Below are 115,343 nucleotides of genomic sequence, written 5' to 3' on the forward strand. Positions count from 1 at the left end.
ATTTAGATTTGGTTTTAACTACATTACGTCAATTAGAAGGGAAGTCATTAACTACTAAGCCCCTTTTCCATTCAGATCAAGGGTTTCAATATACATCTAAATCCTACGCAAAACAGTTAGAGAAATTAGGATTTGTCGGTAGTCATTCTAGACGTGGAAACTGTTTTGATAATGCGTGTATCGAATCATTCTTCTCACATTTAAAAACAGAGAAGTTGTATTTAGTGTGCCCAAAAACATATGAAATGGCCTACCGAGCAATTCAAGAATATATTCAATTTTATAATACAGAAAGATTCCAAGAAAAACTTCACGGCCTTTCCCCGATAGAATATCGGGAAAAGGCCGTGGCATAATACTCTTTTTATTACTGTCTACTTGACAGGGAGATGACCACTCTTTAACAACCACAATTTCCTTTTTTACTTTCTATCGCTGCGCCAGTTTCACCCTTTAGTACATCGCCACCAGTTGAAATTAATATTTCATCTGTTACGTTGTTAGAAATTGTACTAGCAACTAACTGTAATAAGTCATTTACGTATGTTTGTGAAGATTTAAATTGTTGTACGACTGGAATACTGTCTAACTTATCTTGCAATGCATCAATTTCAGCTTCTACCTTTTTTAAAGCTTCCCATTTCCCGTAATGTTGCAAGTTTACAGCTTGTTTTTGCAGTGCTTTAATTTCATCGATTGCGCGCTTTACATTTTCATTTTTATGAATTTGCGCCTCTGCTTTCTTAAAAAAATCAACTTCTTCTGTTTCAGAAATCATTTTTGCTAATTCTTTCGCTTGTTCAACAATGTCATCTTTCGAATATACTTTCATCTATTATTTCACCTCAATCGGCTCTTCAACTAATTCCCCGTTAAGAGACCAAGTTTTTGCTTCCGTTACTTTTACTTTCACAAGCTGACCAATTAAAGATTTTGAAGCGACGAAGTTTACAAGTTTATTCGTACGAGTATAACCTGCAAGTACTTCCGGATTATTTTTACTTTCCCCATCAACTAACACTTCTACAATTTGACCTTTATAACGACTATTCTTTTCAATTGCCAACGTATTTACTAGTGTATTTAAGCGTTGAAGACGTTCTTTCTTCACTTCCATCGGTACATTATCTTTCATTTTTGCAGCTGGTGTACCTTCGCGAGGAGAATAAATAAATGTAAAGGCAGTATCAAATCCTACTTCACGATATAACGACATCGTTTCTTCAAATTGCTCATCTGTTTCATTTGGGAAACCAACGATAATATCTGTCGTTAATACTGCATCTGGAATTGCTTCTTTAATTTTTCTTACAAGTTCTAAATAATGCTCACGCGAATATTTACGCGCCATAATTTTCAGCATATCTGTACTTCCAGATTGAACTGGTAAATGGATATGTTCTACTAGGTTGCCACCTTTGCCAAGCACTTCAATTAAGTGATCATCGAAATCACGTGGATGACTCGTTGTAAAACGAATACGGGCAATATCAACTTTACGGAGCTCGTCCATTAAATCGCCAAGACCGTATTCTATATCTTCAAAGTCTTTACCATATGCATTTACGTTTTGTCCAAGTAACGTAATTTCTTTATAACCATTTGCAGCTAAATGACGAATCTCTTGGATAATATCTTCTGGACGTCTGCTTCGCTCTTTTCCTCGTGTATACGGTACAATACAATACGTACAGAACTTATCACAGCCATACATAATATTTACCCAAGCTTTAATGTCACCACGACGTACTTTCGGAAGGTTTTCAATTACGTCACCTTCTTTTGACCATACTTCAACTACCGTCTCTTTCGAGAACATCGCATCTTTTAGAATGTACGGTAATCTATGAATATTATGCGTTCCAAATACCATATCTACATGCTGATTTTTTTGCATAATTTTATTTACAACAGATTCTTCTTGAGACATACAACCACATACACCAATTAAAAGGTCCGGATTTCTTCGTTTGAGTGACTTTAAATGGCCTAGTTCACCAAACACTTTATTTTCAGCATTTTCACGAATCGCACAAGTATTTAATAAAACTACATCTGCATCCTCAGTTGAAAAAGTTGGTTCATATCCAAGCGTTGTGAAAATACCTGCCATTACTTCCGTATCATGCTCATTCATTTGACAACCATATGTACGAATATAGAATTTTCTTCCTGTACCAAAATTGCGAAACTCTTCAGGTAAGCCAAAATCCCGTTCAATTTTAACTTCTTCTTTCCCCCGCTTTTTCGCATCCTTTAAGGAAGGTGGTTGATATACACTTTCAAAGTATTTACTATAATCTTTCTCTTCTTTTTTCGTAGAGGAATTTGCTTGTTGACTTGCTAATCGTTGTTGCTCGTTCATCGGTAATCTCCTTTCACCCTTAACTATACATACTCTATAGTCCATTTTAATGCGCCTAGACTCACCTCAAAAATGGTTAGATAGCTTGAGAGATAACTTGTCCTTTGAAACTTGAGTAATCAATCTAATCATTCATAAGAATGAAGTCTTCCCCACGCAAATAGACATTCCCTTTTTATCATTTCTTGTTGTCCTACCCAAAAGCATATTGCTTTATCCCTATAAACATTACCATAGTATGATGTATTTCGCCAATTTTAACAATAAAGAGGTCCTTTATTATCTTACATTTCATAAGCAATGAACTTGCTATTTTCATACAACGATTTATATATTATTTTACCATTCTGAATTTTCTAAGTAAACAAGACTATCCTATATTTTTGCGCATAAAAAAGGTTGCCAAATTGGCAACCTCCTCTTCTTACATTACATAAATTCAGCAACAAGCTCATCAAACATTTTCTGATCCATATTTAAATCAGATTTCACTAAAGGCTCTTCACTATAGCCTTTAACAAGTTCTTGATATGATGGTTGCTTAGTATTTTGATAAATTAAACCTGTTACTAAACCGTTATTTTCCATTAACGTTTGCATAGCCATCATACGATTAGATGGATCATATCCCTCTACCGTGCTTAGTTTCGTTAAGTTCTCTTTAAACCAATCGTAAGTATTTACTTTATTGTAAGTAACACATGGGCTAAATACGTTAATTAATGAGAATCCTTTATGGTTAATACCAGCTTCAATAATTTGGGTTAATTCTTTTAAATCACTCGAAAAGCTTTGCGCCACAAATGTCGCACCAGCTGTTAAAGCCATTTCCATTACATTTAGTGATGGTTCAATTGAACCTTGTGGTGTGCTTTTCGTTTTAAATCCAGCTTCACTACGTGGTGAAGTTTGCCCTTTTGTTAATCCGTAAATTTGGTTATCCATTACGATGTACGTAATGTCGATATTACGACGAATAGAATGGATTGTATGTCCCATACCAATCGCAAATCCATCACCGTCACCACCTGAAGCGATAACTGTTAAATCACGATTTGCCATTTTCACACCTTGTGCAATCGGAAGGGCACGACCATGAATACTATGCACACCATATGAATTAATATAACCTGAAATACGGCCTGAACAGCCGATACCAGAAATAACAGCAAGTTCATCTGGATTTAAGCCAACGTTAGCTGCTGCACGTTGAATTGCAGCTTGCACTGAGAAGTCTCCGCAACCTGGGCACCAGTTTGGCTTTACACTGTTACGAAAGTCCTTAAATGTTGCCATTTAATACAACCCCTTTTTTGCATTCGTTGTAAATCTCTTTCGGCAAGAATGGGTTTCCATCATATTTTAAAAGACTAGAAATTTTCTCACCATTACCAAGATTCATTTTCATAATGTTAGCAAGCTGACCTGTTGCATTGTTTTCTACTACTACAACACGCTTCGCCTTTTTCACAAGTGGATCGATTTCAGCTGTTGGGAACGGGTGAATTAAACGCACATGAGCATGGTTTACTTTCATACCCTCTTGTTCTAAACGCGTCATTGCCTCTTCAATTGCACCACGAGTTGAGTTAAATCCAACAAGCAATACGTCTGCTTCTTCATGCTTAACATTTTTATAAACAGGGGTATTAAACTTCAAGTTCTCCATTTTACGGAAACGTTTGTCCATTTGATCTTTACGGTTTATTGCTGATTCCGATGGTTTTCCAGTTTCATCATGTTCTACACCTGTAACATGGTGAACACCATTTTTCATACCAGGTAAAACACGCGGTGAAACGCCGTCTTCTGTTACTTCATAACGCTTGAAGTATGCTTTATTTTCACGTTCTGGTAATTCTGCTTCTAAATCAAGCTTACCACGACGAATTTCCACTTTATCTAATTTAAGTGGTTCTACTGTTTGTTTTCCTAACGAAAGCTGTAAATCTGTTAAGAAAATAACAGGAACTTGATATTCTTCAGATAAGTTAAATGCTTCTACAATGTCATAGAAAGCTTCTTCAACTGTACTTGGCGCCATTACGATTTTTGGAATTTCACCATGCGTACCGTAAATCATCGCCATTAAGTCAGACTGTTCTTGCTTCGTTGGTAATCCTGTACTTGGGCCGCCACGTTGTGTATCAACAATTACTAATGGGGTTTCTGTAATACCTGCTAAACCGATTGCTTCCATCATTAATGAAAGACCAGGACCAGCAGATGCCGTTAATGTACGAACACCAGCATAGTTTGCACCGATTGCCATTGTACAAGCTGCGATTTCATCCTCAGTTTGGATTACTGTTCCGCCGACTTTCGGTAATTTTTTAATTAAATATTCCATAATTTCTGATGCAGGTGTGATTGGGTATGCTGACATAAAACGAGCACCACCAGCTACCGCACCAAATGCAATTGCATCGTTTCCAATCATAAACATGCGTTTTTTACCATCAGCTTTTTCAAGCTGCATCATGTTTACTTTCTCACCTAGTAATTCTTTCATATATTGAGAGCCACGTTTAATTGCGTCCATATTCTTTTGAACGACTTGCTCTCCTTTACGACCAAAGATTTCTTCAACAACATCTAAATAAGCTGTTTCATCTAATCCTAATACTGCACTTGATGCTCCAACAGCAACCATGTTTTTCATTAATGATGTGCCTAATTCCGAAGCAATATCTGTAAACGGTATCACATATAGATTTACATCTGTATTGTCAGGTATTGTTGGATTAAATTTCGCATCCGCAACTACAATTCCACCTGGACGTAGTTCGTGGAAATTAAAATCAATTGTTTCTTGGTCAAAAGCAATTAAAATATCTAAATCATCTGAGATCGCTCGTACTTCTGTTGTACTTACACGAATTTTATTATTTGTATGGCCGCCTTTTATACGTGATGAGAAGTGGCGGTAACCGTATAGGTAATATCCTAATCGGTTTAATGCAATACAGAAGATTTCTCCTGTACTTTCAATTCCTTCACCTTGTTGGCCTCCAACTTTCCATGAAAGTTGACTAATCATCTCCTACACCCCTTTTGGCTGCATTCATTGTAGTGTATTTTTTTACAGTAATAGTTTAGCATTTTTTATGCAAATAAACTACAACGGACGCAAATTATGCCTCTTCTGATTTCCCTGAATCTTTAGTATAAAGCTATTTTGTTTTTCATTCTAGTATTAGGTCTTAAAAAAAGCAATAAAATCAAATGAATTAATTTTAATTTCTCTGAATTTTAAGTCAAAATTCAGAAACTCATATGTTCTACAAAATTATCATATAAAAATCGTTCTACAGTAGATGCAGCATAGTGTTTGCAAAGCTCGTTCATTACATTTTCATAATCTCGATACGCTGATACATTTACAACTGTATCTACAATCCCATCAAAATCTGAACCAAACCCTAGATTGTTTTCTCCACCTAGCGAGCAAATATATTCGATATGTTTTATTATATCTGTTATATTTGCTTCATTTTCATTCGTTAGGAACTGTGGTACAAAAGTGACACCGATCATGCCATTTTTCTTTATAAGAGCTTTAAGTTGTTCATCATTCAAATTACGTGGGTGCTCACAAAGTTTCATACAATTTGAGTGGGAGGCAATAGGATTTTTTACAATTTCTATCACATCCCAAAAGCTTCTTTCATTCAGATGAGACACATCAGTCCATACATGTAACGTATTAAGTTCTTGTACAACTTGTTTACCAAAAGTCGTTAAACCCGCCCCACGCGTCTCTAGCGCACCATCAGCTAAGAAATTGGCATAGTTCCATGTCAGTCCAAAAGAACGTACTCCTAGGCGATACAACAACCGTAATTTCATTACATCTTTTCCAATTGCTTCGCATCCTTCTAGTGTTAATATCGCTCCAACCTCGTCCTGTTTTAACACGTTAATATCATCTTTTGTCTGAATAAACTTTACACCTGGTAGGGATAAAATTTCATTATAAAAAATATCCACCATTTGTAATGCTACTTCAAATCGGTTTTCATATGCCACTGTTTCTGGCACATATATAGCAAAACATTGTATACTTCCTTTTCTTCTCTTTAACTGTTCAAATGTAATATGTAATTTTGAATCATCTTTAAAATTCCTTTTCCCTTGTGCACTCCATAACTGAAGAAGCACGTCACAATGAGCATCAAAAATTTTCATTTTCATTCCTCCATTATAAAAACAACCTGTTTGCATACTGCAAACAGGTTGTTTAAACTTAACGAGGTTCTACAATTAATTTTATTGCTGTACGCTCTTCGCCATCAATCATAATATCTGTAAACGCTGGGATACAAATCAGGTCCAAACCACTAGGCGCTACAAATCCTCTTGCGATTGCTACTGCCTTTACAGCTTGGTTCAATGCACCTGCACCAATAGCTTGAATTTCTGCTGTTCCGCGTTCGCGAATAACACCTGCAAGTGCACCAGCTACAGAATTAGGGACCGACGTTGCTTTAACTTTTAATATTTCCATTCCGCGTTTCCTCCTCGTTTCTTTAAAAAGTATTAGCAATTATTTCACTTTAACTTATATTCACGAGGAATGGCGCGTATTCCTGCTAAATTTACGTAATTTTTCTAAAAAATTAAAATATAATAACTTATCTAAAATTTAACGAAAATTTACTCAAAAAATGGTTGATCGTCATTAATTAAAATACGTTCAATTTTCTTTGCTTTTCCTGTATTTGGATCCACATCAATTAACACTGCACTTAATTGCGTTCTACCATTTGTTACTTCAAATCGTACTGGTAAGTTTGTTAAAAACTTCTTCAATACTGCTTCTCTGTCCATACCTAATATTCCGTCATACGGCCCTGTCATCCCAACATCTGTAATGTATGCCGTTCCGCTTGGTAAAATACGGTTATCCGCTGTAGGGACATGCGTATGCGTACCTACTACTGCTGTAGCACGTCCATCTACATACCAACCTAGCGCTTGTTTTTCACTTGTAGTCTCCGCATGGAAATCAACAAATATAATATTCGTACGCTTTTTCGCAATATTAATTAATTCATCCACTTTACGGAATGGACAATCAATTGGAGGAAGGAAAGTACGTCCTTGTAAGTTAATAACTGCAACTTCTGTTCCATTACAGTTCACAAATATAAGTCCTTTTCCTGGAGTTCCTTCTGGGAAGTTTGCTGGTCTTGCAAGATATTTTGCATCATCGATGAATTCAAATACTTCACGATTATCCCAAGCGTGGTTTCCAAGTGTAACTGCCTGCGCCCCACACTCTAAAAAGTTTCGATATATTTTTTCTGTAATCCCACGGCCACCTGCTGCGTTTTCTCCATTAATGATTGTTACTGTAGGTGTATATTTTTTCTTTAATGCCGGTACGTATTGTTGAATCATACCTCTACCAGGAGATCCTACTACATCCCCAACAAATAATATTCTCATATGTCTTACCCTTTCTATGTACTGCATTTTTTATTGCTATAGCATCAAGTAAATTCCTTATAATATCTTTATTATAAGTTTGTTTCACTTTTATGCTATATAACTAACTGTCTTTATTTTATCCAATTCCAACACAAAAAAATAAAGTGGTGTTTCACCACTTTATTTTGCGTATTCCACTGCACGCGTTTCACGAATAACAGTTACTTTAATATGTCCTGGGTAATCCAGTTCATTTTCAATACGTTTTCGGATATCACGAGCTAAACGATGAGCTTCTAAGTCATCGATTGTATCTGGTTTTACCAAAATACGAACTTCACGTCCTGCTTGAATTGCAAATGATTTTTCAACGCCTTCATAAGACTCTGAAATCTCTTCTAACTTTTCAAGACGACGAATATAGTTTTCAAGTGTTTCACTACGAGCTCCCGGTCTTGCAGCTGATAAAGCATCTGCTGCTGCAACTAAAACTGCAATGATAGAAGTTGGTTCTGTGTCACCATGGTGAGATGCGATACTGTTTATAACTACAGGATGCTCTTTGTATTTCGTTGCGAGTTCAACACCAATTTCAACGTGGCTACCTTCTACTTCATGGTCTATCGCTTTTCCGATATCATGTAATAGACCAGCACGTCTTGCTAGTTTTTCATCCTCGCCAAGCTCTGCCGCCATAAGTCCAGTTAAATATGCAACTTCCATAGAGTGTTTTAAGACGTTTTGCCCATAACTTGTACGGTATTTTAAACGGCCTAAAATTTTAATTAAATCTGGATGTAATCCGTGAACACCCACTTCAAACGTTGTTTGCTCTCCGACTTCGCGAATATACTCGTCCACTTCACGTCTTGATTTTTCGACCATCTCTTCAATACGCGCTGGGTGAATACGTCCGTCCTGTACTAGTTTATCAAGAGCGATACGAGCTGTTTCACGACGAATTGGGTCGAATCCAGAAAGGATTACCGCCTCTGGTGTATCATCGATAATTAAGTCAATACCCGTTAACGTTTCTAACGTACGAATATTACGACCTTCACGCCCGATAATACGTCCCTTCATTTCGTCATTTGGAAGATTTACAACCGAAACGGTTGTTTCAGCAACATGATCAGCTGCACATCTTTGCATTGCAAGAGATAAAATCTCTTTTGCTTTCTTATCCGCTTCTTCTTTCGCGCGAACTTCACTTTCTTTTACCATAACAGCGATTTCATGAGAAACTTCATTTTCTACTTTACCAAGAATAATTGCTTTCGCTTGTTCGCGTGTCAGATTGGAAATGCGCTCTAATTCCGTTTGTTGCTTTTGAACTAACTCTCCCACTTTGCTTTCCAACTCTTCAATCTGTTGTTGTCTCGCTACAAGAGAATCCTCTTTCTTCTCTAACTGCTGCTCGCGTTTATCGAGCGTTTCGTCTTTACGATCAAGGTTCTCTTCTTTTTGCATTAAACGATTTTCTTGTTTTTGTAATTCGCTTCTACGGTCACGAATTTCTAATTCAGCTTCTGTACGAAGTGTATGAATTTCATCCTTTGCTTCTAAAAGCGCTTCTTTCTTAAGTGCTTCAGCCTCACGATTCGCTTCGTCTAGAATACGTTTCGCTTCATTAGCCGCACCATTAATCTTCGCTTCAGCAATAGACTTTCGAACAAAAAAGCCAACAACTGCACCGACTGTTGTTGCAAGCAAAATGGAGATGAGTATCCAAACTGTACTACTCATGATTTCACCTCCCCTTGCTATGAATGAAAAAAGACTGTCGGCATGTACATTAAATTACAACATACAGCAAAGACCGTCGTCCCGCTTTTTTAAGGGACTTTCTTCATTTCACAATTAAAATGTCATATTATTATTTCGGTAAGATTTAAACCTTACTCCGAATATTACTTCTCTTCTTGAGAAGAGTATATCGTATATAAGAAAAAATATACATTCTCATTGTATCTATCGTAATTTTCATTGTCAAGCGTTGTCTACTTTTACTTTCTTTACCTTCAGCCTTGAATGTGATGTAAATTTAAAAAGTAAGGAGCCTACTATACTGGAAAACCTTAGTAATTCCCATTTCTTTTCCTTAAAATATTTAAATATCCCTCTTTACACAACCCATTTGAAGTAAAAAAATATTTTTATCAATAGTATTATGCTCCTTAATAGTAGATAAAAAAATAAAAGACACGAGGCCGTGTCTTTTATTTTTTAATCAAGAAGAGTTGAATCTTCTGCGCCCTCAGCACCAGAATCTTCACTAATTCCGTGATGCTCACGAATAAAGAAGGCAATTTCTTCTCTTAAATCTGTATTTTCTTTTAAGAACTGCTTCGAATTTTCACGACCTTGTCCTAGGCGTTCTTCATTATAAGAATACCAAGCACCGCTCTTTTGAACGATATCAAGCTCAGAAGCCATATCCAAGATTTCACCTTCTCTTGAAATACCTTCTCCGTACATAATATCAACTTCCGCAACACGGAATGGTGGTGCTACTTTATTTTTCACTACTTTTACTTTTGTTTTATTACCAACGATGTCGTTACCTTGCTTTAATTGCTCCGCACGACGCACTTCAAGACGTACAGTTGAATAGAATTTCAACGCACGACCACCTGGAGTTGTTTCTGGGTTTCCGAACATAACCCCAACTTTTTCACGAATTTGGTTAATAAAGATTGCAATTGTTTTTGATTTGTTGATTGCTCCTGAAAGCTTACGCAGTGCTTGTGACATTAAACGTGCTTGTAAGCCTACATGTGAGTCACCCATGTCGCCTTCAATCTCTGCTTTCGGTACAAGAGCTGCTACAGAGTCAATTACGATAATGTCAACCGCACCACTTCGTACAAGTGCTTCCGCGATTTCTAATCCTTGCTCCCCTGTATCAGGCTGTGATAATAGTAATTCATCTATGTTAACGCCTAATTTTTGTGCATATACAGGATCCATTGCGTGCTCCGCATCGATGAATGCTGCTTGTCCACCTTGACGTTGTACTTCTGCAATTGCATGTAATGAAACTGTCGTTTTACCTGAACTTTCAGGTCCGTAAATTTCGATAATACGGCCACGTGGATATCCGCCTACTCCTAGTGCCACATCAAGTGCTAAAGAACCACTAGAAACCGTAGAAACTCTACGCTCTGCTTGTTCTCCTAATTTCATAATTGAACCTTTACCGAATTGCTTCTCTATTTGTTTTAACGCCATATCTAACGCTGCTTGACGATCACTCATTCAAAATTCCTCCTTAACTGAATTGCTAATCTTATTATACCTATTTTCAATTCAATTTGCCAACAAAATCGAACATTTATTCGATTTTTTTATTTTCTATCAAATAATATCTAAATTTAAACGTAAAAAAAGCTAGAAGAAACTTATATCTCTTCTAGCTTTTTATATAAATGATAAAATCCATATTTTGCTGTTCGTTCTCTAATTTGTTGACGACTTCCGCTTAAATTAAGAGGAAAGACTACAGTTGGTTCATCCTTAATCGAAAGCCCAACAAATACTGTTCCTGGTTCTTTCTGTTCTGAAGCATCTGGCCCTGCTACCCCAGTGAAACTAATTCCGATATCCGCTTTTAATACATCCTTAACATTTTCAGCAAGATAACGAGCACATTCTTTACTAACTGCACCATCAGTATGCAATACTTCTTCAGGCACACGTAAAACATGTTGCTTCACATCATTATGATAACAAATGACACCGCCTTTAAATACAGAAGAAACACCAGCGTTTTCAGTTACTTGATTTCCAAAAAAACCACCTGTTAAACTTTCTGCACACGCTAAAGTTAACCCTTTTCTCTTCAATAACTCGATTGCCTTATAATGCAAAAATTCTTGGTCATATCCGTAGAAAAATTCTCCTACTCTTTCTAAAATCAAATCTTCCACATGTTGAATTAGTTTCTCCGCTTCGCTAACATTTTGATGCTTAGCGGTTAAACGTAATGTCACTTCTCCATCATTTGCTAACGGGGCAATTGTTGGGTTTGTTTGTCCATCAATTAAATCTTGAACTTTCACCTCTAATTGGGACTCCCCAATACCAAAGAAACGAAGCACACGAGAATAAATGTTTTCTCCTGTTGTAAAATTACGTAAAAAAGGCTCTACGTAACTTACATACATTGGTTTCATTTCTTTTGGCGGCCCTGGTAATAAAATATAAACTTTTCCGTTCTTATTTACCCCCATACCTGGCGCCATACCGTGGTCATTTGCAAATACTGTTGCTCCATTTAAAACGAGCGCTTGCTTTTTATTATTCTCCGTAAATTCACGGCCTGTACGCTTAAAGTAATTACTTATTAAGGCTAATGCCTTTTCATCATACACAAGCTCTTCATCTAAACTAGTAGCTATCGTTTCTTTCGTTAAATCATCTTTTGTCGGTCCTAATCCACCTGTAAAAATAAGTATATCAGCACGTTCTTCCGCAGCTTCAATCGCCTTTTGCAGTCGCTTATTATTATCACCAACAACAGTATGATAGTACACGTTAATTCCGATTGAAGCTAACTTTTCAGATAAAAACTGGGCGTTTGTATTTGCAATTTGTCCAAGTAATAATTCAGTTCCAACCGCAATAATCTCAGCATTCATCCCAATTCCCCCATAAACTTCTATTTTGAGTTTACAAAAGCAGCTCTATTTTTCCAGAAATAATCCCATCCTGAAATAACAGTAAAGATTAATGCAATCCATATGAAGATATCCGCAACTGGAATATGGATTAAATTTAAAGGTACATCGTGTAATAAATATGCTGCAATCGCAATAATTTGTGTCCATGTCTTAATTTTCCCTAGCTGGTTTGCCGCAACTACTTCCCCTGTTCCAGCAAGTACAAGACGTAAACCAGTTACTGCAAACTCACGACTGATAATTACAATAACAATCCAAGCCGGTACATATTGCATCTCTACCAATGTAATAAGTGCTGCCGAAACAAGTAATTTATCAGCTAACGGGTCAAGAAACTTCCCTAAATTCGTTACAAGATTATACTTTCTTGCATAATGTCCATCAATCCAATCTGTAGCTGAAGCAATGATAAAGATAAGCGCCCCCACTAAATGTTGAATTGGCAAATTAACATCACCAATTTTATATGAACCCCAATCAAAGGGTGCTAACATAATTACCATAAAAATTGGAATTAAGAAGATTCTAGATATTGTAATTTTATTTGGTAAATTCACAGCTATTCCTCCATCATATCAAAAACATTTGTTCATCGAAAAAAAGTCATCGAAGCGATGACTGTTATTGTGCAGGTTGCTCTATCCCTTGGTTTTTTATCACCAATCTTTGGTGAAGTTCTTTTTCTGGATCCAATGGATAAGCGACCACTTGGCCATTCAGTTTAACTTCAACATTCGTTGCATTTCCAATATTAAGTCGCACTTCTTTTAATGTTGATACATCACGTTTTTCTATTTGGCCCTCTTGTACTGTAGCGTTTAGAATCACATTCCCAGCATCATCTTTAACATCTACATAACTCGCACCTTTACCCGATAATTCCAGTTCTAATGTTTTATTATTATGAATTTCCAAAGTAGATATCTTTCCAGTTGTTCCAACTACTTTCACTTCTTGCTGTCCAGTTGGTTGTGCTGGTTGCTCCTCTTTCTTTGGTTCTTCTTTTTTTGGTTCCTCTTTTTTTGGCTCTTCCGCTTTCGCTTCATCTTTCTTCGTATCTAACGGAGAATCTTTCGCTTTTTGAACTTCAATTTTCTCACTTTGAGCGCTTGGAACTTTTTCATCATCTTTTCCAGTTAACGCTTGAAACACAAACCAGATTACCACTCCAACTGCGATTACTAACAGCGCAACTAAGATTTTCGGCATGTGATCTGCAATTGGCCATGATGAAGATTTTTGCATTGTTTCTTGTGTTTTTTGTCCCGTTGATACTTGTGGAACTTCACGCCTTTCAGATTGTGGTATCGTACTCTGATGTTCTACAAGCAGTTCCTCTCCATTTAATCCAACCGCATCTGCGTATTGTTTAATGAATGCACGCGCATAAAAAGCTCCTGGCAATACATCATAATTGCCTTCTTCAATTGCCACTAAATGGCGTTTTTGAATTTTTGTAATCTCATGCAGCTGATCAATAGACAAGCCTTTCGCTTCTCTTGCTTCTTTCAGCTTTTGTCCCAATTCCGTCACTACTAACACCTCAATATTTCTTTAAAAGTCAAACATAGAGAAATTATTTTGCGTACCTTGCTCAATTTCATCTACTAAATTATATTGAATTTCTTCATCATAATCGTTACGCAACTCGATAATATAATCAAAATCATCCAATGTGTATTCTGACTGACTCACAAATACATCAGGATGTTCTACAACTTTCGTTGCAGGCAATCTCATAATTTCACGAACGAGCTGCCAATGTCTTTCGTTAGCACGCTTCGTTGACACAATTCCATCTAGGATGAAAATATTGTCATCGCTATACTCATCTTCAATTAATTGACTACGAACAGTTTGCTTAATAAGAGTAGATGATACAAATAACCACCTTTTATTTGCACAAACACTTGCAGCAACAATGGATTCTGTTTTTCCGACACGAGGCATTCCTCGTATACCAATTAGTTTATGACCTTCTTTTTTCATTATTTCAGCCATAAAGTCTACAAGTAACCCTAATTCATCACGCACAAACCGAAATGTCTTCTTATCATCTGCATCTCGTTGTATGTACCTACCATGTCTAACCGCTAGCTTATCTCTTAGCTTTGGCGGACGATATTTCGTTACCGTTATGTTATCCATCGTATTTAAAATTGATTCAAGTCTAGAGATTTGCTCTTGATTATCACACATAAGGAGTAATCCACGTCGTGCATTATCTACACCATTAATTGTGACAATATTAATGCCAAGCATACCGATTAACGAAGAAACGTCACCAAGCAAGCCAGGTCGGTTTTTATGTATTTCATATTCAAAATACCATTCAATCATCCAAGATCACTCCCCTTGCTTACTTTACACCTACGTACTATATTATATGATTTCACCTTAATAGGGAAGCTAAATGTATAATCTATCCCTTTCAATTATTATGCAAAAAAAATAGAGAGGAGATTCTCCTCTCTATTTTTTACTTATGTTGTACAAACTTTACCATTAAGTTTGCGATTGTATGTTGCTCTTGTTCGTCAGCAACTTTCCAAAGTTCAGCTAATAATTTCTCTTGATCGTTGCGTGCTTCTACTTCATTTGCTAAATAATCACCAACACGAAATGCCATATCTGATACAGCACCACCATCAAGACCTTTTCCTTGCGCTTGTTCTAAACGTTCTCCTAAAAAGCTCTTCCATTGATCAAAATTATCTAAAACTGACATGTGTAAGCACCTCACTACTTAGTAATAGAATCATGCTTAATTTGTACAGTTTTTCATTTTTTATGTAAGAAATTTTTAGCAATGCCACCCGCCATTTACTCCGATAATTTGTCCTGTTATATAAGATGCACCTGATGATACGAGAAATGACACAGTTTTTGCTACTTCTTCTGGTAATCCTAATCGTCCTAACGGAATCTCTTCCGCAATTTCATTCTTATCCTCTTCTGAAAATACATTTAACATTTCCGTTTCAATTGCACCTGGCGCCACCGCGTTCACTCTTATTCCACTTAATGAAACTTCTTTTGCTAAAGCTTTCACATATGAATTTTGCGCACCTTTTACCATCGAGTAAAGCACTTCACATGACGCTCCAATTTGTCCCCATATAGACGAAACAAGTACAATATTACCGCCTCTCCGTTGAATCATAGATGGCAATGCCATCGATAATAATTTATAGATACTCTTCACTTGAAGTTCTACCATATCATTCAATTCATCGTTCGTTACATCTGTTACGAGTCCAAAAATACTCTTCCCAGCTGCATATACGATAACATCAAGAGGATGTTCAATTTGTTTCCATAATTGCTCTACCCCATCAGTAGAAACTAAATTCGCTTGAACAGGAATTACTTCACCCCATTCTTTCTGCAACTCATTCACTTTCTCTTCACTGTTATTATAATGAACATATACTGTATATCCATCTTGAATTAATTGTTTCGAAATAGCAGAGCCAATCCCTCCGCTTCCTCCAGTTACTAATGCATACTTTTTCATACAATTCCTCTCTTATCTCAAAAAAATCTTTTCCCTACAAATAAATAATACCCTCATCTTACAATTTATCAATGATAAGATGAGGGTATTGTTATGAAACCTTTTATTTTTTAGGTAAAACTTGGCAAACACTCATTTTCTCTTCTGATAATAGTAATTGAGCTACTTCTTGTAAATCTTGAACCGTTAGACTTTCTAATACAGTCAATGCATCAAACAGACTCGATTCATTAAACGCATATCGTGTAAATTGATTTGCAATATATTCCGGTGAATTCAAGGAACGTAAAAAGCCACCTATTTTCTTTTTCTTCACTCGTTCTAATGCCGCCTCATCTAATTGATCATAATTTGTGTTTAATAAAATACCTTTCAAACGCTCTTCCAGCTCATCAGGTTGCTTCGTATCGCCGCCAACCATTGCAAAACCGAAGTTATTCTCTTCTGTATAATCATACGAGAACGAATCATCAATGAGCCCTTCGTTATATAAAGATTCGTAATGAACGGAGCTTTTCCCAAATAAATAATCTAAAAGTAACGTAAGCGCAATTTCTTGTTTTAAAAGAGCTTCCCCTTTTTCTTTTAAGTTTGTCGCTTTAATACCAACTAAACATTTCGGAGTTTGTACAGGCATTGAAATAATTTTCTTCTTTTCATTTACCTCATCTGGTTCTTCTTCGAATGAACGTACTATTTCTGGTTGGTTTTTATAATCTTTCTTCGCTTGATTTTCACGTATCAAATCCATCGTTTTTTCTGGATCAATTGCACCTACAACAAACATTAACATATTGCTTGGATGATAAAACGTTTCATAACATTCATATAGTAGGTCTTTCGTAATTTTACTAATAGACTCAATCGTCCCTGCAATATCAATTTTAATCGGGTGCTTTACAAACAAGCTATCAATTAATCCAAAATATAAGCGCCAATCTGGATTATCTTGATACATTTGAATTTCTTGCCCAATAATACCCTTCTCTTTTTCAACGGTTTTTTCAGAGAAGTAAGGCTCTTGTACAAAGTTTAACAATGTATTTAAATTTTGTTCTACATTTGATGTACATGAGAAAAGGTAAGCTGTTCTTGTGAAAGATGTGAAAGCATTTGCCGATGCCCCTTGTTTACTAAACAATTGGAAAGCATCGTGATCTTCTTTTTCAAATAATTTATGCTCAAGAAAATGTGCAATTCCATCAGGCACACGAATCATTTCTTCTTTCCCTAATGGTATAAATGTATTATCTACAGAACCATATTTCGTCGTAAACGTCGCAAATGTTTTATTAAATCCTTGTTTCGGTAAAACATATACATCTAATCCATTAGGAAGTTTTTCATAATAGAGTGTTTCTTTTAATTGTTCATAAACAATTTTCTCCATTTACTCTCCCTCCGTTCCTTGTAAAAAGTAAATTGTATCTAGTTCAATATTTTTAGCAACTTTTACAATTTCTTGTTTTGTCACACTTTCTATACCGGTAAGCCATTCTTCAACTGGACGTGTACGATCTGAAATAATACCATGATATAGCATTTCTACAAAACCACGTGGTGTATCAATTGCCTCTAATATTTGATTTTGGATGACACTTTTTGTTTGATGTATTTCTTCTTCAGAAAACTCTCCGTTTTGCATCGCAAGCATTTGTTCTTTAATAATCTCAACTGCTTTTTCATAATTTTTCGCTTCGATTCCTGACATAACAAATAATAAACCTTTATGACTTTCAAAGCGCGATGCTGCATAGTACGCTAAACTATTTTTTTCACGCACATTTACGAATAACTTCGAATGAGAAAAGCCACCAAACAATCCATTGAACAATTGCAATGCAAAATAATCTTCATCTTTATATGTGACAAATGTACGATAACCGATGTGTAATTTACTTTGTTTTAATTCTTGTTTTTCAACAACTTCTTTTTCTTCATTATTTCGTCTATGAAGGAGTACATTTCTTTCTCTCACTGGACGAGCTGAAATAGAAAAATACTTACTTACAAGATCAACGGCGTTTTCTGAAATATCACCAATAATATATAAATCCATTTCATCTTCCGCTAGCACCTTTTGATAATATTGATACAGACTTTCATTTGTAATAGACGTAACACTCTCTTTTTTTCCATTTGCACTTAAACGATACGGTTCTACTTTGCACATTTCTTCAATTAAACGCTCGTTTGCATAACGCATTTTATCATCATAAGTAGCTTCAATTCTCTGTAACAGTGCTCTTTTTTCACTTTCTACGATAGAAGATAGGAAACCGTTCTCCTCCGTTGCTGGATGTAACACAATATCTGACAACATAGAAAGCGCTTTTTCAAATAACGGTGGTGCATCATGTAAATAAACTTCATTTGCAATGTCTACATAAATGGAGATAATATGGTCTTCCCCTTTTTTACTTACATCTACCGCTAAAGAAGATCCGTATAATTCTTCTAAATATTGACGAAGACGAATTACAGAAGGTAATTTTTCTGTCGCACTTTGCAATACGTATGGCAATAGGGCACGCTCTGTCACCGTCTCCTCATTTAAAGGCGCTTTAAAACGAAATACAAAGGTATTCGTTTTATATTTATCAGTCGGAATAATATGTACGCGCAAACCACCTAACTCATGTAGTTGTTGTTCCATTAGTTTCATTTATAGCCCTCCTTTACGTATATAGGAATATTCCTCTTCAATATACAGTTTTTAGAAATGAAAAATCAACTTTTCTTCCTCACTATACTTACATAAGGCCCTTTCTAAAAACTGTAATATGTAAGGAACATAGTAAAATTCCGTATTAAATATAGTCTATGTAAAAAAGCCCGCACTAATGTGCGAGCTTTTTATACTTATCGTTTTCCTTTTTCATAAGGAGTTCCTAATGCTTTCGGAGCTTCAGAACGACCTACAAAACCAACGAGTGCTAATATTGTGAATACATACGGTAATATTGTTAATAAAACACTCGGAATTTGATCTAATACAGGAATTGTTCCACCTGTTACACTTAATGATTGTGCAAAACCAAAGAATAGCGCTGCACCTAATGCACCTAGTGGATTCCACTTTCCAAAAATCATAGCAGCTAATGCTAAGAAACCTTGTCCTGTAATAGTTGCCCCTGAGAAGTTATTAGAAATTGACATCGCAAAAATTGCTCCACCAATTCCAGCAAACACCCCTGATATACAAACGCCAATATAGCGCATTTTATATACGTTAATCCCCATCGTATCCGCTGCCATTGGATGCTCACCAACCGCACGAAGACGAAGACCGAACGGTGTTTTATAAATAACATACCAAACAGCGAATGCTAAAATAATGGCAATATACGACGTTATTGGTACGTTAGAGAAGAATATTTTCCCTAAAACTGGAATATCTGAAAGGCCTGGAATGTCAATCTTTTCAATACGGTACTGAATAAAGTCAGTCTGTCCTTTATCAAAAATCTTCTTAATTGCAAATACCGTTAATCCAAGAGATAAGAAGTTAATTGCTACACCACTTACAACTTGATCTGCTCGGAATGTAATAGAAGCTACCGCATGAAGTAATGCAAACAAACCACTACCAATTGCCGCAAATAATAACGCAATCCACGGAGTCATCGTTCCCCAAGTATCACCCATCAATAAGTTTGTAACAACTCCAATAAATGCACCAAATAGCATTAGTCCTTCTAATCCGATATTTACAACACCTGATCGTTCACTAAATACACCACCTAGTGCTGTGAAAATGATAGGTGCCGATGTATATAACGTACCCGTCACAAGAATGGCTAATATATCTAAAAAGCTCATTTATTTCCCCTCCTTGCTCATGCGTGTAAGCGCCCATCTTAACACATAACTACATGCAACAAAGAAGATGATACATGCAATAATTACATTAATAAGCTCTGACGGTACATCTGCCTCAAAGTTCATTTGAGGGGAAGCACTTTTCAAACCACCAAACAATAAAGCTGAAAGGATTATACCAAACGGATTGTTCCCTCCAAGTAATGCTACGGCAATCCCATCAAACCCTACTCCTGTAAACGAAGACATCGCTGTCATACTCTGGAATGTCCCTAATCCTTCCATCGCTCCACCAATCCCCGCAAATGCACCAGCAATTGTCATGGAGAATACTACATTACGAGAAACTTTCATACCTGCATATTGAGAGGCATGCTGATTAAATCCTACCGACTTTAATTCGTAACCTAAAGTTGTTCGATCTAATAAGAACCACATTAAAATAGCGATTAAAATTGCTACAATAATTCCCCAGTGTAGACGTGAACCATCAGTAATAGAAGCAAGCCAGTCTGAAGATAGTGACGCGCTCTCTTTAATGTCATACGTTTTATCATTACCCTCGTGTAAGAAACGCTTAATAATGTCATATGTTACGTATAAAGCAATATAGTTCATCATAATTGTTACAATAACTTCATTAACTTGAAATTTCCCCTTTAAATATCCAGGGATGAAACCCCAAATTCCACCTACTAATGCTGCAAATAAAATTGATAACGGCATGTGAAGAACAGCTGGTAGCGAAACTGCATAACCGAACCAAACTGCTGCAAGCCAACCAACTAACAATTGACCCTCTACCCCGATATTAAATAAGCCTGTACGAAATGCAAACGCCACCGATAAGCCAGCAAGAATAAGCGGTATCATTGTACGGAGAGTTTCACCAATCGCACTTGCGCTGCCGAACATTCCTGTCCAAAGTGCACTATAACCAACAATTGGATCATAGCCACTAACTAGCATTACAATCGCTCCTACAAGTAAGCCGAAAATAACGGATAGTACTGGGACTAAAATATTTATCGTTCGTTCTGTTAAAAGCTTTTTAGCCATTTGTACCCACCTGCTCCTTCTTTGTTCCTCCAGCCATTAACAATCCAAGCTGTTGTTCATTCGTTTCTTTCGCATCAACTATTGCTACAATTTCCCCTTCATAAATAACAGCAATTCGATCGCTAACATTTAAGATTTCATCTAACTCTAATGATAAAAGTAATACACCTTTTCCTTTATCCCTTTGCTCTATTAATCTCTTATGAATAAATTCAATTGCTCCTACATCTAAACCACGTGTTGGCTGTGCCGCAATTAATAAATCTGGATCTCGGTCTACTTCACGTGCAATAATTGCTTTTTGTTGATTCCCCCCAGATAGAGCGCGTGCTAACGTTTGCTCACTAGGTGTACGTACATCAAACTGTTCAATAAGAGCCTTTGCTTTTTCTGTAATTTTGCTGAAATTTAAAATCCCTTTCTTTGAAAATGGATTTTTATAGTACGTTTGAAGAACTATATTATCTCTAACAGAAAAATCAAGTACGAGTCCGTGTTTATGACGATCTTCTGGAATATGACCAATTCCTTCTTCTGTTATTCTTCTAACAGGCCAATTTGTTATTTCTTTTCCTTTAATTGCAATAGAACCTGACTCAACTTTTCGTAAACCAGTAATTGCTTCTATTAATTCACTTTGTCCGTTTCCATCAATCCCTGCAATCCCAACAATTTCCCCCGCACGAACAGTTAAGTCAAGGCCTTTTACAGCAGGTAGTTGACGTGCATCGTGAACAACAAGGTTTGCAATTGAAAGTACCTCTTCTTTTGGCTTCGCGTCTATTTTTTCTGTTTTAAAATTCACTTGACGTCCGACCATTAATTCTGCAAGTTTATTTTCATCCGTATTTGCAACGTCAACCGTTCCAATCCCTTTTCCTTTACGAATAATCGTACAACGATCGCAAACTTCCATAATTTCTTTCAACTTATGTGTAATAAGAACAATAGATTTTCCTTCTTGTACAAGCTTTTTCATAATTTGAATTAGCTCATGAATTTCTTGTGGTGTTAACACGGCTGTCGGTTCATCAAATATTAAAATTTCTGCACCGCGGTAAAGAGTTTTCAAAATCTCAACACGCTGTTGCATACCCACTGAAATATCCTGTATTTTCGCATATGGATTTACAGCTAAACCGTATTGTTCAGACAATTTTTGAATTTCTTTAGCAGCTTCCTCAACAGCAATTTTCCCTTTTTTCTTCGGTTCATTTCCGAGAATAATATTCTCTGTAACTGTAAAATTATGAACAAGCATAAAGTGTTGATGGACCATTCCAATACCAAGGTCATTTGCTATATTCGGATTTGTGATTTTTACAGGTTTACCTTTAATTTTAATTTCACCCTGCTCTGGTTGGTACAAACCAAATAGTACATTCATCAATGTGGATTTCCCTGCACCATTTTCTCCAAGTAAAGCATGTATTTCTCCTTGCTTTACTTGCAGCGTAATATCATCATTCGCTACAATGCCTGGGAATACTTTCGTAATGTTATTCATCTCAATTACGTATTCCATTTCGTTCCTCCTTTTAACAGGGAACATTCCCTATTACACTATTAACTTATTAAGCGATTTGGAATTTTTATACATACAAAGGTTAGTTCTATGAACTAACCTTTGCTATTTCTCTATTTATTTTTTTAGAGAAGCTTCATATTCTTTATACTCTTTATCTGTAGCCGGTACTTTAATTTCACCATCTGTAATTTTCTTTTCAAACTCTTCTACTTTTGTTAAAATTTCAGGGTTAACCTTTTTCACGTTATCAGTTGTTTTTGAAATACCAATACCGTCATCTTTTAAACCAAACGCTTCAATTTTTCCACCTTTTAATTTTCCATCTTTTGCTTCTTTAGCTACTTTTTCTACAGCTACATCCACACGTTTAATCATTGAAGTTAATGTTACATTTTCAGGCATACCTTCTTGATGTTGGTCACGGTCAACACCGATTACCCAAACATTTTCACCTTTTTTCTTACGATTTTTCGCTTCAGTGAACACACCGTTACCTGTACCACCAGCAGCATGATAAATTACATCTACACCTTGACCATACATTGCTGATGCAAGAACTGTACCTTTTTCAGGTTTATCAAATGCTTCCGCATATTCAGATACGATTTCAATGTTTGGATTTACTGCCTTTGCACCAGCTTTAAATCCATTTTCGAATTTACTAATTAAATCACTTTTCATTCCACCAACAAATCCTACTTTATTCGATTTTGTTGACATAGCTGCTACCGCACCTACAAGGAATGATCCTTCATGATCTTTAAATGTAATACTTGTTACGTTCGGTGCATCTACAACAGTATCAACGATTGCGAATTGTTGTTTTGGAGATTCTTTTGCAACTTCTTTAATTGCACCTTCTAATTTATAACCGATTCCGAAAGATAAATCATACTTATCTTTTGAAAATTTCTTTAAGTTCGGAATATAATCTGCTTCTTTTTCAGACTGTAGGTAACGATAATTTGTCTTTTCCTTTAATCCATTATCTTTACCAAACTTTTTCAAACCTTCCCAAGAAGATTGGTTGAATGATTTATCATCAACGCCCCCAACATCCGTTACCATACCAACTTTGAAGTCTTTATCTTCTTTCTTATCACTGCTCGCCTTATCCGAGTTACCACATGCACCTAACACCGTACTTGCTGCTAATGTTAATGATAATAAAAGACCTGTTTTTTTCTTCATACTAGAAACCCCTCCTGAAATGATTTGTCTATTTTTTATACGCTGCTGTTCCTTACTTCTTGCTGTCACCTCCCTAAAAAGGAATTTACCTACATACGCTTTCTTAATACGTGGAAGCTAAATTTATCAGCTCTAAAGTAATTGATAGAATATAAGATTGGCTCATCATTTTGATCGTAGTGCATTTGTTTTAATACAAGCAGCGCTGTTTCAGGCTCACATTCTAAAATCGGTGAGATTTTAGGGTGATAGCCAATTGGCTCAATGTGAGCAACCGCATATGTTATGCGCTTATGCGTGTTATTATGTATCACCGTTAATAATGATTCCTCATTGTAACCCGATAAATCTGGCAATATTTCTTTTGCAAGTTTATCGATACAATACACAACAGGTTCCCCATCTGCTGTACGCACGCGTTCAATCATCACTGCATTAAAACCATCTTCACTATTAAACTTCTCTTTTTCCTCTTCTGTTAAAGTTGTAGTAGATGATGATAAAAAGATTGTTCCTGGTGTTTTCCCCACACTAGAAATCATATCTGTAATACTAGAAAGTTGTTCTATTCCAGAAGAAAATAATGGCTTTGCATTTACAAATGTCCCTACACCATGTCTACGAATGACAACATTTTCTTCTTCTAAAATACGCAATGCTTCCCTTAAAGTCGCTCTACTTACGCCAAGTTCTTTCGCTAAATCAAACTCTGATGGTAACTTTTGTCGTTCTTTATAAGCCCCATCTTTAATTTTTTCTTTGATGTGATCAATCACCCGTAGATATAGGTGACGACTATCGGATTTTACTGACATAAGACTCCCCCGCATTTCAATTATTCGACCTCTGATGTAAGACTTCTTTTCTCTTTTTTCAACTTACAACATAGTACAAATGACTAAACACCAAAATAAGCATAATTGTCGAATAAATAATAATAATTTTTTAAAATAAAATTTTCACTCTTTATTGTATAAAAAAAACTTTGCACCATAAACATTCCTCATTTCGAGAAAAAGTTCGGCACAAAGATCCTTTACATCCTTTGTTACACACTTTTCCCCTCATAGTCTAGCAATTCATGGTTGCCAGGTAGAAACTTATGGACCTTATCTCCAAGATTATATGAGGCAGTGATTCTTTTCGAAGTAATCTTACCACTTGCTCTCATACGTGTCAACAAAATCTAACATTTTTCTGCATTAAATATCGAACATTTACACAAAACATACTCAAAGTATTCGTATTCTAAAGAGCACCTCTAAATGTAAGCCCTTTCTTTATTGCTGAGTATAGTATATAACAAAAACACTATATAAAAAAGCCTAATTGTAAAAACAATTAGGCTTTTTTTAAGAACTTTTTTCTTGTACATCATTAATGAGCACTTCTCTCGGTTTACTACCTTCATACGGACCTACTACACCATTCATTTCCATTGCATCAATTAGGCGAGCAGCTCGCGTATAACCTACTCTAAACCTACGTTGTAACATAGAAACAGATGCTGTTTGCATTTCCACTACAAGTTGAACCGCTTCATCATATAATTCATCTTCTACTTCCTGCTTCGTATCAGGAACATCTTGCGGAATCATATCTTCTTGATATTGTGCTTTTTGCTGTCCAATAACATATTCTACAACTCTCTCAACTTCATCATCTGATAAAAATGCGCCTTGTACACGTACAGGTTTCGATGCACCAATTGGTATAAACAGCATGTCTCCACGACCTAGTAGCTTCTCTGCACCACCACCGTCAAGAATTGTACGAGAATCTGTTTGAGAAGATACAGCGAATGCAATACGTGATGGAATATTTGCTTTAATAACACCCGTAATAACGTCAACTGACGGACGTTGCGTTGCAATAATTAAATGAATACCAGCAGCACGAGCCATTTGCGCTAGACGCATAATCGCATCCTCTACATCAGACGAAGCAACCATCATTAAATCTGCTAACTCGTCCACAATTACTACAATATAAGGTAATTCGGGTTGTTTCGCTTCTGATTGACTATTATGCTCTTTTATATAATCGTTGTATCCTTCAATGTTACGTGTACCACTATGAGCAAACAATTCATAACGACGTTCCATCTCACTCACAACTTTTTTCAATGCTTGCGATGCTTTTTTCGGATCAGTTACAACTGGCGTTAATAAATGAGGCACACCGTTATATACATTTAATTCTACCATTTTCGGGTCAATCATCATTAATTTTACTTCATGCGGTTTTGCACGCATTAAAATACTAACAATAATACCGTTAATACATACACTTTTCCCGCTACCTGTCGCACCAGCTACGAGTAAATGAGGCATTTTATTTAGACGGGCTAATACAGCTTCACCTGTAATATCTCGGCCAAGACCAATTAACAACTTCTCTTCCGGATGATTATTAGCCTTAGAATCAAGAACTTCCCTCAGCGTTACCATCGAAACCTCTGAGTTCGGAACTTCGATCCCTACAGCTGATTTCCCGGGAATTGGCGCTTCAATACGAATGTCCTTTGCAGCTAAAGCAAGGGCTAAATCATCACTTAAACTGACAATTTTGCTTACCTTTACCCCCATATCAGGATACACTTCATATTTTGTAACTGCCGGACCTCTATGTACTTTTGTTACTTTCGCTTTCACTCCGAAACTTTGGAATGTACGCTCTAATTTACGAGCATTCTCATAAATTTCCGCATTTTCATTTGTAACTTGCTTATTCTTTGGAAATTTTAATATATCAAGTGAAGGAAGCTTGTAATCTTTATTTTCTACATTTGAAAATTGCATAGGAGGTGCTTGCGCTTCACTCTCTAACGATTCAACAATTTTTTCTCCACGCTTTTTCTTTGGTTCTTCAATTGGCGGAGTCTCTTCAATAAACGTTGAAGTGATCAAATCTTCTTGCTCTACTTCGATTCGTTTATCCTCTTCTTCATTTACAGGATAATTCTCAGTGAAATTCGAAATAATCGGAGGATCAATTGAGATTTCTTCCATCGGCTCAATAATTTCTTCTTGTTCTGCAGCACGTTTGCTTCTTGTGCTTCTTGTTGTTTTTTTCTTTTCTGTTTGTTCAGCCGTTCTTTTAGCTCTCCAATCTTTATAATCCCCTTGCATCACTTGAAACTGACTTCTAAGAATTCTACCAACTGGAGCTAACACTTCTCCAATATGCTTATTTGTTATACAAAGTATACCGAGAATAACTAGAATAATACCAATGATATAAGCTCCTACTTCGTCAAATAAGAAGTAACATGTTGCGAACATAAGCGCACCAAACATACCACCACCTAAATGAACACTATCTGGCCCCTTTTTCATTTCAAGAAAGAAGTTATCTTTCGTACTCACAATAACAGAAGTATTTTGCACTGCTCCATCTTTTGTAAGAAGGTTAAATAATGTAATATGACTAAACATTAATATCGCCAATACAATTAAATAAAATCCAATTAATCGTTTATTTAAAAGGTTCGGCCATCCGCGTTTTATAACAAAGGAAACCGATAAAGCTATTACACCTAACACACCAATTATGTACCACTCACCAAAGAAGAAGCGAAAAAATAACACAAACGATTTCCCTACAACGCCTAGCTGTAAAATCGTAATGATTGAAAGTGCAAAAAGAGTTAAACCGACAATTTCATAATACAAAGTTGGCTTTATCGTACGTCTTGCCTTTGACTTCGTCCCTCTTTGCTTTTGTTTTGCCATTTCTTCACCTCGTGTTCTACATATAAGTAAAGCTCCCCTCAAAATGCTCTATTTATATGTCTGTTTTCTCTATTTTTCAGGTCTTTATATCTTCTATTTTTACACTTCTTGTAAAATGCTAAATAAACAGAAGAAAGCAGCCTACTCATGGCTGCTCAACCGTCTTGTTTTTTATATTATACCATAGCTTCTAAACAAAATCCTTCTTTTTGCTAAAAGGTTATTTTCTGACCGGGCTCAAACTCTAAATAATGAAGTGGGTCCGTACTTAGCACACGTACAATAGAATAAAATCCATGTTCCTCTTCAGAAACCATTAATTCCACACCATTTATATTTACGACTTTTTGACTTTCACATTGTGAATAATCGGCCGGATACACAAGTTGCTCTGGCATAATTGTATATAAAATCATTGTAGCATTGTCCCTTCTGTACTATCTTCCGCGCGAACATCTATTAATTCGTTTAATTTTCGAATAGCATTTCCAATACCGCCTACATCATCTATAAGACCGTACTTTACTGCATCCCCACCAATTACATTCGTCCCAATATCTCGCGTTAAATTTCCTTTCGCAAACATAAGCTCTTTAAAACGATCTTCTGTTACTTTCGAGTGCTTCGTCACAAAACGAATGACTCTTTCTTGCATCTTATCCAAATACTCAAATGTTTGTGGCACACCTATGACAAGACCTGTTAAACGAATTGGATGAATTGTCATCGTCGCAGTTTCCGCAATAAACGAATAGTCAGTAGAAACAGCAATCGGTACACCGATGGAATGTCCCCCACCTAAAACTAGAGACACTGTTGGTTTTGAAAGTGAAGCTACCATTTCAGAAATTGCTAGCCCAGCTTCAACGTCACCTCCAACCGTATTTAATATTAAAAGCAAACCTTCAATTTTCGGATTTTGTTCAATCGCAACAATTTGCGGAATGATATGCTCGTATTTTGTTGTTTTATTTTGCGGTGGTAATTGAACATGACCTTCCACTTGTCCGATAATCGTTAAACAATGAATACGTGATTCATTCATCTGTGGTACATTTGTCTGTCCAAGCTGTTGAATTTTTTCGACTATTGAAGCCTCTTTTCCAGCTTCTTTTGGCTCAGCTTCTTTTTCTTCATTTGTATATCGATCACGTTCTGTCATTTCGCATCCCCTTTCACTCGTATATAACTATTATTTCTTAAGTTATAAATTTCATTCGATAGGGTTAAAAAGAAAAAAGATCACCCATAAGGGTGATCTTTTTTATACTTCCATAATAATCGGTAAAATCATAGGTTTTCTCTTTGTCTCTTCGTACAAAAACTGTCCTAATAATTCACGAATATTTTGTTTTAACATTGACCATTCAATTGAATATTCTTTAATTGACTGCTCAACAATCATACGTACAATCTCTGTAGATCGTTCAATTAACGCTTCTGATTCACGAACATATACGAAACCACGTGAAATGATTTCTGGACCAGAGATAATTTTCTTTTCATCTTTACCAAGCGTTACAACAACTACTAGTATTCCATCTTGAGATAACATCTTTCTATCTCGAAGAACGATATTACCAACGTCACCTACACCTAATCCATCAATTAAAACATTACCAGCTTGTACTTTACCGACTAAGTTCGCTTCATCGTCACCAAAAGCAATTACATCGCCTTTTTCTACGATAAAGATATTTTCTCTTGTAATACCTACATCTTCAGCTAAGTATGCATGTGCTTTTTGCATACGGAACTCACCGTGTACGGGTACAAAGTACTTTGGTTTCATTAAATTTAACATTAATTTTAATTCTTCTTGGCTACCGTGACCTGAAACGTGAACTTTTCTTTCACCGTAATAAACAACTTCAGCTCCCGCTCTAAATAACAAGTCGATAATTTTTGATACAGATATTTCATTACCCGGAATTGGAGAAGCCGCAATAATAACCGTGTCACCTTTACGAATTGAAATTTGTTTATGAGCTTGCTTTGCCATTCTAGATAGAGCAGCCATCGGTTCACCTTGACTACCTGTCGTTAAAATAGCTACCTTTTTCTCTGGGAAATTGTCTACTTCTTGTAGTGAAATAACCATACCTTCTGGAACATCTAAATAACCAAGACGTCTTGCGATATCTACCACTTTCACCATACTACGTCCTACAACCGCCACTTTTCGCCCTGTTTCAGCAGCTGCATCAAATACTTGTTGAATACGATGTACATTCGATGCAAATGAAGCAACAATAATACGACCTTCTGCGCCGTAGAACACTTTAGAGATTTCTACACCAACTTCTTTTTCTGAACCTGTATAACCTGGGCGCTCTGCGTTTGTACTATCAGATAATAAGCAAAGTACGCCTTCATTTCCGATTTGCGCCATTTTCCCAAGGTCTGCTCCACTATTTCCAATTGGAGTTTGATCGAATTTAAAGTCTCCCGTATATACAATCGCACCTTTTGATGTATGGAAACAAACACCAACAGAATCTGGAATACTATGTGTCGTTCCAAAGAATGACACCGTTGTAGTATTAAACTCTACTGTTGAATTTGAATCGATTGTTTTTAAGTCTACACGGCCTAACATACCCGCTTCGCCAAGTTTTTCTTGTATAAGTCCTACTGTTAATTTCGTTGCATATACTGGAATAGATAATTTACGAAGTACGTAAACAATACCACCAATATGATCTTCATGACCGTGAGTAATAAATAAACCTTTTACTCGCTCTTGGTTTTCCACTAAATATGTAATATCAGGAATAACGATATCAATTCCAAACATTTCATCTCCTGGGAACATTAACCCTGCATCTACAATAAAGATTTCAGAATCAATTTCAACACAGTACATGTTTTTCCCGATTTCACCTACTCCACCAAGAGCAAATACTTTAACAGACTCATTCTCTTTTCTCTTCATGTTGTTGCCTGGTTTAAAAATCTTTCAAACACTGATTTCACTAAAATTGCAGAGACACCAGGGGAAACTCTACAACCACCATATATTCACCGTCCAAGACGAATGTCCTTACCGTTATGCGATATCATGTCCTTGTTTATTTTTTAAACCAGGTTTCACCTCTCTTTCATTATATAAATCAAATATCTTATTCGATATGATATGAAAATGTAATCAAATTATAATTTTTACCAATTTTGCTAAGCATACCCGTACTAAGCTACTTAGCCATATTATACCTGATACAAGAAATAGAACACAAGTTAAATCGTGCGAAAGAAAGAGGAAAAGAACGGAATGACAATAAAAGTATCGAACGTATTTCCTTTATATTTACTCTGATTTTATACTCCATATTATTTTGAAGAACTAGCCATACATACGCCAAATTCATTTCATAATAGGAAGTTTCAAGATTTATTTTTCTAGAATCCAACAAAAACACTTACAAAATGGATTTTTTTTATGAATTGCGTCACATTTTAGGGGATTTCTCTAAAAACAGACACCGTGGTTTATTACGTTTATTCCATAATATCTATCATTTTTTGACTCAGTTAAAGGGGTATGATTATTTTCTTATACACATAATGAAGAAGCGATTAATGTTCTTATAAAAACACATATAGGTGAGAAAAAGAGGAAAAGATTTGCATATAATAAAAAATGACCTAGTTCTACACTAGGTCATTTTTTATTAACGAGGGATAGATTGCATAACAGATTGTAACGTTACTCTTTCCTCTTCTGTTAATGGAAGAAGTGGTAAACGTACAGAACCTACATCTAATCCAACCATTTGTAACGCTGTTTTTACTGGAGTTGGACTTGGCGCCATAAATAATGAATCAGTTACTCTTACAAGTAATTGATGTAATTTTTGTGCTTTCTTAAACTCTCCTGCTTGAAATGCTGTAATCATCTCTTGCATTTCGTTTCCGATAACATGAGATGCTACCGAAACGATACCTTTCGCTCCAACTGCCATAGCTGGTAACGTTAAACCGTCATCACCGCTGTATACCGCAAAGTCGTCCGCTGTTTTTTCAATGATCTCTGTCATTGTTAACACATCGCCGCCGGCATCTTTAATAGCAACAATGTTTTCTATTTCTGATAAACGAACAACTGTATCAACGGAGATTTGTACAATAGATCGTCCCGGAACGTTATATAGCATAACCGGAAGCGGCGTGCTTTCAGCAATTGCTTTAAAATGCTGATACATCCCTTCTTGGCTCGGTTTGTTATAATACGGTGCTACTAGCATTACTGCATCCACACCAACTTCTGTTGCCTTTTTAGTTAAGTCAATAGAAGCATGCGTATTATTGCTACCTGTTCCAGCGATTACGGGCACTCTTTTATCGACAACAGATACGACATGGCGATATAACGCTACTTTCTCTTCTGAAGTTAATGTAGGAGATTCTCCTGTCGTTCCTCCTACCACGATTGCTGTTGTACCGTTATCAATTAAATAATTTACCAATTTCGTTGTCTTTGCAAAATCGATATTCCCGTTTATATCAAACGGTGTTACCATCGCGGTTGCAATTGTCCCAAAATCTATCATGGTCTCACTCCTTATTGTTCCAGTTGCTTTTCTTTTGAAAGCTCAAACGCACTATGTAATGCATTTACAGCCTCCACTAAATCAGTTTCTTTTACAAGAACCCAAATTGTTGTATGACTATCTGCCGATTGTAGGATTTGAATACCTTTTTCCGCTAGAGCTGTAACGATTTTCGCAGTAACCCCTGGGTATCCTGCCATTCCAGCTCCAACGATAGATACTTTCGCACAATGTTCTGTCACAATTGGCTCATATCCAAGGTTCTTTAATAATTTAACTGCATGACTTGATACATTATCACTCACCGTATATGCTACGCCAGTAGGTGAAATATTAATTAAATCGACGCTTATTCCTTCGTTCGCCATCTCTTTAAACACATGTTGTTGCAAATCATATGCCGTTTCTTTTGCAAGCACCTTAATTTGCGTTACGTTTGATACGTGGGCAATACCTGTAACAGGACGTTCTTCTACATCACGACCTCTCGTAGCACCGTCATATGCTGAAATAAGTGTACCTTCACTATCAGAATACGTAGAACGTACACGAAGTGGCACTTTTGCATGCATCGCAATTTCAACTGCACGTGGATGAACGACTTTCGCACCTTGATAAGCCATGTTACAAATCTCGTTGTACGTTACAGTTTGAAGATGACGTGCATCTTTTACAATACGAGGATCCGCAGTCATAACACCTTCTACATCAGTGAATATATCGATGTATTCAGCATGAAGTGCAACACCTAATGCTGAAGCTGAAGTATCACTACCTCCGCGCCCAAGTGTTGTCGTATCACCTTTTTTCGTTTGCCCTTGGAATCCTGTAACGACGATTACATCTACATTTTCCAACTCTTCATGTATACGATCGCAATTCATTTCAATAATCTTTGCATTCGTAAAATCATCATTCGTTACAAAACCAGCTTGTGCACCATTTAATGCTGCTGCTTTTATACCGTTCTCATTCAACATATTAGAGAAAACAATTGCAGAGATTAACTCTCCGCACGATAATAATAAATCTTGCTCCCGTTTAGAAATAGTAGATTCCTCTTGATTTACAAGACTTAATAACGTATCCGTTGCATATGGTTCACCTTTACGGCCCATAGCAGATACGACAGTAACTACTTTATAACCAGCAGCTAATGATTTTTTTATATGATGAAGCGCATGCTTACGTCCATTGTCATCACGTACTGATGTGCCACCAAATTTTTGAACAATTATTTTCATATTTTGCACCTTCTCTTAGCCGTTTACACTAATTGTAATTTTACTAAGCGCTCTGCAATTTGAACAGAATTCCATGCAGCGCCTTTTAATAAGTTATCAGATACGACCCAAAGATGGAATCCTTTATCGTTATTTAAATCTTTACGGATTCTTCCAACGAATACTTCGTTTTTACCTACTGCAGTAGCTGGCATTGGATATAACTGCTCTTCTGGATTATCTTGCAGAACAATACCTTCCGCATTTGCAAGTAAGCTCTTTAATTCTGCTACTGTTACGCCTTCTTTTTCTACTTCGATGTAAACAGACTCAGAGTGTCCTGATACAACTGGTAAACGTACACATGTTGCCGCTACTTCTAATTCAGGCATATGCATAATTTTTTTCGTTTCGTTAATCATTTTCATTTCTTCAAATGTAAATCCATTATCTTGGAATTTATCAATTTGTGGAATCGCATTAAAAGCAATTGGGAAATGCTTCTTATCACCTGATACAGGAAGAACATTTGCCTTAACTTCTTCGCCATTTAAGATTGCTTGTGATTGTTCATGCAGTTCTTCAATAGCTGCCGCACCAGCACCTGATACAGCTTGATATGTGGAAACGATTACTCGTTTTAAACCATATTGCTGACGAACTGGCTCAAGAGCTACTACCATTTGAATTGTAGAACAGTTTGGATTTGCAATAATACCATTATGTTCTTTTAAGTCATTTTCATTTACTTCAGGTACAACAAGTGGCACGTTTTCTGTCATACGGAATGCACTTGTATTATCAACAACAATCGCACCGCGTTTTGCTGCTTCTGGGGCTAATTGTTTCGATACAGATCCACCAGCACTAAATAGTGCGATATCTACTCCTTCAAAGCTTTCAGGAGTTGCCTCTTGAACCGTAAATTCTTCGCCTTTAAATACAAGTTTCTTACCTGCAGATCGTTTAGATGAAAGTAACGTTAATTTCCCGATTGGAAATTCTCGTTTCTCTAAAGTATTTAACATTTGTTCACCAACTGCGCCGGTTGCTCCAACTACAGCGACATGAAAAGTTTTTTGCTTTTCCATCACTATGCCCCTTTCTAGATACCAATCCTTCTATAACTTAGAATCAGAAGGAGTATACAATACCCCTTCTAATCTTAATAACGTTAATTTTATCATATTCTACAGTAAGAATGATGGTTTCATCAAAAATTGTCCGTTTTTTTTCGTTTTTTAATTCATATATCTGAATTTTTCTACGACCACAGGTTGCAATTGCTTCCCTTGCAGCGCTTCTAATACTGTATCTTCCAGCAGCTCCATGCGAGCTACCATTGAGTTCGGTTTTTTCTCTGGTGCATCTTGGCCGAATGGGACGAAGTAGATGTTTTTCGTTGCCATTAGGCGCATGAGATTTACCCCATTTAATCCTAAAGCATCATTCGTCGAAACTGCCAATACGACAGGCTTGCCATTTCTTAGCGTCGCTTTTGCTGCCATTAGTACTGGAGAGTCTGTCATTGCATTTGCAAATTTACTCATAGAATTTCCTGTTAAAGGAGCGATTACCATGCAGTCTAATGGAATTTTAGGTCCAAGTGGCTCTGCTCCAACAATTGAATTAATTGCTTTAAAACCTGTTATTTCTTCAATCTTCTTAATCCACTCTGCTCCTTCTCCAAATCTAGTATTTGTTGATTGAACAGTGTATGAAACAACAGGACGTACTTCTGCTCCTTCAGCAATTAATTTTTCTAAATGAGGCATTACTTCTTCGTACGTACAATGTGAACCTGTAAATCCGAAACCAATTCGTTTCCCCTTCAAACTCATTTCTTTTCCTCCTCCTTTGCGATTGCATCTGCTGCTAATAACTGAGAAAGAACATTTGCTAAAATTTGCCCAGCCGTTTTTGGGGCAACAATACCTGGTAATCCAGGTGCTAGCAATGCTTTGACTCCTCTTTTTTCCGCATATCTAAAGTCGGTACCGCCTGGTTTAGAAGCTAAATCAATCACTAGCGTATGAGCTGGCATTTTTGCAATAACATTCGCTGTTACAACGAGGTGCGGAATCGTATTAATTACAATATCGACATTTCCTACTTCTTTCTCTATGTCTTGCATATGAAAAGGAGAAAACATCATTTCTGTAATACGTGCAATATGTTCAGATCGTCTTGCGCCAACTTTGACATGGGCTCCTAATGATTGAAATGCTCTCGCAACACTCATTCCTGTTCTACCAAATCCTAGAACCATTACATTGGACCCATGAATTGTATAGTCGGTATGTTGAATTACCATCATTAATGTACCTTCTACCGTTGGAATAGAATTGTATATTGCTACATCATCACGATCAAATAATTTAACAAGTTTTCGGTTCGTAGTAGATACGAGATTTTCCAAGTAAGGTGTACCAATACCTGAATATATAGTAAAGTGTTCTGGTGTATTTTCAATTTGTTCTTTCGTTATTGAAACTTTTTCATTTGAAAAAATAGTATCTACTTCTCCTTTGGCATTTGTACCTGCAACCGGCAAAATAATTGCGTCTACAGAAGTGAAATCTAAATTTTGTATACTTTCTTTTGCTGCCCCTGTGAAACCATGATCTAACTGATCAAAACCTATCAAAGAAAGTTTCGCATCCAATTCAACTAGCTTACGAATTACTTCTAGCTGCCTTGCATCTCCTCCTATGACAGCAATATGCATCTCAGTCAACATTCCCTAATTCACCTTCTTTTTCTGTCATTTATAAGAAAAGTGCCTACTTTTTCTTTTTCCTCCACATCATATGTAATGTACGAGTTTATGGTGATTGAAAATCCAAATGCACATATGATTTATCAGGTTTCTATGTAGATACAAAAAAAGATGACCAAAATGGCCATCCTTCACTCCGAATTTGAATGATCTATACTATCACAAAGAAGCATATCATGTCCGACTTTCTTTATTTGACTCCATGCCACCCTTACTTCTTGTGGTTCCTTTTTAAAGCCTCCCCACTTCCCTACAGGTATTATAAGTGTTTGTATTTGCCCGTCTTTCTCATTAATCTCTAAATCCATATAACCTAAGACTCCCATTTTTTCCGCTTTTTCTATATCTACAACCTCTTTACCACTTAATTCACTTAATCGCATACACACTCCACTCCCCCTACTGAATTTTTCATTTGCATTGTCTATAATTAGTACCTATTCTATATGTATAAAAAAAATAACCTTCTCTCTTTTAAAAAGAGAGAAGGTTATTTTCAGGTACATTGTAAAAGTTGATTATAGTTTTATTCCTCTTGGAAGTTTTCCGTCTGGACTAATAAGTGCCGCAGAGAACTCGTCAGTAAACATATTGCGAATTAATCCGTCCACATTTTCTTTTGTTACAGTGTTTACACTTTCAATAATCTCATCAAGTGAACGATGTTTACGAAGAAGCAATTCATTTTTACCGTTACGGCTCATACGGCTATTCGTACTTTCTAAACTTAACATTAAGTTTCCTTTTAGTTGCTCTTTACTATTAATAAGCTCTTTTTCTGTAATACCTGTATTTTTCAATGTTTCTAATGTTTCTTGCATTGTTTCATACAGTGTATCTAATTGTTGGCTACCTGTTCCACCATACAGTGTTAACATACCTGTATCTTCATAAGAAGAATGGTAAGAAAATACTGAGTACGCTAACCCACGTTGCTCACGTACTTCTTGGAATAAACGGCTACTCATACTACCGCCTAACACGTTATTTAATACGATTAAGTTATAAATATCTTCGTGTCCCATTTGTAAGCCTTTATATCCTAAACATAAATGAGCTTGTTCTGTTTCCTTTTTACGTGCTACCTTATTAAAATGGAAAATTGGGCTATGTACTTGTTCACGGTTTGTTGTTCCTTCATAACTACCGAAATATTGCTCTACCGTTTGTAAGAAGGCTTCATCAATATTTCCTGCAACTGAAACAACTACATTTTCAGGTGTGTAATGATCCTTAATATATTGGCGTAGTGTATCACCTGTAAACGTATTAAGCGTTTCTTCTGTTCCTAAAATAGGATATCCAAGCGGATGCGTTTCATATGTTGCTTTCGTTAACATATCATGCACAATATCATCTGGAGCATCTTCGTACATTTTAATTTCTTCACATACAACATTCTTTTCTTTTTTCAGTTCTTCTTCATCAAATGTTGAATTAAAGAACATGTCTGCTAATACATCTAAAGCATATTTAGCATGCTCATCTAGCACTTTTGCATAGTAACAAGTGTATTCTTTTGAAGTAAAAGCATTCACTTGCCCACCAATGCTATCAAATGATTCTGCAATTTCGCGTGCACTACGTGTTTCCGTCCCTTTAAAGAACATATGCTCTAAAAAGTGAGAAATCCCGTTATTTTTTTCATTTTCATTTCTTGATCCTGCATGGATCCAAATACCAATCGCAACCGATCTTACAGTTGGTATATTCTCCATAACTATTCTTACACCATTTTTACAAGTATATTTTTTAATCAAAAACTTTCCTCCTACTGCCAGTTTCTCTAAATAAGTGCTATTATTTAATGATAACAAGTTTAAGGATGAATGTCATGCAAATGTATTTAATCCACACGTTTTTCATCCAGTAATTCTGTTATATTCCCTACTTTATATCCTTGTTCCTTTAATTTTGTAATCATTGTATCTAATGCTTCTGTTGTTGACGAAGTAGGATGCATTAATACGATAGCACCAGGATGTATTTTTCTCATTACTCTCTGCAATAGTACATCTGGCTCAGGGCGCTTCCAATCGATTGTATCAACAGTCCACATGATCGTTCCCATTTGGAAATCATCTGCAATTTTCACGACTTCATCTCGAAAACTTCCACTCGGCGGTGCAAACCATCTCACCTTTTGATTCGTAGCTGCTTCAATCATTCGATTTGTTCTTTGTAACTGATCTCGTATTTCATCAGACGATAGCATTTTCATATTAGGGTGTGTGTACGAGTGATTTCCAACTTCTTGTTTTGCATCGACAATCATTTTTGCAAACCGCAAATTTTCTTTCACCCAACGTCCTTCTAAAAAGAAAGTGGCCTTCACATCATGCTTTTTCAATATCTCTAATATGCGAGGCAAATACTCATTTCCCCATGCCACATTTATTGTTAATCCTACCATCTTTTTATTTGGATGCCCTCTATAAATTGGAGCTGGTGATAAATCTTCTAAATGAACACTTGGTGAGACTTCTTTGAATTCAAGATATTTTTGATCAAATTTCTTTAGCTTCTTCATATTATTATACGATGCTTCCATATCCACTTGTCTTCCATTATATCCAGGTGTTGCTTTCCATATTTTATCAATCATCGCATTTTGAGGTGCAATCTCATACTGTTTTGCGTGCTTTTGAATTTCTTCGTGCAAGTTATCTTGTGCAAAAACAGAATAAGAGCCTAAACTGACATATAAAGAAAATATACATATGTATGCCAATATACGAACTTTCATATAAACCCTCCCAAATTAACTATATAAAAACATTTTCTTCTTATCTTTGTTAATTTGAGCGTTATAATGAAAACTATACCTATACCGACATAAAAATATATTGAACAACATGTTTTTTACATAACAAAAAAAGCCAGTTAAACTGGCTTTTACTTATTGCTGCTCTTGTTTGTTTTCTTCTTTAGCAGCTTCTTTTTCTTGCTCTTCTTTTAGCAATACTTTTCTAGATAGATTTACGCGACCTTGCTTGTCAATCTCGATAACTTTAACTGTAATTACATCACCGATTTTCACAACGTCTTCTACTTTACCTACACGCTCAAGTGCAAGTTCAGAAATGTGAACTAATCCATCTTTACCGCTGAATAATTCAACGAAAGCACCGAATTTCTCAACACGTTTCACTTTTCCTTCGTAGATTTCACCTACTTGTACTTCGCGAACGATATCTTCGATAATTTTCTTAGCTTTGTCGTTCATTTCTTGGTTTATTGAAGAAATGAATACTGTGCCATCTTGCTCGATGTCAATTTTAACGCCAGTTTCTTCAATAATTTTATTGATTTGTTTACCGCTCGGTCCGATAACGTCACGGATTTTATCTGGATTAATTGTCATTGTAATAATCTTTGGAGCGTACGCTGATAATTCAGTGCGTGGCTCTGGAATAACAGATAACATATGATTTAGAATGTGCACACGACCAACTTTCGCTTGTTGTAATGCCTCTTCTAAAATTTCACGAGATAGACCATCGATTTTAATGTCCATTTGTAGTGCAGTTACACCTTGTGCTGTACCTGCTACTTTAAAGTCCATATCACCTAAATGATCTTCCATACCTTGAATATCAGATAAAATTGTGTAATGCTCACCAGTTTTAACTAGACCCATTGCAATACCTGCAACTGGAGCTTTAAGTGGAACACCAGCATCCATCATTGCTAAAGTACTACCACAAATACTTGCTTGTGAAGTAGAACCATTTGATTCTAAAACTTCAGATACAAGACGTACTGTGTATGGGAAATCTTTTTCAGATGGAATTACAGGCTCAAGTGCGCGTTCTCCTAGTGCACCGTGACCGATTTCACGACGACCTGGTCCACGCATTGGTCTTGTTTCACCAACACTAAATGATGGGAAATTGTAATGGTGCATAAAGCGTTTTGATTCTTCTACACCAAGACCATCTAAAATTTGCACATCGCCTAATGCACCTAATGTACAAATACTTAATGCTTGTGTTTGTCCACGAGTGAACAAACCAGAACCGTGTGTACGAGATAAAATGCCAACCTCTGATGCTAATGGACGGATTTCGTCACCTTTACGGCCATCTGGGCGGATTTTTTCAACTGTAATAAGACGACGTACTTCTTCTTTTACAATTTTATATAAAATCTCATTTACTTGTCCTAATGTATCAGCGTCAGCTTCCTGCGCTTCGTAATGCTCAATAACACGCTTTTTCACTTCGTTAATTGCATCTTCACGTGCATGTTTCTCATGTACTTGAATTGCTGAATGCATATCTTCTTCAGCCATTTCACGTACAGCTTGGTTAAGATCAGCGTCAACTTCATAAAGTTTCACTTCTGATTTCTCTTTACCTACAGCTTGTACAATCTCTTCTTGGAATGCAATTAGACGTTTAATTTCGTCATGACCAAACATAATTGCTTCTAACATTGTTTCCTCAGGCACTTGATCTGCTCCTGCTTCAACCATGTTAATTGCATCTTTCGTACCAGCTACAACAAGGTGAATATCACTTTGTTCTTGCTGTTCTACTGTTGGGTTGATAACGAATTCGCCGTTAATACGACCAACTGTTGCACCCGCGATTGGACCTTCAAATGGAATATCTGAAATCGATAACGCTAATGAAGAACCAAGCATAGCTGCCATTTCAGAAGAACAATCTTGATCAACACTCATTACGATGCTGACAACTTGTACTTCGTTACGGAAACCATCTGCGAAAAGTGGACGGATTGGACGGTCGATTAAACGACTTGCCAAAATTGCTTTTTCACTTGGACGACCTTCACGTTTAATGAAACCGCCAGGAATTTTTCCGACTGCATATAAACGCTCTTCATAGTTTACTGTAAGTGGGAAGAAATCTACATTTTTTGCTTCTTTTGATGCAGTTGCTGTAGATAGAACCGCTGTATCGCCATATCTTACTAATACTGCTCCGTTCGCTTGTTTTGCAAGCTGACCAGTTTCAACTGTTAGCTGGCGACCAGCTAAATCTATCGAGAAGACTTGCTTTTCTTGACTCATTTAAGTACCCCTCTCAATTTAAAGTATTCAATTCTTCTATGTAAATGGATAGTATATCACAATATTCTACCTCTAGTATTGCCTAAAATTAAGTAAGCTATAAAGCGTAGAAGATATATTTTTACCTAACAAAAAAGCGGGAATATTCCCGCTTCTTTGACTATCGACGTAAGCCAAGCTTTGTGATTAATTCACGGTAACGTGTGATATCGCTATTACGAAGGTAAGTTAGTAAGTTACGACGTTTACCAACCATCTTTAATAGACCACGACGTGAATGATGATCTTTCTTGTGAGTACGTAAGTGCTCGTTTAGAGTGTTAATTTGCTCCGTTAGGACAGCAATTTGAACCTCTGGAGAACCAGTATCAGTCTCATGAGTTCTAAATTGTGCAATGATTTCATTTTTACGTTCTTGTGTTAAAGCCATCCTATTTCACCTCCTATTAATTAAACCCCCAATTACCTAGCAAGCGTCGGTGAGTCGCAATGCCAAGCAATGGTTGTCATAAAGTACATAACATAGAATACTACTTTTCATTTGAAAAAGCAAGTATATTCTTTTCGCTCATAAAATATTCTTGTGCTGTCTTCTTATCTTTTGCGATTTGTTCAACTAACTCATCAATACCGTTGAATTTCTTTTCTGCTCTTATACGCATATGCCACTCTACTGTAACATTTTGATCGTATATATCTTTGTTAAATTCAAATAAGTGCACTTCAATTGATAATTGACGCTCATCTTCTTTAAAAGTCGGTTTATATCCAATATTACATACACCATCGTACCATTCATCGTGAACTTTTAATCTCACTGCATAAACACCTACAGGTGGCAATAAATACTCATCACTTAAACCTACATTAGCTGTTGGGAAACCAATTTGACGCCCACGTTTGTCGCCGTGTATAACTGTTCCCGCTACAGTATAGGCTCTACCTAAAATAGATGGAATTTGCTCCATTTCGCCATTTCGAATTAACTTTCGTAATGCTGTAGAACTTACTTTCTCTTCTTGAAATTCAACTTTTTCAATCACAGTCTGTGTAAACTCCCCTCTTGCATGAAATGGTAAAGTCTCCATCGTTCCTTTTCCTAAACGTCCATATGAATAATCAAACCCTGCTACTACATGCTTTACATTTAAACCAATAATATAATCATCTACAAATTGTTGCGGTAATAACCCTGCAAATGATTCATCAAATTTAATCACATATAATATATCGATTCCTAAGCTTTCGACTATTTTTTCTTTATCGCGCATTGGTGTAATATACTCCACATGCGCATCCTTTTTCCCTAAAACAACAGATGGATGAGGATGAAATGTCATAACTGCACTTTTATATCCTCGTTCGTCCGCTATTTTTTTCGCAGTTCGAATTACACATTGATGTCCTAAATGAATGCCATCAAAAAATCCTAATGCCATTACAGTAGGTGGTAATTCTAATTTATTTTGTTCATGTGGATGAGTTAAATGAATAAGTTTCACGCTTGAATTCACCTTTTTCTGTAATAATCCTTCCAATAATTCATTATAGCTTTAGTTCTTGATTATTCACAAGTACTTTCATCGGCTTTAACATGCCAGGATGTTTCGGATGATGTTCATAAATTGCTAAGCAACGATCATTTTTATCAAACACTGTAATAAATGGTGCTGTTATTTCTAATTCATTCTTTAAGAACATACCATTCTTTATTTTCTCTGCTTGCTTTTCATCTACAACCATTTTTGGAAACTTGCTTAATGCTTCATCAATTGAAATGAAGATAGACTCTACTGTTCCATTTTGCACATTTTCTTCAATTTCTTCAAATGATATGCAATCTTCTAATAAAAATTCACCAGATGCCGTTCTTACAAGGTGAGACATATGTGATGGGAAACCAAGTTTCTCCCCTATCATTACAGCTAACGTTCTTACATATGTTCCTTTACTACACGTTACACGGAAACGGAATGAAATATTTTCTCCTTCAAAAACTTCACGATCATCAAGTAATACGAATTCATGAATTGTAATTGTACGAACTGGACGTTCTACCTCTTGTCCTGCTCTTGCATATTCGTATAATTTTTTCCCGTTTACTTTTACAGCCGAGAACATTGGTGGCATTTGTTCAATCGTGCCTGTTAATTCCGCAAGGACTTTCTCTACTTCCTTACGAGTAATAGTACGATCTACATTTTTCGTTTCAACAACCTCACCAGAAGCATCTTCGGTTGTCGTTGAAAACCCTAATGTTACTTCACCTTCATATGTTTTCGTTTCACTTGTTAAAAATTGTGCAATTTTCGTTGCTCTTCCAACGCAAATTGGTAATACTCCTGTTACATCAGGGTCTAATGTTCCCGTATGACCAATTCTCTTTTCTCGCAATATCTTTCTTAATTTAAATACACAATCATGTGATGTCATGCCTTTTGGCTTATGTAATAATACTACACCTTCCATATATGTTCACCTCATCATAATTCTCTCGTAGTAAATATCCAAAACTTATTTTGCATTGAAAAAATGGATAGACAAATGTCTATCCATTATTCTTCACGTTTACCGTCTTTATTAATTTCATGTAAAAGTGTATCAATTCGATGACCATATCCGATAGACTCATCAAACTCAAAGGTAATTTCTGGTGTTTTACGAAGACGAATACGTTGGCCAATTTCTGAACGAATAAAGCCTTTTGCCTTCGCTAAACCTTTTAAAGTATTTTCTTTCTGTTCTTCATCACCTAAAACAGAAATATATACTTTAGCAATTTGTAAATCACCACTCACTTGTACATCAGTTACTGTAACAAATCCAATACGTGGGTCTTTAATTTTACGACTGATAATGTCGCCTAATTCTTTTTTCATTTGCTCGCCCACACGGTTCGCACGTAATTTCATAACTCTTCACCTCATTCAATACCATTCCAAATGTGTTATTGTACGTTCAATTTCAGGAAATGAATCGATGTACTCAAGTACACGATTCATTTCTTTCTCACAGATAACACGATTTGAGGATACGGAAACAATTGCAATTTCTGTACGTTGCCATACATCTTGGTGCCCAACTTCAGAAACAGCTACATTATAGCGCTGTTTTACACGAGTTAACACACGTTGTAAAATTGCACGTTTCTCTTTTAAAGAATGCACATCGTAAATCATACACTCGAATGAGAGTGAAGCGATAATCATCGCTTCACTTCTTCCATAATGTACGCTTCAATGATGTCCCCTTCTTTAAGATCATTATATCTCTCAATTGTAATACCACACTCATAGTTTTGTGCAACTTCTTTTACGTCGTCTTTGAAACGTTTTAACGTATCAAGTTGTCCTTCGAAAATTACTACGCCGTCACGGATAATACGTACGCCACTATCACGCGTAATTTTACCGTCTGTTACGTAACAACCTGCGATTGTTCCAACTTTTGTTACTTTAAACGTTTGACGAACTTCTGCTTGACCGATTACTTTTTCTTCGAATTCTGGATCAAGCATACCTTGCATAGCTGCTTCAATCTCTTCGATTACTTTATAAATAATACGGTGTAAACGAATATCAACGTTCTCTAATTCAGCTGTACGCTTCGCGTTCACATCTGGACGTACGTTAAATCCAATTACAATTGCATTAGATGCAGAAGCTAAAATGATATCAGATTCTGTAATCGCACCTACACCAGTGTGAATGATTTTAACTTTTACGCCTTCAACATCAATTTTACGAAGTGATGCTGCCATCGCTTCAACAGAACCTTGTACGTCTGCTTTTACGATTAAGTTAATTTCTTTTACATCGCCCTCTTGGATTTGTTGGAATAAATCTTCAAGGCTTAATTTAGATTTCTCACCACGTTGTGCAACTAACGCTTCTTGTGCACGTGATTCACCAATTTGACGAGCTTTCTTCTCATCAGCAAATGCCATGAAACGATCTCCAGCCTGTGGTACTTCGTTTAAACCAGTAATTTCAACAGGAGTTGATGGACCAGCAACTTTTACACGACGACCAATATCACTTACCATTGCACGAACACGTCCGAATGAAGTTCCAACAACGATTGGATCTCCAACTCGAAGCGTACCATTTTGAACAAGTAATGTCGCGATAGTTCCTTTACCTTTATCAAGCTGTGCTTCGATTACTGTACCAGTTGCATAGCGGTTTGGATTTGCTTTATATTCTTCTACTTCACTTACAAGAAGGATCATTTCTAGTAAGTTGTCAATGCCTTCGCCTTGAATTGCAGAAATTGGTACGAAAATAGTATCTCCGCCCCAAGCTTCTGGAACTAATTCATATTCAGTTAGTTCTTGCATTACGCGATCAGGGTTTGCAGCTGGTTTATCCATTTTATTCACAGCAACAATAATTGGTACTCCTGCTGCCTTCGCATGGTTAATTGCTTCAACCGTTTGTGGCATAACACCGTCATCCGCTGCAACAACAAGGATTGTAATATCCGTTACTTGTGCCCCACGAGCACGCATCGTTGTAAATGCTGCGTGACCAGGTGTATCTAAGAATGTAATCTTCTTATCGTTTACTTCAACTTGATATGCACCGATATGCTGAGTAATTCCACCCGCTTCGCCTGCAGTTACTTTTGAGTTACGAATAGAATCCAGTAATGTTGTTTTACCATGGTCAACGTGTCCCATGATTGTAACTACAGCTGGACGTTCTTTTAAGTTCTCTTCATCATCTTGCTCATCAATGAATGTTTCAAACTCAGTCTCGCTTACAATTACTTCTTCTTCTACTTCAATACCGTAGTCGTTAGCAATTAACTCAATTGTATCTTTATCCAAGTCTTGGTTAATTGTTGCCATAATTCCAAGCATGAAGAGCTTCTTAATAATTTCAGATGGCTCTTTGCTTAATTTTTTAGCAAGATCTCCTACTGTAAGGCTTCCAGAGAAAGTAATTTTATCTGGTGTTTCTACAATTTGAGTTTGTTGTCTACCAGCAAAGTTCTCTTGACGTTTGTCTTCGTTTCCTTTGCCTTTTTTCTTTTTCTTATTGCTGTTCTTTTTACTGCGAACAACTTTTTCTTCTACTTCAAACTCATCTGCAACAGAAGGTTTTTCAGTTTGATATTCATTATCTAATTTATTTACTACTTCATCGTCTAACATTGTCATATGATTCGAAACCTCGATATTCATTTCTTTTAGTTTTGTCATAAGATCTTTACTTGAGATATTATGTTTTTTTGCATATTCATGCACTCGAATTTTACTCATACCTTCACCCCCGGTAATTTGTATCGAGCATGCTACGCAGCTTTTTCGCAAAGCCTACATCTAACACAGCTACAACGACTCGCTCATCTCTCCCAATCGCATGCCCTAATTGTTGTCGATTTTCGACCTTTCTCATTGGTACGTTGTAGTACGTAGTTTTATCTGTGATGCGTTTTGTAGTATTTACTGACGCATCTTCAGATAGCAATACAAGTTTTGCTTTGCCACTTCGTACTTCTTTTAAAACGAGTTCTTCACCCGAAATAATTTTCCGAGCCCGGTTTGCTAGTCCTAAAAACGATTTCCAATCGGACACTTATTTCGACTCCTTCTCAACAAGCTCAAGAAGCTCTTCATATAAAGAACCGTCGATTTTCGCTTTTAGATGATGTTCCAAAACATTTTTCTTTTGAGCTTGAAGAATGCTCTCCTTGTCCTTCGACAAGTAAGCACCTCGTCCTGATTTTTTCCCAGTTAAATCAATGGACACTTCTCCCTCTTTGGAACGAACAATGCGAACGAGCTCTCGTTTTGATTTCATTTCTTGCGTTGCAACACATTTTCGTAACGGAACTTTTCGATTGCTCATACTCATCACCTCTATTCGATTTCGTCTTCCACTGAATCGAATCCAAATGCGATTACGCTATCTTCTTCTGTTACAATACCAAGTTGTTTCGCATCAGACTCACTCTTAATATCAATTTTCCAGCCTGTTAATTTAGCTGCAAGACGTGCATTTTGTCCACGCTTACCGATAGCTAATGATAATTGGTGGTCTGGAACAACTACTGTTGTCGCTTTTTCTTCTTCATCTACAAGTACTTTAACAACTTGTGATGGGCTTAATGCATTTGCAACATATTCAACTGGATCATTTGACCAGCGGACGATGTCAATTTTTTCACCTTTTAATTCGTCTACAATGCGTTGTACACGTTGCCCTTTTGGTCCTACACAAGAACCAACTGGATCAACATCAGTGTTCTCTGCATATACAGAGATCTTAGAGCGATCGCCAGCTTCACGTGCTACAGAACGAATTTCTACAGTTCCATCATAGATTTCAGGAACTTCCATTTCGAATAAACGTTTTAAAAGACCAGGATGTGTACGTGATACGTAAATTTGTGGTCCTTTTGTCGTTTTTTCTACTTTCGTAATGAATACGCGAATACGATCATGTGGTTTGTATTGCTCATTAGGCATTTGCTCACTTACAGGTAATAAAGCTTCTACTTTCCCTAAGCTTACATAGATGAAACGAGCATCTTGACGTTGTACAATACCTACCATAATATCTTCTTCACGGTCACTAAACTCAGAGTAAATAACACCGCGCTCTGCTTCACGCACTCGTTGTGTGACAACTTGTTTTGCAGTTTGTGCTGCAATACGACCAAAGTCTTTTGGTGTTACTTCAATTTCTAGTACGTCACCATCTTGGTAGTTTGGATTAATTTGTCTTGCTTCCTCTACAGAAATTTCAAGACGTGGATCAAACACATTGTCTACTACGTCTTTACGTGCTAAAACTTGAATTGTTCCCACTTCTGGGTTAAAGCTCACACGAACGTTTTGTGCTTGATTAAAATTGCGCTTATAAGCAGAGATTAAAGCTGCTTCAATCGCATCAATAATAATGTCTTTGCTAATGCCTTTTTCAGATTCTAATACGAGCAAAGCATCTAATAACTCAGTGCTCATGAAGATCCCCCTTCTAACTAAAACGTAACAGCAAGTCGCGCATTTGCGACTTTATCCATCGAAATTTGGATTTCTTTTTTACGTGTTTTAATTGTTAATAATAATGTTATTGTTGTACCATCGTAAGAAAGCAGTTTTCCTTCAAACATCTTTTCACCATCAATCGGCTCATATGTTTTAATTGCCACTTGTTTTCCTACCGCTTGCTGGAAGTCTTTTTCTTTCTTTAATGGGCGTTCCGCTCCAGGAGATGATACATCCAAAAAGTAAAGATGAGGAATTGGATCCTCTTTATCTAAAGCTTCGCTTAAACGTTCACTTACCGCACCGCATTCTTCAATGTCGACTCCCTTTTCAGAATCGATGAATACGCGTAAGAACCAGTCTTGTCCTTCTTTCACATACTCTACATCTACAAGTTCAAGATTTAACTCTTCAACGATCGGCTGCGCAAATGCTTCTACAACTTCTGTGACTTTCTTATCCATAAACAGCCTCCTTCCTGCCGTCATGTACCATTTAAAAGAAGAAGACCCCGCCACTTTAAAAACGGTCTATCTTATTCTTTCTCGTTAGCTAACAAAAGCCCCTGCTGTTCAGCAGGGATTATCTGTCTTAGTATTACCAAATTTAAGAAGTAAAACTTGTAACAAAATATGTATATACGACAGAAATCTTTTACCTATCTACGTAGAGAAAACATAGATAGTAACACGAAAGAGTGGGTTTCCCCACTCTTTTCTTTACACAATATACATGACATGGTTATCTCGGTTAATAGTATATCATAGGAAATGTTGATTTGCAAAGACTTTTCCTACCTACTAGAACAGTGATAACTGGTTTTGATCCGGTAAATCTCCTAAACAACCTTGACTATCTAAATACTCAATAATTGTTTTCGAAACCTTACTACGCTGCTGCAAGTCCTCTTTTGATAAGAAGTCTCCATTTTTGCGTGCTTCTACAATACTTAAAGCTGCGTTTGTACCAAGACCAGGTACCGCATTAAATGGAGGGATTAATGAGTCTCCATCAATAATAAAGTCTGTTGCATGCGAACGATACAAATCAACCTTTTGGAATGAGTATCCACGCTCACACATTTCAAGTGTCATTTCTAATACCGTTAATAAACTCTTCTCTTTCGGCGCTGCATCTAAACCTTTTTGCGCAATTTCATCAATTCTTGCACGTATAGATGCTGAACCTTTCGCCATTGCTTCTACGTCAAAGTCATCTGCTCGAACTGTAAAATATGCCGCATAGAATAACAGTGCAAAATGTACTTTAAAGTATGCGATACGTACAGCCATAAGCACGTAAGCAGCCGCATGGGCTTTAGGGAACATATACTTGATTTTCTTACATGAATCAATATACCAACCTGGTACATTATTACTTTTCATGTCGTCTTCCCATTCTTCCGGTACACCTTTACCTTTACGTACCGACTCCATGATTTTGAAGGCTAATGATGGATCTAGACCTTGATAGATTAAATATACCATGATGTCATCACGACAACCGATAACTTCGCTCAGCGTACATGTACCGTTATAAATTAACTCGTTTGCATTACCAAGCCATACGTCCGTACCATGTGATAGTCCAGAAATTTGGACTAACTCTGAGAATGTCGTTGGTTTTGTCTCTTCTAACATCTGTCTTACGAATTTCGTACCGAATTCTGGTATACCAAGTGTACCTGTTTTACAGTTAATTTGTTCTTCCGTTACGCCTAGCGATTCTGGACCTGAGAAAATTTTCATTACTTCTGGATCATCCGTTGGGATTGTTTTCGGATCAATACCACTTAAATCTTGTAACATACGAATAACGGTCGGATCATCGTGTCCGAGTATATCAAGTTTCAATAAATTATCATGAATCGAGTGGAAATCAAAATGCGTTGTTCTCCATTCAGCACCAATTGAATCTGCTGGATACTGTATTGGTGAGAAATCAAAGATATCCATGTAATCTGGCACAACGATAATACCGCCTGGATGCTGTCCAGTTGTACGTTTTACACCGGTACATCCTGCTACTAAGCGATCAATCTCTGCATTTCGAATCGTTAAGTTATGATCATTTGCATAACCTTTTACATATCCGTAAGCAGTTTTTTCCGCAACTGTACCAATCGTTCCTGCACGATATACATAGTCTTCACCGAACAGTACTTTCGTATAGTTATGGGCACGTGGTTGGTACTCCCCGGAGAAGTTCAAATCGATATCGGGTACCTTATCTCCTTTAAATCCAAGGAACGTTTCGAACGGAATGTCATGTCCATCTTTTACATACGGAATATTACAAGCAGGACATTCTTTATCTGGTAAGTCAAAACCAGAACCTACAGAACCATCATTAAAGAATTCTGATTGCTTACACTTCGGACATACATAGTGTGGTGGTAATGGGTTTACTTCTGTAATTTCCATCATCGTTGCAACAAATGATGACCCTACCGATCCACGCGAACCTACTAGATATCCGTCTACTAACGATTTTTTCACAAGCTTATGTGAAATTAAATAAATTACGGCGAATCCATGCCCAATAATACTTTTTAATTCTTTTTCTAAACGTGCTTCTACAATTTCCGGTAGCTCTTCACCATAAATGCTACGCGCCATTTTATAACTCATATCACGCGTTTCATCATCAGCACCTTCAATTTTCGGTGTATATAGATCGTCTTTTACTGGATGCACATCACCAATTAATGACGCAATCTTTTGTGTATTTGTTACAACAACTTCTTTCGCTTTGTCTTCACCTAAGAATGAAAAACATTCTAACATTTCATCAGTTGTACGGAAATGTACTGGCGGTAATGAATGTCGATTTAACGGATTGGCTCCGCCCTGCGAACTGACTAAAATTTTACGATACATTGCATCCTCAGGGTCTAAATAATGCACGTTTCCTGTAGCAACAACTGGTTTATCTAACGTCTCACCTAGTTTTACTAAGTTAGAAATGATTGTTTTTAATTGACCTTCGTCTCGAACAAGCTCACGTTCTACTAAATGACGTAACACCTCTGGAGGCATTACTTCAATGTAGTCATAGAACTGGGCAATTTCTTCTACCTCTTCAGGTGCCTTTTGCATCATTGCCTCGAACACTTCACCTTTATCACAAGCCGTTCCTACTAAAATTCCTTCACGGTATTTTTTTAATAGTGACCTCGGCACACGTGGTACACGGTAAAAGTAATTAAGGTGAGAATATGAAACAAGTTTATATAAATTTTTCAATCCAACATCTGATGTGGCAAGTAACGTCATATGACTTGGACGGCCACGCTTATACGCATCCCCTTGTCCCATGCTATCATTTAATTGATCGTGATATTCAAATCCCTTTTCAATTACGTCTTTCAACATTTTCACAAGTAAATATCCCGTCGCTTCTGTATCATAAATCGCACGGTGATGTTGTGTTAATTCAATATCAAGTTTTTTACACATCGTATTTAATCGATGATTTTTCATTTCTGGGAATAAGAATCGTGCAAGTTCTAACGTATCAATAACGGGGTTATTCGTTTTTTCTAACCCAGCCTTTTTAAAACCTACGTTAATAAAGCCCATATCGAAGCTCGCGTTATGGGCAACAAGTGTATGATCGCCCATCCATTCCTCAAACTTTTTAAACACTTCGTCCACTTCAGGTGCATCAGTTAACATATCATCTGTAATACCTGTCAATTCAATAATCGTCGCTGATAATGGTTGATGTGGATTTGCGAAAGATTCAAAGCGATCAATAATTTCGCCACCCTTTACTTTTACGGCAGCCAACTCAATGACTGTATCGTATACAGCTGATAAACCTGTCGTCTCAACGTCGAAAACAACATACGTTTCCTCTGCAAGTAAACGATGCGCTTCATTATACGCTATCGGTACACCATCATTAACTAGATTTGCTTCTACACCATATATAACTTTAACTCCAGCCTTTTTCCCCGCAGAATACGCCTCTGGGAAAGACTGAGCCACGGCATGGTCTGTCACCGCAATAGCCTCATGTCCCCATTTACCAGCTTGAGCAACAAGCTTAGAAACTGGAGTAACAGCGTCCATTTGACTCATCGGAGTATGGAGATGCAGCTCTACTCGTTTTTCGCCTTCTGGCGCTTTATCTTTACGAGACGGTCCTGTTATTTCATTAATATCATTTGCAATCATTACTAAATCTCGAACAAATGTATCGTTTTGAACAGAACCACGCGCTTTCACCCACATTCCTTTTTTCAAGGATTGCAGCATTGGAATATCTTCTTTGTCACGCGAGAACATTTTGATCATAATAGAATCCGTATAATCCGTTATTTTTAAAGTTAATAACGTACGTCCACTACGAAGCTCTTTTGTTTCTACATGGAAGACATATCCTTGAACCGTTTTTCTTCTTTCTTCATCTTGAATTTCTCGCATCGGTGTAATCTCTTCATCTGGCTTAATAAGATACCCGAGTGTAATCGGTCCTTCATACACAACGCTGCTTTCTTCAGCTTGCTTCTTCGCCATTTCTTCCATAGCTTGTATAACACGCTCGCGGTCTTCTTGCTGCGTTTGTTCACGAAACTTTTGCATTTCTTCTGTATTTTGCTGTATATGTGTGTCTAACTGAAAACGCGGGAATCCAAAAACTTCGTATTGATCCCCTACTGGTTTCGCAACGTTTTTCTTTAAAGCAGTAGACTCCAGCTCGTTATTCACATTTATTAGCAACTTCACTCCATTCACCTGTGGAAGCTGCTTCTTTAAGTATGCGAACATAGGTGAAAATGTAATTCGTTCCGTACAAAGCGGCCAATACGCCCTCACTTCTTCTTCTGTAAATTGTTTATTCTCTGTTTCTAATGCAAATGTTGTTCTTGCAATATGAGAAAATGATTGCTTAAGCTTTGTTTCTAGCAATTCATATAATTCTGTAGGCAAAATACGTGGCACTTGTAAATCAAAATGCCAACTTTTATTCGCTTTATCAATAACGAGCCTTTCAATACCACCGCCTTGTAAATATTGATTTATAAGGTCGTCTGGTATTTGCAACTGCTGGAGCAAAATTTGAAATCGCTCTTGTTGTTCATTTGTTAAAGACATAAGCACTCTCCTTCCATTTGCTATTATAAATTGAAACGTACCACAAAGAAAGATTTCTCACTTCTTCTTTTACAAAATACGTTTACAAAGAAAGAGAAGGTACCCCATTACGAGGTACCTCTTCTTATTTTAAAATATTTGCAATATATGTTTGAAGTTCTTCTACTTTTACTTCTTCAGACTCACCTGTAGCACGTACTTTCACTTCTACAATACCTTCGTCTGCTTTTTTACCGACTGTAACACGAACTGGAAGACCGAATAAATCTGCATCTGCAAATTTAACACCTGCACGTTCTGCACGATCGTCTAATAACACTTCATAGCCTTGTTCTTGTAATGAGTTGTAGATATTTTCACCCATTTCACGTTGTGCATCAGATTTCATATTTACTGGAATTACATGCACATGGAACGGTGCTACAGCTTTTGGCCAAACTAAGCCGTTCTCATCGTTAAACTGCTCTGCAATTGCTGCAACTGTACGAGATACACCGATACCGTAACACCCCATAATAAGTGGTTGTGTTTTTCCGTTTTCATCTAGGAATGTTGCGTTCATTGCTTCACTATAACGAGTTCCTAATTTGAATACATGACCAACTTCAATTCCGCGTGCGAAAAGAATTGTTCCGTTTCCATCTGGAGATTGGTCTCCTTCTTGAATGAAGCGTAAATCTGTATATTGATTTACTTTAAAGTCACGTTCTGGATTTACATTTACATAATGGAATCCTTCTTCATTCGCTCCTGAACATCCGTTAACAATTGATGCTACAGCATGATCAGCAATAATTTCGATATCACCTGTTACATTAATCGGTCCTAATGAACCAACTTCACAATTTAATAATGCTTTTACTTCTTCATGAGAAGCAAGCTCAACAACTGAAGCGCCGTATACATTTTTCACTTTCACATCGTTTACTTCGTGATCACCACGAACAAGTACAACTACTAATTTCTCATCTACTTTAAATACCATAGACTTAATGCACTTGTCAGCTGCAATGTTTAAGAATGCAGATACTTCTTCAATTGCTTTTTGGTCTGGTGTTGCTACTTTTTTAAGTGCTTTTTCGGCTTCGTCACTCTTCGTATACGTAGCTACAACAGGAGCCATTTCGATGTTTGCTGCATAATCAGATGTGTCAGAGTATGCAATTGTATCTTCACCAACTTCAGATAATACCATAAATTCATGTGTATCTTTTCCGCCCATTGCTCCAGAATCAGCAATAACTGCACGGAAATTCAAGCCACAGCGAGCAAAAATGTTAGAGTATGCTTTATATAAGCGATCGTATACTTCATCTAAGCTCTCTTGTGTAGCATGGAAAGAGTATGCATCTTTCATTAGAAACTCTCTTCCACGTAATAAGCCGAAACGAGGTCTTTGCTCATCACGGAATTTTGTTTGAATTTGGTATAAGGTTAACGGTAATTTTTTATATGATTTCACTTCATCACGCACAAGGTCCGTAATTACTTCCTCATGTGTCGCTCCTAATGCGAATTCACGAGCGTTACGATCTTTCATACGCATTAATTCAGATCCGTAAGAATACCAGCGACCTGATTCTTGCCATAATTCTGCAGCTTGCATAGCTGGCATTAATAATTCTACAGCTCCTGCGCGCTCCATTTCTTCTCGAACGATACGTTCTACTTTGTGTAATACTTTTAATCCAAATGGTAGAAAGCTATAAATACCAGAAGCATTTTGACGCATAAAACCTGCACGAAGTAATAGCTGATGACTCTTAATTTCAGCATCAGCTGGAACTTCACGTAATGTAGGACTGAATATCATACTTTGTTTCATTTATTTGCACCTCTTCATTTTACTCTTACACGCAGTAAAACCCCTCACCTCGAGTTAGGTGAGGGATTTTATTCTACGAGCTCTATTTCATTATAAGTTTCACTTTATTTTACAAGAAAAACTTACGAATGTCATTCCAAGTTACAACTAACATAAGTAACATTAATAATGCAAAACCAATAAAGTGAACCATTCCTTCTTTTTGGCGGTCAATTGGTTTCCCTCGTAACGCTTCAATTAAGAAGAAGAATAAACGGCCACCATCTAAAGCAGGAACTGGTAATAAATTAAATAAACCAAGATTAATGCTTAGAACTGCAGCTAAACTTAGTACACGCGTAAACCCATAATCTACAACTTGATCTGTTAGATTATAAATTCCTACTGGACCTGACAACTCATTAATAGAAAATTGACCAGTTACTAATTTAACAAGAGATTCAAAAATTAGTTTCGTCCATTGGTACGTTTGTTCAAATCCTGATTTAATAGAACCCATTACTGTTTTCTCTACAGGAGAATAAACACCGATTCTACCAACTTCGTCTTTTCCTTCTTTATCGAGTGTTGGCGTTACTTTCACATTAAACTGTTCATTATCACGCTTTACTTGTAACGTAATTTCTTTATTTGGGTTTTCACGTACAATAGTAACAACATCTTTCCATGTACTTGTGTTTTTCCCATCAATAGCTTGAATTGTATCATTCTCTTTCAATCCAGCTTGCTGTGCTGCACTGTTATCCATCACTTTTCCGACCATTGGTTTGTCAATAGGAACCCCTTGTACAAATCCAAGAATCACAAAAATAACAAATGCTAAAATGAAGTTCATTGCAGGACCCGCAAAGATTGTTAAAGCGCGTTGCCCTAGTTTTTTCGAGCCAAATTGTCTATTATACGGAGCAATTTGAATTTCTTCCCCCGCAGTAATAATACGAGCCTTTTCATTCACTCGGAACGTTTGAAGCTCTTCCTCGTACTCTTCATAGCCCGAAATTGTTAAATTATGCTCCAAATCAGCTTGTTCGACTTCAATAACACGAACATTTGGATACTTTTCATATCCATCAAAAACCAATTTCACAACTTCGTCTTTTTCATTTAATACAAGGCCAACCTTTTTCCCAGGCTTTAACTCAACTGTGTCCGCATCCTCGCCAGCCATTCTTACATAGCCACCAAGGGGCAGTAATCGAATCGTATACACCGTTTCATTCTTTTCAAATGAGAATATTTTCGGACCAAAACCAATCGCAAACTCGCGGCATAAAATACCTGCTCTTTTTGCGAAATATAGATGCCCTAGCTCATGGAAAAATACGAGTGCACCGAAAATTAATATAAAGGCAATCGCTGTATTCAATTCCATAACCACCTTTGCTAAATTTGTTCCATCACAAACCGTCTTGTGGCCGCATCAATTTCCAAAATTTCCTCTAAGCTCGGTCGTGCAATGACATTGTGATGGTTCATTGCTTTTTCAATGAGGTCTTCCACTGTTAAGAAACCAATTCTCTTTTGTAAAAAGGCTTCAACAGCTACTTCATTCGCTGCGTTCATTACAGCTGGCATACTTCCACCTGCTTTTCCAGCTTCATACGCAAAACGTAAACAACGGAATCGTTCTTGGTCCATTTTCTCAAAATGCAACGTCCCTATTTCCCATAAGTTTAACTGTTTTGTGTCTGAAAGAGGCAATCTATCAGGATATGAAAGTGCGTATTGAATTGGTACTCGCATATCAGGTGAACCAAGCTGCGCCATTACACTACGATCTTCAAATTCAACCATAGAATGGATAATACTTTCTTTATGTAAAACAACATCGATTTGCTCATAAGGGATACCAAAAAGCCAATGTGCTTCAATTACTTCTAGTCCCTTATTCATCATTGTAGCAGAATCAATTGTAATTTTCGAACCCATTGACCAGTTTGGATGTCGAAGCGCATCTTCTACGGTCACATGATGCAATTCATCCCTCGTTTTATCACGGAAACTTCCACCAGAAGCCGTTATAATAAGACGAGAAATTCTTTTTTCATTTTCACCATTCAAGCATTGAAAAATAGCCGAATGTTCACTATCTACTGGAAGTAACGAAACATTATGTTTTCGTGCTGCTTCCATTACAAGATGTCCTGCAGTTACTAACGTTTCTTTATTTGCAATTCCAATTGTTTTTTTCGCCTCGATTGCACGAAGTGTTGGTAACAACCCTACGCTACCTACAACAGCATTTACTACAATCTCCGCATCTGGATGTAATGCTACTTCTAAAAGTCCTTCACTACCATATACAATTTTTGTATTACCAGAAACAGATTGTAATTTTAAAACATCTTCCTCTCTTTGCACAGAGACGATTTGCGGAGAAAATTCTTGAATTACCTTTACTGCGTAGTCAATATTTTTCCCTACAGAAAAAGCAACGAGACGGAATTGGTCTGGGTGCGAGCGTAATACATCTAAAGTTTGTGTACCAATTGATCCGCTTGCACCTAATAAACTAATGTTTTTCATGACTCCAACCCCTCGTTCATTTATTAATTGTATTGTAATAAGAAGTAGAGAATTGGTAAAACGAATAACCAACTATCTGTTCGGTCTAATATACCACCATGCCCAGGTAAAATTGTACCTGAATCTTTTACGCCATAATGACGTTTAAATGCAGATTGTACCAAATCACCAATTTGTCCAAAAATAGAAATGATAATTGTCAGCACAATTAAAATTATTACATTCGATTCGACTGGGAAGAACACATTGTAAACAAGTGCCACAATAATTCCACAAACGATGCCACCTAATGAACCTTCAATCGTTTTATTTGGACTAATTTCTGGCCACAATTTTCTCTTGCCCAATGCTTTTCCTACGAAATATGCGCCTGAATCAGTAGCCCATATAACAAATAATGCGCAAAATACATATTTAATTCCTAATATTCTCGTTTCATTTAAATATAAGAATCCCATTGCCACATATGTCGTTGCCATCAGTAAAAATGAAGCATTATCAAAAGTAAATGTATTCTTAGAAAGGACTGTATATGATAAAAGTAATAAAACAATCACAAATGTGATTTCCAATTTACCTAATCCAATCCATGTAAACAGTTCTGATGCACTACTTGGAATTAAAAGAATCCACAATAATACTGCAGCTAAAACTGTCGGTACTGAAATAAGCGTAAGCTTATTCATACGAATTAATTCATATAAACCTATAGAAGCAAGTGCATACACTAAAACCGTAAAAGGCACGCCACCGTATATTACGATGGGAATGAATAGCGCGGCAGCAACCACTCCAGTAATAATTCTCTGTTTCACTACCAAACCCTCTCTTTCTACACGCCTCCGAATCTGCGCCCTCTATGTTGAAAGTCAGTAATCGCATTTAGCAAATGTTCTTCTTTGAAGTCTGGCCAATACACGTCTGTAAACCAAAACTCCGAATATGCAATTTGCCACAACATGAAATTACTAATACGTAGCTCTCCGCTTGTTCGGATTAACAACTCTGGATCAGGTAAAGAACTCGTCATTAAGTAGGAGGAAAGCATTTCTTCACTTACCTCTTCAGAACGAATTTTTCCTTCCTCATTATCTTTCATCATATGTTGCACAGCAGAAACGATTTCATCTCGACTCCCATAGTTTAACGCGAAATTAAGAATTAATCCCGTATTCTCTTTCGTATCTTCCATGGCTTTCTCCATCGCTCTGCGTGTATGCGTAGGAAGACGATCTTTTTGCCCTATTACTCGGACTTGTACGTTTTCTTCAATCAATTCTGGTAAAAATGTACCTAGAAATTCTTCTGGAAGCTTCATTAAATAATCAACTTCCTTTTTCGGTCTTTTCCAGTTCTCAGTTGAAAAAGCATAGAGAGTTAACACTTTCACATTAAGTTTACTTGCAAATTTTGTAATTTTCTTTACAACTTGCATACCTTCATGATGTCCCGCAATACGAGGCATTGCTCTCCTCTTTGCCCATCTTCCATTCCCATCCATAATGATGGCAATATGTTCTGGGATATATCCTTTTTTCACTTCTTCAACGAGATGATCAAACGATGTGTCCTTTTTACCTTTAAAAAAAGGAAAGTTTTTAAACATCATTCATACCCTCCAGCAAGCAGACGTATGCCTAAAAGTGTAAAAAGACCCCCTTAAGAAGAGGGTCATATTTGCGAAGTTATCGCTATTACACTTCCATGATTTCTTTTTCTTTGTTTTTTGCGATTTCGTCAACTTTTGCAATATATTTATCTGTTTCTTTTTGGATATCTTCAGTATATCCTCTTAAATCATCTTCTGTAATCTCGCCAGCTTTTTCAAGCTTCTTAAGATCATCATTTCCGTCACGACGTACGTTACGAACAGCAACTTTTGCTTCTTCAGCATATTTTTTCACAACTTTTACAAGATCACGACGACGCTCTTCTGTTAATGCAGGGAATGCAATACGAATTACAGTTCCATCATTAGAAGGGTTTAAGCCTAAATCTGCTTTTAAAATTGCTTTTTCAATATCACCGATAGAAGTTTTATCATAAGGTTGAATTACTAGTAAACGCGCTTCTGGAACTGTAATGTTCGCTAATTGCACAACTGGTGTTGGTGCACCATAGTAATCAACTTGTACCTTATCTAATACAGACGCGTTTGCACGGCCAGCACGAACTGTTGCTAATTCACGAGAATAAGCAGCAACTGCTTTTTCCATTTTTTCATTTGAAGACTTCAATACTTGTTGTCCCATATTTATTTCCCCCTTACCACTGTTCCGATATTTTCGCCTAAAACGGCACGTTTAATATTACCTTTTTCCATAACTGAGAATACAATTAATGGAATATCATTATCCATACATAGAGAAGAAGCTGTAGAATCCATTACACCTAAACCTTCTTTTAATACGTCTAAGTAAGTAAGCGTTTCGTATTTCGTAGCTGTTGGATCAATAGATGGATCCGCATTATATACACCATCCACATTGTTTTTCGCCATTAAAATTACATCTGCTTCAATTTCTGCCGCACGTAATGCTGCTGTTGTATCTGTAGAGAAGTATGGGTTACCTGTACCTGCTGCAAAGATAACAACACGTTTTTTCTCTAAGTGACGAACTGCTTTACGACGAATGTAAGGTTCTGCAACTTGACGCATCTCAATTGAAGTTTGTACACGAGTTTGAATTCCGATATTCTCCAAGCTATCTTGAAGAGCTAATGAATTCATAACTGTCGCTAACATGCCCATGTAATCTGCCCCTGCACGATCCATACCCATTTCACTTCCAATTTTCCCACGCCAAATGTTACCGCCACCAACAACAACAGCAACCTCTACATCAAGTTCTGCAATTTCTTTTACTTGTTCCGCAACTGACTTAATAACAGTTGGGTTAATTCCAAATCCTTGCTCTCCAGCTAAAGCTTCTCCACTTAGCTTTAAAACGACACGATTATATTTCGGTTTACTCATAATGAACCTCCAATTGCTTACATCTTTATTTTAAAAAAGGGAACACAATGTGTTCCCTAATCTGTATTAGTTACTACCTTTTACTTGGTTCATTACTTCTTCAGCAAAGTTGTCTTCGCGTTTTTCGATACCTTCACCAACAGCGTAGCGAACGAATCCTTTTAATGTTCCGCCTTTAGACTCAACGAACTGACGAACTTTCATATCAGGGTTTTTAACGAATGCTTGGTCAAGTAAGCAAATCTCTTCGAAGAATTTGCCTAAACGGCCTTCAACCATTTTCGCAACGATTTTCTCAGGCTTGCCTTCGTTTAATGCTTGTTGTGTTAATACTTGACGCTCATGCTCAACTTCTTCAGCTGTTACAGCATCGCGGTCGATGTATTTAGGGTTAACTGCAGCGATGTGCATTGCAACATCTTTAGCAGCAGCTTCATCAGTAGAACCTTCAAGAACTGTTAATACACCAATACGTCCACCCATGTGTAGGTAAGCGCCGAATGCATCTGCATCAGTTTTTGATACGATTTCGAAACGACGTAGTGTAAGTTTTTCACCAATTTTAGCGATTGCTTCGTTGATGTGCTCTTCAACTTTTTTACCGTTTTCCATTGTTTGAGCCATAGCTTCTTCAACGTTAGCTGGTTTGTTAGTTAATAAGTGAGCAGCTAATTCTTTAATTAGTGTTTGGAAACCTTCGTTTTTCGCAACGAAATCAGTTTCAGAGTTTAATTCTAAGATTAAAGCGTCATTACCGTTTGTTTCGATGAAAGTTAAACCTTCAGCAGCAATGCGGTCTGCTTTTTTAGCAGCTTTCGCAATACCTTTTTCACGTAAGAAGTCAATTGCCTTCTCCATGTCGCCGTTAGTTTCTGTTAAAGCTTTTTTGCAGTCCATCATACCTGCGCCAGTTTTTTCACGTAATTCTTTTACCATTTGAGCAGTGATTGCCATACTTTTCATCCTCCTAAAATATGTATTTATACCTTTTATAAAGGTGTTTATACCTTAAAAAAGGTGATAAAAGGCCGAACCCCTTATCACCTTTCCAACTTTGTTACGCAGTAACAGTTTCTTCACCTTGTTTTGCTTCAAGGATCGCGTCTGCCATTTTAGATGTAAGAAGTTTTACAGCACGAATTGCATCATCGTTTGCTGGGATAACGTGATCGATTTCGTCTGGATCACAGTTTGTATCAACGATACCGATGATTGGAATGTGTAATTTGCGTGCTTCAGCAACTGCAATACGCTCTTTACGAGGGTCTACTACGAATAATGCACTTGGAAGACCTTTCATATCTTTAATACCGCCTAAGAATTTCTCAAGACGCTCTAACTCTTTTTTAAGTTGAACAACTTCTTTCTTAGGAAGTACTTCGAAAGTACCATCTTCTTGCATTCTTTCGATGTCTTTAAGACGCTTGATACGCTTTTGGATTGTTTGGAAGTTTGTTAAAGTTCCGCCTAACCAACGTTGGTTAACGAAGTACATACCAGCACGAGTTGCTTCTTCTTTAATAGCTTCTTGTGCTTGTTTTTTAGTACCTACGAATAAGATGTCTCCGCCTTCAGCAGCGATGTCGCGCATCGTTCTGTAAGCTTCCTCAACTTTTTTCACAGTTTTTTGTAAGTCGATGATGTAGATACCGTTACGCTCTGTGAAAATGTAACGCTTCATTTTTGGGTTCCAACGACGAGTTTGATGTCCGAAATGAACACCAGCTTCAAGCAATTGCTTCATAGAAATTACTGACATAATATAGTTCCTCCTAAATGGTTTTTGATATCCTCCGTTTACTTCATCTCTAAGCGAAACTACAAACGTAGCACCAACACTTAAATCAGTAAACGTGTGTACTTTGTACTGACACCACTGCTTACTATATCATACTGAAATATTTCAATCAAGTCGAAAATGCGAACAATGTAAAACTTTCTTTGTTCATACTCGAATTCTAGTATTACCAACCTTCATTTCTTTTAAGCAAAAAAGTAAATACAATTAATAGTTTTCCCAGAAAACACGCTTATGACACTTTTCACAGGCACCATCTATACATTGCACAAAAAAACTCTCCTCAATCGAGGAGAGTTTTTTATAAATTAGTTTGTTTTTAATTTAGCAAGTTCCTGTAGAAACTTGTCGTTTAGCACTTTAATGTATGTTCCTTTCATACCTAAAGAACGAGACTCAATAACACCAGCACTTTCTAATTTACGTAGTGCATTTACGATTACAGAACGAGTAATTCCTACGCGATCAGCAATTTTACTTGCAACAAGTAAACCTTCTGTTCCATTTAATTCTTCGAAGATGTGCTCAATTGCTTCTAACTCACTGTAAGACAATGAGCTGATCGCCATTTGAACAACAGCTTTACTACGTGCTTCCTCTTCAATTTCTTCTGCTTTTTCACGCAAGATTTCCATACCTACAACAGTTGAGCTGTACTCAGCAAGGATTAAATCATCATCTAAGAACTCTTGACCAAGACGAGCTAATACTAATGTACCTAGACGCTCACCGCCACCAACGATTGGTACGATTGTAGTTAAACCTTGACCAAATAATTCTCTGTTTTCTACTGGGAATGCTGTGTAAGCACTGTTCACATCTAAGTTTGAAGATGTTTCTGTAATGTTGAATAAGCTTTGTGTATATTCTTCTGGGAATTGACGTTCTGCAAGCATTTGCTTCATGCGTTCGTTTTCGATTTGTTGGTGAATTGCATAACCTAGTAATTTACCACGACGGCTAACTACGAATACGTTTGCTTCGATTACTTCACACATTGTGTCAGACATTTCTCTAAAGTTTACAGGCTTCCCTGCTGCGCTCTGTAATAACGCATTTAATTTTCTCGTTTTTGCTAATAATTCCATTTCAAAAGTTCCTCCTACATGTTACTCACATATTTTTTCATCACTTGGAAACTAGGGCGAGTCACCTGATGACACTATTACAAAATAAACTGGCTCACATCTTTATTTTTAGCAATTGTTGCTAATTTCTCCTCAACGTATTGAGGTGTTATCGTTATTTTCTCTAACGTAATTTCAGATGCTTCAAACGATAAATCTTCAAGGAGCTTCTCCATAATCGTATGAAGTCTTCTTGCTCCAATATTATCTGTATCCTGATTAACTTGATAAGCAATCTCAGCAATCTTACGAATAGCTTCGTCTGAAAATTCAATTTCTATACCTTCAGTCGCTAATAATGCCATATATTGTTTAATTAACGCATTGTCAGGCTCGATTAATATTTTAACAAAATCGTCTGTCGATAATTTTGTTAATTCTACTCGAATCGGAAATCTCCCTTGCAATTCCGGAATTAAATCCGACGGTTTAGACATATGGAACGCTCCAGCTGCAACGAATAAAATATAATCCGTTTTTACTGATCCGTATTTTGTCGCAACATTCGATCCTTCTACAATTGGCAAAATGTCACGTTGCACACCTTCACGTGATACATCTACGCTATTCGACTGCTTACCAGCAATTTTGTCAATTTCATCAATAAAAATAATCCCGAGCTGTTCAGCACGATAAACAGCCTCTTGTGTAACTTCATCCATATCAATTAAGCGCTGTGCCTCTTCATTTGTCAAGAGTTTTCTTGCTTCTTTTACAGAAAGTTTACGTTTTTTCGTTTTTTTCGGCATAAAACTTCCTAGCGCATCTTGGAAATTCATTCCCATTTGTTCCATGCCAGTTCCTTGTAACATATCAAACATGGAAGACTGTTGTTCAGTCACTTCAATCGATACAATTTCTTCTTCAAGAAGCCCTGCAGCAAGCTTTCTCTCCACATCTTGACGTTTCTTTTCGATTTCAACATCTTCTTGTGTATCAGACGTTTGATTCGAATTTTGAGCGCCTCCAAAAAGCATCTCTAATGGATTTTTAAATCCAGATTGCTTCTCCGGACTCGGCACTAAAATTTCAACAAGACGTTGATTCGCTTGCTCTTCTGCTTTATCTTGAACTTTCACTACCATTTCTTCTTTTACAATACGAACCGATGTTTCCACCAGGTCACGTACCATCGACTCTACATCTCTACCCACATATCCAACTTCTGTGAATTTTGTAGCCTCAACCTTAATAAAAGGTGCTCCAACGAGTTTCGCCATTCGTCGTGCTACCTCTGTTTTCCCAACACCTGTCGGTCCAATCATTAAGATGTTTTTAGGTGCAATTTCGTCACGTAAATTTTCAGCTAATTTACTGCGACGATATCGATTTCTCAACGCTACAGCAACCGCTTTCTTTGCGTCTTTTTGACCGATGATGTATTGATCTAATTTTTCCACAATTTGGCGCGGAGTAAAATGTAAATGCATATAAAATGCCTCCCTTACGATTCTACAATTCTTCAACAATTATGTTGTGATTCGTATAAACACAAATATCGCCAGCAATCTCTAAACTCGCTTTCGCAATTTGCTTCGCTGTTAAGTATTCACTTGCATATTGCTTTAAAGCACGACCTGCAGAAAGTGCATAATTCCCACCAGATCCAATTGCTAAAATACCATCATCCGGTTCAATCACTTCTCCTGTACCTGAAACAAGGAGCATAGTTGTTTTATCCATGACAATGAGCATCGCTTCTAGCTGACGTAACATTTTATCGCCACGCCATTGTTTTGCCATTTCAACAGCAGCACGTTGCAAGTTGCCATTATACTCTTCTAATTTCCCTTCAAACATTTCAAAAAGAGTAAATGCGTCAGCAACTGATCCTGCGAAACCAGCTAAAACTTTACCTTGGAAAAGCTTACGAACTTTACGAGCTGTATGTTTCATTACAACAGCATTTCCCATCGTCACTTGGCCATCTCCAGCCATTGCACATTCTCCATTATGATGAACTGCAAATATCGTTGTAGCGTGGAAATTTCCCATAGAAAAAACTCCTTTATTTGTTTTTATAGCTTTTAAAGCAATTTATGCCCGCGGGTGATGCTTCATGTAAACAGAACGCAATCTTTCTTTAGAGACATGCGTATAAATTTGTGTCGTCGACAAATTCTCATGGCCTAATAGCTCCTGTACAGTACGTAAATCTGCCCCTTCATCTAGCATATGTGTAGCAAATGTATGCCTTAACATATGGGGACTTATCCGCATTGTCAGTGAAGCCTTTTTAATGATTTCATTTAAAACATAACGAACTCCACGACTTGTTAGCGGTGTACCTTTCGCATTTAAAAATACCATATGAGAGTCTTCGTCAGTCTTATTAACTAACTGTTTTCTCCCATTCTCTATATAAGTAATTAAAGAATCTTGCGCATAGCTTCCAAATGGAATATACCTTTGTTTTTTTCCTTTTCCCATTACTAAAATTGTTCCCACCGCAAAGTCAATATCGGTAAGTTGTAAATTGACACATTCACTCACACGGATCCCAGTCGCATACATCAACTCTAATAAAGCTTGATTCCTTTGACCTAATGGCGTTTCCGTGTCAGAAACTTCGAATAATTCCTCTAACTCTTCAGCATATAAAAACTTTGGGATTGACAATTCTTTTTTGGGGAGTGACGCAAGTGCAAACGGATTATCCTTTCGATAACCTTCACGCATCAAAAAACGATATAAACTTCGTAAGCTTGATACTTTTCTTGCGACAGATTTACGGGCTAACTTTTCATCGTGCAACGTCGTTAAGTACAAACGAACATCCGCGTATGTAACGTCTAAAAAAGAGGATATGCCTTCTCGTTCCATAAATTGCACAAAATGTTCTAAATCATTTTGATAACTTGCAATTGTATATTTTGAATAATTTCTTTCAATTTGTAAATATCCAACGAATAATTGTAACAATTTCTTCACATTCACACAACTCACCTCAATAAAGGCTACTAAATCGTATCACAACTTAGTAGCCTTTGCAAGAAATTTAACTAAATATTTACAAAATTTCGAATCGTTTCTAAAGCGCGTGCTGCGTACGCTTCATTTCGTTCAGCTTTCTTTTTAATCTTCTTCTCTAACGGTGCAAATAGACCGAAGTTCGCATTCATCGGTTGGAAGTTTTTAGCGTTCGTTGCCGTAATGTAATTTGCCATGCTACCCATTGCAGTTACTGGTGGTAATACAACTGGTTCTTCACCTTGCACAAGACGCGCAGCATTAATCCCTGCTAATAATCCTGATGCTGCTGATTCAACATATCCCTCTACTCCAGTCATTTGACCAGCGAAGAATAAATCATCACGTTGTTTATATTGATATGTTGGACGAAGCAAATTGGGTGAATTAATAAACGTATTACGATGCATTACACCATAACGTACAATCTCTGCATTTTCCAATCCCGGAATTAACTGTAGCACTTCTTTTTGTGGTCCCCACTTTAAATGTGTTTGGAAACCTACGATATTGTATAAAGTTCCCGCTGCATCATCTTGACGTAACTGAACAACAGCATATGGCGTTTTCCCTGTTTTTGGATCTTCCAATCCAACAGGTTTCATAGGTCCAAATACTAACGTCTGTCTCCCTCTACTTGCCATAACTTCTACTGGCATACAACCTTCAAAGAAAATTTCTTTTTCAAACTCCTTTAAAGGCACTGTCTCAGCAGCAATCAGAGCCTCATAAAAACGATCAAACTCTTCTTCTGTCATTGGGCAATTTAAATATGCAGCTTCCCCTTTGTCATAGCGCGATTTTAAATATACTTTATTCATGTCAATGCTGTCTTTTTCTACGATTGGGGCTGCAGCATCATAGAAGTAGAAATAATCTTCTCCTGTTAATTCTTTCAATTTTGCAGAAAGATCAGGAGATGTTAATGGACCTGTAGCAATAATTGTCGGTCCCTCTGGAATATCTGTAATTTCTTCATTCATTACAGTTACATTTGGATGGTTCTTTACGTATTCCGTTACTTTAGCTGCGAACTCATGACGGTCTACAGCTAAAGCACCTCCAGCTGGTACAGAGCACTCATCCGCCGCACGAATAATTACAGAATCCATTAAGCGCATTTCCTCTTTAATAACTCCAACTGCATTTGTTAAAGTGTTTGCACGAAGTGAGTTACTACATACTAATTCAGCGAATTTATCTGTGTGATGAGCTGGCGTTTGCCTTACCGGTCTCATTTCATATAATCTAACTTGGACACCACGTTTTGCAATTTGGTAAGCTGCTTCACTTCCTGCAAGACCTGCGCCAATGACGTTTACTACTTGTGTTGTCATTTATATCACCTTTCCTTTTCTTCCCGAAAAAAATGTGAGCAGTTACGCTCACATTTGTTGTTCTTCTTCATAATCGCACGAAATACATTGTACTTGCACGCCTTTTTTCAACTTTTTCTCTACAAGCATGCCTTCGCACTTCGGACACTTACGACCAATTGGCTTATCCCAAGATACAAAGTCGCATTCCGGATACGTACCGCACCCATAGAAAAGACGTTTCTTTTTATTACTACGGCGTTCAATAATTTGACCCTTATCACACTTTGGACAAGTAACACCGATTTCTTTCACAATCGGCTTTGTATTACGACAATCTGGGAAATTCGAGCAAGCCATAAATTTCCCGTATTTACCCATTTTAAAGACCATTGGGTGATTACATAATTCACAATCTTCCCCAGCTGGTTCATCTTTAATTTCCACTTCACGCATTTCTTTTTCCGCTTTTTCTAAACGCGGTTCAAAACCTACGTAGAAATCATCAACAATTTTTACCCAATTCGCATTTCCTTCTTCTACTTCATCAAGGCTTTGCTCCATATTGGCAGTAAATTCAATGTTAATAATTTCTGGGAAAAACTCTAAAATAAGTTCAATTACTATTTCACCAAGTTCAGTCGGAACGAAGCGTTTATTATCTAAGCCTACATACCCACGCTTTTGAATCGTTTCAAGTGTAGGTACATATGTCGACGGTCTTCCAATTCCAAGTTCTTCAAGTGTTCTTACTAGACGAGCCTCTGTATAGCGCGGAGGAGGTTGTGTAAAATGTTGCTTTGGTTCTAAATCCTTTGAAAATACAGTTTCCCCTACTTCTAAAGGCGGCAACATCTTATCCTTTTCTTCAGCACCATCATCTTTTGACTCTACATACACTTTCATAAATCCTGGGAACTTTACAACCGATCCACTTGCACGGAACTGAACATTGTTATTAATGAGTCTCGCTGTCACAGTATCCATTATAGCAGACGCCATTTGACTTGCAACAAATCGCTCCCAAATCAATTTATATAATCGAAGTTGATCACGACCTAAGAAACTTTTTAGTTCCTCTGGCTTTCTCATTACCGAAGTAGGACGAATTGCCTCATGCGCATCTTGTGCATTTGACTTTTTCGTTTCTTTCTTCTTTTCTGTTCCTATGTATTCCGTACCATACGCTTCAGTGATATAAGTACGAGCCTCTGTTTGAGCTGTTTCTGAGATACGTGTTGAATCAGTTCTCATATACGTAATAAGACCTACAGTTCCTTGTTTTCCAAGATCTATCCCTTCATACAATTGCTGTGCAAGCATCATCGTTTTCTTTGCTCGCATGTTTAACTTACGTGCTGCTTCTTGTTGCAAGGAAGATGTTGTAAACGGTAATGCAGGATTACGTTTTCGCTCTTTGCGCGTTACATTTTCAACTGAAAACGCATTGTCTTTCATCTGTTCAATTATTTCATTCACTTGCGTTTCATTTGTTAATTGAACTTTTTCACCATCTACACCGTAAAAGCTTGCTTCAAATGTGTCTTTTCCTTTTACAAATTCTGTTTTAATTGTCCAGAATTCTTCAGGTTCAAAGTTTTGAATTTCCCTTTCACGCTCGATGATTAAACGAACTGCTACAGATTGTACACGTCCTGCACTTAATCCTTTTTTTACTTTCTTCCATAATAAAGGACTAATATTGTAACCAACAAGACGATCAAGTATACGTCTTGCTTGTTGTGCATCCACTAAATCCATATTAATTGCACGAGGATGTTTAAATGATTCTTTGATTGCATCTTTCGTAATCTCATTAAACACAACTCGACAATCTGATTCAACGTCCACATTTAACGTATTCGCTAAATGCCAAGCAATTGCTTCCCCTTCGCGGTCTGGATCGGCCGCGAGATAGACTTTCTTTGCTTTTTTGGCCGCTGATTTTAAATCTTTTAAGACGGGACCTTTACCACGAATGGTAATATACTTCGGGGTGAAGTTGTTCTTTACTTCTATCCCCATTTGACTTTTTGGCAAATCGCGAACATGTCCCATAGACGCGACAACTTTGTATTTTTTCCCTAAATATTTCTCAATGGTCTTCGCCTTAGAAGGCGACTCCACGATTACGAGGTAATCTGACATGCTAGTGCCTCCTTAAGAGGTGGATTCAAGTCTTCATTAATCTTATTGATTTCTCTTGTTTTTGTCAATCAAGAATGAATATACCATACAGTGCCAATCTACCATTTGTCAATAATTGTTTAATAAAAACATAAAAATATAAGGTTAATTTAAAATCTCTTCCAAGATATCTTCTGCATTTCTTACTAGTTTTGCTCCTTGTTGAATAAGATGATTCGTTCCCGATGCCCCCTCTATAAATATAGGTCCAGGAAGCGCAAACACCTCCCTATTTTGCTCTAACGCAAGGTCTGCAGTAATAAGTGTTCCACTTCTTGATTTCGCTTCTACAACTAAAACACCTTTACTTATGCCACTAATAATCCGGTTCCTTTTTGGAAAATACCATTTTTTCGGTGCATAGTGCGGCGGATACTCTGTCAATAACAATATATATTCCTTCCACATTTCATATAAATGTCTATTTTCTTTCGGATACATAAAGGACAATCCGTGCCCTAATACCGCAATAGTCGGGCAATGATGCCTTACTGTAATCTCATGAGACATTGTATCTATCCCTTTTGCAAACCCACTGACAATAAGCCACTCTCTTTCTAATAAAGGGTGTAAAATAAACTTCAAACTCTTATGACCATATAATGATGGTTCTCTCGTTCCAACAACCGCTAATTTATTTACTTTATTCAGGAAATTTTCCTCTCCTTTTCCATATAAAACGAAGGGGGGGGTCTTGTATTTCATGTAATAATTGTGGATAATTTTCATCCCATATCGTTATATAAAAAATACGATTTTTCTCTAAATACGATATATATTGCGGAAGACTTGAACTTTGAAGAAATTTTACTAGTTCTGCAGATTTTTCCGAGGATATTCCAGTGTAGTATTCCATTTGTTTTTCGTTAAAATTATATATGTTCTCTAATTCTGGATCGACATATAGTAGCCTCTCCATCGCTTTCCAATAATCTGCTAGCAAGTAATGAAGATGTAATAATCTCTCTCTTTTCATCTTGATTCTCCTTACCCATAATTTTTATTATGTAAACAGAAAAAGTCTAAAAAGACACCCTCAAGTAAGAAGGTGTCTTTCAACAGATTAATAGTTTTTACAAGTCTCAAATAAACCTTTTTCTTTTAAAACAGAGATTAGCGTTTCTCCCATAACTGCTGGAGTTTCAGCTACTTTAATGCCACAAGCTTCCATTGTTTTAATCTTTTCAGCAGCAGTCCCTTTACCGCCAGAAATGATTGCACCAGCATGGCCCATACGTTTGCCAGCAGGCGCTGTTTGACCACCAATGAAGCCTACAACAGGTTTTGTCATATTAGCTTTTACCCATTCAGCTGCCTCTTCTTCTGCTGTACCGCCGATTTCACCAATCATAATTACAGCATGTGTTTCTTCATCTTCATTAAATGCTTTTAAAGCATCAATAAAGTCTGTACCGTTAACAGGGTCTCCGCCGATACCTACAGCAGTAGATTGGCCAATACCTTCTTGTGTTAACTGATGTACAGCTTCATACGTTAATGTACCAGAGCGAGATACGATACCAACATGACCTTTTTTATGAATATATCCTGGCATAATACCAATCTTACATTCATCCGGTGTGATTACACCTGGGCAGTTTGGTCCAAGTAAACGTGTATGTTTACCCGCCATATACCTCTTTACGTTTACCATATCTAATACAGGAATCCCTTCAGTAATACATACTACTAAATCAATTTCTGCATCAACAGCTTCCATAATTGCATCTGCCGCAAAAGCGGGTGGAACGTATACAACTGAAGCGTTTGCGCCTGTTGCTTTCACTGCATCTTCTACTGTATCAAATACTGGTACACCTTCAATATCAGTGCCGCCCTTACCTGGTGTTACACCACCGACAATTTTCGTACCGTATTCAATCATTTGTTTTGTATGGAATAAACCTTGAGAACCTGTAATACCTTGAACAATAACTTTTGTATCTTTATTAACTAATACGCTCATTTTTCTCCCCCGCTTTCTATTAGCCCACTAGTGAAACAATTTTTTGTGCACCGTCTGCCATAGATTCTGCTGCAACAATATTTAAGCCAGACTCATTTAAAATTTTCTTACCTAGTTCTACGTTTGTACCTTCAAGACGTACAACTAAAGGTAACTCAAGACCTACTTGTTTCGTTGCTTCAATAACACCTTCTGCAATAACATCACACTTCATAATGCCACCAAAAATGTTAACGAAGATACCTTTTACATTTTTGTCAGAAAGGATAATTTTGAATGCTTCTGTAACTTTTTCTGCAGTTGCACCGCCACCAACATCTAAGAAGTTAGCTGGGTCACCGTGGTAATGTTTAATGATATCCATTGTAGCCATCGCTAAACCTGCACCATTAACCATACAACCGATATTTCCATCTAAAGGAATGTAGTTTAAGTCGTATTTTGAAGCTTCAATTTCTTTTGAATCCTCTTCATCAAGATCACGAAGCTCTAAAATGTCTTTATGGCGATATAATGCATTAGAATCAAAGTTTAATTTTGCATCTAATGCCATAACTTTACCTTCACCTGTTGTAACAAGTGGGTTAATCTCAGCGATAGAGCAATCTTTTTCGATAAACGCACGATATAAGCCCATCATAAACTTCACAGCTTGTCCTACAAGCTCTTTTGGAATATTGATGTTAAATGCGATTCGGCGCGCTTGGAAACCTTGTAAGCCTACTGCTGGATCAATATATTCTTTAAAGATTTTTTCAGGTGTTTTTTCTGCTACTTCTTCAATTTCTGTTCCGCCTTCTTCAGACGCCATTAAAACAACTTGAGAAGTTGCACGATCTAAAACTAGACCTACATAATATTCTTTTTTAATATCGCAACCTTCTTCGATAAGTAAGCGTTTTACTTCCTTACCTTCAGGACCTGTTTGATGTGTCACAAGTGTAGTTCCTAAAATGCTTTCTGCATATGTACGAACTTCATCTAAATTTTTTGCAACTTTTACTCCGCCAGCTTTGCCGCGTCCACCAGCGTGAATTTGTGCTTTCACTACACATACATCTGTTCCTAATTCTTTCGCTGCTTCTACAGCTTCTTCTACTGTAAATGCAACCTTCCCGTTCGGAACGCTAACCCCATAGCTTCTAAGGACTGCCTTACCTTGGTACTCATGGATATTCATGGTCCCATCCTCCCCTGTTTTCCTGTTTTACTCGAAAAGTTTTTTAATGTTTAAAAAACATTACATTGCCATTGTATAAGATGATTGGCACGCTGTCTACAATAAAGTGTCAGAAAACTGAAATCGCTTTATTCTTTTTCGAAAATAGTAATGTTTATATGCCAAAATAAAAAAATAAGCTGTATATTTACAGCTTATTTTTGAATCATATCTTTAATTGGTGCGAATGACTTGCGGTGTTCATCTAGTACTCCATGCACTTCAATTGCCTCTAAATGTTGCTTTGTGCCATATCCCATATGTTGCTCAAATCCATATTCAGGATACTTCTCTCCCAGTTCTTTCATCATACGATCTCTCGTTACTTTTGCGATAATGGATGCTGCTGAAATCGAAACACTTTTCGCATCACCTTTAATAATTGATGTTTGCGGAATTGGTGTAGGAAGCTTCATCGCATCAATTAATAAATGTTGGGGTGTACAAGATAAATTTGCAACTGCATCTAACATCGCTTGTTTCGTTGCTTGGTAAATATTAATGTCATCAATAACTTGCGGTGATACAATTCCTACTCCAATTGCAATTGCTTGTACTTTTATTTCATCATAAAAACGCTCACGTTTCGCTTCACTCAACTTTTTCGAGTCATTTAACCCTGGAATATAAAAATCCTCAGGAAGAACGACAGCTGCCGTCACAACAGGCCCAGCCAATGGCCCGCGCCCTACTTCATCAATACCCGCAATATATGTGACCCCTTTTTCACGCAAAGCATTTTCATACTTGGACATTTCAAAAAACTTCTCTTTTTCTTTCTGTTCTAACTCTTTTTGTTTATACCACTTCAAAACGAGCTTTTGAACACCTTTTCGATCATCTTTCATTAACAGTTGAAAGCGATCATCTTCTTCATTCATAATTTCTTTCAATACATTTTCTGCTTCTTTTATCGTCATAGTTTGCATTTATACAAGCTCCTTTTTAAACATATCCAAAAAGAAAAGACGCACAAACGCACGTCTTATACTTCTTCTATTTTTTCCACATCTTCTACTTGCTCTGCAAACTCTTCCGGTGTTTCAAACGTCATTTTTCCAAGTTTGCCACCACGAAGCTCACGAAGCACAAGCTCAGATGTCTTATCATAATCAATCATTCCGCCGCCCATTAAGCAGCCTCTATTTTTTCCAATTGCATCGAATAATTCCACGATATCTTCTGGAATCTCATTTAAATTATAGCGTTCTTTCAAGCGTTCTGGATAATGTTTCTCCATAAAACGTAATGCGTAAACAGCTACATCTTGTAAATTTAAAATTGAATCTTTAATTGCACCCGTTGTCGCTAAACGAAGACCCACTAATTGATCTTCAAATTTAGGCCACAGAATACCTGGTGTATCTAACAATTCCATTTCCTTCCCAACTTTAATCCATTGTTGAGCTGTTGTCACACCTGGACGATCTCCTGTTTTAGCAATATTTTTCTTTGCCAATTTATTAATCAATGTAGATTTACCAACATTTGGTATACCTACAATTAATGCACGAATCGCTCTCGGTCTAATACCTTTTGCAACCATTTTATCAAATTTTTCTTTAACAAGCACTTTACAAGCTGCTGCAATTTCCTTCATACCTTGTCCAGCTTGCGCGTTAATCGAAATTGCCATATGGCCTTTTTCTTTAAAATATGCGATCCATTGTTTTGTTAAACGATCATCCGCCATATCCGCTTTATTTAAAACAACAAGCCTTGGCTTATGTGTAATGATTTCATCAATCATTGGGTTTCGAGATGATAATGGTAATCGAGCATCTACAAGTTCAATTACAACATCAATTAATTTTAATTTCTCCGTTACTTGGCGTCTAGCCTTCGCCATATGCCCTGGAAACCATTGAATTACCATGTTGCCACCTTCTTTTTCATTTATTTCACAATACGTGCGTCTTCTAACGGCCAATATAACATATTAGCTTTACCAATTACTTGATCCATTGAAATCGTACCGATTGAACGGCTATCTTTACTAAAACGACGATTATCACCTAAAACAAATAATTGATCTTTTGGAACGGTTTTCTTGCCTGTCATTTCTTCAAGATTAAAATCATATGTAAGCGGTCCGTCAGCAATTTGCTTTTTCTGCTTGTCTAAATACGGCTCCTCATAAGCCTTTCCGTTAACATACAGTTTATCATTACGATACTCTATTTCATCGCCTGGCAGGCCTATAATACGCTTAATGTAATCTTTATCTTCTGTTGCTCGAAATACGATAATATCAAAGCGTTTTGGATCTCCAATGTGATAACCAATTTTATTCACAATCATTCGATCACGATCATGTAAAGTAGGTGCCATCGATACCCCGTCTACGAGAATTGGCGCAAAGAAAAACTGTCTAATAACACCAGCTAATACAACAGCAATCAAAATTGCTTTAATCCATTCCCAAAGTGAACTCTTCTCTTTTTTCATGCATTTCCCCTCCACGGTTATGTAAACTGCTCGTATTATACCAAAATTTCATATAGATTGGAAAAAGGGAGCTTGTGCATTTACAAGCTCCCATACATGTCTTATCGAATTTCTTTAATACGTGCTTTTTTACCGCGAAGGTTACGTAAGTAGTATAACTTAGCACGACGTACTTTACCACGGCGAAGTACTTCGATTTTCGCGATTCTTGGCGTGTGAACTGGGAATGTACGCTCAACACCTACACCGTAAGAAATCTTACGAACTGTGAATGTTTCACTGATTCCGCCACCACGACGTTTAATTACAACACCTTCGAAAAGCTGAATTCTTTCACGAGTTCCCTCAACAACTTTTACGTGTACACGTAAAGTGTCACCAGGACGGAATGAAGGAAGGTCAGTTTTTAATTGGCCTTTTGTAATTTCTGCGATTAATTGTTGCATATTAAATTCTCTCCTTTAAACAGATGCTCTTATAAAGTCTTAATAAATTACAGCGGAACATCGTTAATACGGCTACTGATTTCAGTAGCACAAATGTTATAATAGCATATTACTAAGCCTGTTGCAATAGCAAATATATGAAGTTATTACTGCTCTCGCTTTATTTCCTCAAGCCATTTTTTCTCTTGTTTAGATAACTCTCTCTCATCTAATAAATCAGGTCTACGCGTATACGTTCGGCGCAAAGATTCCTTATGTCGCCATTCATCAATGTTTTTATGATTCCCTGACATTAATACATCCGGTACCTTCATACCACGAAAATCAGCTGGACGTGTATAATGAGGATGCTCTAATAAACCTGTACTAAACGAATCCTCTACTTGTGAAGCATGATTTCCTAGCACACCCGGCAAGAGACGTACCACACTATCAGTAATAACCATAGAGGCTAATTCTCCGCCCGTTAATACATAGTCACCAATAGAAATCTCATCCGTTACAAGATGCTCACGAATTCGTTCGTCATATCCTTCATAATGCCCACATACGAAGATTAAATGTTCTTCCCCTGCAAGCTCTTCCGCTTTCTTCTGCGTAAATCTTTCGCCCTGCGGACACATTAAGACAACTCTCGGCTTACGCTCTGTCTCTTTCGTCAAATCTTCTACAGCATCAAAAATAGGCTGAGGAGTAAGCACCATACCAGCTCCTCCGCCGTAAGGATAATCGTCTACGCTATTATGCTTACTTGTTGTATAATCGCGAAAGTTAACAACACGAAGGTTTACCGCTTCTTTTTCTTGCGCCTTCTTTAATATAGAAGATCCAAATACACCGGTAAACATGTCTGGGAACAACGTTAAAATATCAATTTTCATTATAGCAGCCCTTCCATTACATGAATGGTTACTAATTTATTTTCAATATTAACTTGAAGTACAACGTCATCGATATAAGGAATTAAGAGATCTTGACCCTTCGGGCGTTTAATTACCCAAACATCATTTGCACCAGGAGATAGAATCTCTTTGATTGTCCCTAGCGCTTCTCCTTCTTCCGTTACAACACTGCAACCAATAATTTCATGATAGTAGTATTCACCTTCAGCAAGTTCGCCTAACTGCTCTTCTGGTACTTTTATTAAAGAACCTTTAAACTTCTCTACTTCATCTACATTGTTATATCCTTCAAATGTTAATAAATCGAATGTCTTATGTTGGCGATGAGAAGTTACCTTCACCGGAAGATAGTCTGTGCCTTTCTCATTCGATATGTATAGCGTATTTCCTACTTTATATCGCTCTTCTGGAAAATCAGTACGAGAAATAACACGGATTTCTCCTCTTACGCCATGAGTATTTACAATTTTCCCTACGTTAAACCATTTTGTCATAAATAGTATGTCACCCCTGGTTTCTATATAAATTAAGCATCTCCATTTCACAGATGGAACATGCAATCTCTATTTAAATGTTAAAAAAGGGAGAGGAATAACTCCTCGCCCTTTTTACGTTTATTGAATTTCCAGTGTTACTTTTTCATCATTATGATGTCCCACTGAATACAAGAGCATTCGAATCGCCTTCGCAACTCTCCCTTGCTTTCCAATGACTTTTCCAACATCCTCAGGATGTACAGTTAATCGATACTTTATCTCTCCGTTGCAAAGTTCCTGTGTAACTTTTACATCTTCAGGATAATCGACAAGAGGCTTGACAATCGTCTCGACTAACTTCTTCATAGTCATTGCCTCAATTACTTACCTTGTTTAGATAAGTGGAATTTCTCCATGATACCTTGGTTAGAGAATAAGTTACGAACTGTATCAGATGGTTTAGCACCATTTCCTAACCATTTTAATGCTGCTTCTTCGTTGATCTTAACTTCAGCTGGTTGAGCAACTGGATTGTAAGTTCCGATTTCCTCAATGAAACGTCCGTCACGAGGAGAACGAGAATCTGCAACAACTACACGATAGAAAGGAGTTTTTTTAGCTCCCATACGTTTTAAACGAATTTTAACTGCCATTTATAAAGCACCTCCGAATTTATTTCACACAGATAATTATATTAGCAAAAAGACTATTGCTTTGTAAAGTATTTTTTCTTAACAGAGCCATCTTTTTTTCCTTACATGAATGGAAACTTCAATCCACCTAGTCCTTTTTTCTTACCTTTTTGCATTCCCGTCATCGTCTTCATCATTTTTTTCATGTCATCGAATTGCTTAATTAGACGATTGATTTCTTGTACAGTTGTACCGCTACCTTTGGCAATGCGCTTTTTGCGACTAGCATTGATTATTTCCGGCTGTTCTCGTTCTAATTTAGTCATAGAACGAATAATTGCCTCAATATGCCCAATTTGTTTTTCATCAACTTGCGCATTTTTCAGCCCTTTAATTTTATTTGCACCAGGAAGCATTCCTAACAATTCATCAAGCGGCCCAAGTTGGCGCACTTGTCCAAGTTGTTCTAGGAAATCGTCAAGCGTAAACGAAAGCGTACGCATTTTTTGCTCAAGTTCTTTTGCTTTCTCTTCATCAACTGTAGCTTGCGCTTTTTCAATTAACGTTAAGACATCGCCCATCCCTAAAATACGGGATGCCATACGCTCTGGATGGAACGCTTCAATTGCATCTAGTTTTTCACCCATACCAGCAAATTTAATCGGCGTGTTTGTTACAGCCTTAATAGATAATGCAGCACCACCGCGCGTATCACCATCTAATTTCGTTAATACAACACCTGTTAAACCTAACTGTTCATGGAAACTTTGTGCAACATTTACCGCGTCTTGCCCGGTCATCGCATCGACAACAAGGAAAATTTCATCCGGTTTCGCAACTTCTTTCACTTTCGCTAATTCATCCATTAATTCTTCATCAATATGCAGGCGACCCGCTGTATCGATTAAAACATAATCGTGATGATCTTCTTTTGCTTTTGCAATCGCTTGTTTCGCAATTTCAACAGGACTTACTTGATCTCCTAAAGAAAATACAGGCATGTCCAATTGCTTCCCTAATGTTTCAAGCTGTTTAATCGCTGCTGGACGGTAAATATCCGCTGCAACAAGCATCGGTTTACGATTATGCTTTTTACGAAGCAAATTCGCAAGCTTACCTGTCGTCGTTGTTTTACCCGCACCTTGCAGACCAACCATCATAATAACAGTCGGTGGCTTATTAGCAACAGCAATTTTGCTTTGCTCTCCGCCCATAAGTTCTGTAAGTTCTTCCTGTACAACTTTAATTACTTGTTGTCCAGGTGTCAAACTTTTCATTACATCTTGTCCGACAGCACGTTCAGACACACGCTTCACAAAATCTTTTACTACTTTAAAGTTAACATCCGCTTCTAAAAGAGCTAGACGAACTTCTCTCATCATTTCTTTCACATCGGCTTCAGAAACTTTTCCTTTGCCGCGGATTTTTTGCATTGTCTGTTGAAGTCGGTCGGCTAATCCTTCAAATGCCATATTGCCGCCCTCCTAATCTAATTTTTCGATAGCTTCAACAACTTGTTTCATTTCTTCATTCACATGCTCTTCTTCGCTGATTAGCTGTTTTAGCTTTGCAACAAGTCGCTGTCGCTCTTGAAACTTTTGAAGTAATACTAATTTTTCTTCATATTCTTCAAGCATCGCTTCAGTCCGTTTAATGTTATCATACACGGCTTGGCGACTTACATCAAATTCTTCCGCAATTTCACCAAGAGATAAATCATCTAGATAATAAAGCGACATATAACTTCTTTGTTTTTGCGTTAACAACGATTGATAAAAATCAAATAAATAGTTCATTCTCGTTGTTTTTTCGAGCATGTTGGATCATCCTTTGTTAAGTGATTTCCCTTTACATGAATTAGTTTACATGTAGTCCAAAAGAGTGTCAAGTTTTTTTCTTAACATCATATATTTTTTGTAGAAAAAGAAGCGGAAATACCGCTTCTTTCGCTTATACTTCTTCTGTTTCTACTAAGTTCGCAAATAAACCATACACATATTGTTCTGGATCAAACTGCTGCAAGTCATCCATCTGCTCTCCTAATCCAACAAACTTCACCGGTACATCCATTTCGTTACGAATCGCTAATACAATACCACCTTTAGCAGTTCCATCTAACTTCGTTAAAACAATACCAGTTACATTCGTTGCTTCACGAAATGTTTTCGCTTGGCTTAAACCGTTTTGTCCTGTTGTTGCATCAATAACAAGCAATACTTCATGAGGAGCACCTGGTACTTCACGCTCAATTACACGCTTTACCTTCTCTAACTCTTTCATTAAGTTCACTTTATTTTGCAAGCGTCCTGCTGTGTCACATAGTAATACATCTACCTTACGTGCTTTCGCTGCTTGTACAGCGTCATACATAACCGCCGCTGGATCAGATCCAGATCCTTGTTTAATCACTTCTACACCAACGCGATCGCCCCATACTTCTAATTGTTCAATCGCTCCAGCACGGAATGTGTCTCCTGCCGCCAATAGGACTGACTTACCTTCTGATTTAAACTTATGCGCCAGTTTACCAATTGTCGTCGTTTTTCCTACACCATTAACACCAACAAATAAAACAACCGTTAATTGGTCCTCTTGCATATTAATTTCGTTACTAAAATCGCTGTCACCTTTGTAAATTCCTACTAGTTTTTCTGAAATAACAGCTTGTACTTCTTTTGGATCTTGAATGTTACGACGTTGTACTTCTTCTTTCAATTGGTCAATTAATTCCATTACCGTCGCAACGCCAACGTCTGCACCGATTAAGATTTCTTCTAACTCTTCGAAGAAATCTTCGTCCACTTTACGGTAACGATACACTAAATCATTCACTTTATCCGCAAATGAATTTCTCGTTTTTTCTAATCCTTGTTTAAATTTCTCTGTAACTGTATCCGTTTGTTTTGAAATTTTTTCTTTTAGTTTTTTAAAAAAACTCATACTTTCCCATCCTTCCTATTCACTTGCAATAAGTTCTTCTCCGGCGTCTAAACGAACCGAAACAAGTTTAGATACCCCTGATTCTTGCATTGTTACACCGTACAACACATCAGACTCTTCCATTGTACCTTTTCTATGTGTAATTACAATAAACTGCGTCTCATCACTGAATTTCTTTAAATACTGTGCAAAACGAGCTACATTCGCCTCATCAAGGGCCGCCTCTACCTCATCTAGTACACAGAATGGTACTGGGCGTACTTTTAAAATACCAAATAAAAGCGCAATTGCTGTTAAGGCACGCTCTCCACCTGAAAGTAAACCTAAGTTCTGCAGTTTCTTCCCTGGCGGTTGTGCTACAATATCAATACCTGTATTTAGTAAATCCTCTGGATTAGTCATTACTAAATCCGCTCTACCGCCTCCAAATAATTCAGAGAATACCGATTGAAACTCCATTCTAATGCCTTCAAACGTAGTAGAAAAGCGTTTTTTCATTTCTTCATCCATTTCGGTAATAAGCTGGTGCAATGTCGCTTTCGCTTCTTCTAGGTCGTCTCTCTGCTCTAGTAAGAATGTATGACGCTCCGCTACACGTTCATATTCATCAATTGCCCCTAGGTTCACTGTACCTAACTCTTCTATGGATAATTTGATTAATTTTACTTTCTTACGCGCATCTTCTGCAGGCATTGTCATTGTATATTTTAGTTTTGCCGCTTCAAATGAAATCGTATATGTTTCACGTAAATGTTGTAATCTATTTTCTAACTCTACATCAAGTCGGTTAATTTTCACCTCTTGATCTTTCAACATCTCAAGAATGTATTTATGTTTACCTGTGGTCTCTTTCAGATTACGCTCTAACTGTTCTACTCTCTCTTGTAACGATACACGTTGTTCACGACGAGAGCGAATTAACTCTGAAGTTTGATTACGATCGTATGCTTTCTTCTCAATCATATTCGTAATTTGCTCTTCACCACTTGAGTTCGATGTCATTTCTTGTTTTAAGAATGCTAAGTCCTCTTTCGTTTTAACAAGCGTTGCATCTGTTTCTTCTTTTTCCTTCGTCAATCGTTCAACTTTTTCTTTTTGGTTAGATAAGCGTTGTTGCTTTTCAGCTGCTAACACTTTTAACTCTGTCATTTCTTTTTGAACTTTTTCTTTCGAAGAATGCTGCTCACTTTTTTGTTTCGTTAAAGCTGCAATGTTACTATCTAATTCCGTAATCTCCACTTGAAGGGTCGCTAAAATCTTTTCTAGCTCTTCTTTACGCCCTTGCATTTTCACTTGATCTTGTAAGAACCCTTCAATCTCTAAATCATAAATTGATAAACGATCATTAATACGATGTTCTTCTAATTCTAAGCGACTAATTTCTTCTCTTAATTTCTGTTCTTCTACACGCTCTACCTCTACACTTTGTCTCAGTTCGCGTATTTGTACTTCTTTTTCTTGAATTTCTTGCTTTACTGCTTTAACAAAGTTTTCTAACTTCGTCGTTTTTTCTTCCATATCAGTTAACTTGTTCGTCCACTCTTCTAGCTCACGTTGACGTCCTAATAAAGAAGATTTCGCCTGTTTTACCGCTCCACCTGTCACAGAACCGCCAGGGTTCACTACATCACCTTCGATTGTTACAATGCGATAACGGTATTGTAGTTGTTTCGCCAACTCATTCGCCCCGCGTAAATCTTTTGCAACAATAACAGTACCTAATAAATTTGAAACTACATTTTCATATTTATTATTGTACTGCACAAGTTCTGCCGCCACACCTACAAACGATGGGTGTTGATTTGCAATGCGTAATTGCTCAAATGATAATGATCTGCTTTTAATAACAGCTTGCGGTAAAAACGTTGCACGTCCATGTTTATTTTGCTTTAAAAATGCAATCGCATTACGAGCATGCTCCTCTGTTTGTACAACAATATGCTGCATCGCTGCACCTAGAGCGATTTCCATTGCAACTTCGTATTCTTTCGGTACCGTTAACAGTTCCGCAACAGCCCCCTCGATACCTTGCAACCTATTTTCTCTAGCTTTCAATACTTCACGTACACCTTGATAGAATCCAGAATAATCTTCTTGCATCTCTTCAAGCATTTCTTTTCGAGAACGTGCCTGTTGCACAAATTGATATGCTTGATACAGTTTTGTTTCATTTTCACTATACTGCGTCTTACATTTCCCAAGCGCCGCCTCTGTCTTCTGTATGTTTGAGAGAATGCCAGCTACTTTTTCTTTCGCTTGTTCGTAACTTTCTACAAGTTTCGTCTTTTTCGCTGTAATTTCCATACGCATTTCTACATATTTCGCATTTTCTTCATCAAGGCGTTCATTTTTAGAGTTTTGTTGTTTAGATTGTTCTTCAATCATAGATAATTCATTACGATGACTAGCTTGTTGATTTAAAAGCTCAATATAGTCACCTTTTAAATTCTCAATCTGTTCCTCTAAATTGTCAGCAAAAGTAGCAAGTAATTGCTCATTATCATGCAATTTTTGCTCCAACTCTTTTACTTCATTCACAAATTGCATTAAAGCTTCTGTACTTGAATCAATCTCACCATCGTAACTTTTAGCTTTCTCTGTTAATTCAACAATTAACTGCTCAAGTTGCGCACAATGCGTCGTAGCATTTTGCTTTCTCTCTTTTAACAACTCGCGCTGTCCTTCAAGTTTTTCTAGCTCTTTACTAGAAAGAAGAAGTACTTCTTGTAACGAGTCTACAGACTCATCTACCGCTTGTAATTGTCCTCGTAATTCCTCAAGCTCTTCTTCACTTTTTTGTAAATTCGTTGACATTTTAGCTTCTTCGTTTTTATTATGCCCAAACTGATTTCGAAGCGCTTCCCATTTCTCATGCAATTCTTCAATTTCATGGACAATAAGCGCAGCTTCTACTTTCTCTAATTCTTCTTTATTCTCAAGATAATCTTTCGCAATAGAAGCTTGTCTTTCTAAAGGTTCTACTTGACTACTTAATTCATGAATTATATCTTGCACACGATTTAAGTTTTCTTGTGTCTCTGCTAATTTACCTTCAGCTTTCTTTTTGCGAAGTTTGTATTTTAGTACGCCTGCCGCTTCTTCAAATACACCTCGACGCTCTTCTGACTTACTACTTAAAATCTCTTCAACTTTCCCCTGGCTAATAATCGAAAAAGCTTCTCTTCCCATACCAGAGTCCATAAATAAATCAATAATATCTTTCAATCTACATGATTGTTTATTAATATAAAAATCACTATCACCTGAACGAGATACACGACGTGTTACACACACCTCATTGTATTCAATTGGTAAACGTTGATCTTCATTATTTAAAGTTATTGTTACTTCAGCAACATTAACCGCTCTCCTCGTATCACTGCCTGCAAAAATAATATCCTCCATCTTTGCACCACGTAATGATTTTGCAGATTGTTCACCAAGTACCCAGCGAATTGCATCAGTAATATTACTTTTCCCGCTTCCATTAGGTCCTACTACAGAAGTTACACCTGGGACAAAATCAACAGATACACGCTCAGCAAAAGACTTAAACCCTGCTATTTCTAATCTTTTTAAAAACACGAAAGGCCTTCCTCCTATTCTCCGTCTTTATAAATGTTCTCTATACAAAAACAAGTATTATACGGATTTACCTTCTTTTTCTTTACAAACAAAAAGAAAGTTTCATTCTATGCACAAGGAATCCCCCTCATTCAAAGGGGGATTCCTTATAGTTGTTCTTTTAATTTTTTCAATGCTTCTGCAGCAGCTTGTTGCTCTGCTTCTTTTTTTGACTTACCACTACCAAGACCTAAAGCTACGTTATTTAACGTAACACGTGACACAAATTCTCGATTGTGAGCTGGTCCTTTTTCTTGCAAAATTTGATACTCAACATTGCCACTGCCATCACGCTGAATCAATTCTTGCAACTGACTCTTATAATCCATCACATGAGAAAAAGCACCCTCATTAATTTTCGGATATACAATTTCTTTTAAGAATTCCCAAACTGTTTCTAGCCCTTGATCAAGATAAAGGGCACCAATAAACGCTTCAAAGACATCCGCTAATAAAGCTGGTCGTTCACGTCCACCTGTCATTTCTTCACCTTTTCCTAATAAAACAAGGCTACCAAATGACAATTCGTTCGCAAAACGAACAAGAGATGGCTCACATACAATAGCTGCACGTAGTTTTGTTAACTCTCCTTCGCTCATTGTCGGATATTTTTGAAACAGATACTGCGATACAGTCAGTTCCAATACTGCATCTCCAAGAAATTCAAGACGCTCATTATCTTCATGCGGTTTTTTTCGATGCTCATTCACATACGATGAATGCGTAAATGCTTGAATCAATAATTTTTCATCCGTAAACGTAATACCTATCTTTTCTTGAAACACTTTAAATGCTTCACGATATTTTGTTTCGTATTTTTTTTCTCTATATTTTCGGTACGGCATAGGTCCCTCCAGATATAAGCCGAGAAAGCCCCGCTAAAAAACGGGACTTCACTTAAGCATTATAGATGACTCTCTATGTAAGTCACAGCATCGCCAACAGTAGCAATCTTTTCAGCATCTTCATCAGAAATTTCCATTTCGAATTCATCTTCTAATTGCATTACAAGTTCTACTACATCTAGGGAGTCTGCTCCTAAATCTTCCTTGAAGCTTGCAGCTGGTACTACCTCAGTCTCTTCTACTCCTAAACGATCAACGATGATTTTTGTTACGCGCTCTAAAACATCTGCCATTCCATTCACCTCCCCTCAAATATTATATTAAATATTGACCAAAAAAACTAGGTGAAATCAATTCTTTTATTACATTACCATACCGCCATCAACATTTAACGTTTGACCTGTAACATATTTGCTTTGATCAGAAGCAAAAAACGTTACAGCATTCGCTATATCTTTCGCTTCACCAAATTGAGCAGCTGGAATAACTTTTAACATTTCGGCTTTAATATTCTCATCTAGTACATCCGTCATATCAGTCGCAATAAAGCCCGGCGCAATTGCATTCACTGTAATATTTCGACTTGCTAACTCTTTTGCAGATGTTTTTGTTAATCCAATAACACCCGCTTTAGCAGCAACATAGTTAGCTTGTCCTGGGTTTCCTATAACACCAACAACAGAAGCGATATTTATAATTCTACCATGACGTTGACGCATCATATAACGAGATACTGCTTTTGTACATAAGAATACACCTTTTAAGTTTGTATTAATAACTGTATCCCATTCTTCTTCTTTCATACGCATTAATAAATTATCTTTCGTTACACCAGCATTATTTACAAGAATATCAACTTGTCCAAATGTATCTACTGTTTGTTTCACCATATCTGTAACATCATCAACATTTGCAACATCTGCTCTTACCGCAATTGCATCAGAACCTAATTTTTTAATTTCATCTACTACTTCATTTGCTTTTTGTTCATTACCAGCATAATTTACTACTACATTTGCCCCTTGTTTCGCTAAATCGATCGCAATCGCGCGACCAATTCCACGTGAAGCGCCAGTTACTAATGCTACCTTCCCTTTTAACATCAGTTTTCTCCTCTCAAATTTGAAATGGTATCTTTTAATGTCTCTTCATCGTATATCGCATATGCTTTTACTGATGAATCAATTGACTTCATAAGTCCAGCAAGTACTTTTCCAGGTCCAATTTCAATAAATATATCTACTCCCTGGTTCACCATATATTCAATAGACGGGTACCATAATACAGGCGAATAAAGCTGTTCGATTAACTTTTCTTGAATGTCTGCACCACGTGTAATAACTTCCGCCGTAACATTTGCAATAACAGGAATATTCGTGTCATGAATTGTAATTTCATTTAAAACACTTTGGAACTTCTCAGCTGCCGGCTTCATAAGTGAAGAATGGAATGGCCCACTTACTTTTAGTGGAATCGCTCTCTTTACACCATTTTCTTTCGCTCTTTGAGAGGCAACCTCTACGCCTTGCTTCGTTCCAGAAATTACAATTTGCTTCGTACTATTCATATTAGCGATTTGCACTGCATATCCTTCACTTGTTACTTCTTCTGTAACTTGTTTCAGCATATGTGGATCAGCACCTAATATAGCTGCCATTGCGCCTTCCCCACCCGGAACAGCTTCTTCCATATATTCCCCGCGTTTCCTTACAGCATATACAGCATCTTCAAAAGTTAATGCACCAGCTGCTACAAGAGCGCTATATTCGCCTAAACTATGACCAGCGACAAAGTCAGGTGTAATGTCATACTCTTTCAAAGCTGTCAAAATAGCAAAACTCGTTGTTAATAATGCAGGCTGCGCATTTGTTGTTAATGTAAGCTTTTCCTGCGGTCCTTCAAAAATCACTTCTGAAAGTGAATCTTGCAACACCTCATCTGCTTTTGCAAACACTTTTGCAACCTCTTTATTATTCTCTGCTAATTGTTTACCCATTCCAACTGCCTGTGAACCTTGGCCCGGAAAAAGAAATGCTATTTTTCCCATTTCAAATCCTCCTCTTATTGGAGTGACTCTTTCTCCATTACGCTTGAAATCGTAGGAATTACTTCTTTCGCTACCATTTCTCTCGTTTGACGAATCGCACTAAATATCGACTGGTCATTAGAAGAACCGTGAGCCTTAATGACAGGTGCTTTCAATCCAAATAATGCAGCTCCTCCATACTCCGAATAATCCATTTTATCTTTTAATACCATAAGTTTTGGTTTTAATACCGCCGCTGCTAATTTACTCGTAAACGAACTCATTAGTTGTTCTTTCAACATAGAGAATAGCGCAAGTGCTGTTCCCTCTAATGATTTCAACGCTACATTCCCTGTAAAACCATCACATACAACAACATCTGCTACACCTTGCAATAAATCTCTTGATTCAACGTTCCCAACGAAATTAATTGGCGCATCTTTAAGCATTGCAAACACTTGCTTTGAAAGCTCGTTTCCTTTTCCATCCTCTGTTCCAACGTTTAATAGTCCAACGCGAGGATTTTCAATTCCTCTTACCTTCTCAGCATAAACAGATCCCATTACTGCATATTGATATAAATGAATTGGTTTTGCATCAACATTTGCTCCAACATCTAACATAACAAAACCTTTTCCATCTACAGTTGGCATTGTAGGCGATAAAGCTGGTCGCTCAATTCCTTCCATACGACCGACTACAAATAATCCAGCTGCCATTAAAGCTCCTGTACTACCTGCGGATATACAAGCGTCTGCTTCTCCATCCTTTACTTGTTGTGCCGCAAGCACCATTGAAGCTTGTTTTTTTCGACGAACCGCTCTTACCGGTTCCTCCGTTGATTCTATTTTTTCGTCTGTATGAAGAATAGTAATTCGTTCATCACTCGTTAAGTATTGACGAATTTCCTCTTCTTTCCCTACTAACGTAATATGTAAATCAGAATATTCCTTAATAGCTTTCATTGCCCCTAATACTACAGCCTTTGGAGCGTGATCTCCGCCCATTGCATCTATTGCGATTTTCATAAGTTGTTACCTTCCTCACTATAATTACTAGATCGATACATTTCAAAAGTGCCTGTAAAAACAAGTTCTTCTCCAACGAAGCTACGCACTTTGACAACCGTCCGTCCCTTATCATTCTCTACATCTTCAACGCGCGCTTTTGCAACAACACGCTCCCCTAATTTTACAGGGCGAATGTATCGAATGGTAGACTTTGCAGTTAAAGCTAATTCTTCATCAATAACCGCAACAGCTAGTGAGTTTGCTTGCGCAAACAGATGATGCCCACGGGCAATTTGATTTCTTTTAAATACATGTTCTACCTTTACTTCAAAGATAGAGATTGCATGTCTATCTAATTCAATATCAATAATTTCTCCAACAACCTCTTCTAACGGTAAAGATTTCACATCTTCTTCATGTTGCTTTGTAGCTACATGTTTAATTCTCTCTCTTAATTCAGGAATAGACAATTCCATACGATCAAGTCGTACTGTTTGTATACTCACTTGAAATTTTTCCGCTAAATCTTCATCCGTAATAAAAGGATTTGATTCGATTGTTTGTTGTAATAACTCTTGTCTTTCTTTTTTACTTCTTCTTTTTTTCATACCGCACCATCCATTTTTATGACTAGGTACTAACAGTAGTATATAATCATTAAAAGTAGAATGCAACAAAAACTTTTGTTGACTCCCTTTAATCGAGCTTCTCTCCTTGGAACACACCTGTCCCATCAAGATACGTACGCAAGGCAGCGTACTGATCATTGTGCCAAAACGCTTCTGAATCTACTAGTATCGCCGCATCTTGCCTTGCTGTTTCTAACGCTCGATAATCATGTACCATGTCAGCAACCTTAAATTCTGGTAAGCCACTTTGCTTACTCCCAAAGAAATCTCCAGGACCTCGTAATTCTAAATCTTTTTCTGACAATACAAATCCATCATTTGTTTCAGTCATTATGCGCATTCTTTCTTTCCCTGTTTCTGATTTAGGGTCTGCTATTAATAAACAATATGATTGTTCACTACCACGGCCGACACGCCCTCTAAGCTGATGAAGCTGCGATAAACCGAAACGTTCTGCATCATAAATAACCATTACAGTCGCATTCGGTACGTTCACACCTACTTCAACAACTGTTGTCGATACAAGAATTTGCACTTTATTTTCACTAAACTGTCCCATTATCTCTTCTTTTTCCTGAGACGATAATCTCCCATGCATCAATCCAACTTGGCATTTCCCTTGGTAATGATGCGTCAGCATACTATGTAAGTCGATAGCATTTTGCACATCAAGTTTCTCAGATTCTTCAATTAGAGGACAAATAACGTATGCCTGTCTTCCTTTTTTTATCTCCTTTTCAACAAAACCGAGAACGCGATCTAACATATCATGTTTTGCCCAATATGTTTCAATCACCTTTCTACCTGCTGGCATCTCATCGATTATCGAAACATCCATCTCTCCAAATGCAGTAATCGCAAGCGTACGCGGAATTGGTGTCGCTGTCATAAATAATACATCTGGACTTTCACCTTTCTCCCGTAAAACTCGGCGCTGCGCTACACCAAATCGATGCTGTTCATCTGTAATAACGAGACCCAACCTATGAAATATAACTTCATCTTGAATTAAGGCATGCGTTCCAACAAGAATATCTATTTCTCCTTGTTCTAACTTCGCTAAAATTTCTCGACGTCTCGCACCTTTAACAGAACTTGTTAACAGTTCCACCTTAATACCAAAATGCGAAAACGTTTCAGCAAGCGACTGATAATGTTGCTCAGCTAAAATTTCTGTAGGAACCATTAAAGCACCTTGATAATGAGCTAATTTCGATGCATAAAGGCCAATCGCAGCAACAACCGTTTTCCCAGAACCAACGTCACCTTGCAATAGTCGGTTCATCCGATAAGGAGATGTCATATCTTTCAAAATTTCATCTACAACTCGGCGCTGTGCACCCGTTAATGGAAACGGCAGTGCATCGATAAATTCTTGTAATTCTACTGACGGAATCTCTTTCTTGGTCCCTTTTGAATTTTCCCTCTCCATTTTCCGGAGCGTTTGCATTTTCAGCTGAAATAAGAAAAATTCTTCATATACAAAACGGCGACGCGCTTGCTTCAAATCTTCCTGTCCTACCGGAAAATGCAATGCCCTAAGCGCTTCATATCTTGGTAATAATTTATATCGCCCTAACAAACCATCCGGTAACACTTCGACTATAGAATCTCCATATTCCTTTAACGCTTGAGCAATAAAACGACGCATCTGTTTTACTGTAAGTTTCCCCTTTACTGAATAAACAGGTTCCACTTCTTGTTGACGTACAACCGGCCCAAAATGAAGTTCTGATACAGCAATTGTTTGACGATGTTGATCCCATTTACCAGTAATCGTTACCGTTTCATCTAACTTTAATTTTTGCTTATAGTAAGGCCTATTAAAACATACCGCCGTAATTAAATAACGACCGACGAGAACACGAACTGTTAAACGCGATTTCTTCTTACCATAATATTGCAGCAAAGGAGCACTATGAATCTTTCCTTCAACCGTTACACGTTCATCATGCTTTACTTCAGCAAGATCTTTCATCGCATAATCTTCATAACGGTACGGAAAATGTTCTAATAGATGAGAAACTGTATAAATACCCATCTCATGTAGTAACTCAGATGTTTCTCCTCCGATCCCCTTTACATCCGTAACAGGAACTTGTACAACATCATTCAAGATTCTCACACCCCGTCACATTATTTTCTTTATTGCATTTTATTTGAGTACCAATTAGCATCTGTAATCGCTCTCTTTCACCTTATATATTCTATCATAGGCATTCTAAGAGAAACTACTCAAATCCCTTATATAAAACAAGTAAAAAAGAGCCTCACTATTAGCAGCAAGGCTCTTTTCTCTCTTCAATATGCTAGCCTTTTGAATAAAAACTAGTAATAAACTTCATATTACTACTTCTTATCCATTAGCAAGTAAGTAATCCATTTATTTTCAAAACGAATCTTATCTTATTCTACAGAGAAGATGAAAGAATACACTGGTTGGTTTCCAGCATGCACTTCTACTTCTGCATCTTCAAATTTCTCTTCTACAAATTCAACTAACTCTGCTACTTCTTCGTCAGTTGCATCCTCACCTTGTAGAATCGTTACGATTTCAGAATCTTCATCAATAAGCGCTTCTAGTAATTGCTTCGCAGCTCCTACTTTTTCAGCATTTGTAGATACAATTTTCCCATCTGCAATACACATGAAGTCATCTTTTTGAATTGCTACACCATCAATTTCCGTATCACGTACAGCATACGTAATTTGACCTGTTTTCACATGAGATAAAGCTTCTTGCATATTTTCTTCATTCTCTTCTAACGTTCCAACTGGGTTAAATGCTAACATTGCTGCCATACCTTGAGGAACTGTTTTCGAACGAACAACAATAACTTCTTGATCTACAACTGATGCCGCTTGTTCTGCTGCCATTACAATATTTCCGTTATTCGGTAAAATAATGATTTTTTCAGCATTTGCTTCTTCAATTGCCTTCACGATATCCTCCGTACTTGGATTCATCGTTTGACCACCTTCGATAACTTTCGTTGCACCGATGCTCTCAAATAAAGTTTTAATACCAGACCCCATAGCTACAGTTACGATACCATATGGTTGTTTTTCTTTCGATTGAGCTGGTTGTTCAGGAACCATAGTAGGTTCATCTAATAAAGCAGTATGCTGTTCACGCATATTTTCTACTTTAATCTTAATTAAACTACCGTATTTTTGTCCGTAGTTCATAGCGTCTCCAGGATGTTCTGCATGGATATGAACTTTTACAATTTCATCATCAGACACAACTAGTAGAGAATCACCATATACACTAATATCTTCACGGAATTTTTGTTCAGAGAAATTATGCTCTTTCACCTTTTCAGCCTCTAATTTCACCATGAACTCCGTACAATATCCATACTTAATATCTTCTGTACTCAATTGGCTTTGTACACTACGGTGATGTTCTGCGCGTACCATTTCATTCATAGATGGTTGCGTCGGTGCATCAGAAGAAATCGTTTCTCCTTTTAAGTCAGCTAAAAATCCTTCGTATACCACTACAAGACCTTTACCACCGCTATCTACAACGCCAACTTGTTTTAATACAGGTAATAAATCTGGCGTACGATTTAACGATGCGTTTGCTTCTTTCACAACGTCTTCCATAAACAAAACAAAGTCGCGCTGTTTTTTCGCAACTGTTACTGCATATTTACCCGTTTCTCTTGCAACCGTTAAAATCGTTCCTTCAATCGGTTTCATAACCGCTTTATAAGCCGCCTCTACTCCAGCTTCTAGTGCTGCAGCAAAATCAACTGTTGTTAATTCTTCTTTTTGTTCAATGGATTTAGAGAAACCACGGAACAACTGAGATAAAATAACTCCAGAGTTACCACGAGCTCCCATTAATAATCCTTTGGCTAAACTTACGCCGACTTTACCAGCATGCTGTGAAGGGTTTGCTTTCACTTCACGCGCACCTGAAGTCATAGATAAGTTCATGTTTGTACCGGTATCGCCATCTGGAACTGGAAATACGTTTAATGCATCAACAAGCTGAACATTGTTTGTTAAATTATTCGCTCCTTGCATGATCATTTGTGATAAACGTTTTCCATCAATTTTTTGAATTGACACAGATTTTCCTCCTTAATGCACATTACAAGTTTATTACTTTAACTCCTTGTACGTAGATGTTTACAGAATCTACTGCTAGTCCTACAGTTTGATCTAATGTATATTTCACTTTCGTCTGCACATTATGTGCCACTTCTGAAATTTTCGTACCATAGCTCACAATAATATACATATCAATATGTACTTCATCTTCATCTTTACGAACAATAACACCTCTAGTAAAGTTTTCTTTTCGTAAAATGTCTGTTAATCCATCTTTTAACTGATTTTTTGATGCCATACCTACGATACCGTAGCAATCTACCGCGGCACCTCCAGCAATTGTTGCAATTACATCTGTACTAATATCAATTTGACCGTACTTCGTTTTAATTTCAATTGACATCTCGTTTCCCCCTTCATAAATGGTGAAAGTGAGCTAGACTACTTTAGTTACTATCATATAATCTTTTTAAAGAAAATTCCATCGTTCTTTCTTTTCACTCTCATATTTTATGTTTTAAATTACACTTTTTTATGATGAGCAAAATAGTCCATTGTTATTATACAACATGTACCACTATAATATGTCAAGCAATTTTTATGGATTTCAACTTTTCTTCATTGACATATAGTGTCAAGTAAATTTTCTTGATTTCTTTTTTCTACGGTGTTGCATTCTCTTTTTAGTTGTGTTAAATTATAGTAGTGTTTTTAGCATCGCATAAAAGACTAACATTGAAAAATTACGTATGGTAAGGTATCAAGGGAGGGAAATATAAATGGCTCGTGTTTGTGCTATTACTGGAAGAAAAGCTCGTTCTGGTAACTCTCGTTCTCACGCAATGAACGCTACAAAACGTAAGTGGGGCGCTAACCTTCAAAAAGTTCGCGTACGCATCGACGGAAAAGTTCAACGTGTTTACGTTTCTGCTAGAGCATTAAAATCTGGCAAAATCGAACGTGTTTAATAATAAAAAAAAGAGCCAATAGGCTCTTTTTTTACTATAACAATGGAAAAAGCACCGGTGATAGGTGCTTTTTTTAATCTTTTTTAAAGGTATTTAACATTGCACGAACTATTCCACCAAGAAATTTAGGTAACTTAATTGTATAAAATCTCATGGTTTCCCTCCTAATCCCCATTACTCCACTTGGTCACTATATGATGTAAGGAGCAAAATTGTTTCTTCAATCAGTGCTTCTTATCAACATTAATATGCCAGAAGTAAATGAAAAAGTACCTTTTTCCTCAACGAGTTCGTTACTAATACAAAGTGTTGATCCCCACTCTATTGTTTTATTAGTAAGAGGGTACTTAAAACCAAACAATGTAATCCCTTCCACTATTTCAGTAACTGGTACAAAAGATACATAAGGAAAATTTTTATTTTCTTCAATTATATGTGTACCCACTTTTTTAACTGTTATTTCATTTTTATTGTCCACAATACACATTTCTATCTCTACTTCTAACCCTTTTAAAAGCATCTGTATATTTGCCAAACCGTGATCAAGCCTTCCACCGGTAGCACCAAAAATACGAATTAGTGCCGGCTTCTGTTCTAATGCCCAGTTGATTGCAATTTCTAAATCCGTTTGATCTTTTTCTCGCGGAACAATATGTAATTCGTTCGTTTGCTGTCCCATCCATACTAATTCTTCTTCAGTAACTGAATCGTAATCTCCAAACGCAACAGCCGGTGTAATCCCTTTCTTTAATAGACGGTATACTCCCCTATCAACCGCTGCCCATACTACTTCCTCATTCTCATATCGAGCAAAATCTGCGCAATATTCCGAAGGTCCTCCTGCCAAAATATGAATAATCATTTTTTCTTCCCCTTCCATTGTAAAAAGGCAATCTGCCATTCGGTAGATTGCCTTTTTACGTATTTTTACCCTATCCTATAAATACCTTACTAGGATAAAAGTTCATCACTACCCACGAATTACGCGAATTGCTTCACCGCGGTCTTTTTGATTGTATACTGCTGACCCAGCTACAAGTACATTTGCTCCCGCTTCCACACAAAGTCTTGCTGTTTCAGCATTTACACCACCATCAACTTCAATTTCTACTTCTAGATTGCGCTCTTTCACCATGTCTGCAACTTGTTTAATTTTCGGTAATACAGAATGGATAAACTTCTGTCCACCAAATCCAGGGTTTACTGTCATAAGTAATACCATATCTATATCTTCTAATACATGCTCAATCACTGAAACTGGCGTATGTGGATTTAATACAACACCTGCTTTAATGCCATGAGATTTAATTAACTGAATTGTACGATGTAGATGCGGACACGCCTCTACGTGAACAGTAATAATATCCGCTCCCGCTTGTGCGAAAGTCGGGATATAGTTATCAGGATTTTCAATCATTAAATGTACATCTAATGGTAATGATGTAATCGGACGGATTGCTTCTACAATTAACGGTCCAATCGTAATATTTGGTACGAAATGTCCATCCATTACGTCAACGTGAATGTAATCCGCTCCGCCCTTTTCTACATCTTTAATCTCTTCCCCTAATTTTGAAAAATCTGCTGATAAAATCGATGGTGCAATTTTAATCATAACTAATACCTCGGCTTTCTCTCTCTAATTTCTTCTACGAATTGTTTATAGTTCTTATAGCGATATTCTGTAATCTTCCCTTCTTCAACCGCAGCTTTCACCGCACATTTCGGTTCAGAAAGATGTGTACACCCTCTAAATTTACAGTATTGGCTCGCTTCTTTCAACTCTGGAAAACAATATGTAAGATCTTCTACTTCTATATCAATGAAATCTAGTGAACTAAAACCCGGTGTATCTGCTACTAGCCCACTCCCAATTGCAATTAATTCTACGTGTCTTGTCGTATGCTTCCCGCGTCCTAAATGGGAGGAAATATCATTTGTTTTCAGCTCTAATTCTGGACGTAGCACATTAAGCATTGAAGATTTCCCAACACCAGATTGACCCGCAACGACAGAAACACAATTTTCTAAGTATGGTTTTAATATATCAATACTTTCTGACGTATTAATAGAAGTAAATAAAACATCATAACCCATCTCACGATAATCATTCGCATAAGCTTCAACAGTTGCTTTCATCTTTTCATCTACTAAATCCATCTTGCTAATACAAATAATTGGCTTAATGTTATGATATTCAATCAGCACTAAAAATCGATCTAACAGTCCAGGGTTAAAATCTGGTTCTACTGCAGAGAACACAAGGATCGCTTGATCGACATTAGCAATAGGAGGTCTAACAAGTTCATTTTTCCGATCAAACACTTCAAGCACATAACCTTCAGTTGGATTATCTGCCTGAAAAACAACTTGGTCTCCTACAAGTGGTGTAATTTTATTTTTTCTAAATACACCTCGCCCACGACATTGCGTAACCCCTTCTTCATGCTGCACGTAATAAAACCCACTTAAAGCTTTTATAATTTTTCCTTCTGGCATAGAATTCTCCTTTTTTTGTATAAGGTGATGCTGAATTTAAAAATGAATGGATTTAATTTTTCCAAATAAAGATTTCAAAACCTACCATATATACTTTCGCTAATATACATTAAATTTCCCATTAAATGCAAAAAAATATTTACAGCTGCATCACTTTACTAGCTTTTTGAATCATATATTTTTGCCTGCTATACCGTCCACTTTGTAGACAGCATAACAGGCAATAATAATAATAATAATAATAATAAGTAGACTTTCACTATTATTGAGTTGGATATGGTACTTCTTTATCAATAATCGTTACTCCATCTCGTACAATTTTATAGTGTCCCTTTGAACCTTCTTGAATTACAAATTCTAAAGAAATAGTCGCTGATTCAGTAATTGTTCTCGTTTCAACCGGTCTATCCATTTTTTGCTGCATGTCTTCTTTATAAATTTCTATTGTTTGCGGTTTTTTTTCACCTGTTACAGCAGGCTCATATAGGATAGAGATATTGTCCACTTTTACCGTTTTAGTCACTTTAGGTTTTTGACCATCAGAGATAATAATAGTTACTTTATCTCCCTCTTTTAATGGTGTACCTGGTTTTGGAAATTGCGAAATTACAAGTCCTTTTTCGACTGTATCTGAATACTCTCGTTTTATATCTGACGTTAGTTTTCTCTCATTCAAATAACCAGTTACACTATTTTCAGTCCACCCCGAAAAGTCACCTGGTCTAATTTGATAAGGACCTTTACTTACCCAGATTTTCAGTTCTTGCTCCGCTTCTATAACCATTTGATCAGGCGTCGGAATTTGCTCTACAATTTCACCTTTCGGCTTATCATTTTCAATATAATTTACTGTAACTTGTTTATATTTTTCTTCTAACTCAGCTTTTACACTCTCAAAGTTTTGCCCTGTGAAATTCGCCATCTTACTTTTCTTTTTTCCACCTGATTGATAGATAGTAATTTTAGCGTTTTCTTTTACCACTCTTCCTGCTACAGGGTCCGTTTTTATTACATCCCCAACTTCAACATCATCTGTATATACAATATTAGGCTCCGTCACCTCAAAGCCCTTTTCTACTAATGTATTTACAGCTGTCGTGTATTTCATACCAGCCACATCAGGAACTTTCACATCTTTCGGAATAAATAATCCTGGAATAACCGTAAGCGCTAATGTTATTCCTATTGCTAAAAATAAAAATGTTGAAATTAAAACTTTAAGCCACTTGTTACTCCTTTTTTTCTTCTTATCTAACTTAGCTGCTTCTGCTCTTACCGGTTCTTCCACCTTACTCCCTTTTAAAACAATTGTTTCATCACTTACATTTTCAAATAATTGTTCTTGTTGAATAATCGGAATCGCTTTCGTCGCTTCCATATCTTCTGGTATGTAAAATGGTTGCTCATTTATCCTCTCTGGATATAGCGCAGTTTCAATATCTCGCTTCATCGCATTGGCAGATTGATATCGATGGAACGGATCTTTTGCAGTTGCTTTTAATATAATATTTTCAACACTTTGCGGAATATTTTCATTCCATCTTTTTGGTGATGGGATTTCACTTTGTAAATGTTTTAAAGCTATAGCAACAGCAGATTCGCCAGAAAACGGTTGTCTTCCTGTTAACAATTCAAACATAACTATCCCCAGAGAATAGATATCTGATTGTTTATTTGCTATCCCGCCACGTGCCTGTTCTGGTGATAAATAATGGACTGAACCGAGCACTGAATTTGTATGTGTAATTGTTGTCGCACTTGTAGCTGTCGCAATTCCAAAATCTGTTACTTTTATTATTCCATCAGCTCGAATTAAAATATTGTGCGGCTTTATATCACGATGCACAATTTCAAAATGATGGGCATGTGCCATAGCGGATGTTAACTGCTCCATAATATCAAGAGCTTCTCCTATAGGTAACATCCCTCGCTCAATTATGTATTGCTTCAATGTTTGCCCTGGTACATATTCCATGACAAGATAGTATATACCATCTTCTTCTCCGACATCATACATATTCACAATATTTGGATGCGACAACGTTGTAACAGACTGCGCTTCTCGATGGAAACGTTTAATAAACTCTTCGTTATTTGAGTAGTCGAGTCTTAATATTTTTACCGCTACATCTCGGCCAAGTATATCATCATGAGCTAAATATACATTGGCCATTCCGCCACCACCAATCATTTTCAGCAGCTTATAACGGTCATTTAAGCGTTTTCCAATCAGCACGTTGCACTTCACCTACTTTCGTTTGTCGAACCCGCATAATCAATAAGAACAAGTGTGATATTATCTTCTCCACCGCGATCATTTGCCAATTGAATGAGTTGCTGCCCTTTACCTTCAAGCTGTTCATTTAACTGTAAAATTTGTCGCATATCATCAATAGAAACTTTGTTTGATAACCCATCAGAGCAAAGAAGTAATTGATCATCTTCCTCAATCACCAACGTTTTAACATCTAACCCAACTTTTTCTTCTGTTCCTAATGCTCTTAATAACACATTCTTTTTCGGATGATACTCTGCGTCTTCCTTCGAAATTTCACCATGTTTCACAAGCTCATTTACAAGTGAATGATCTTCCGTTACTAGAGTCATTTCTCCTTCTGATACCATATAGCAACGACTATCTCCTATATGCCCTATTGTCACAAAGCTTGGTGTACAAACAGCTATTATAAGCGTTGTTCCCATACCATTACATTCCGCATTTTGCTGAGCGTATTCATATATACGCTCATTAATAATCCCAACACTAGTATGTAACCATTGTTCTACTTTTTTCGGCTCATTCATATTATGTGTTTGCTTCCAATAATCATGGAATAATTGAATGGCCATCGAGCTAGCTACATCACCAGCTCGATGACCTCCCATTCCATCTGCTACTACCGCTAATACATTTCCATCTAAATTGTGAAAAACTCCTGCACTATCTTCATTATGTTGACGAACTTTTCCTTTATCCGATAGAAATACGGCTTTCATCTCGTCACCTCGTCTCTTCTTTGCGCTCCTTCGCACGCAACTGACCGCAGGCTGCATCAATATCATGACCTTGTTCACGGCGAATCGTTACATTCACTCCACGATCTTTTAACGTTTTCTCGAACAAGAAAATTTGTTCACGTGGCGTACGTACATAATCACGTTCAGGTACGTAGTTTACCGGAATCAAGTTCACATGACATTTTACACCTTTTAAGAGCGCAGCAAGCTCTTCAGCATGCTCTACTTGGTCATTTTCTCCTCCAAATAATCCATATTCAAAAGTAATACGACGCCCTGTTCTATTTACATAGTATTTAATAGCTTCCATTAAATCTGGTAATTTATAAGCACGGTTAATCGGCATTAATTTTGAACGTAATTCTGAGTTTGGAGCATGCAATGAAATCGCAAAATTAATTTGTAGATCTTCTTCAGCAAACTTATAAATTTTCGGGATAATTCCACTCGTCGAAACAGTCATATGTCTCGCACCAATATGAAGTCCTTTTTCATGGTTAATGATGCGTAAGAATCCCATTAAATTATCGTAGTTATCAAATGGTTCTCCAATTCCCATAACAACAAGAGAACTTACACGTTCTTCTGTTTCATCAAGCGCACGCTGAACTTCTACTACTTGCGCTACAATTTCTCCAGCTTCTAGGTTTCGCTTTAATCCACCAAGTGTCGAAGCACAGAACGTACACCCAATACGACAACCAACTTGCGTTGTTACACAAATGGAATTTCCATATTCGTGTCGCATTAATACCGTTTCAATAGAATATCCGTCATATAATTGGAATAAGAATTTAATTGTTCCATCCGAAGACGTTTGTTTTACTAACGTGTTTAAAGTAGTAATATCAAAGGAATTCGACAATTTATCACGCAATCCTTTAGAAAGGTTTGACATATCCTCATAATTTTTTACACGTTTTTTATATAACCAGTCAAAAATTTGTCCAGCACGGAACTTCGGTTCTCCTTGTTCCTTTAACCAATCTTGCATTTCATGAAGTTGTAAAGAGTAAATTGATGGTTTCTTCGTTTCTAAATTTTTCTTTTGTTTTCTTACAGTCGTTTCCATGATGCTACACCTTCTTCCTTAAACAAGCAATATAAAAGCCATCCGTTGCAAAATAATGCGGCAAAATTTGTACTTGACCTTCATCAATATACGGAGTTAATTTTTCTGGCATACGCTCTTTTAGCGTAGTATCCCATTCAAATTCAGGATGTTCTTGTAAAAACTTCTCTATTACTTGTTCATTTTCTATTTTCTCAATTGTGCACGTACTATAAACAAGACGACCGCCTTGCTTTAATAATGGTGCTATTTTTTCTAGTATTGCAATTTGAATCGTCGATAATCTTTCACTATCGCCTTTATCTTTTCCTAACTTAATATCAGGTTTACGTCTAATTACACCAAATCCAGAACACGGTGCATCTACCAATATTTTATCAAACGTTTCATTTGCAAAGTGCTCTTGCACTTTTCTAGCATCTAGCGCTTTAGTTTCGACATTTTCTAGACCCAGTCGCTCTGCTTGCTGTTTAATTAAACGTACTTTGTGTGCATGTAAATCAAGGGACATGACCTTACCAGTTCCCTTTAATCGTTCGGCGATATGCGTTGTTTTTCCGCCTGGAGCAGCACAACTATCAAGAACTGCATCTCCCGTATTCGGTTCTAAAGCACGTGCTACAAGCATAGAACTTTCATCTTGAATAGAAAGAAATCCTTTTTTAAATGCTTCTGTATGTGCTACATTACCTCTTTCAATCTGAATTGCATCATCTGACAAGTCACCACGTTTTGCTTCTATACCTTCACTTGCCAACAACTCAATCGCTTCTTCTACCGTTACCTTATCAACATTCACACGTGCTGTTGGTACAGGTGGTAACATGTTTACTTCGCACATTTTTTCTGCAGTTTCTAAACCATATTCTGAAGTCCACTCTTGGACAAGCCAAACTGGATGACTTGTTGTAATTGCAAGACGTTCTACTGGATCCTTGATTTCATCTACAGAAGGTACACCTTCTCTCTGAATCGAACGTAATACACCGTTCACCATACCAGCAATCCCCTTATGCCCGCGACGCTTTGCAATCTCAACCGCTTCATGAATAGCCGCTCTTTCTGGCACTCGGTCTAAATAAATCATTTGATATAAAGATAAGCGAAGCAATACTCTTACCCACGCCTCAACCTTCTTTTTTAAAAAAGGCTGTAAATAATAATCTAATGTGTCACGACGTTGAATCGTTCCATATACAATTTCAGTTAATAAACCAATATCTTTTCTATCAATTGTACTCTTTTCAATTAGATTATTTAAAAGTAAGTTACTGTATGCACCACTTTTTTCTACTTGAATTAAACCATCAAGAGCTAATTCACGAACATTTTGTCTCATGCATTTTCTCCTAACTTCGTTCCAATTTCAGGTTTTGTTCCACGTAAAAATTGTGAACAACTCATACGCTTTTTACCAGAAGGTTGCAATTCGGTAATTTTAACACCTGTTTCATTACCTGTTGCTACAACAAAACCATCTTCTTCGATTGCAACAATCGTACCTGCTTCAGCTGATTTCGTTACAGGTACTTTTTCTCCCCACCATACTTTAACAACTTGTCCTGCTAAAGTTGTATAAGCAACTGGCCATGGATTCAATCCGCGAATGTGATTGTATACTTCTTCACCTGTTTTTGTCCAATCAATTTTCTCTTGCTCACGTTTTATATTGTACGCAAACGTTACTTCTTCTTCGTTTTGTTTAATCGGTTCTAACTTACCTTGAATTAATAAAGGCACTGTTTTAGATAGAAGGTGTGCTCCTGCTTCACTTAATTTATCAAATAATGAGCCTGTCGTTTCACGCTCTTCAATTTCCACTTTCACTTGCGTTAAGATATCACCAGCATCCAATTTTTCTACCATATACATAATTGTAATACCTGTTTTTTCTTTACCTTCCATAATTGCATAATGAATTGGTGCACCACCACGAAGTTCAGGAAGTAAAGAAGCGTGGACATTAATACATCCATACTTCGGTGCTTCTAAAATTTCATTTGGTACAATCTGACCAAATGCAGCTGTTACAATTAAATCTGGCTCTAACGCCAATACTTTTTCATATTCATCTTTTTCACGAATTTTTAACGGCTGTAACACAGGGATACCATGTTTTTCCGCTTCAACTTTAACAGGTGTAGGGGTTAATACTTTTTTTCTACCTACTGGACGATCAGGTTGCGTCACAACACCTACTACCTCATAGCCATCTTCAATAAGACGACGAAGCACCGGCACTGAAAAGTCCGGTGTTCCCATAAATACTACTTTTATCATTTAAAAACCGCTCCTTTTAACACCTATTCTAGTTCGTTTTCTTCATAATATCTTGTCACTTTCGATGTAAATAAAACACCGTGTAAATGATCGATTTCATGTTGAATTGCACGCGCTAAAAATCCTTCCGCTTCTAATAAGAATACTTTCCCACGGCGATTTTGCGCTCTTACTTTAATATAATCGGCACGTTCTACTTCACCATAAAGTCCCGGGAAGCTTAAACAGCCTTCGGGACCTACTTGTTCACCACGTTTTTCTAATATTGATGGATTGATTAACTCGATTTTCCCAGTATCATCATCGACATCAACAATCGCTACTTGCAAGCTTACACCTACTTGAGGCGCAGCTAAACCGACTCCGTCCGCAATTAACATTGTTTCATGCATATCTTTCAACAATTTCACTAACTTTTTATCAAAGTTAATTACTCTTTCGCATGGTGTTTCTAACACTTCATTTGGATGCTTTACTATTTCTAAAACTGCCATATTTCCCTCCGCTACATTAACATTGTTGGATTAAAATCAATTGAGATTTGTAGCTCTTTTTGCATTTCTGCTTGATAATGTTCATTTACCATTTTGAGCACGTTCTTTAAGTTTGGTTCCCGTTTGTATTTTATCATGCATTGATAACGATATCTATCTTTTATCCTTGGAATTGCTGAAGCAACTGGTCCTAGCACCATTGTTTGCTGTGAGCAATGCGTTCGTAAATACGAGGCAATTTTTTCCGTCACTTGTACCGCTTTTAATAATTCAGGATGAGATACAGTTACGAGTACAACATAGTAATATGGGGGATATTGTCTTGTTCGTCTCATTTGCATTTCTTGATCAAAAAACACATCATATTGTTGGTTCTTCGCTAACTCTATACTGTAATGTTCTGGCGTATACGTTTGAATCACAACTTCCCCTGGCAATTCATGTCTACCCGCTCGTCCACTTACTTGAGTCAATAACTGGTATGTCTTTTCACTCGCCCGAAAATCAGGTAAGTGAAGCATCGTATCTGCAGTTAAAACCCCAACGAGCGTTACTTTCGGAAAATCTAATCCTTTAGCAATCATTTGTGTTCCGAGTAATATATCTGCTTTTTCTTCCCCGAACGCCTTTAATAATTTTTCATGCATTCCTTTTCGACTTGTCGTATCTACATCCATTCGAATGACTCGTGCCTCTGGAAATAGTTTTGTAATTTCTTCTTCTACCTTTTGTGTACCTGTACCAAAGAAACGAATGTATGTACTTTGACAAGCTGGACACTCAGTTGGCATATTCTCTTCGTAACTACAGTAATGACATTTTAAACGATGATTCATTTTATGATATGTCAATGAAATATCACAATGCGGACATTGGACAACATATCCACAATCACGGCACATTACAAATGTTGAATGACCTCTTCTATTTAAAAAGAGTACCATTTGTTCTTTCTTTTCTAATCGATCTACTATTTTTTCATGCAGCGCCTTAGAAAACATTGATCGATTCCCGTCACGAAGTTCTTCTCGCATGTCAACAATCTCTACCGTTGGTAAAGCTTGTTCATTCATACGTTTTTCCATTGTTAATAGTTCATAAACACCCTTTTTCGCCCTTGCAAACGATTCAAGTGTTGGTGTCGCACTACCGAGAACGATAGGACATTTATGATATTGCCCTCTCCAGACAGCTACATCTCTTGCATGATACCTCGGATTATCTTCTTGTTTGTAGCTTGATTCATGCTCTTCATCAATAATAATAATCCCTAAATTCTCAAAAGGCGCAAAAACAGCTGAACGCGCACCAACTACAACTTTCACTTCTTTTCTTAAAATCTTACGCCACTCGTCATACTTTTCTCCAACAGACAACGCACTATGAAGAACTGCAACTTGCGAGCCAAACCTACCTTTAAAACGATCCACCATTTGGGGCGTTAGTGCAATTTCAGGAACAAGAACGATAGCTTCTTTTCCTTTCTCTAGCACTGCTGCTATAGATTGTAAATATACTTCTGTCTTTCCACTTCCTGTAACACCATATAGTAAAAATGGATTATAAGTTTCATTTGTAATTGATGATAAAATCGGTGTAATAACTTGTTTTTGTTCCTCCGTAAGTGGAAATGGTTTCGTTTGTTCAAAATCATCATCGTCATACGGATTTCGGTATACTTCCACATACTTTTCTGAAATGAATCCCTTTTTAACAAGTGCTTTTATTGGAGCATCTGTTATTTGTAACTCTTCTGTAATTACTTTCAACGGTGCACTTTTATAATTTTCCACAAAATAATAAAGTACATCTTGTTGTTTTTTACTTTTTAGTTCAAATGCTGCTAATTCTAATTTATCTTCTGGCAACTCCGGTTGTACGACTCTTTGCTTCTTCTTTTGTACCTTATCTTTCACTTGATAAACGACTTCAACCGTACCATTTTTAATTTCTTGTTGAATAGTCCGGTATAAATGTGGCTGTTGCTCGATTACTTCAAAATCAATTGCTTCTTTATCCTGAAATAAATATAGTATTTCAGGTGCTAGTTCTGCCTGTTTACAAAGTTGTAGACGTTTTTTATATGTTGCTTTTATCGCAGTTGGAAGCATCACTTGAAAAGCTGAAATCATGTAGCATAACGTTTCACTTGTAAGCCAATATCCAAGCTTTAATAATTCATCATTTAAAACCGGTGTTACATCTAATATTTCATGGATTGTCTTTAACTTCTTACTTTCTACATCCACCGAATCTTTAATCCCAATAATAAAACCTTGCAATTTCCTTGGCCCAAACGGAACTACTACACGCATTCCTGTCTGTACAATATCTTCCCATTTTTTAGGGATAATGTAATCAAATGATCGATCTGTCTGACGGGCAGGTACATCAACAATTACACTTGCAAATTTCATAAACGATCATCTTCTAACATCATTTCAATTTGCTTCAATATTTCACGAGCTACCTCTTTTTTCATTAAAAGTGGCAACTCAATAACTTTTCCATCTTTTCTATACATTGTTACAATATTCGTATCCGTGCCAAATCCTGCTCCTTGTGCTTTTACATCATTCGCGACAATCATATCTGCATTCTTCTCACGTAATTTTTTCGTTGCATATTCCTCTACATTTGTCGTTTCAGCAGCAAAACCGATAAGTAACTGTTTATTCTTTTTCTGACCTAACGTTTTTAAAATATCCACCGTTCTTTCGAGTTCAATGACAGCATCACCATTTTGCTTTTTCATTTTATTATCATGAACATATTTCGGCCGATAATCTGCAACTGCTGCTGTTTTAATGACAACGTCTACGTTTTGATAATGTTGAAGAACTGCTTCTAACATATCTTGTGCAGATTCCACTTGCACTGTCGTTACATGTAACGGTGGATTTAATGCTGTCGGTCCTGAAATGAGTATAACATCAGCGCCTAAATTCGCTGCCACTTCCGCAATCGCATACCCCATTTTTCCAGAAGAAAAATTCGTCATAAAGCGAACTGGATCAACCTTTTCACGTGTCGGGCCAGCAGTTATTAATATTCTTTTTCCCTGCAATGGTTTGTGTTCTGAGAAAGCTTCCTCTAAACGTGCAATAATTGCTTCAGGTTCTTCTAGTCGTCCCTTCGCTACATATCCACATGCTAAAAAGCCTTCCCCAGGCTCAATAAATGTATATCCTAGCGTTTTCAATGTCATCATATTTTTTTGAACAATTTTATTTTCATACATATGCACATTCATAGCAGGCGCAATCCATACCGGAGCTGTAGTAGCTAACAAAGTAGTTGTAATCATATCATCTGCAATACCACTAGCTAACTTTCCAATACAATTGGCAGTAGCAGGTGCGACAAGTACAACATCCGCCCAATCTGCTAAATCAATATGAGCGATAACAGCTGAGTCTTTCTCATCAAATGTATCCGTATATACATCATGGCGAGAAAGCGCTTGGAATGTAAGAGGCGTAACAAACTTCATTGCCGACTCACTCATCATTACTTTTACAATCGCGCCAGATTGTGTCAATTTACTTGTTAACGCAGCTGCTTTAAAAACCGCAATGCCTCCTGTTACACATAGAAGTATCTTTTTCCCTTTTAGCATATGACTCGTCCTCTTTCTTTTTCAAACTTATAATACTGAAATAGAATTCTCAGCTCGTCAGTACCAATATTTCATTCCTTTCGTAAAAAAATAACAACCTACTTGTAAATAGGTTGTTACCGTTACATAGAAAATTATAAAGTCTATGTTTTATTTTGTCGAAGGCAAAGGCTTATTCAGCTACTTTATCTTCACTTGGTACGTAGCTTAATGCTTCTGCATCGATTTCTTCTAATGCTTTACCTACACATTTATGAGAAACAGGTTTTTCTACAACACAGTTATTAGCAAGTTGCATTTCACGTGCGCGTTTTGCAGCTACTGTTACTAATGTGTACTTAGAATCGATTTTTTGTAGTAATGAGTCAATTGATGGATTTAACATAATTATAGACCCTCCGTCATTTCTTTATAATATTTTGCTACCCTTTCGCGGCGGCAATGTTCGCCAACCACAATGGCTTTAATTCTATCACAAGCTAATTTAACTTGATCGTTTTCTACTACATAGTCGTAAGCGTCCATCATCTCGATTTCTTCTTTCGCTACAGTTAAACGATTTTCAATAACATCTTCAGTCTCTGTACCACGTCCGACAATACGGCTCTTTAGTTCAGATAAACTTGGAGGTGCTAAGAAAATAAATACACCTTCTGGGAAAGCTTTCTTAACTTGAATTGCTCCTTGCACTTCAATTTCTAAGAATACATCTTTTCCTTCTTGTAATGTTTTTTCAACATAGTCAATCGGTGTTCCGTAATAATTACCTACGAACTCAGCCCACTCAAGTAATTTTTCATTACGAATCATTTCCTCGAATTCTTCTCTTTCTTTAAAGAAATAATCCACACCATCTACTTCACCTTCACGCGGCTTACGTGTCGTTACTGAAATAGAGTACTGAAAACGTGTATCCTCATGGCTAAACAGCTCTTTACGAACCGTCCCTTTTCCAACCCCAGAAGGCCCTGAAAGAACGATGAGCAATCCTCTTCTACTTCTCATAAATATGTAAAACCTACCCTTCCTCACTTAAATCTTCTTTATTATTCAAACGATGTGCAATCGTCTCTGGTTGAATTGGACTTAATACAACATGCCCATCATCCATAACAATAACCGCCCTTGTTTTTCTCCCATACGTAGCATCAAGCAAAGCATTATGTTCGCGTGCTTCCTGTACTGTTCGTTTAATAGGAGCTGACTCCGGACTTACAATAGCAATAATTCGATGAGCAGATACAATATTTCCGTATCCAATATTTAAAAACCGCATGGCCATAGTTTGCGCCTCCTAGTAAGTCTATCCGATTTCTCCACCACGTATAACTTTACATATTTTTTGAAAGCTACTCAATATTTTGTACTTGTTCACGAATTTTTTCAAGGTTATTTTTCATTTCTACAACATATTTTGAAATTGTTAAGTCATTTGCCTTAGAACCAATCGTATTAATTTCTCTATGCATCTCTTGCACGATGAAATCCATTTTCCTTCCAACAGGCTCTTCAATCTGCAGTGTTTCACGAAATTGCTCTAAATGACTTTGCAAACGAACTAACTCTTCATGAATATCACAACGCTCTGCAAAGATTGCGACTTCTGTTAGCAATCTTTGTTCATCTAGATCTTGATTATGTAATTCTTTTAAGCGATTTTCTAATCGTTCACGATATTTTTGTGTAACAATTGGTGCATGTGGAATAATTGCATTTACACAATTGCTAATCTCTTGTAAACGATACGCTATATCTTTATGTAATCGTTCTCCTTCGCCATCTCTCATCGTTTTCAACATATGAGCAGCTTGACGAACAGCCTCATATAAACTGTTCTCAAAATGTTCATTTACATTTTCTATTTCTTCAATTGCTGTTACTTCTGGCATTGCCATTAATTGCTGAAGTGTAATAGAATCTTGTAATTGAAATTTCCCTTTTATATCTTCCATCATCGATTGGTACTGCTCAAGAAGTGACCAATTCACACTTAATTTTCTTTCAACAAGTCCTTCACCCGCTATACTAATAGACACTTCAATGCGTCCACGTCGAACTTGCTGTGCAATTATTTTACGAATTTTGTCCTCAAATACCATCATTTGCTTAGGAAGTCGAATACTCATCTCTAAAAAACGGTGGTTCACCGATTTCATTTCTACTGTAATTTGAAAAGTATCACTTTCTACTTTCGATCTTCCAAACCCTGTCATACTAGAAATCATTTTTATCACATCCAAGCCATAAAATAACTCAATGAAAAAGGTAATAGAGACAAGGCTCTACTACCTTCTGTAAATTATATCACATTTTCATAACATTGACTATTTCAAGTTTAATCCCTTCTTATATAACATCGACTTTTTCTTCTTAGCCTTTTTCCCTGTTAATAAAGAGCCTACTAGTAAGAAAGTCGGAATTGATGACAAACCTCCAATTAATAACCAATCTCTTGCTTGTATCGGCATTGTGCTAAAGATCGGTTGTAACGGTGGATAATATATAACCACTAGCATGAGTAGTAACGAAATAATAACCGCCCCTACTAAATACACGTTCCCAAATGGATTACGGTGAAAGACAGAATGCTCACTGCGACAATCAAATACATGAATAAGCTGAGCAAGTACCAACGTCGCAAAAGCTACAGTTTGTGCATATTTCAGTTCATTTGGATGTTGGTTATACGCAATAATGAACGCTACTAACGTCACTGCCCCAATTAAAAAACCTCGACTTATTATTTTCCACGCAAGCCCTCTAGCAAATACCCCTTCTTTCGGGTGGCGCGGTGTTCTCTTCATCACATCTCCTTCAGCCTTATCCAAACCTAATGCCATCGCTGGTAAACCATCAGTAACTAAGTTCACCCATAAAATTTGAATAGGAACCATCGGCAGTGGTAATGCAAGTAACATCGCAAATAACATAACTAAAATTTCTCCAACATTTGACGCCAATAAGTAGCGAATGAACTTACGTATGTTCTCATATATATTTCTTCCTTCTTTAATTGCTGATTTAATTGTAGCAAAATTATCGTCTAGTAAAACAAGTGAAGAGGCTTCTTTCGCAACATCTGTCCCTGTAATTCCCATCGCTATCCCAATATCCGCTGTTTTTATCGCTGGAGCATCGTTCACTCCATCACCTGTCATCGCTACTATATGTCCTTGATTTTGCAGTGCCTTAACAATTTTTAATTTATGTTCAGGTGATACACGAGCGAATACATACGTATCTTCTACAACATTTTCTAATTCCTCCACATCCATATTCGCGAGTTCTACGCCTTCAACAACGCGTCCATCTGGTGGTAAAACTCCTAATTGTTCAGCAATCGCCATTGCTGTCACTTTATGATCACCTGTAATCATTACTGTTCGAATACCAGCTTCTTTACACTCTTTTACCGCCTGCGCCACTTCTGGCCTTGGCGGGTCAATCATACCTTGTATCCCAACCAACATAAAATCTTTTTCAACGTCTCTTTCATGTTCAATAGAATCCGTGACTTTTAAAGGCTTAAACGCAACTGCAATTGTTCGAAGCGCTTGACTACCTAAGCTATGAATAGCCGCCTGTACTTCTTTTCTATATAGCTCACTTAACGGCTGCTGCTTATCCCCCCATAAGATTGTTTGACTCATTTGCAAAAGAACATCAGGTGCTCCTTTCGTAACAATAAACTTTTTCCCCTCTCGATCTCGTACAATAACACTCATCATTTTTCGAGTTGAATCAAAGGGAAATTCACGAATAATTTCAAATTTCCCTTTCAACGCCTCACGTGTTATCCCAGCTTTCATTGCTGCAGCTACAAGCGCTCCCTCTGTTGGATCTCCATCTAATACGTACGCCTTTTTCTTTTGAATAATATTTGCATTGTTACATAGTGAACCAAATGTAAGTAGCTGATAAAGTGATTTTGTCTTAGCTGGATTCACTTCTTTTTCACCTTTCATAAAAGAGCCATTAGGTTCATATCCTTGCCCTGTCACTTTCCACAATTCTCCGCCTGACCACATATGTGTTACCATCATTTTGTTTTGCGTCATTGTTCCCGTTTTATCAGAGCATATAACAGAAGCGCAGCCTAACGTTTCTACGGCCGGTAACTTCCTTACAATTGCTCTCTTTTTTATCATACGCTGTACACCAAGTGATAAAGCTACTGTAACAATTGCTGGCAATCCTTCTGGAATAGCCGCAACAGCTAGCGATACGCCAGCTAAAAACATATGATATACTTCATTCCCTTGATACACACCAGCCAATACAACGAGCGCTGTCAAAATAAGAGCTACAATAATTAATATTTTTCCGAGCTGTTCTAACCTTCTTTGCAGTGGCGTTTCCATTTGCTCTGCATTTTGCAACATATTTGCAATTTGCCCCATCGCTGTATTCATACCAGTTGCTACAACAACTCCTGTACCAGATCCTCGCGTAATCATTGTCCCCATAAAAGCCATATTTTTTTGATCCCCAATTGCAACATCTTGCCCTTGCAATGCTTCTACCTTCTTTTGTACAGGTACGGACTCCCCTGTCAAAGCAGACTCTTCAATATATAAACTTGATGCCTCAACAAGACGCACATCAGCCCCAATACGATCACCACTGGAAAACTTAATAATATCCCCTAAAACAAGTGCTTTAGATGGTGCTTTTACCCACTTTCCATTCCGCATTACAGTAACTTGCGGAGCGGCTAGTTCCTTTAAAGCTTCCAATGATTTTTCAGCTTTTCTTTCTTGAAAAAAGCCGAGAATACCATTGATAATAACAATGGCAACAATAGCAATAGAATCAATGTATTCACCTAAAAACGCAGAAACAATTGTTGCTCCAAACAAAACGAGTACCATGAAATCTTTAAACTGTGCTAAAAATACCATTAGTGCAGAAGGCCTTTTTGCTTCTTCTAATTCATTAGTACCAAATTTCTTTACTCGCCCTTCTGCTTCTTTCTCTGTAAGTCCAACCTTTACATTCGTATTCGTTCTTTCTTCCACTTCGTGTGCTCGCATTCCATACCAGTTCATCCTGCTATCGACCTCCTGATTCCAGACATACTCTATTGAAAGCTTATTCAGCCTCGTCCAAAAAAATGCTATAATTAACATTTAGTTAGAAAGGAGTGTTCATTTATGGCATTCGATGGATTATTTACAAGAGCGATTACACATGAAATTGAAAATTCTCTTTACACAGGAAGAATTTCCAAAATATATCAACCTTCAAAATACGAGATTTTATTACATATTCGAGCGAATGGAAAGAACCAAAAACTAATTCTTTCATCTCATCCTACATATGCGCGTATGCACTTAACGAATCAAAACTACGATTCGCCAGCAATACCGCCGATGTTCTGTATGCTTCTTCGCAAACATTTAGAAGGTGGATTTATTGAAAAAATTGAACAAATCGACTTAGAACGCATTATTCAAATTACAGTTCGCAGTCGTAATGAAATCGGAGACGAATCATTAAAAACATTAGTAATTGAAATAATGGGACGACATAGTAACATTATCTTATTAGATACGAAAACAAACGTGATTTTAGATAGCTTAAAACACGTTTCATTAGCCGTAAACCGTCACCGAACTGTATATGCTGGTGCTGAGTACGTCGCGCCACCAGCCCAACATAAAATCAATCCTCTGCAAATTGAAACCGCAGATGGTTTTATTAGACCGCTAGACTTTCTATCTGGAAATATGGATAAACAACTCGTCGGTGCTTTCATGGGAATATCCCCATTATTTGCAAAAGAAATAGTAAAGAAAGCCGGTATGGTAAACGAGAAAGCATTATCAGAAGCATTTTTCTCTATACAAACACCATTACTATCTCATGCATATACACCTACAATGATTACTGCAAATGGAAAAGAATTCTTTTATCTTTTCCCTCTTACACACTTGCAAGGAGAAGAAAAAACATTCTCATCAGTGAGCGAATTGTTAGATCGTTTCTTCTTTGGCAAAGCAGAACGTGATCGTGTAAAACAACAAGCTCATGATTTAGAACGCTTTATGCAAAACGAAAAAAACAAAAACGAGAAAAAACTCATTAAACTCGAAAAAACACTGCAAGATTCCGGAAAAGCAGATAAATATCAACTATTTGGAGAGCTACTTACAGCCAATATGTACGCTTTAAAAAAGGGCGATAAAGATATTGAGGTCGTTAATTATTACGATGAGAATGGTGGAACTGTAAAAATCACATTAGATCCTTTAAAAACACCATCTGAAAATGCACAACGCTATTTCCAAAAGTATCAAAAAGCAAAAAATTCAGTTGTTGTTGTAGAAGAACAAATCGAAAAAACAAATGAAGAAATTCTTTATTTTGATAGCTTACTTCAACAAATGGAAGCTGCTTCTTCAAAAGATATTGAAGAAATTCGTGAGGAATTAGCTGAAGAAGGTTATGTGCGCAATCGTAAAACAAAAAACGCAAAGAAAAAGCCTACTAAACCAGTATTAGATAAATATGTAGCAAGTGATGGCACAGAGATTTTCGTTGGTAAAAACAATAAACAAAATGATTATTTAACAACGAAGTTTGCCCGCCGTGATGAAATTTGGTTACATACGAAAGACATACCTGGTTCTCACGTTGTCATTCGTTCTTTAGAGCCTGCTGAAGAAACTTTACTAGAAGCTGCCAAGATTGCTGCCTATTACAGTAAAGCAAAAGAGTCTAGCTCTGTACCTGTTGATTTCACCAAAATACGCCATGTTAAAAAACCGAGTGGTGCAAAACTTGGTTTTGTTACGTATGACAATCAGCAAACCGTATATGTAACACCAGATGCTGATACAGTAATGAAATTAAAAGCGTAAATAAAAAAATGCGTTGCTTGTATGCAGCGCATTTTTTATATTCGTTCACACTAATTCATATACCCATTTACTAATTCATAACATCTTGCTTTTGTCATCTTATATTTCTCTTCTGAGGCTTCTATACGCCTCATCGTTCCATTATTTGTATCAGTACCAATTGCTTTAACTTTACTTTCTTTTTCTTTAACCCACGCAATTTGTTTCGTTTTTAACGACTGGAACGCATCAGCTGACATCGTACTTTTTAATGTACTGTAAATTTCATTTAGTTTATTATCCCACAGTTCATAATTTCCTTCTATTTCATTTACTATATCATTGGTTGACATAGCATTCGTATGTTTTTCTTGTTTATCTATAGCAGCTAATTCGCTTAAAACATTTGCTCTATCTATCTTTGAAGAAGATTCTTTTTGCGATTGTTTCTCGTCTTTTGAGCCTGTATACGCACTGGAATCCTTTCTCTGTACTTGTTCTGTTTCTTGAATATTTCTTTCTTTCGTTACTTTTTCATACCTATTTTCATCTACATTGTATGAAATAAGAGATGTTTTCGCATTTACAGTAATTAATCCGTTACTATCTTTGAATATATATTTCTTATCGCCACTATTTTCTTCACTTACAAATGACACATTCTTATCGTCTGGCATTTGTAAAATTCTATTTGCTTCTTCTTTTGTAAGTTTTAAATCTTCAGGAAAAACGAATGACCATTTATCCATTAACCATTCCCCTTCTTTATACACCAAATGAAATTCCCATTCTTGGGCCGCATGACCTATTTCATCTTCTAAACTTAATGTATGTACCGTTAAATTTTCTTTATCTTGTGAAGAAGAAAATCTTATTTCAGATTGAAAATAATTTGGGAATGGTAACATATCAGTCTCTCTCGATCTATTAAAGTTATTAAGCAATTCAGGAAGCTGATTCTCTACAAACTTTTTTGAAACTAATCCCTTAACTCCTTTTTTAACTGTCTCTAAATCCCCAGGATTATTTCGGCTCCATCCATTTTCTTTTTCCATCTCACTAAACGCGTTTGCTATTCCATCTACACTCTTTCTTACAATCTTTTTTGCTTCTTTTTCTGTCACTTCTGGCGCTTCATCAAGCTGTTCAATCATTTTATTCACTTGAACTTTGTTTTCACTTGTTTCACACCCCGTTATAACAAGCATACTAGCGGCCAAACAAAATGACATTACTTTACTTAATTTCTTCATACATTCACATTCCTTAACCCAATTTTTTCGTTACATCTCTTTACCTACAAAAAAACGTAACAATCCCTTATTATACCAATTTTTTAATTTATTTATACAAAAAATATAATATTTAAATTAAAAAGATTTTGTTTGCAAGTTTACATTATTGTTCATTCACATAAAAACTTACTGTAAAAATTATATATATATTTATTTTACATCCGTCTAGTTTTTTTGACACACAGCTATCCTCTTCTCTTTTATTCTAAATAAATATATTGGCACAATTCTTGCTTTATTAATGTAAAAAGGAGGAATTAAAATGAATATAAGAATAACTAA

The 115,343-nt window shown here is 36.9% G+C and carries 106 protein-coding genes, 1 pseudogene and 1 riboswitch (1 of these 108 cut by a window edge); of the genes and pseudogenes, 4 read left to right on the forward strand and 103 right to left on the reverse strand.

Features of this window, described 5'->3' with window-relative positions:
- Nucleotides 1–356 (forward strand): IS3 family transposase (locus BAQ53_RS17655; RefSeq protein ID WP_042995744.1); only part of this gene is annotated, 356 nt, incomplete at its 5' end.
- Between the two features lie 44 nt (nt 357–400).
- On the opposite strand, the gene BAQ53_RS17660 is transcribed toward BAQ53_RS17655, so the two are convergent.
- The 85 genes and pseudogenes from BAQ53_RS17660 to BAQ53_RS18080 form a co-directional block, all read right to left on the reverse strand.
- On the reverse strand, nt 401–832 hold the full coding sequence (locus tag BAQ53_RS17660; RefSeq protein ID WP_208906137.1) for a YlbF/YmcA family competence regulator: 432 nt from the start codon (nt 830–832) through the stop codon (nt 401–403).
- 3 nt (nt 833–835) lie between these two features.
- On the reverse strand, nt 836–2,365 hold the full coding sequence (gene miaB / locus BAQ53_RS17665; protein WP_001005391.1) for a tRNA (N6-isopentenyl adenosine(37)-C2)-methylthiotransferase MiaB: 1,530 nt from the start codon (nt 2,363–2,365) through the stop codon (nt 836–838).
- A 429-nt stretch (nt 2,366–2,794) separates the two neighbouring features.
- Nucleotides 2,795–3,661 carry a 2-oxoacid:ferredoxin oxidoreductase subunit beta gene (locus BAQ53_RS17670; RefSeq protein WP_000190155.1) on the reverse strand — a complete coding sequence of 289 codons (867 nt, stop codon included), beginning with the start codon at nt 3,659–3,661 and terminating at the stop codon, nt 2,795–2,797.
- Nucleotides 3,648–5,405: a 2-oxoacid:acceptor oxidoreductase subunit alpha gene (locus BAQ53_RS17675; RefSeq protein WP_000625417.1), complete on the reverse strand. Its 1,758-nt coding sequence runs from the start codon at nt 5,403–5,405 to the stop codon at nt 3,648–3,650. The genes BAQ53_RS17670 and BAQ53_RS17675 overlap by 14 nt, the downstream gene beginning before the upstream one ends.
- Before the next feature lie 224 nt (nt 5,406–5,629).
- Entirely contained in the window at nt 5,630–6,553 is a 924-nt protein-coding gene (locus tag BAQ53_RS17680; protein ID WP_208906138.1) for a dipeptidase, read from the reverse strand.
- 58 nt (nt 6,554–6,611) lie between these two features.
- A complete protein-coding gene (gene spoVS, locus BAQ53_RS17685; RefSeq protein ID WP_000404341.1) occupies nt 6,612–6,872 on the reverse strand; it encodes a stage V sporulation protein SpoVS in 261 nt (86 codons plus the stop codon).
- A gap of 149 nt (nt 6,873–7,021) precedes the next feature.
- A complete protein-coding gene (locus tag BAQ53_RS17690; protein ID WP_001221095.1) occupies nt 7,022–7,816 on the reverse strand; it encodes a TIGR00282 family metallophosphoesterase in 795 nt (264 codons plus the stop codon).
- 162 nt (nt 7,817–7,978) lie between these two features.
- Nucleotides 7,979–9,544 (reverse strand): ribonuclease Y, encoded by a 1,566-nt coding sequence (gene rny, locus BAQ53_RS17695; RefSeq protein WP_000099769.1) that lies wholly within the window; start codon nt 9,542–9,544, stop codon nt 7,979–7,981.
- A 480-nt stretch (nt 9,545–10,024) separates the two neighbouring features.
- The gene (gene recA, locus BAQ53_RS17700) at nt 10,025–11,056 is read right to left on the reverse strand and encodes a recombinase RecA (protein ID WP_001283860.1); all 1,032 of its coding nucleotides are present in this window, start codon (nt 11,054–11,056) and stop codon (nt 10,025–10,027) included.
- A gap of 143 nt (nt 11,057–11,199) precedes the next feature.
- The gene (gene cinA, locus BAQ53_RS17705) at nt 11,200–12,438 is read right to left on the reverse strand and encodes a competence/damage-inducible protein CinA (RefSeq protein WP_000990698.1); all 1,239 of its coding nucleotides are present in this window, start codon (nt 12,436–12,438) and stop codon (nt 11,200–11,202) included.
- Between the two features lie 20 nt (nt 12,439–12,458).
- Nucleotides 12,459–13,037 carry a CDP-diacylglycerol--glycerol-3-phosphate 3-phosphatidyltransferase gene (pgsA, locus tag BAQ53_RS17710; RefSeq protein WP_001052968.1) on the reverse strand — a complete coding sequence of 193 codons (579 nt, stop codon included), beginning with the start codon at nt 13,035–13,037 and terminating at the stop codon, nt 12,459–12,461.
- Between the two features lie 64 nt (nt 13,038–13,101).
- Complete coding sequence (locus tag BAQ53_RS17715; protein WP_208906139.1) at nt 13,102–14,013, reverse strand: helix-turn-helix domain-containing protein; 912 nt, start codon at nt 14,011–14,013, stop codon at nt 13,102–13,104.
- Nucleotides 14,014–14,034: 21 nt separating this feature from the next.
- Nucleotides 14,035–14,820: a DUF3388 domain-containing protein gene (locus BAQ53_RS17720; protein WP_000574107.1), complete on the reverse strand. Its 786-nt coding sequence runs from the start codon at nt 14,818–14,820 to the stop codon at nt 14,035–14,037.
- 139 nt (nt 14,821–14,959) lie between these two features.
- Nucleotides 14,960–15,208 carry a DUF3243 domain-containing protein gene (locus tag BAQ53_RS17725; protein ID WP_000114454.1) on the reverse strand — a complete coding sequence of 83 codons (249 nt, stop codon included), beginning with the start codon at nt 15,206–15,208 and terminating at the stop codon, nt 14,960–14,962.
- 75 nt (nt 15,209–15,283) lie between these two features.
- The gene (gene ymfI, locus BAQ53_RS17730) at nt 15,284–15,997 is read right to left on the reverse strand and encodes an elongation factor P 5-aminopentanone reductase (protein WP_208906140.1); all 714 of its coding nucleotides are present in this window, start codon (nt 15,995–15,997) and stop codon (nt 15,284–15,286) included.
- 103 nt (nt 15,998–16,100) lie between these two features.
- Entirely contained in the window at nt 16,101–17,387 is a 1,287-nt protein-coding gene (gene yfmH / locus BAQ53_RS17735; RefSeq protein ID WP_000411968.1) for an EF-P 5-aminopentanol modification-associated protein YfmH, read from the reverse strand.
- Nucleotides 17,388–18,662 (reverse strand): EF-P 5-aminopentanol modification-associated protein YfmF, encoded by a 1,275-nt coding sequence (gene yfmF, locus BAQ53_RS17740; RefSeq protein ID WP_000772411.1) that lies wholly within the window; start codon nt 18,660–18,662, stop codon nt 17,388–17,390. It abuts the gene before it with no gap.
- A gap of 197 nt (nt 18,663–18,859) precedes the next feature.
- Nucleotides 18,860–19,819 (reverse strand): ABC transporter permease, encoded by a 960-nt coding sequence (locus BAQ53_RS17745; RefSeq protein ID WP_208906141.1) that lies wholly within the window; start codon nt 19,817–19,819, stop codon nt 18,860–18,862.
- Nucleotides 19,820–20,878, reverse strand: a complete 1,059-nt coding sequence (locus tag BAQ53_RS17750) for an ABC transporter permease (RefSeq protein ID WP_001085260.1) — start codon at nt 20,876–20,878, stop codon at nt 19,820–19,822. It abuts the gene before it with no gap.
- Nucleotides 20,871–22,403: an ABC transporter ATP-binding protein gene (locus BAQ53_RS17755; RefSeq protein WP_000456911.1), complete on the reverse strand. Its 1,533-nt coding sequence runs from the start codon at nt 22,401–22,403 to the stop codon at nt 20,871–20,873. Before BAQ53_RS17755 ends, BAQ53_RS17750 begins: the two co-directional genes overlap by 8 nt.
- Nucleotides 22,404–22,520: 117 nt before the next feature.
- Nucleotides 22,521–23,597, reverse strand: coding sequence for a BMP family lipoprotein (locus BAQ53_RS17760; RefSeq protein ID WP_000730604.1), 1,077 nt, complete (start codon nt 23,595–23,597; stop codon nt 22,521–22,523).
- Nucleotides 23,598–23,686: 89 nt separating this feature from the next.
- Complete coding sequence (locus BAQ53_RS17765) at nt 23,687–24,412, reverse strand: GntR family transcriptional regulator (RefSeq protein WP_000114182.1); 726 nt, start codon at nt 24,410–24,412, stop codon at nt 23,687–23,689.
- Between the two features lie 232 nt (nt 24,413–24,644).
- Nucleotides 24,645–24,746, reverse strand: a riboswitch (purine riboswitch).
- 203 nt (nt 24,747–24,949) lie between these two features.
- Nucleotides 24,950–27,331: a DNA translocase FtsK gene (locus BAQ53_RS17770; protein ID WP_001118802.1), complete on the reverse strand. Its 2,382-nt coding sequence runs from the start codon at nt 27,329–27,331 to the stop codon at nt 24,950–24,952.
- 212 nt (nt 27,332–27,543) lie between these two features.
- On the reverse strand, nt 27,544–27,747 hold the full coding sequence (locus BAQ53_RS17775; protein WP_000605023.1) for a YlzJ-like family protein: 204 nt from the start codon (nt 27,745–27,747) through the stop codon (nt 27,544–27,546).
- Complete coding sequence (tepA, locus tag BAQ53_RS17780) at nt 27,744–28,493, reverse strand: translocation-enhancing protein TepA (RefSeq protein ID WP_000139806.1); 750 nt, start codon at nt 28,491–28,493, stop codon at nt 27,744–27,746. The genes BAQ53_RS17775 and tepA overlap by 4 nt, the downstream gene beginning before the upstream one ends.
- Nucleotides 28,494–28,595: 102 nt before the next feature.
- Entirely contained in the window at nt 28,596–30,266 is a 1,671-nt protein-coding gene (locus BAQ53_RS17785) for a ribonuclease J (RefSeq protein ID WP_000823089.1), read from the reverse strand.
- A gap of 736 nt (nt 30,267–31,002) precedes the next feature.
- On the reverse strand, nt 31,003–31,881 hold the full coding sequence (gene dapA / locus BAQ53_RS17790; protein ID WP_000564763.1) for a 4-hydroxy-tetrahydrodipicolinate synthase: 879 nt from the start codon (nt 31,879–31,881) through the stop codon (nt 31,003–31,005).
- Between the two features lie 11 nt (nt 31,882–31,892).
- Nucleotides 31,893–33,125 carry an aspartate kinase gene (dapG, locus tag BAQ53_RS17795; RefSeq protein WP_000692450.1) on the reverse strand — a complete coding sequence of 411 codons (1,233 nt, stop codon included), beginning with the start codon at nt 33,123–33,125 and terminating at the stop codon, nt 31,893–31,895.
- A gap of 23 nt (nt 33,126–33,148) precedes the next feature.
- Nucleotides 33,149–34,195, reverse strand: a complete 1,047-nt coding sequence (gene asd / locus BAQ53_RS17800) for an aspartate-semialdehyde dehydrogenase (RefSeq protein WP_000414846.1) — start codon at nt 34,193–34,195, stop codon at nt 33,149–33,151.
- Nucleotides 34,196–34,345: 150 nt separating this feature from the next.
- The gene (gene dpaB, locus BAQ53_RS17805; protein ID WP_000053596.1) at nt 34,346–34,945 is read right to left on the reverse strand and encodes a dipicolinate synthase subunit B; all 600 of its coding nucleotides are present in this window, start codon (nt 34,943–34,945) and stop codon (nt 34,346–34,348) included.
- Nucleotides 34,942–35,844 carry a dipicolinic acid synthetase subunit A gene (gene dpaA, locus BAQ53_RS17810; protein WP_000954738.1) on the reverse strand — a complete coding sequence of 301 codons (903 nt, stop codon included), beginning with the start codon at nt 35,842–35,844 and terminating at the stop codon, nt 34,942–34,944. Before dpaA ends, dpaB begins: the two co-directional genes overlap by 4 nt.
- 170 nt (nt 35,845–36,014) lie before the next feature.
- Nucleotides 36,015–36,266 (reverse strand): YlmC/YmxH family sporulation protein, encoded by a 252-nt coding sequence (locus BAQ53_RS17815; RefSeq protein WP_001239758.1) that lies wholly within the window; start codon nt 36,264–36,266, stop codon nt 36,015–36,017.
- A gap of 135 nt (nt 36,267–36,401) precedes the next feature.
- Nucleotides 36,402–37,643, reverse strand: coding sequence for a M16 family metallopeptidase (locus BAQ53_RS17820; RefSeq protein ID WP_000593000.1), 1,242 nt, complete (start codon nt 37,641–37,643; stop codon nt 36,402–36,404).
- A gap of 86 nt (nt 37,644–37,729) precedes the next feature.
- Nucleotides 37,730–38,629, reverse strand: coding sequence for a polysaccharide deacetylase family protein (locus BAQ53_RS17825; protein WP_046946446.1), 900 nt, complete (start codon nt 38,627–38,629; stop codon nt 37,730–37,732).
- Nucleotides 38,630–38,782: 153 nt separating this feature from the next.
- Complete coding sequence (pnp, locus tag BAQ53_RS17830) at nt 38,783–40,921, reverse strand: polyribonucleotide nucleotidyltransferase (protein WP_000076737.1); 2,139 nt, start codon at nt 40,919–40,921, stop codon at nt 38,783–38,785.
- Nucleotides 40,922–41,081: 160 nt separating this feature from the next.
- Entirely contained in the window at nt 41,082–41,351 is a 270-nt protein-coding gene (gene rpsO / locus BAQ53_RS17835) for a 30S ribosomal protein S15 (RefSeq protein WP_001229392.1), read from the reverse strand.
- Between the two features lie 100 nt (nt 41,352–41,451).
- Entirely contained in the window at nt 41,452–42,423 is a 972-nt protein-coding gene (ribF, locus tag BAQ53_RS17840; protein WP_208906142.1) for a bifunctional riboflavin kinase/FAD synthetase, read from the reverse strand.
- A 43-nt stretch (nt 42,424–42,466) separates the two neighbouring features.
- Nucleotides 42,467–43,390, reverse strand: coding sequence for a tRNA pseudouridine(55) synthase TruB (gene truB / locus BAQ53_RS17845; RefSeq protein ID WP_000399349.1), 924 nt, complete (start codon nt 43,388–43,390; stop codon nt 42,467–42,469).
- An 86-nt stretch (nt 43,391–43,476) separates the two neighbouring features.
- Entirely contained in the window at nt 43,477–43,833 is a 357-nt protein-coding gene (rbfA, locus tag BAQ53_RS17850; RefSeq protein ID WP_000776437.1) for a 30S ribosome-binding factor RbfA, read from the reverse strand.
- A gap of 15 nt (nt 43,834–43,848) precedes the next feature.
- A complete protein-coding gene (locus BAQ53_RS17855; RefSeq protein WP_000582363.1) occupies nt 43,849–44,130 on the reverse strand; it encodes a DUF503 domain-containing protein in 282 nt (93 codons plus the stop codon).
- Nucleotides 44,127–46,187 carry a translation initiation factor IF-2 gene (gene infB / locus BAQ53_RS17860; protein ID WP_000036343.1) on the reverse strand — a complete coding sequence of 687 codons (2,061 nt, stop codon included), beginning with the start codon at nt 46,185–46,187 and terminating at the stop codon, nt 44,127–44,129. Before infB ends, BAQ53_RS17855 begins: the two co-directional genes overlap by 4 nt.
- Nucleotides 46,188–46,191: 4 nt before the next feature.
- Nucleotides 46,192–46,503, reverse strand: coding sequence for a YlxQ family RNA-binding protein (locus BAQ53_RS17865; protein ID WP_001286524.1), 312 nt, complete (start codon nt 46,501–46,503; stop codon nt 46,192–46,194).
- Entirely contained in the window at nt 46,504–46,776 is a 273-nt protein-coding gene (rnpM, locus tag BAQ53_RS17870) for an RNase P modulator RnpM (protein WP_000071127.1), read from the reverse strand.
- A gap of 11 nt (nt 46,777–46,787) precedes the next feature.
- Nucleotides 46,788–47,894 (reverse strand): transcription termination factor NusA, encoded by a 1,107-nt coding sequence (gene nusA / locus BAQ53_RS17875; protein WP_000102604.1) that lies wholly within the window; start codon nt 47,892–47,894, stop codon nt 46,788–46,790.
- Nucleotides 47,895–47,911: 17 nt separating this feature from the next.
- A complete protein-coding gene (rimP, locus tag BAQ53_RS17880) occupies nt 47,912–48,382 on the reverse strand; it encodes a ribosome maturation factor RimP (protein ID WP_000359096.1) in 471 nt (156 codons plus the stop codon).
- Between the two features lie 336 nt (nt 48,383–48,718).
- Nucleotides 48,719–53,020, reverse strand: a complete 4,302-nt coding sequence (locus BAQ53_RS17885; RefSeq protein ID WP_000060003.1) for a PolC-type DNA polymerase III — start codon at nt 53,018–53,020, stop codon at nt 48,719–48,721.
- Nucleotides 53,021–53,144: 124 nt separating this feature from the next.
- A complete protein-coding gene (locus BAQ53_RS17890) occupies nt 53,145–54,845 on the reverse strand; it encodes a proline--tRNA ligase (protein WP_000814290.1) in 1,701 nt (566 codons plus the stop codon).
- Between the two features lie 109 nt (nt 54,846–54,954).
- Nucleotides 54,955–56,211, reverse strand: coding sequence for an RIP metalloprotease RseP (gene rseP / locus BAQ53_RS17895; RefSeq protein ID WP_001090243.1), 1,257 nt, complete (start codon nt 56,209–56,211; stop codon nt 54,955–54,957).
- A 17-nt stretch (nt 56,212–56,228) separates the two neighbouring features.
- Nucleotides 56,229–57,371, reverse strand: a complete 1,143-nt coding sequence (gene dxr / locus BAQ53_RS17900) for a 1-deoxy-D-xylulose-5-phosphate reductoisomerase (RefSeq protein WP_208906143.1) — start codon at nt 57,369–57,371, stop codon at nt 56,229–56,231.
- Between the two features lie 23 nt (nt 57,372–57,394).
- The gene (gene cdsA / locus BAQ53_RS17905) at nt 57,395–58,186 is read right to left on the reverse strand and encodes a phosphatidate cytidylyltransferase (protein ID WP_208906144.1); all 792 of its coding nucleotides are present in this window, start codon (nt 58,184–58,186) and stop codon (nt 57,395–57,397) included.
- Between the two features lie 17 nt (nt 58,187–58,203).
- On the reverse strand, nt 58,204–58,980 hold the full coding sequence (gene uppS, locus BAQ53_RS17910; protein ID WP_000971296.1) for an undecaprenyl pyrophosphate synthase: 777 nt from the start codon (nt 58,978–58,980) through the stop codon (nt 58,204–58,206).
- Nucleotides 58,981–59,065: 85 nt separating this feature from the next.
- A complete protein-coding gene (gene frr, locus BAQ53_RS17915; RefSeq protein ID WP_000531501.1) occupies nt 59,066–59,623 on the reverse strand; it encodes a ribosome recycling factor in 558 nt (185 codons plus the stop codon).
- A gap of 2 nt (nt 59,624–59,625) precedes the next feature.
- Nucleotides 59,626–60,348, reverse strand: coding sequence for a UMP kinase (pyrH, locus tag BAQ53_RS17920; RefSeq protein WP_000042668.1), 723 nt, complete (start codon nt 60,346–60,348; stop codon nt 59,626–59,628).
- A 66-nt stretch (nt 60,349–60,414) separates the two neighbouring features.
- Nucleotides 60,415–61,302: a translation elongation factor Ts gene (gene tsf / locus BAQ53_RS17925; RefSeq protein ID WP_001018578.1), complete on the reverse strand. Its 888-nt coding sequence runs from the start codon at nt 61,300–61,302 to the stop codon at nt 60,415–60,417.
- A 103-nt stretch (nt 61,303–61,405) separates the two neighbouring features.
- Nucleotides 61,406–62,107 carry a 30S ribosomal protein S2 gene (gene rpsB, locus BAQ53_RS17930; protein ID WP_000111485.1) on the reverse strand — a complete coding sequence of 234 codons (702 nt, stop codon included), beginning with the start codon at nt 62,105–62,107 and terminating at the stop codon, nt 61,406–61,408.
- Nucleotides 62,108–62,454: 347 nt separating this feature from the next.
- Nucleotides 62,455–63,234, reverse strand: coding sequence for a GTP-sensing pleiotropic transcriptional regulator CodY (gene codY / locus BAQ53_RS17935; protein WP_000421290.1), 780 nt, complete (start codon nt 63,232–63,234; stop codon nt 62,455–62,457).
- A gap of 77 nt (nt 63,235–63,311) precedes the next feature.
- Entirely contained in the window at nt 63,312–64,703 is a 1,392-nt protein-coding gene (gene hslU, locus BAQ53_RS17940) for an ATP-dependent protease ATPase subunit HslU (protein WP_000550078.1), read from the reverse strand.
- Between the two features lie 22 nt (nt 64,704–64,725).
- Complete coding sequence (gene hslV, locus BAQ53_RS17945) at nt 64,726–65,268, reverse strand: ATP-dependent protease proteolytic subunit HslV (RefSeq protein ID WP_208906145.1); 543 nt, start codon at nt 65,266–65,268, stop codon at nt 64,726–64,728.
- A 42-nt stretch (nt 65,269–65,310) separates the two neighbouring features.
- Nucleotides 65,311–66,210, reverse strand: a complete 900-nt coding sequence (xerC, locus tag BAQ53_RS17950; RefSeq protein WP_001101242.1) for a tyrosine recombinase XerC — start codon at nt 66,208–66,210, stop codon at nt 65,311–65,313.
- Nucleotides 66,211–66,275: 65 nt separating this feature from the next.
- Nucleotides 66,276–67,580 (reverse strand): FADH(2)-oxidizing methylenetetrahydrofolate--tRNA-(uracil(54)-C(5))-methyltransferase TrmFO, encoded by a 1,305-nt coding sequence (gene trmFO / locus BAQ53_RS17955; protein ID WP_000213002.1) that lies wholly within the window; start codon nt 67,578–67,580, stop codon nt 66,276–66,278.
- A gap of 48 nt (nt 67,581–67,628) precedes the next feature.
- On the reverse strand, nt 67,629–69,707 hold the full coding sequence (gene topA / locus BAQ53_RS17960) for a type I DNA topoisomerase (RefSeq protein ID WP_001286963.1): 2,079 nt from the start codon (nt 69,705–69,707) through the stop codon (nt 67,629–67,631).
- A 144-nt stretch (nt 69,708–69,851) separates the two neighbouring features.
- Nucleotides 69,852–70,722, reverse strand: a pseudogene (gene dprA, locus BAQ53_RS17965) (DNA-processing protein DprA).
- An 87-nt stretch (nt 70,723–70,809) separates the two neighbouring features.
- On the reverse strand, nt 70,810–71,712 hold the full coding sequence (sucD, locus tag BAQ53_RS17970) for a succinate--CoA ligase subunit alpha (protein ID WP_000115178.1): 903 nt from the start codon (nt 71,710–71,712) through the stop codon (nt 70,810–70,812).
- A gap of 19 nt (nt 71,713–71,731) precedes the next feature.
- Nucleotides 71,732–72,892 (reverse strand): ADP-forming succinate--CoA ligase subunit beta, encoded by a 1,161-nt coding sequence (gene sucC, locus BAQ53_RS17975; protein WP_001020791.1) that lies wholly within the window; start codon nt 72,890–72,892, stop codon nt 71,732–71,734.
- 194 nt (nt 72,893–73,086) lie between these two features.
- Nucleotides 73,087–73,860 (reverse strand): ribonuclease HII, encoded by a 774-nt coding sequence (locus tag BAQ53_RS17980; RefSeq protein WP_001194265.1) that lies wholly within the window; start codon nt 73,858–73,860, stop codon nt 73,087–73,089.
- Nucleotides 73,861–73,916: 56 nt separating this feature from the next.
- On the reverse strand, nt 73,917–74,807 hold the full coding sequence (gene ylqF / locus BAQ53_RS17985; RefSeq protein ID WP_000236702.1) for a ribosome biogenesis GTPase YlqF: 891 nt from the start codon (nt 74,805–74,807) through the stop codon (nt 73,917–73,919).
- A gap of 20 nt (nt 74,808–74,827) precedes the next feature.
- Complete coding sequence (lepB, locus tag BAQ53_RS17990) at nt 74,828–75,379, reverse strand: signal peptidase I (protein ID WP_000711853.1); 552 nt, start codon at nt 75,377–75,379, stop codon at nt 74,828–74,830.
- Nucleotides 75,380–75,480: 101 nt separating this feature from the next.
- Nucleotides 75,481–75,825 carry a 50S ribosomal protein L19 gene (gene rplS, locus BAQ53_RS17995; RefSeq protein ID WP_001186516.1) on the reverse strand — a complete coding sequence of 115 codons (345 nt, stop codon included), beginning with the start codon at nt 75,823–75,825 and terminating at the stop codon, nt 75,481–75,483.
- Between the two features lie 146 nt (nt 75,826–75,971).
- Nucleotides 75,972–76,706: a tRNA (guanosine(37)-N1)-methyltransferase TrmD gene (gene trmD, locus BAQ53_RS18000; RefSeq protein WP_000686903.1), complete on the reverse strand. Its 735-nt coding sequence runs from the start codon at nt 76,704–76,706 to the stop codon at nt 75,972–75,974.
- The gene (rimM, locus tag BAQ53_RS18005) at nt 76,706–77,221 is read right to left on the reverse strand and encodes a ribosome maturation factor RimM (RefSeq protein WP_000170278.1); all 516 of its coding nucleotides are present in this window, start codon (nt 77,219–77,221) and stop codon (nt 76,706–76,708) included. Before rimM ends, trmD begins: the two co-directional genes overlap by 1 nt.
- Nucleotides 77,222–77,341: 120 nt before the next feature.
- The gene (locus BAQ53_RS18010; RefSeq protein WP_000737401.1) at nt 77,342–77,569 is read right to left on the reverse strand and encodes a KH domain-containing protein; all 228 of its coding nucleotides are present in this window, start codon (nt 77,567–77,569) and stop codon (nt 77,342–77,344) included.
- A gap of 14 nt (nt 77,570–77,583) precedes the next feature.
- Nucleotides 77,584–77,856, reverse strand: coding sequence for a 30S ribosomal protein S16 (gene rpsP, locus BAQ53_RS18015; RefSeq protein WP_000268750.1), 273 nt, complete (start codon nt 77,854–77,856; stop codon nt 77,584–77,586).
- Between the two features lie 101 nt (nt 77,857–77,957).
- A complete protein-coding gene (gene ffh / locus BAQ53_RS18020; protein WP_000863460.1) occupies nt 77,958–79,307 on the reverse strand; it encodes a signal recognition particle protein in 1,350 nt (449 codons plus the stop codon).
- Between the two features lie 12 nt (nt 79,308–79,319).
- Nucleotides 79,320–79,652: a putative DNA-binding protein gene (locus BAQ53_RS18025; RefSeq protein WP_000891062.1), complete on the reverse strand. Its 333-nt coding sequence runs from the start codon at nt 79,650–79,652 to the stop codon at nt 79,320–79,322.
- A 133-nt stretch (nt 79,653–79,785) separates the two neighbouring features.
- Nucleotides 79,786–80,775: a signal recognition particle-docking protein FtsY gene (ftsY, locus tag BAQ53_RS18030; RefSeq protein ID WP_000007655.1), complete on the reverse strand. Its 990-nt coding sequence runs from the start codon at nt 80,773–80,775 to the stop codon at nt 79,786–79,788.
- Between the two features lie 15 nt (nt 80,776–80,790).
- Nucleotides 80,791–84,360, reverse strand: a complete 3,570-nt coding sequence (gene smc / locus BAQ53_RS18035; RefSeq protein ID WP_208906146.1) for a chromosome segregation protein SMC — start codon at nt 84,358–84,360, stop codon at nt 80,791–80,793.
- Nucleotides 84,361–84,506: 146 nt separating this feature from the next.
- Nucleotides 84,507–85,244, reverse strand: coding sequence for a ribonuclease III (rncS, locus tag BAQ53_RS18040; RefSeq protein ID WP_001146875.1), 738 nt, complete (start codon nt 85,242–85,244; stop codon nt 84,507–84,509).
- A gap of 59 nt (nt 85,245–85,303) precedes the next feature.
- Nucleotides 85,304–85,537: an acyl carrier protein gene (gene acpP, locus BAQ53_RS18045; protein WP_000786062.1), complete on the reverse strand. Its 234-nt coding sequence runs from the start codon at nt 85,535–85,537 to the stop codon at nt 85,304–85,306.
- Between the two features lie 69 nt (nt 85,538–85,606).
- On the reverse strand, nt 85,607–86,347 hold the full coding sequence (gene fabG, locus BAQ53_RS18050; RefSeq protein WP_208906147.1) for a 3-oxoacyl-[acyl-carrier-protein] reductase: 741 nt from the start codon (nt 86,345–86,347) through the stop codon (nt 85,607–85,609).
- Complete coding sequence (gene fabD / locus BAQ53_RS18055) at nt 86,347–87,291, reverse strand: ACP S-malonyltransferase (protein WP_208906148.1); 945 nt, start codon at nt 87,289–87,291, stop codon at nt 86,347–86,349. The genes fabG and fabD overlap by 1 nt, the downstream gene beginning before the upstream one ends.
- Nucleotides 87,292–87,305: 14 nt before the next feature.
- Nucleotides 87,306–88,298, reverse strand: a complete 993-nt coding sequence (plsX, locus tag BAQ53_RS18060; RefSeq protein WP_000684100.1) for a phosphate acyltransferase PlsX — start codon at nt 88,296–88,298, stop codon at nt 87,306–87,308.
- Nucleotides 88,295–88,888: a transcription factor FapR gene (fapR, locus tag BAQ53_RS18065; RefSeq protein ID WP_000747349.1), complete on the reverse strand. Its 594-nt coding sequence runs from the start codon at nt 88,886–88,888 to the stop codon at nt 88,295–88,297. The genes plsX and fapR overlap by 4 nt, the downstream gene beginning before the upstream one ends.
- Nucleotides 88,889–88,976: 88 nt before the next feature.
- Entirely contained in the window at nt 88,977–91,025 is a 2,049-nt protein-coding gene (gene recG / locus BAQ53_RS18070; protein WP_001000812.1) for an ATP-dependent DNA helicase RecG, read from the reverse strand.
- Between the two features lie 290 nt (nt 91,026–91,315).
- Nucleotides 91,316–92,992, reverse strand: a complete 1,677-nt coding sequence (locus BAQ53_RS18075; RefSeq protein WP_000027129.1) for a DAK2 domain-containing protein — start codon at nt 92,990–92,992, stop codon at nt 91,316–91,318.
- A gap of 22 nt (nt 92,993–93,014) precedes the next feature.
- Nucleotides 93,015–93,377 carry an Asp23/Gls24 family envelope stress response protein gene (locus tag BAQ53_RS18080; protein ID WP_000021109.1) on the reverse strand — a complete coding sequence of 121 codons (363 nt, stop codon included), beginning with the start codon at nt 93,375–93,377 and terminating at the stop codon, nt 93,015–93,017.
- A gap of 376 nt (nt 93,378–93,753) precedes the next feature.
- Between BAQ53_RS18080 and rpmB the strand changes: the two genes are divergently transcribed.
- A complete protein-coding gene (gene rpmB / locus BAQ53_RS18085) occupies nt 93,754–93,942 on the forward strand; it encodes a 50S ribosomal protein L28 (RefSeq protein WP_000124776.1) in 189 nt (62 codons plus the stop codon).
- Nucleotides 93,943–94,015: 73 nt separating this feature from the next.
- Here the strand turns inward: rpmB and spoVM are convergent, their stop codons facing one another.
- The 17 genes from spoVM to BAQ53_RS18170 all read right to left on the reverse strand — a co-directional run bounded on the left by spoVM (nt 94,016) and on the right by BAQ53_RS18170 (nt 111,972).
- A complete protein-coding gene (gene spoVM, locus BAQ53_RS18090; RefSeq protein WP_001213599.1) occupies nt 94,016–94,096 on the reverse strand; it encodes a stage V sporulation protein SpoVM in 81 nt (26 codons plus the stop codon).
- A gap of 66 nt (nt 94,097–94,162) precedes the next feature.
- Nucleotides 94,163–94,843, reverse strand: coding sequence for a thiamine diphosphokinase (locus BAQ53_RS18095; protein WP_000752664.1), 681 nt, complete (start codon nt 94,841–94,843; stop codon nt 94,163–94,165).
- Between the two features lie 69 nt (nt 94,844–94,912).
- Nucleotides 94,913–95,557 carry a ribulose-phosphate 3-epimerase gene (gene rpe / locus BAQ53_RS18100; protein WP_000589974.1) on the reverse strand — a complete coding sequence of 215 codons (645 nt, stop codon included), beginning with the start codon at nt 95,555–95,557 and terminating at the stop codon, nt 94,913–94,915.
- Nucleotides 95,558–95,559: 2 nt separating this feature from the next.
- Nucleotides 95,560–96,441, reverse strand: coding sequence for a ribosome small subunit-dependent GTPase A (gene rsgA, locus BAQ53_RS18105; protein WP_001113932.1), 882 nt, complete (start codon nt 96,439–96,441; stop codon nt 95,560–95,562).
- A gap of 262 nt (nt 96,442–96,703) precedes the next feature.
- The gene (gene pknB / locus BAQ53_RS18110) at nt 96,704–98,677 is read right to left on the reverse strand and encodes a Stk1 family PASTA domain-containing Ser/Thr kinase (protein WP_151521867.1); all 1,974 of its coding nucleotides are present in this window, start codon (nt 98,675–98,677) and stop codon (nt 96,704–96,706) included.
- Between the two features lie 8 nt (nt 98,678–98,685).
- Entirely contained in the window at nt 98,686–99,438 is a 753-nt protein-coding gene (locus BAQ53_RS18115; protein ID WP_000648704.1) for a Stp1/IreP family PP2C-type Ser/Thr phosphatase, read from the reverse strand.
- Between the two features lie 4 nt (nt 99,439–99,442).
- The gene (gene rlmN, locus BAQ53_RS18120) at nt 99,443–100,531 is read right to left on the reverse strand and encodes a dual-specificity RNA methyltransferase RlmN (protein WP_000450541.1); all 1,089 of its coding nucleotides are present in this window, start codon (nt 100,529–100,531) and stop codon (nt 99,443–99,445) included.
- A gap of 4 nt (nt 100,532–100,535) precedes the next feature.
- Entirely contained in the window at nt 100,536–101,870 is a 1,335-nt protein-coding gene (gene rsmB, locus BAQ53_RS18125; protein WP_001249684.1) for a 16S rRNA (cytosine(967)-C(5))-methyltransferase RsmB, read from the reverse strand.
- Nucleotides 101,867–102,811, reverse strand: a complete 945-nt coding sequence (gene fmt / locus BAQ53_RS18130) for a methionyl-tRNA formyltransferase (RefSeq protein ID WP_208906149.1) — start codon at nt 102,809–102,811, stop codon at nt 101,867–101,869. Before fmt ends, rsmB begins: the two co-directional genes overlap by 4 nt.
- 23 nt (nt 102,812–102,834) lie before the next feature.
- A complete protein-coding gene (def, locus tag BAQ53_RS18135) occupies nt 102,835–103,305 on the reverse strand; it encodes a peptide deformylase (protein ID WP_000279463.1) in 471 nt (156 codons plus the stop codon).
- A gap of 11 nt (nt 103,306–103,316) precedes the next feature.
- On the reverse strand, nt 103,317–105,722 hold the full coding sequence (gene priA / locus BAQ53_RS18140) for a primosomal protein N' (RefSeq protein WP_208906150.1): 2,406 nt from the start codon (nt 105,720–105,722) through the stop codon (nt 103,317–103,319).
- Nucleotides 105,719–106,924, reverse strand: a complete 1,206-nt coding sequence (gene coaBC / locus BAQ53_RS18145) for a bifunctional phosphopantothenoylcysteine decarboxylase/phosphopantothenate--cysteine ligase CoaBC (RefSeq protein ID WP_000911760.1) — start codon at nt 106,922–106,924, stop codon at nt 105,719–105,721. The genes priA and coaBC overlap by 4 nt, the downstream gene beginning before the upstream one ends.
- A gap of 172 nt (nt 106,925–107,096) precedes the next feature.
- On the reverse strand, nt 107,097–107,309 hold the full coding sequence (gene rpoZ / locus BAQ53_RS18150; protein WP_000933960.1) for a DNA-directed RNA polymerase subunit omega: 213 nt from the start codon (nt 107,307–107,309) through the stop codon (nt 107,097–107,099).
- Between the two features lie 2 nt (nt 107,310–107,311).
- Nucleotides 107,312–107,929, reverse strand: a complete 618-nt coding sequence (gmk, locus tag BAQ53_RS18155; protein ID WP_046946440.1) for a guanylate kinase — start codon at nt 107,927–107,929, stop codon at nt 107,312–107,314.
- 13 nt (nt 107,930–107,942) lie between these two features.
- On the reverse strand, nt 107,943–108,206 hold the full coding sequence (gene remA, locus BAQ53_RS18160) for an extracellular matrix/biofilm regulator RemA (RefSeq protein WP_001251456.1): 264 nt from the start codon (nt 108,204–108,206) through the stop codon (nt 107,943–107,945).
- Between the two features lie 67 nt (nt 108,207–108,273).
- Nucleotides 108,274–109,149, reverse strand: coding sequence for a YicC/YloC family endoribonuclease (locus BAQ53_RS18165; RefSeq protein WP_000625869.1), 876 nt, complete (start codon nt 109,147–109,149; stop codon nt 108,274–108,276).
- 99 nt (nt 109,150–109,248) lie between these two features.
- Nucleotides 109,249–111,972 (reverse strand): calcium-translocating P-type ATPase, SERCA-type, encoded by a 2,724-nt coding sequence (locus tag BAQ53_RS18170; RefSeq protein ID WP_001104779.1) that lies wholly within the window; start codon nt 111,970–111,972, stop codon nt 109,249–109,251.
- A 105-nt stretch (nt 111,973–112,077) separates the two neighbouring features.
- On the opposite strand from BAQ53_RS18170, the gene BAQ53_RS18175 reads away from it, so the two are divergent.
- Nucleotides 112,078–113,787, forward strand: coding sequence for an Rqc2 family fibronectin-binding protein (locus BAQ53_RS18175; RefSeq protein WP_208906151.1), 1,710 nt, complete (start codon nt 112,078–112,080; stop codon nt 113,785–113,787).
- A 50-nt stretch (nt 113,788–113,837) separates the two neighbouring features.
- Here the strand turns inward: BAQ53_RS18175 and BAQ53_RS18180 are convergent, their stop codons facing one another.
- Nucleotides 113,838–115,019: a lysozyme inhibitor LprI family protein gene (locus BAQ53_RS18180; protein ID WP_208906152.1), complete on the reverse strand. Its 1,182-nt coding sequence runs from the start codon at nt 115,017–115,019 to the stop codon at nt 113,838–113,840.
- Between the two features lie 304 nt (nt 115,020–115,323).
- On the opposite strand from BAQ53_RS18180, the gene BAQ53_RS18185 reads away from it, so the two are divergent.
- Nucleotides 115,324–115,343, forward strand: partial view of a M24 family metallopeptidase gene (locus BAQ53_RS18185; protein WP_001026207.1) — the beginning only. Its footprint extends 1,051 nt past the window's final position; only the first 20 of its 1,071 coding nucleotides appear in the window; the start codon lies at nt 115,324–115,326; its stop codon lies beyond the right edge, outside the window.

It is taken from the genome of Bacillus sp. B25(2016b), assembly GCF_001679765.1.
In the GTDB taxonomy this organism is placed as follows: Bacteria; Bacillota; Bacilli; order Bacillales; family Bacillaceae_G; genus Bacillus_A; species Bacillus_A thuringiensis_K.

Excerpts from the sequence above, each read along its gene's own strand:
- sucC (WP_001020791.1), bottom strand. The coding sequence starts at position 72,892 with ATGAATATCCATGAGTACCAAGGTAAGGCAGTCCTTAGAAGCTATGGG.
- rlmN (WP_000450541.1), bottom strand. The coding sequence starts at position 100,531 with ATGGAAACGACTGTAAGAAAACAAAAGAAAAATTTAGAAACGAAGAAA.
- BAQ53_RS18095 (WP_000752664.1), bottom strand. The coding sequence starts at position 94,843 with ATGGCAGATTGCCTTTTTACAATGGAAGGGGAAGAAAAAATGATTATT.
- frr (WP_000531501.1), bottom strand. The coding sequence starts at position 59,623 with ATGGGACAACAAGTATTGAAGTCTTCAAATGAAAAAATGGAAAAAGCA.
- BAQ53_RS17750 (WP_001085260.1), bottom strand. The coding sequence starts at position 20,878 with ATGGCTAAAAAGCTTTTAACAGAACGAACGATAAATATTTTAGTCCCA.
- spoVM (WP_001213599.1), bottom strand. The coding sequence starts at position 94,096 with ATGAGATTTTATACAATTAAGTTACCTAAATTTCTTGGTGGAATAGTT.
- BAQ53_RS18115 (WP_000648704.1), bottom strand. The coding sequence starts at position 99,438 with ATGAAAGCCGTATTTCTATCGGATAAAGGAAAAGTTCGTCAACATAAT.
- rimP (WP_000359096.1), bottom strand. The coding sequence starts at position 48,382 with ATGGATAAGAAAGTCACAGAAGTTGTAGAAGCATTTGCGCAGCCGATC.
- ymfI (WP_208906140.1), bottom strand. The coding sequence starts at position 15,997 with ATGAAAAAGTATGCATTAGTAACTGGAGGAAGCGGAGGGATTGGCTCT.
- BAQ53_RS18025 (WP_000891062.1), bottom strand. The coding sequence starts at position 79,652 with ATGCTCGAAAAAACAACGAGAATGAACTATTTATTTGATTTTTATCAA.
- dxr (WP_208906143.1), bottom strand. The coding sequence starts at position 57,371 with ATGAAAAACATTAGTTTATTAGGTGCAAGCGGATCAATTGGTACACAA.
- trmD (WP_000686903.1), bottom strand. The coding sequence starts at position 76,706 with ATGAAAATTGATATTTTAACGTTGTTCCCAGACATGTTTACCGGTGTA.
- BAQ53_RS17890 (WP_000814290.1), bottom strand. The coding sequence starts at position 54,845 with ATGAAACAAAGTATGATATTCAGTCCTACATTACGTGAAGTTCCAGCT.
- BAQ53_RS17725 (WP_000114454.1), bottom strand. The coding sequence starts at position 15,208 with ATGTCAGTTTTAGATAATTTTGATCAATGGAAGAGCTTTTTAGGAGAA.
- topA (WP_001286963.1), bottom strand. The coding sequence starts at position 69,707 with ATGTCAGATTACCTCGTAATCGTGGAGTCGCCTTCTAAGGCGAAGACC.
- lepB (WP_000711853.1), bottom strand. The coding sequence starts at position 75,379 with ATGAAAAAAGAGAAGAGTTCACTTTGGGAATGGATTAAAGCAATTTTG.
- rpe (WP_000589974.1), bottom strand. The coding sequence starts at position 95,557 with ATGATTAAAATTGCACCATCGATTTTATCAGCAGATTTTTCAAAATTA.
- def (WP_000279463.1), bottom strand. The coding sequence starts at position 103,305 with ATGGCAGTTTTAGAAATAGTAAAGCATCCAAATGAAGTGTTAGAAACA.
- BAQ53_RS17720 (WP_000574107.1), bottom strand. The coding sequence starts at position 14,820 with ATGATTGAATGGTATTTTGAATATGAAATACATAAAAACCGACCTGGC.
- tepA (WP_000139806.1), bottom strand. The coding sequence starts at position 28,493 with ATGACAGAACGTGATCGATATACAAATGAAGAAAAAGAAGCTGAGCCA.
- BAQ53_RS17765 (WP_000114182.1), bottom strand. The coding sequence starts at position 24,412 with ATGTCAGTAAAATCCGATAGTCGTCACCTATATCTACGGGTGATTGAT.
- BAQ53_RS17885 (WP_000060003.1), bottom strand. The coding sequence starts at position 53,020 with ATGTCTTTAACAAATGAACAACAAGAGCGATTTCAAATTTTGCTCCAG.
- fabG (WP_208906147.1), bottom strand. The coding sequence starts at position 86,347 with ATGTTAAAAGGGAAGGTAGCATTAGTAACTGGCGCTTCACGTGGAATT.
- BAQ53_RS17815 (WP_001239758.1), bottom strand. The coding sequence starts at position 36,266 with ATGCGATTAAGTGAATTAAGTGGTAAAGAGGTTGTAGATATAGAAAAA.
- sucD (WP_000115178.1), bottom strand. The coding sequence starts at position 71,712 with ATGAGCGTATTAGTTAATAAAGATACAAAAGTTATTGTTCAAGGTATT.
- yfmF (WP_000772411.1), bottom strand. The coding sequence starts at position 18,662 with ATGAAACTAATGGAACAACAACTACATGAGTTAGGTGGTTTGCGCGTA.
- uppS (WP_000971296.1), bottom strand. The coding sequence starts at position 58,980 with ATGATGTTTAAAAACTTTCCTTTTTTTAAAGGTAAAAAGGACACATCG.
- fabD (WP_208906148.1), bottom strand. The coding sequence starts at position 87,291 with ATGGGAAAAATAGCATTTCTTTTTCCGGGCCAAGGTTCACAGGCAGTT.
- dapG (WP_000692450.1), bottom strand. The coding sequence starts at position 33,125 with ATGAAAATAATTGTTCAAAAATTTGGTGGCACATCAGTACGTGATGAC.
- yfmH (WP_000411968.1), bottom strand. The coding sequence starts at position 17,387 with ATGGAGAAAATTGTTTATGAACAATTAAAAGAAACACTCTATTATGAA.
- coaBC (WP_000911760.1), bottom strand. The coding sequence starts at position 106,924 with ATGCTAAAAGGGAAAAAGATACTTCTATGTGTAACAGGAGGCATTGCG.
- BAQ53_RS17855 (WP_000582363.1), bottom strand. The coding sequence starts at position 44,130 with ATGATTATCGCTTCACTCTCATTCGAGTGTATGATTTACGATGTGCAT.
- BAQ53_RS18165 (WP_000625869.1), bottom strand. The coding sequence starts at position 109,149 with ATGATTTCTAGTATGACAGGGTTTGGAAGATCGAAAGTAGAAAGTGAT.
- BAQ53_RS17690 (WP_001221095.1), bottom strand. The coding sequence starts at position 7,816 with ATGAGAATATTATTTGTTGGGGATGTAGTAGGATCTCCTGGTAGAGGT.
- rpsB (WP_000111485.1), bottom strand. The coding sequence starts at position 62,107 with ATGTCAGTAATTTCTATGAAGCAATTGCTTGAAGCTGGTGTTCATTTC.
- nusA (WP_000102604.1), bottom strand. The coding sequence starts at position 47,894 with ATGAGCACTGAGTTATTAGATGCTTTGCTCGTATTAGAATCTGAAAAA.
- fmt (WP_208906149.1), bottom strand. The coding sequence starts at position 102,811 with ATGATAAAAGTAGTATTTATGGGAACACCGGACTTTTCAGTGCCGGTG.
- rpsP (WP_000268750.1), bottom strand. The coding sequence starts at position 77,856 with ATGGCAGTTAAAATTCGTTTAAAACGTATGGGAGCTAAAAAAACTCCT.
- BAQ53_RS17755 (WP_000456911.1), bottom strand. The coding sequence starts at position 22,403 with ATGGAATACGTAATTGAGATGAATAACATTACGAAAGTATTCCCAGGC.
- rncS (WP_001146875.1), bottom strand. The coding sequence starts at position 85,244 with ATGCCGTACCGAAAATATAGAGAAAAAAAATACGAAACAAAATATCGT.
- rpmB (WP_000124776.1), top strand. The coding sequence starts at position 93,754 with ATGGCTCGTGTTTGTGCTATTACTGGAAGAAAAGCTCGTTCTGGTAAC.
- dpaA (WP_000954738.1), bottom strand. The coding sequence starts at position 35,844 with ATGTTGACTGAGATGCATATTGCTGTCATAGGAGGAGATGCAAGGCAG.
- miaB (WP_001005391.1), bottom strand. The coding sequence starts at position 2,365 with ATGAACGAGCAACAACGATTAGCAAGTCAACAAGCAAATTCCTCTACG.
- BAQ53_RS18170 (WP_001104779.1), bottom strand. The coding sequence starts at position 111,972 with ATGAACTGGTATGGAATGCGAGCACACGAAGTGGAAGAAAGAACGAAT.
- ffh (WP_000863460.1), bottom strand. The coding sequence starts at position 79,307 with ATGGCATTTGAAGGATTAGCCGACCGACTTCAACAGACAATGCAAAAA.
- BAQ53_RS17770 (WP_001118802.1), bottom strand. The coding sequence starts at position 27,331 with ATGGCAAAACAAAAGCAAAGAGGGACGAAGTCAAAGGCAAGACGTACG.
- fapR (WP_000747349.1), bottom strand. The coding sequence starts at position 88,888 with ATGAAAAAAAGAAGAAGTAAAAAAGAAAGACAAGAGTTATTACAACAA.
- infB (WP_000036343.1), bottom strand. The coding sequence starts at position 46,187 with ATGAGTAAAATTCGAGTGCATGAATATGCAAAAAAACATAATATCTCA.
- BAQ53_RS17775 (WP_000605023.1), bottom strand. The coding sequence starts at position 27,747 with ATGATTTTATATACAATTATGCCAGAGCAACTTGTGTATCCGGCCGAT.
- BAQ53_RS17745 (WP_208906141.1), bottom strand. The coding sequence starts at position 19,819 with ATGAGCTTTTTAGATATATTAGCCATTCTTGTGACGGGTACGTTATAT.
- rpsO (WP_001229392.1), bottom strand. The coding sequence starts at position 41,351 with ATGGCTTTAACACAAGAACGTAAAAATGAAATCATTGCACAATTTAGA.
- rsgA (WP_001113932.1), bottom strand. The coding sequence starts at position 96,441 with ATGCCAGAAGGAAAAATTATAAAAGCTTTAAGTGGGTTTTATTACGTG.
- cinA (WP_000990698.1), bottom strand. The coding sequence starts at position 12,438 with ATGAATGCTGAGATTATTGCGGTTGGAACTGAATTATTACTTGGACAA.
- BAQ53_RS17760 (WP_000730604.1), bottom strand. The coding sequence starts at position 23,597 with ATGAAGAAAAAAACAGGTCTTTTATTATCATTAACATTAGCAGCAAGT.
- BAQ53_RS18180 (WP_208906152.1), bottom strand. The coding sequence starts at position 115,019 with ATGAAGAAATTAAGTAAAGTAATGTCATTTTGTTTGGCCGCTAGTATG.
- BAQ53_RS17675 (WP_000625417.1), bottom strand. The coding sequence starts at position 5,405 with ATGATTAGTCAACTTTCATGGAAAGTTGGAGGCCAACAAGGTGAAGGA.
- rbfA (WP_000776437.1), bottom strand. The coding sequence starts at position 43,833 with ATGAAATTACGTGCGAACCGTGTGGGCGAGCAAATGAAAAAAGAATTA.
- rpoZ (WP_000933960.1), bottom strand. The coding sequence starts at position 107,309 with ATGTTAAATCCATCAATTGACTCATTACTACAAAAAATCGATTCTAAG.
- BAQ53_RS17825 (WP_046946446.1), bottom strand. The coding sequence starts at position 38,629 with ATGAAAGTTCGTATATTGGCATACATATGTATATTTTCTTTATATGTC.
- dpaB (WP_000053596.1), bottom strand. The coding sequence starts at position 34,945 with ATGAGTTTGAAGGGGAAACGAATTGGTTTCGGATTTACAGGTTCACAT.
- trmFO (WP_000213002.1), bottom strand. The coding sequence starts at position 67,580 with ATGACAACACAAGTAGTAAACGTCATTGGCGCAGGTCTTGCAGGAAGT.
- rsmB (WP_001249684.1), bottom strand. The coding sequence starts at position 101,870 with ATGAGACAAAATGTTCGTGAATTAGCTCTTGATGGTTTAATTCAAGTA.
- BAQ53_RS17980 (WP_001194265.1), bottom strand. The coding sequence starts at position 73,860 with ATGCAAACTATGACGATAAAAGAAGCAGAAAATGTATTGAAAGAAATT.
- BAQ53_RS17670 (WP_000190155.1), bottom strand. The coding sequence starts at position 3,661 with ATGGCAACATTTAAGGACTTTCGTAACAGTGTAAAGCCAAACTGGTGC.
- hslU (WP_000550078.1), bottom strand. The coding sequence starts at position 64,703 with ATGCATTTACATTTTACTCCGCGCCAAATTGTGGAAAAATTAGATCAA.
- remA (WP_001251456.1), bottom strand. The coding sequence starts at position 108,206 with ATGGCCATGCGGTTTTTAAATATTGGATACGGAAATATTGTATCTGCT.
- spoVS (WP_000404341.1), bottom strand. The coding sequence starts at position 6,872 with ATGGAAATATTAAAAGTTAAAGCAACGTCGGTCCCTAATTCTGTAGCT.
- ylqF (WP_000236702.1), bottom strand. The coding sequence starts at position 74,807 with ATGGTAATTCAATGGTTTCCAGGGCATATGGCGAAGGCTAGACGCCAA.
- pnp (WP_000076737.1), bottom strand. The coding sequence starts at position 40,921 with ATGAGTCAAGAAAAGCAAGTCTTCTCGATAGATTTAGCTGGTCGCCAG.
- BAQ53_RS17680 (WP_208906138.1), bottom strand. The coding sequence starts at position 6,553 with ATGAAAATTTTTGATGCTCATTGTGACGTGCTTCTTCAGTTATGGAGT.
- BAQ53_RS18010 (WP_000737401.1), bottom strand. The coding sequence starts at position 77,569 with ATGAAGAAGTTAGTCGAGACGATTGTCAAGCCTCTTGTCGATTATCCT.
- rnpM (WP_000071127.1), bottom strand. The coding sequence starts at position 46,776 with ATGAGCAATCGAAAAGTTCCGTTACGAAAATGTGTTGCAACGCAAGAA.
- acpP (WP_000786062.1), bottom strand. The coding sequence starts at position 85,537 with ATGGCAGATGTTTTAGAGCGCGTAACAAAAATCATCGTTGATCGTTTA.
- tsf (WP_001018578.1), bottom strand. The coding sequence starts at position 61,302 with ATGGCAATCACTGCTCAAATGGTAAAAGAATTACGTGAAAAAACTGGC.
- BAQ53_RS17660 (WP_208906137.1), bottom strand. The coding sequence starts at position 832 with ATGAAAGTATATTCGAAAGATGACATTGTTGAACAAGCGAAAGAATTA.
- pyrH (WP_000042668.1), bottom strand. The coding sequence starts at position 60,348 with ATGAGTAAACCGAAATATAATCGTGTCGTTTTAAAGCTAAGTGGAGAA.
- dapA (WP_000564763.1), bottom strand. The coding sequence starts at position 31,881 with ATGATAGATTTTGGGACAATTGCAACCGCGATGGTAACACCGTTTGAT.
- rplS (WP_001186516.1), bottom strand. The coding sequence starts at position 75,825 with ATGCAACAATTAATCGCAGAAATTACAAAAGGCCAATTAAAAACTGAC.
- hslV (WP_208906145.1), bottom strand. The coding sequence starts at position 65,268 with ATGGGAAATTTCCACGCTACAACGATATTTGCAGTTCATCATAATGGA.
- ftsY (WP_000007655.1), bottom strand. The coding sequence starts at position 80,775 with ATGAGTTTTTTTAAAAAACTAAAAGAAAAAATTTCAAAACAAACGGAT.
- plsX (WP_000684100.1), bottom strand. The coding sequence starts at position 88,298 with ATGAAAATCGCAATAGATGCAATGGGCGGAGATCACGCTCCAAAGGCT.
- gmk (WP_046946440.1), bottom strand. The coding sequence starts at position 107,929 with ATGAGAAGTAGAAGAGGATTGCTCATCGTTCTTTCAGGGCCTTCTGGG.
- truB (WP_000399349.1), bottom strand. The coding sequence starts at position 43,390 with ATGGAAGGTGTAGTATTATTACATAAGCCAAAAGGCATGACATCACAT.
- BAQ53_RS17785 (WP_000823089.1), bottom strand. The coding sequence starts at position 30,266 with ATGAAGAGAAAAGAGAATGAGTCTGTTAAAGTATTTGCTCTTGGTGGA.
- recA (WP_001283860.1), bottom strand. The coding sequence starts at position 11,056 with ATGAGTGATCGTCAAGCAGCGTTAGATATGGCGTTAAAACAAATAGAG.
- codY (WP_000421290.1), bottom strand. The coding sequence starts at position 63,234 with ATGGAATTATTAGCAAAAACGAGAAAATTAAATGCGTTATTACAGAGC.
- rny (WP_000099769.1), bottom strand. The coding sequence starts at position 9,544 with ATGAGTAGTACAGTTTGGATACTCATCTCCATTTTGCTTGCAACAACA.
- asd (WP_000414846.1), bottom strand. The coding sequence starts at position 34,195 with ATGGAAAAGCAAAAAACTTTTCATGTCGCTGTAGTTGGAGCAACCGGC.
- BAQ53_RS18175 (WP_208906151.1), top strand. The coding sequence starts at position 112,078 with ATGGCATTCGATGGATTATTTACAAGAGCGATTACACATGAAATTGAA.
- BAQ53_RS18080 (WP_000021109.1), bottom strand. The coding sequence starts at position 93,377 with ATGTCAATTGAAATTAAAACGAAGTACGGTCAAATTGATATTAGTACA.
- priA (WP_208906150.1), bottom strand. The coding sequence starts at position 105,722 with ATGAAATTTGCAAGTGTAATTGTTGATGTACCTGCCCGTCAGACAGAT.
- rimM (WP_000170278.1), bottom strand. The coding sequence starts at position 77,221 with ATGACAAAATGGTTTAACGTAGGGAAAATTGTAAATACTCATGGCGTA.